The 115,343-nt window shown below is 64.2% G+C and carries 101 protein-coding genes, 7 pseudogenes and 1 riboswitch (1 of these 109 running past the window's edge); of the genes and pseudogenes, 49 read left to right on the top strand and 59 right to left on the bottom strand.

Translation table 11 applies throughout. The annotated features are described in order from the left end of the window. The 4 genes in view from BES08_RS18240 to BES08_RS18225 are tightly spaced (at most 40 nt apart) and all read left to right on the top strand, a layout consistent with a single transcriptional unit that may run on beyond the window. Positions 1 to 251, top strand: the 3' portion of a protein-coding gene (locus BES08_RS18240; RefSeq protein ID WP_036529625.1) for an FAD-dependent monooxygenase. It extends 1,555 nt beyond the left edge of the window; 251 of the gene's 1,806 nt are visible here — the last part of the coding sequence; the start codon falls outside the window, past its left edge; its stop codon occupies positions 249 to 251. Then, a complete protein-coding gene (locus tag BES08_RS18235) occupies positions 248 to 595 on the top strand; it encodes a hypothetical protein (RefSeq protein WP_036529627.1) in 348 nt (115 codons plus the stop codon). Before BES08_RS18240 ends, BES08_RS18235 begins: the two co-directional genes overlap by 4 nt. Before the next feature lie 40 nt (positions 596 to 635). Next, positions 636 to 1,898: an aromatic ring-hydroxylating oxygenase subunit alpha gene (locus BES08_RS18230; RefSeq protein ID WP_051587157.1), complete on the top strand. Its 1,263-nt coding sequence runs from the start codon at positions 636 to 638 to the stop codon at positions 1,896 to 1,898. Between the two features lie 16 nt (positions 1,899 to 1,914). After that, complete coding sequence (locus BES08_RS18225; protein WP_036529628.1) at positions 1,915 to 2,337, top strand: nuclear transport factor 2 family protein; 423 nt, start codon at positions 1,915 to 1,917, stop codon at positions 2,335 to 2,337. A gap of 166 nt (positions 2,338 to 2,503) precedes the next feature. Here the strand turns inward: BES08_RS18225 and BES08_RS18220 are convergent, their stop codons facing one another. The 3 genes from BES08_RS18220 to BES08_RS18210 form a co-directional block, all read right to left on the bottom strand. Continuing rightward, complete coding sequence (locus BES08_RS18220) at positions 2,504 to 3,451, bottom strand: DUF7064 domain-containing protein (protein ID WP_036529631.1); 948 nt, start codon at positions 3,449 to 3,451, stop codon at positions 2,504 to 2,506. Continuing rightward, positions 3,451 to 4,377, bottom strand: coding sequence for a DUF7064 domain-containing protein (locus tag BES08_RS18215; RefSeq protein WP_036529633.1), 927 nt, complete (start codon positions 4,375 to 4,377; stop codon positions 3,451 to 3,453). The genes BES08_RS18220 and BES08_RS18215 overlap by 1 nt, the downstream gene beginning before the upstream one ends. Positions 4,378 to 4,509: 132 nt before the next feature. Continuing rightward, the gene (locus tag BES08_RS18210) at positions 4,510 to 6,129 is read right to left on the bottom strand and encodes an FAD-dependent monooxygenase (RefSeq protein ID WP_197524479.1); all 1,620 of its coding nucleotides are present in this window, start codon (positions 6,127 to 6,129) and stop codon (positions 4,510 to 4,512) included. Positions 6,130 to 6,368: 239 nt separating this feature from the next. On the opposite strand from BES08_RS18210, the gene BES08_RS18205 reads away from it, so the two are divergent. The 6 genes from BES08_RS18205 to BES08_RS18180 are packed head-to-tail and all read left to right on the top strand — an operon-like array spanning position 6,369 to position 11,113. Beyond that, positions 6,369 to 7,121: an SDR family NAD(P)-dependent oxidoreductase gene (locus BES08_RS18205; RefSeq protein WP_036529691.1), complete on the top strand. Its 753-nt coding sequence runs from the start codon at positions 6,369 to 6,371 to the stop codon at positions 7,119 to 7,121. Between the two features lie 52 nt (positions 7,122 to 7,173). Beyond that, a complete protein-coding gene (locus BES08_RS18200) occupies positions 7,174 to 7,932 on the top strand; it encodes an SDR family NAD(P)-dependent oxidoreductase (RefSeq protein ID WP_036529635.1) in 759 nt (252 codons plus the stop codon). An 11-nt stretch (positions 7,933 to 7,943) separates the two neighbouring features. Beyond that, the gene (locus tag BES08_RS18195) at positions 7,944 to 8,324 is read left to right on the top strand and encodes an EthD domain-containing protein (protein ID WP_051587159.1); all 381 of its coding nucleotides are present in this window, start codon (positions 7,944 to 7,946) and stop codon (positions 8,322 to 8,324) included. A 14-nt stretch (positions 8,325 to 8,338) separates the two neighbouring features. Then, entirely contained in the window at positions 8,339 to 9,355 is a 1,017-nt protein-coding gene (locus BES08_RS18190; protein WP_081799203.1) for a zinc-dependent alcohol dehydrogenase family protein, read from the top strand. Positions 9,356 to 9,401: 46 nt separating this feature from the next. After that, complete coding sequence (locus tag BES08_RS18185) at positions 9,402 to 10,613, top strand: phosphotransferase family protein (RefSeq protein ID WP_036529637.1); 1,212 nt, start codon at positions 9,402 to 9,404, stop codon at positions 10,611 to 10,613. Then, positions 10,613 to 11,113, top strand: coding sequence for a hypothetical protein (locus BES08_RS18180; protein WP_036529639.1), 501 nt, complete (start codon positions 10,613 to 10,615; stop codon positions 11,111 to 11,113). The genes BES08_RS18185 and BES08_RS18180 overlap by 1 nt, the downstream gene beginning before the upstream one ends. A gap of 128 nt (positions 11,114 to 11,241) precedes the next feature. Here BES08_RS18180 and BES08_RS18175 read toward each other — a convergent pair whose 3' ends face one another. The 3 genes from BES08_RS18175 to BES08_RS18165 are packed head-to-tail and all read right to left on the bottom strand — an operon-like array spanning position 11,242 to position 14,109. Next, complete coding sequence (locus BES08_RS18175; RefSeq protein WP_036529699.1) at positions 11,242 to 11,997, bottom strand: SDR family NAD(P)-dependent oxidoreductase; 756 nt, start codon at positions 11,995 to 11,997, stop codon at positions 11,242 to 11,244. Continuing rightward, complete coding sequence (locus tag BES08_RS18170) at positions 11,990 to 13,705, bottom strand: FAD-dependent oxidoreductase (RefSeq protein ID WP_036529642.1); 1,716 nt, start codon at positions 13,703 to 13,705, stop codon at positions 11,990 to 11,992. The genes BES08_RS18175 and BES08_RS18170 overlap by 8 nt, the downstream gene beginning before the upstream one ends. After that, positions 13,702 to 14,109, bottom strand: a complete 408-nt coding sequence (locus BES08_RS18165; RefSeq protein ID WP_051587161.1) for a nuclear transport factor 2 family protein — start codon at positions 14,107 to 14,109, stop codon at positions 13,702 to 13,704. The genes BES08_RS18170 and BES08_RS18165 overlap by 4 nt, the downstream gene beginning before the upstream one ends. Before the next feature lie 230 nt (positions 14,110 to 14,339). On the opposite strand from BES08_RS18165, the gene BES08_RS18160 reads away from it, so the two are divergent. Continuing rightward, complete coding sequence (locus BES08_RS18160; RefSeq protein ID WP_036529644.1) at positions 14,340 to 15,206, top strand: NmrA family NAD(P)-binding protein; 867 nt, start codon at positions 14,340 to 14,342, stop codon at positions 15,204 to 15,206. Positions 15,207 to 15,242: 36 nt separating this feature from the next. Here BES08_RS18160 and BES08_RS18155 read toward each other — a convergent pair whose 3' ends face one another. The 4 genes from BES08_RS18155 to BES08_RS18140 are packed head-to-tail and all read right to left on the bottom strand — an operon-like array spanning position 15,243 to position 17,439. Further along, the gene (locus tag BES08_RS18155) at positions 15,243 to 15,935 is read right to left on the bottom strand and encodes an EthD domain-containing protein (protein WP_155986454.1); all 693 of its coding nucleotides are present in this window, start codon (positions 15,933 to 15,935) and stop codon (positions 15,243 to 15,245) included. A gap of 39 nt (positions 15,936 to 15,974) precedes the next feature. Then, a complete protein-coding gene (locus BES08_RS18150; protein ID WP_036529647.1) occupies positions 15,975 to 16,400 on the bottom strand; it encodes a nuclear transport factor 2 family protein in 426 nt (141 codons plus the stop codon). Positions 16,401 to 16,411: 11 nt separating this feature from the next. Further along, positions 16,412 to 17,005: a VOC family protein gene (locus BES08_RS18145; RefSeq protein ID WP_036529649.1), complete on the bottom strand. Its 594-nt coding sequence runs from the start codon at positions 17,003 to 17,005 to the stop codon at positions 16,412 to 16,414. A 29-nt stretch (positions 17,006 to 17,034) separates the two neighbouring features. Beyond that, entirely contained in the window at positions 17,035 to 17,439 is a 405-nt protein-coding gene (locus tag BES08_RS18140; protein ID WP_036529652.1) for a nuclear transport factor 2 family protein, read from the bottom strand. A gap of 114 nt (positions 17,440 to 17,553) precedes the next feature. Between BES08_RS18140 and BES08_RS18135 the strand changes: the two genes are divergently transcribed. Continuing rightward, the gene (locus BES08_RS18135) at positions 17,554 to 18,039 is read left to right on the top strand and encodes a VOC family protein (RefSeq protein ID WP_036529654.1); all 486 of its coding nucleotides are present in this window, start codon (positions 17,554 to 17,556) and stop codon (positions 18,037 to 18,039) included. A 143-nt stretch (positions 18,040 to 18,182) separates the two neighbouring features. Here the strand turns inward: BES08_RS18135 and BES08_RS18130 are convergent, their stop codons facing one another. The 10 genes from BES08_RS18130 to BES08_RS18085 form a co-directional block, all read right to left on the bottom strand. Then, positions 18,183 to 18,935, bottom strand: coding sequence for a TetR/AcrR family transcriptional regulator (locus BES08_RS18130; RefSeq protein WP_051587163.1), 753 nt, complete (start codon positions 18,933 to 18,935; stop codon positions 18,183 to 18,185). A gap of 149 nt (positions 18,936 to 19,084) precedes the next feature. Beyond that, on the bottom strand, positions 19,085 to 19,939 hold the full coding sequence (locus BES08_RS18125) for a fumarylacetoacetate hydrolase family protein (RefSeq protein ID WP_036529656.1): 855 nt from the start codon (positions 19,937 to 19,939) through the stop codon (positions 19,085 to 19,087). A gap of 23 nt (positions 19,940 to 19,962) precedes the next feature. Continuing rightward, a complete protein-coding gene (locus BES08_RS18120) occupies positions 19,963 to 20,778 on the bottom strand; it encodes an SDR family NAD(P)-dependent oxidoreductase (protein ID WP_036529658.1) in 816 nt (271 codons plus the stop codon). 24 nt (positions 20,779 to 20,802) lie between these two features. Further along, a complete protein-coding gene (locus BES08_RS18115) occupies positions 20,803 to 21,150 on the bottom strand; it encodes a hypothetical protein (RefSeq protein WP_036529659.1) in 348 nt (115 codons plus the stop codon). After that, positions 21,147 to 22,412 (bottom strand): aromatic ring-hydroxylating oxygenase subunit alpha, encoded by a 1,266-nt coding sequence (locus BES08_RS18110; RefSeq protein WP_051587164.1) that lies wholly within the window; start codon positions 22,410 to 22,412, stop codon positions 21,147 to 21,149. The genes BES08_RS18115 and BES08_RS18110 overlap by 4 nt, the downstream gene beginning before the upstream one ends. Before the next feature lie 239 nt (positions 22,413 to 22,651). Beyond that, positions 22,652 to 23,452, bottom strand: coding sequence for an enoyl-CoA hydratase/isomerase family protein (locus tag BES08_RS18105; RefSeq protein WP_036529661.1), 801 nt, complete (start codon positions 23,450 to 23,452; stop codon positions 22,652 to 22,654). Beyond that, positions 23,449 to 25,083 carry an AMP-binding protein gene (locus BES08_RS18100; RefSeq protein ID WP_036529664.1) on the bottom strand — a complete coding sequence of 545 codons (1,635 nt, stop codon included), beginning with the start codon at positions 25,081 to 25,083 and terminating at the stop codon, positions 23,449 to 23,451. The genes BES08_RS18105 and BES08_RS18100 overlap by 4 nt, the downstream gene beginning before the upstream one ends. A gap of 68 nt (positions 25,084 to 25,151) precedes the next feature. After that, the gene (locus BES08_RS18095; RefSeq protein ID WP_036529666.1) at positions 25,152 to 27,479 is read right to left on the bottom strand and encodes a TonB-dependent receptor; all 2,328 of its coding nucleotides are present in this window, start codon (positions 27,477 to 27,479) and stop codon (positions 25,152 to 25,154) included. Positions 27,480 to 27,505: 26 nt separating this feature from the next. Next, complete coding sequence (locus BES08_RS18090; protein ID WP_036529669.1) at positions 27,506 to 28,813, bottom strand: cytochrome P450; 1,308 nt, start codon at positions 28,811 to 28,813, stop codon at positions 27,506 to 27,508. 12 nt (positions 28,814 to 28,825) lie between these two features. Further along, positions 28,826 to 29,926, bottom strand: coding sequence for an NAD(P)-dependent alcohol dehydrogenase (locus tag BES08_RS18085; RefSeq protein ID WP_036529672.1), 1,101 nt, complete (start codon positions 29,924 to 29,926; stop codon positions 28,826 to 28,828). 339 nt (positions 29,927 to 30,265) lie between these two features. Between BES08_RS18085 and BES08_RS18080 the strand changes: the two genes are divergently transcribed. After that, positions 30,266 to 31,057, top strand: coding sequence for a MerR family transcriptional regulator (locus BES08_RS18080; protein WP_051587166.1), 792 nt, complete (start codon positions 30,266 to 30,268; stop codon positions 31,055 to 31,057). A 7-nt stretch (positions 31,058 to 31,064) separates the two neighbouring features. On the opposite strand, the gene BES08_RS18075 is transcribed toward BES08_RS18080, so the two are convergent. The 17 genes and pseudogenes from BES08_RS18075 to BES08_RS18005 form a co-directional block, all read right to left on the bottom strand. Next, positions 31,065 to 32,072, bottom strand: coding sequence for a DUF7064 domain-containing protein (locus BES08_RS18075; RefSeq protein ID WP_069709342.1), 1,008 nt, complete (start codon positions 32,070 to 32,072; stop codon positions 31,065 to 31,067). 43 nt (positions 32,073 to 32,115) lie between these two features. Then, positions 32,116 to 32,625, bottom strand: a complete 510-nt coding sequence (locus BES08_RS18070; protein WP_036529676.1) for a hypothetical protein — start codon at positions 32,623 to 32,625, stop codon at positions 32,116 to 32,118. Continuing rightward, positions 32,622 to 33,869 carry a phosphotransferase family protein gene (locus tag BES08_RS18065; RefSeq protein ID WP_051587167.1) on the bottom strand — a complete coding sequence of 416 codons (1,248 nt, stop codon included), beginning with the start codon at positions 33,867 to 33,869 and terminating at the stop codon, positions 32,622 to 32,624. The genes BES08_RS18070 and BES08_RS18065 overlap by 4 nt, the downstream gene beginning before the upstream one ends. Continuing rightward, complete coding sequence (locus BES08_RS18060; RefSeq protein ID WP_069709341.1) at positions 33,866 to 34,837, bottom strand: DUF7064 domain-containing protein; 972 nt, start codon at positions 34,835 to 34,837, stop codon at positions 33,866 to 33,868. The genes BES08_RS18065 and BES08_RS18060 overlap by 4 nt, the downstream gene beginning before the upstream one ends. Positions 34,838 to 34,857: 20 nt before the next feature. Next, positions 34,858 to 37,185, bottom strand: coding sequence for a TonB-dependent receptor (locus tag BES08_RS18055; RefSeq protein ID WP_036529681.1), 2,328 nt, complete (start codon positions 37,183 to 37,185; stop codon positions 34,858 to 34,860). 575 nt (positions 37,186 to 37,760) lie between these two features. Continuing rightward, a complete protein-coding gene (gene istB, locus BES08_RS18050; RefSeq protein WP_036531279.1) occupies positions 37,761 to 38,528 on the bottom strand; it encodes an IS21-like element ISSsp5 family helper ATPase IstB in 768 nt (255 codons plus the stop codon). Further along, the gene (istA, locus tag BES08_RS18045; RefSeq protein WP_081799279.1) at positions 38,525 to 40,018 is read right to left on the bottom strand and encodes an IS21 family transposase; all 1,494 of its coding nucleotides are present in this window, start codon (positions 40,016 to 40,018) and stop codon (positions 38,525 to 38,527) included. The genes istB and istA overlap by 4 nt, the downstream gene beginning before the upstream one ends. A 56-nt stretch (positions 40,019 to 40,074) precedes the next feature. Beyond that, on the bottom strand, positions 40,075 to 40,827 hold the full coding sequence (locus BES08_RS18040) for a hypothetical protein (RefSeq protein ID WP_197524478.1): 753 nt from the start codon (positions 40,825 to 40,827) through the stop codon (positions 40,075 to 40,077). Next, positions 40,824 to 41,246, bottom strand: coding sequence for a YbaN family protein (locus BES08_RS31930; RefSeq protein ID WP_197524503.1), 423 nt, complete (start codon positions 41,244 to 41,246; stop codon positions 40,824 to 40,826). Before BES08_RS31930 ends, BES08_RS18040 begins: the two co-directional genes overlap by 4 nt. After that, positions 41,230 to 41,835, bottom strand: coding sequence for a biliverdin-producing heme oxygenase (locus BES08_RS18035; RefSeq protein ID WP_036531030.1), 606 nt, complete (start codon positions 41,833 to 41,835; stop codon positions 41,230 to 41,232). The genes BES08_RS31930 and BES08_RS18035 overlap by 17 nt, the downstream gene beginning before the upstream one ends. Positions 41,836 to 42,018: 183 nt before the next feature. Then, positions 42,019 to 43,536, bottom strand: coding sequence for a surface lipoprotein assembly modifier (locus BES08_RS18030; RefSeq protein ID WP_069709340.1), 1,518 nt, complete (start codon positions 43,534 to 43,536; stop codon positions 42,019 to 42,021). A gap of 89 nt (positions 43,537 to 43,625) precedes the next feature. Beyond that, a complete protein-coding gene (locus BES08_RS18025) occupies positions 43,626 to 44,405 on the bottom strand; it encodes a Slam-dependent surface lipoprotein (protein ID WP_069709339.1) in 780 nt (259 codons plus the stop codon). A gap of 109 nt (positions 44,406 to 44,514) precedes the next feature. Continuing rightward, positions 44,515 to 47,520 carry a TonB-dependent receptor gene (locus BES08_RS18020; protein ID WP_036531026.1) on the bottom strand — a complete coding sequence of 1,002 codons (3,006 nt, stop codon included), beginning with the start codon at positions 47,518 to 47,520 and terminating at the stop codon, positions 44,515 to 44,517. 246 nt (positions 47,521 to 47,766) lie between these two features. After that, positions 47,767 to 48,735, bottom strand: a complete 969-nt coding sequence (locus BES08_RS18015) for a FecR family protein (protein WP_231958268.1) — start codon at positions 48,733 to 48,735, stop codon at positions 47,767 to 47,769. 102 nt (positions 48,736 to 48,837) lie between these two features. Next, a complete protein-coding gene (locus tag BES08_RS18010; RefSeq protein WP_231958267.1) occupies positions 48,838 to 49,338 on the bottom strand; it encodes a sigma-70 family RNA polymerase sigma factor in 501 nt (166 codons plus the stop codon). A 268-nt stretch (positions 49,339 to 49,606) separates the two neighbouring features. Then, a pseudogene (locus BES08_RS31925) lies at positions 49,607 to 49,922 on the bottom strand (transposase); the annotation flags it as partial. A gap of 124 nt (positions 49,923 to 50,046) precedes the next feature. Beyond that, positions 50,047 to 51,127 (bottom strand): annotated as a pseudogene (locus BES08_RS18005) (IS5 family transposase). A gap of 224 nt (positions 51,128 to 51,351) precedes the next feature. Here BES08_RS18005 and BES08_RS18000 point away from each other — a divergent pair. Further along, positions 51,352 to 52,695, top strand: coding sequence for an MFS transporter (locus BES08_RS18000; RefSeq protein WP_036531019.1), 1,344 nt, complete (start codon positions 51,352 to 51,354; stop codon positions 52,693 to 52,695). On the opposite strand, the gene BES08_RS17995 is transcribed toward BES08_RS18000, so the two are convergent. After that, positions 52,687 to 53,841, bottom strand: coding sequence for an O-antigen ligase family protein (locus BES08_RS17995; RefSeq protein WP_036531017.1), 1,155 nt, complete (start codon positions 53,839 to 53,841; stop codon positions 52,687 to 52,689). The two genes, BES08_RS18000 and BES08_RS17995, sit on opposite strands and share 9 nt — an antisense overlap. Positions 53,842 to 53,848: 7 nt before the next feature. Between BES08_RS17995 and BES08_RS17990 the strand changes: the two are divergent. From BES08_RS17990 to BES08_RS17980, 3 genes and pseudogenes are all read left to right on the top strand, one after another. Beyond that, positions 53,849 to 54,613: pseudogene (locus BES08_RS17990) on the top strand (IS256 family transposase); the annotation flags it as partial. Positions 54,614 to 54,689: 76 nt separating this feature from the next. Further along, positions 54,690 to 55,745, top strand: a complete 1,056-nt coding sequence (locus BES08_RS17985; RefSeq protein WP_051587225.1) for an IS110 family RNA-guided transposase — start codon at positions 54,690 to 54,692, stop codon at positions 55,743 to 55,745. 65 nt (positions 55,746 to 55,810) lie between these two features. Then, positions 55,811 to 57,346, top strand: a complete 1,536-nt coding sequence (locus BES08_RS17980; protein ID WP_051587224.1) for an ISNCY family transposase — start codon at positions 55,811 to 55,813, stop codon at positions 57,344 to 57,346. A 151-nt stretch (positions 57,347 to 57,497) separates the two neighbouring features. Here BES08_RS17980 and BES08_RS34085 read toward each other — a convergent pair. Then, positions 57,498 to 58,101, bottom strand: a pseudogene (locus tag BES08_RS34085) (transposase); the annotation flags it as partial. A 198-nt stretch (positions 58,102 to 58,299) separates the two neighbouring features. Between BES08_RS34085 and BES08_RS17970 the strand changes: the two are divergent. Together BES08_RS17970 and BES08_RS17965 are read left to right on the top strand one after the other, a co-directional pair. Beyond that, the gene (locus BES08_RS17970; RefSeq protein ID WP_008830665.1) at positions 58,300 to 59,130 is read left to right on the top strand and encodes a 23S rRNA (adenine(2030)-N(6))-methyltransferase RlmJ; all 831 of its coding nucleotides are present in this window, start codon (positions 58,300 to 58,302) and stop codon (positions 59,128 to 59,130) included. 69 nt (positions 59,131 to 59,199) lie between these two features. Beyond that, the gene (locus tag BES08_RS17965; protein WP_008830664.1) at positions 59,200 to 59,520 is read left to right on the top strand and encodes a hypothetical protein; all 321 of its coding nucleotides are present in this window, start codon (positions 59,200 to 59,202) and stop codon (positions 59,518 to 59,520) included. A 186-nt stretch (positions 59,521 to 59,706) separates the two neighbouring features. Here the strand turns inward: BES08_RS17965 and BES08_RS17960 are convergent, their stop codons facing one another. After that, positions 59,707 to 61,509 carry a M14 family metallopeptidase gene (locus BES08_RS17960; RefSeq protein WP_036530636.1) on the bottom strand — a complete coding sequence of 601 codons (1,803 nt, stop codon included), beginning with the start codon at positions 61,507 to 61,509 and terminating at the stop codon, positions 59,707 to 59,709. Between the two features lie 17 nt (positions 61,510 to 61,526). Beyond that, a complete protein-coding gene (locus tag BES08_RS17955; RefSeq protein WP_036530634.1) occupies positions 61,527 to 63,686 on the bottom strand; it encodes a TonB-dependent siderophore receptor in 2,160 nt (719 codons plus the stop codon). Positions 63,687 to 63,857: 171 nt separating this feature from the next. Here BES08_RS17955 and BES08_RS17950 point away from each other — a divergent pair, with 171 nt between their 5' ends. The 21 genes from BES08_RS17950 to tnpB all read left to right on the top strand — a co-directional run bounded on the left by BES08_RS17950 (position 63,858) and on the right by tnpB (position 87,303). Continuing rightward, entirely contained in the window at positions 63,858 to 64,595 is a 738-nt protein-coding gene (locus BES08_RS17950; protein ID WP_036530632.1) for an ABC transporter ATP-binding protein, read from the top strand. Beyond that, positions 64,592 to 66,031 carry an ABC transporter permease gene (locus BES08_RS17945; RefSeq protein ID WP_036530630.1) on the top strand — a complete coding sequence of 480 codons (1,440 nt, stop codon included), beginning with the start codon at positions 64,592 to 64,594 and terminating at the stop codon, positions 66,029 to 66,031. The genes BES08_RS17950 and BES08_RS17945 overlap by 4 nt, the downstream gene beginning before the upstream one ends. Next, positions 66,028 to 67,287, top strand: a complete 1,260-nt coding sequence (locus BES08_RS17940) for a DUF3526 domain-containing protein (protein WP_036530628.1) — start codon at positions 66,028 to 66,030, stop codon at positions 67,285 to 67,287. Before BES08_RS17945 ends, BES08_RS17940 begins: the two co-directional genes overlap by 4 nt. A gap of 658 nt (positions 67,288 to 67,945) precedes the next feature. Continuing rightward, positions 67,946 to 68,326 carry a hypothetical protein gene (locus tag BES08_RS33675; RefSeq protein WP_162177435.1) on the top strand — a complete coding sequence of 127 codons (381 nt, stop codon included), beginning with the start codon at positions 67,946 to 67,948 and terminating at the stop codon, positions 68,324 to 68,326. Continuing rightward, positions 68,308 to 68,703: an SDR family NAD(P)-dependent oxidoreductase gene (locus BES08_RS17935; protein WP_236727501.1), complete on the top strand. Its 396-nt coding sequence runs from the start codon at positions 68,308 to 68,310 to the stop codon at positions 68,701 to 68,703. The genes BES08_RS33675 and BES08_RS17935 overlap by 19 nt, the downstream gene beginning before the upstream one ends. A gap of 67 nt (positions 68,704 to 68,770) precedes the next feature. Then, a complete protein-coding gene (locus tag BES08_RS17930) occupies positions 68,771 to 69,922 on the top strand; it encodes a thiamine pyrophosphate-binding protein (protein ID WP_202902903.1) in 1,152 nt (383 codons plus the stop codon). Beyond that, entirely contained in the window at positions 69,892 to 70,371 is a 480-nt protein-coding gene (locus BES08_RS34635) for a thiamine pyrophosphate-dependent enzyme (RefSeq protein WP_202902902.1), read from the top strand. Before BES08_RS17930 ends, BES08_RS34635 begins: the two co-directional genes overlap by 31 nt. Positions 70,372 to 70,437: 66 nt before the next feature. Beyond that, entirely contained in the window at positions 70,438 to 71,076 is a 639-nt protein-coding gene (locus BES08_RS17925; protein ID WP_036530627.1) for a glutathione S-transferase family protein, read from the top strand. 107 nt (positions 71,077 to 71,183) lie between these two features. Further along, entirely contained in the window at positions 71,184 to 71,711 is a 528-nt protein-coding gene (locus BES08_RS17920; protein WP_051587222.1) for a 2Fe-2S iron-sulfur cluster-binding protein, read from the top strand. After that, positions 71,708 to 72,685: an FAD binding domain-containing protein gene (locus BES08_RS17915; protein ID WP_008833381.1), complete on the top strand. Its 978-nt coding sequence runs from the start codon at positions 71,708 to 71,710 to the stop codon at positions 72,683 to 72,685. The genes BES08_RS17920 and BES08_RS17915 overlap by 4 nt, the downstream gene beginning before the upstream one ends. Continuing rightward, a complete protein-coding gene (locus BES08_RS17910; protein WP_036530624.1) occupies positions 72,682 to 75,009 on the top strand; it encodes a xanthine dehydrogenase family protein molybdopterin-binding subunit in 2,328 nt (775 codons plus the stop codon). Before BES08_RS17915 ends, BES08_RS17910 begins: the two co-directional genes overlap by 4 nt. Positions 75,010 to 75,109: 100 nt before the next feature. Then, a complete protein-coding gene (gene coxB, locus BES08_RS17905; RefSeq protein ID WP_051587221.1) occupies positions 75,110 to 76,072 on the top strand; it encodes a cytochrome c oxidase subunit II in 963 nt (320 codons plus the stop codon). Further along, positions 76,069 to 78,591, top strand: a complete 2,523-nt coding sequence (gene ctaD / locus BES08_RS17900) for a cytochrome c oxidase subunit I (protein WP_036530622.1) — start codon at positions 76,069 to 76,071, stop codon at positions 78,589 to 78,591. Before coxB ends, ctaD begins: the two co-directional genes overlap by 4 nt. Then, positions 78,591 to 78,968 carry a hypothetical protein gene (locus tag BES08_RS17895; RefSeq protein ID WP_036530620.1) on the top strand — a complete coding sequence of 126 codons (378 nt, stop codon included), beginning with the start codon at positions 78,591 to 78,593 and terminating at the stop codon, positions 78,966 to 78,968. Before ctaD ends, BES08_RS17895 begins: the two co-directional genes overlap by 1 nt. Beyond that, positions 78,965 to 79,561, top strand: a complete 597-nt coding sequence (locus BES08_RS17890) for a cytochrome c oxidase assembly protein (RefSeq protein WP_036530617.1) — start codon at positions 78,965 to 78,967, stop codon at positions 79,559 to 79,561. The genes BES08_RS17895 and BES08_RS17890 overlap by 4 nt, the downstream gene beginning before the upstream one ends. Then, positions 79,558 to 80,604, top strand: coding sequence for a c-type cytochrome (locus tag BES08_RS17885; RefSeq protein ID WP_036530615.1), 1,047 nt, complete (start codon positions 79,558 to 79,560; stop codon positions 80,602 to 80,604). The genes BES08_RS17890 and BES08_RS17885 overlap by 4 nt, the downstream gene beginning before the upstream one ends. 32 nt (positions 80,605 to 80,636) lie before the next feature. Then, positions 80,637 to 81,518 (top strand): non-homologous end joining protein Ku, encoded by an 882-nt coding sequence (gene ku / locus BES08_RS17880; protein ID WP_008830544.1) that lies wholly within the window; start codon positions 80,637 to 80,639, stop codon positions 81,516 to 81,518. Beyond that, on the top strand, positions 81,490 to 84,036 hold the full coding sequence (gene ligD / locus BES08_RS17875) for a DNA ligase D (protein ID WP_069709337.1): 2,547 nt from the start codon (positions 81,490 to 81,492) through the stop codon (positions 84,034 to 84,036). The genes ku and ligD overlap by 29 nt, the downstream gene beginning before the upstream one ends. Before the next feature lie 47 nt (positions 84,037 to 84,083). Beyond that, positions 84,084 to 86,141, top strand: coding sequence for an AsmA family protein (locus BES08_RS17870; protein ID WP_036530609.1), 2,058 nt, complete (start codon positions 84,084 to 84,086; stop codon positions 86,139 to 86,141). Between the two features lie 527 nt (positions 86,142 to 86,668). After that, a complete protein-coding gene (locus BES08_RS17865; protein WP_036530607.1) occupies positions 86,669 to 87,094 on the top strand; it encodes a transposase in 426 nt (141 codons plus the stop codon). A gap of 29 nt (positions 87,095 to 87,123) precedes the next feature. Continuing rightward, a complete protein-coding gene (gene tnpB, locus BES08_RS17860; RefSeq protein WP_162177437.1) occupies positions 87,124 to 87,303 on the top strand; it encodes an IS66 family insertion sequence element accessory protein TnpB in 180 nt (59 codons plus the stop codon). Positions 87,304 to 87,314: 11 nt separating this feature from the next. On the opposite strand, the gene BES08_RS17855 is transcribed toward tnpB, so the two are convergent. The 3 genes from BES08_RS17855 to BES08_RS34725 form a co-directional block, all read right to left on the bottom strand. Continuing rightward, the gene (locus BES08_RS17855) at positions 87,315 to 89,426 is read right to left on the bottom strand and encodes a recombinase family protein (RefSeq protein WP_069709558.1); all 2,112 of its coding nucleotides are present in this window, start codon (positions 89,424 to 89,426) and stop codon (positions 87,315 to 87,317) included. 301 nt (positions 89,427 to 89,727) lie between these two features. Continuing rightward, complete coding sequence (locus BES08_RS17850) at positions 89,728 to 90,192, bottom strand: helix-turn-helix domain-containing protein (RefSeq protein ID WP_036530605.1); 465 nt, start codon at positions 90,190 to 90,192, stop codon at positions 89,728 to 89,730. A gap of 115 nt (positions 90,193 to 90,307) precedes the next feature. Then, on the bottom strand, positions 90,308 to 90,637 hold the full coding sequence (locus BES08_RS34725; RefSeq protein WP_162177436.1) for a DUF5372 family protein: 330 nt from the start codon (positions 90,635 to 90,637) through the stop codon (positions 90,308 to 90,310). Between the two features lie 101 nt (positions 90,638 to 90,738). Here BES08_RS34725 and BES08_RS34075 point away from each other — a divergent pair, with 101 nt between their 5' ends. Then, a complete protein-coding gene (locus BES08_RS34075) occupies positions 90,739 to 90,843 on the top strand; it encodes a hypothetical protein (RefSeq protein ID WP_338043861.1) in 105 nt (34 codons plus the stop codon). A 31-nt stretch (positions 90,844 to 90,874) separates the two neighbouring features. Further along, positions 90,875 to 92,244: pseudogene (gene tnpC / locus BES08_RS17845) on the top strand (IS66 family transposase). Positions 92,245 to 92,304: 60 nt separating this feature from the next. On the opposite strand, the gene BES08_RS17840 reads toward tnpC, so the two are convergent. Next, positions 92,305 to 92,916, bottom strand: a complete 612-nt coding sequence (locus BES08_RS17840) for a class GN sortase (RefSeq protein ID WP_036530602.1) — start codon at positions 92,914 to 92,916, stop codon at positions 92,305 to 92,307. After that, on the bottom strand, positions 92,913 to 95,060 hold the full coding sequence (locus BES08_RS17835) for a marine proteobacterial sortase target protein (protein WP_069709336.1): 2,148 nt from the start codon (positions 95,058 to 95,060) through the stop codon (positions 92,913 to 92,915). The genes BES08_RS17840 and BES08_RS17835 overlap by 4 nt, the downstream gene beginning before the upstream one ends. A gap of 156 nt (positions 95,061 to 95,216) precedes the next feature. On the opposite strand from BES08_RS17835, the gene BES08_RS17830 reads away from it, so the two are divergent. Continuing rightward, positions 95,217 to 95,993, top strand: coding sequence for a helix-turn-helix domain-containing protein (locus BES08_RS17830; RefSeq protein ID WP_036530598.1), 777 nt, complete (start codon positions 95,217 to 95,219; stop codon positions 95,991 to 95,993). A 654-nt stretch (positions 95,994 to 96,647) separates the two neighbouring features. Here BES08_RS17830 and BES08_RS17825 read toward each other — a convergent pair. Next, positions 96,648 to 97,091: an Lrp/AsnC family transcriptional regulator gene (locus BES08_RS17825; protein WP_036530646.1), complete on the bottom strand. Its 444-nt coding sequence runs from the start codon at positions 97,089 to 97,091 to the stop codon at positions 96,648 to 96,650. 1 nt (position 97,092) lies between these two features. Next, complete coding sequence (locus BES08_RS17820; RefSeq protein WP_081799240.1) at positions 97,093 to 99,033, bottom strand: isoaspartyl peptidase/L-asparaginase; 1,941 nt, start codon at positions 99,031 to 99,033, stop codon at positions 97,093 to 97,095. A gap of 186 nt (positions 99,034 to 99,219) precedes the next feature. Between BES08_RS17820 and BES08_RS17815 the strand changes: the two genes are divergently transcribed. From BES08_RS17815 to BES08_RS17810, 3 genes and pseudogenes are all read left to right on the top strand, one after another. Then, positions 99,220 to 102,039, top strand: a complete 2,820-nt coding sequence (locus BES08_RS17815) for a TonB-dependent receptor plug domain-containing protein (protein ID WP_051587219.1) — start codon at positions 99,220 to 99,222, stop codon at positions 102,037 to 102,039. 61 nt (positions 102,040 to 102,100) lie between these two features. Further along, positions 102,101 to 102,297 (top strand): annotated as a pseudogene (locus BES08_RS34070) (IS3 family transposase); the annotation flags it as partial. Positions 102,298 to 102,541: 244 nt separating this feature from the next. Then, the gene (locus BES08_RS17810) at positions 102,542 to 103,039 is read left to right on the top strand and encodes a fasciclin domain-containing protein (RefSeq protein WP_231958265.1); all 498 of its coding nucleotides are present in this window, start codon (positions 102,542 to 102,544) and stop codon (positions 103,037 to 103,039) included. 242 nt (positions 103,040 to 103,281) lie between these two features. Here the strand turns inward: BES08_RS17810 and BES08_RS17805 are convergent, their stop codons facing one another. Further along, on the bottom strand, positions 103,282 to 103,875 hold the full coding sequence (locus BES08_RS17805; protein WP_069709335.1) for a TetR/AcrR family transcriptional regulator: 594 nt from the start codon (positions 103,873 to 103,875) through the stop codon (positions 103,282 to 103,284). An 85-nt stretch (positions 103,876 to 103,960) separates the two neighbouring features. On the opposite strand from BES08_RS17805, the gene BES08_RS17800 reads away from it, so the two are divergent. Beyond that, the gene (locus BES08_RS17800) at positions 103,961 to 104,803 is read left to right on the top strand and encodes a TauD/TfdA dioxygenase family protein (protein ID WP_036530594.1); all 843 of its coding nucleotides are present in this window, start codon (positions 103,961 to 103,963) and stop codon (positions 104,801 to 104,803) included. Between the two features lie 210 nt (positions 104,804 to 105,013). Here the strand turns inward: BES08_RS17800 and cobF are convergent, their stop codons facing one another. The 4 genes from cobF to BES08_RS17780 are packed head-to-tail and all read right to left on the bottom strand — an operon-like array spanning position 105,014 to position 108,118. After that, entirely contained in the window at positions 105,014 to 105,766 is a 753-nt protein-coding gene (cobF, locus tag BES08_RS17795) for a precorrin-6A synthase (deacetylating) (protein ID WP_036530592.1), read from the bottom strand. Next, a complete protein-coding gene (cobM, locus tag BES08_RS17790; protein ID WP_036530590.1) occupies positions 105,763 to 106,548 on the bottom strand; it encodes a precorrin-4 C(11)-methyltransferase in 786 nt (261 codons plus the stop codon). Before cobM ends, cobF begins: the two co-directional genes overlap by 4 nt. After that, complete coding sequence (locus BES08_RS17785; RefSeq protein ID WP_036530638.1) at positions 106,545 to 106,913, bottom strand: cobalamin biosynthesis protein; 369 nt, start codon at positions 106,911 to 106,913, stop codon at positions 106,545 to 106,547. The genes cobM and BES08_RS17785 overlap by 4 nt, the downstream gene beginning before the upstream one ends. Further along, on the bottom strand, positions 106,910 to 108,118 hold the full coding sequence (locus BES08_RS17780; protein WP_069709334.1) for a bifunctional cobalt-precorrin-7 (C(5))-methyltransferase/cobalt-precorrin-6B (C(15))-methyltransferase: 1,209 nt from the start codon (positions 108,116 to 108,118) through the stop codon (positions 106,910 to 106,912). Before BES08_RS17780 ends, BES08_RS17785 begins: the two co-directional genes overlap by 4 nt. Between BES08_RS17780 and BES08_RS17775 the strand changes: the two genes are divergently transcribed. After that, positions 108,117 to 108,878: a cobalt-precorrin-6A reductase gene (locus BES08_RS17775; RefSeq protein WP_036530587.1), complete on the top strand. Its 762-nt coding sequence runs from the start codon at positions 108,117 to 108,119 to the stop codon at positions 108,876 to 108,878. The genes BES08_RS17780 and BES08_RS17775 overlap by 2 nt on opposite strands. Here the strand turns inward: BES08_RS17775 and cobJ are convergent. From cobJ to BES08_RS31905, 5 genes are all read right to left on the bottom strand, one after another. Then, the gene (cobJ, locus tag BES08_RS17770; RefSeq protein ID WP_036530586.1) at positions 108,842 to 109,618 is read right to left on the bottom strand and encodes a precorrin-3B C(17)-methyltransferase; all 777 of its coding nucleotides are present in this window, start codon (positions 109,616 to 109,618) and stop codon (positions 108,842 to 108,844) included. The two genes, BES08_RS17775 and cobJ, sit on opposite strands and share 37 nt — an antisense overlap. Next, a complete protein-coding gene (gene cobI, locus BES08_RS17765) occupies positions 109,615 to 110,352 on the bottom strand; it encodes a precorrin-2 C(20)-methyltransferase (protein WP_036530585.1) in 738 nt (245 codons plus the stop codon). The genes cobJ and cobI overlap by 4 nt, the downstream gene beginning before the upstream one ends. Next, positions 110,349 to 110,978, bottom strand: coding sequence for a precorrin-8X methylmutase (locus tag BES08_RS17760; protein WP_036530583.1), 630 nt, complete (start codon positions 110,976 to 110,978; stop codon positions 110,349 to 110,351). The genes cobI and BES08_RS17760 overlap by 4 nt, the downstream gene beginning before the upstream one ends. Further along, positions 110,978 to 112,036 (bottom strand): ferredoxin-like domain-containing protein, encoded by a 1,059-nt coding sequence (locus BES08_RS17755; protein ID WP_231958263.1) that lies wholly within the window; start codon positions 112,034 to 112,036, stop codon positions 110,978 to 110,980. The genes BES08_RS17760 and BES08_RS17755 overlap by 1 nt, the downstream gene beginning before the upstream one ends. A 266-nt stretch (positions 112,037 to 112,302) precedes the next feature. After that, positions 112,303 to 112,518, bottom strand: a riboswitch (cobalamin riboswitch). A gap of 239 nt (positions 112,519 to 112,757) precedes the next feature. Continuing rightward, the gene (locus tag BES08_RS31905) at positions 112,758 to 112,982 is read right to left on the bottom strand and encodes an FAD-binding protein (RefSeq protein WP_231958261.1); all 225 of its coding nucleotides are present in this window, start codon (positions 112,980 to 112,982) and stop codon (positions 112,758 to 112,760) included. 1,542 nt (positions 112,983 to 114,524) lie between these two features. Between BES08_RS31905 and BES08_RS31900 the strand changes: the two genes are divergently transcribed. Further along, positions 114,525 to 114,923 carry a hypothetical protein gene (locus tag BES08_RS31900; protein WP_036530571.1) on the top strand — a complete coding sequence of 133 codons (399 nt, stop codon included), beginning with the start codon at positions 114,525 to 114,527 and terminating at the stop codon, positions 114,921 to 114,923. Between the two features lie 40 nt (positions 114,924 to 114,963). Here BES08_RS31900 and BES08_RS17745 read toward each other — a convergent pair. Further along, positions 114,964 to 115,278 (bottom strand): annotated as a pseudogene (locus tag BES08_RS17745) (transposase); the annotation flags it as partial. Between the last annotated feature and the right edge of the window lie 65 nt (positions 115,279 to 115,343).

The raw sequence follows: 115,343 nt of genomic DNA, 5'->3' as shown, positions 1-115,343 counted from the left end.
TCGATGCCGCCCGCGCGGCCAGCGGGCTGACGATCGATCTCGTCGCTGTCGGCAAGGACGAAGACTTCACGCCGGTCGACGATCGCTGGGCCAATATCTCCGGCCTGCAACGCGGCGGGGCGATCATCGTGCGGCCCGACCAGCACGTCGCCTGGCGCGGGGCCGTGCCGGTTGCCGATGCCGGGGCCACGCTGCGCGAGGTGATCTCCACCGTGCTCGGCCGGCGCGTCGATCAGCCGGTGGCGGCATGACCGCAGACCGCTCGCTGCCGCCGGGGTTCGAGGCGCTCGAACCCCACGTCGGCTACTGGGCGGCGGCCAGCGCGCAGCAGCGGCGCGCCGCGCGCGAGGCCGCCTCGATGGAGGAGATCGAGGCGTTCTACACCGCCATGCTGGCGCTCGCGCCCGAGGCGATCCGCTCGCTGGAAGGGCGCGACATGCGCGATCTCGAAGGCGCGCCGCTGCGGCTGATGCAGCTTCTGCTGGCGCTGGCGCACGTGTCGATGGCGACGGAGCTGCACCGCCAGCCGCGCGCGCCCTTCACGCCCTATCCGCACGAGGTCCGTCTGGTGGAGGGGCCGCGCATTCTCGGGTGAGACAACAGGAAAAAGCCGAAAACGGCGAAGGAGAGGAACCATGAACGATCAGGTCGCCGATTTCCGCGCGGACCGCACCAACCTGACCGCGCTGGCCGGGCTGGACACCGCGCCGGTCAGCCTCGAACCCTACCGCTCGCAGGACTGGTTCGATGCCGAAGTGCGGCAGGTGTTCAAGCGCGCATGGCTGTGCCTCGGCCGCGAGGAGCGGATCGCCGCGCCCGGCGACTACTTCGTCCAGACGCTCGAATTCGCACGCGCCGAAGTGCTCGCCACCCGCACGAAGGACGGGCGCGTCCGCGCCTTCCACAATGTCTGCTCGCACCGCTCCAACAAGGTCGTGCTGGAGCGCGAGGGCAATGCCTCGCGCTTCATGTGCCGCTACCACAACTGGACCTACCGCAACGACGGCGAGCTTGTCGGCGTGCCGGACCAGAAGAACTTCTTCGATTTCGATCGCAAGTCCTGTGGCCTCACCCCCGTGGCCTGCGACATCTGGGAAGGGTGGATCTTCATCAACCTCCAGCGCGAGCCGGAAGTGCCGCTGGCCGAATTCCTCGGCGCATTCGGGGAAATCTACCGGGGCATCCCCTACCCCAATGCCGACCGCTCGATCCTGTTCGAGTCCCGGCTGAAGGCGAACTGGAAGGTCATCGCCGACGCCTTCGCCGAGACCTACCACATCCCGGCGATCCATCCCGAGACGATCGGCGCCACGTTCGCCAGTAACGAGAACCCTTTCGCCCGGCCGATCAGCGCGCAGACCTGGGGGCCGCACCGCTCGGTATCGACTTACGGCAACCCCGAATACGCGCCGCCGCCCGGATCGCAGGTGGAGCGCCTGTTCTACAGCAACATCGCTACCGGCAACGTGCTTTCGGCCGCCAGCCTCGACGATACCGAAGTGTTCCGGCGGCATCCGGCGATCAACCCGACCAAGTCGGCGAGCTGGGCGGTGGACGTGACCTGGCTGTTTCCGAATTTCCAGATCGACGTCTCCCCCGGCGGGTTCTGGACGCATCACTTCTGGCCGGTCAGCCAGGACGAGACGCGCTGGGAGGCCCGCTTCTACATCCCCGATGCGCCCGACGTGTGGAGCCGCCTGCAGCAGGAGCACTACATCGCGCGGCTGGGCGAGATCCTGCTCGAAGACGTCGGCAATACCGAGCGCACGCAGGAAGGCATCGCTTCGGGCGCGAAGGATACGATGCCGCTGCAGGACGGCGAAGTGATGATCCGCCACTCGCTGCACAACCTGCACAAATGGATCGCGGCCGGGACCGTGGCCGAAGCACTCGCCTGAACAGGAGACGATACCGATGAGCGAATTCGACAAGGCCCTGAGCGACCGCAACGTCGCCAATGCGCAGAAGCTGATGGCGCTGTTCGGGCATGACATGGATGCCTTCTGGGCGATGGTCTCGCCCAACCTGCATATGGAGCTGCCCTTCGCCGGGACGGTGCGCCTGCCCACCGAGCTGCATGGCGAGGATGCGCTGGGCATGTTCCGCACGGCGGCCGAAGTCTTCGACGTGAAGTTCAATTCGGTGGAAGTGACCCCGCTCGCCGATCCGAACCGCGTGCTGGTGGAGTATCGCGGCTACGGCGAGCCGGGCGGCACGGTCTACGACCAGCGCTATGTCGGCGTGCACGAATACCGCGACGATACGCTGGTGTTCTACCGCGAATACTTCGACACGGGCGTGGTGATGAACGCGCTGGGCGCCTACCTTCCGGCCTGATCCGACATTGTGCGCGCAGCGCTCGCCTGTCCTCAACCCCGCTCAGGCTGAGCTTGTCGAAGCCCCGGCGGCGTGGCGCGCGGGCTTCGACAAGCTCAGCCTGAGCGGGTGGGGTTAGAACCGGTCAGGCAGGACAAGGGCCAGCGCCCCCATCCCGCAAGAAAGATCAGTACACGCCCGCCGCACGCACATGTTCGAGGTAGGAGATCGGCCAGCCCATCTCCATCCAGCCGCCGCCGGGATTGCCGTCGATGGTCAGCCGCGCCGCGCCTTCGTTCAGCACGAAGTTCGGCGCGGCCGGGAGCGGGAAGACCCCGAAGACATCCCCCTCCACCCGCGTGGCGCGGCCCAGTTCGTCGACGATGTCGCACTGGAACGCGGTCTGGTCGAGGCGGCTGTCGCCCTGCCAGTCGACGTCGAGAGTGGCGATCTCCGCCATGACCGCGTCCTTGTAGACGTAGCCGCGCACCTGACGGCGACCGAGGGCGTAGAACTCCCAGAAGTGCACCGAAAAGGCGTCGCCCGACTGGCCCTGAAACCAGCGGTAATAATGCAGCGCATCCCAGTCGCGCCGCCCCCAGCTGTGGTCGCGGTGGCCACTGCCGGTAAAGTCGATGGTCCGTGTCCCGATGCGCAACGTGCCGGAGACGCGGCCGCTCTGCTCGATGCGGTCGTCGGCGGCGTAGGAGGGGCAGCCGTCCTTGTGCGTTGAGTAGGCATAAGGCGGATGGAACGCCTCGTACGTGAAGGCGATCTCCGCCTCCTCGCTGCGCCACGATATTTCCGCGCGGTTGAAGCTGAGGTCCTGGCGCATGGTGAAGTCGTCGATCCGCCAGTCGTCGAAGCCCATGGTATCGGGCACCTTGCGGTCGGGCAGGCGCACCGCGATCGGCGCACGGCCGAGGCCCCTGCCCCAGATGCCCATGGCCGCGCCCGCCATGCCGTCCTTGTCCACCCAGGTATAAGTGAACAAGGCGATCTCGTGCTCGGGCAGGACGACACAATAGGGGATGGATTCGCGCATCAACGGCAAGTCAGGCAGCGCGTGCCGACCATCATGCACGGGGTCGATGGCCATTGCCGGCCGGGCGAGTGCTGCGGGATCGAATGCCATCAGTCTTCTCCGTTACCCGCCCAGGGGAAGCGGAAACCGCATTCGCCAAGGCCATACCCCTTGGTGCCGTCGGCAAGGGTATATTCCATCATGTGCTCGGTCAGCGCGAAAGTATCGAGCGGGAAGGTCCAGCAGTAGAGCCGCCGCGCGGTGAAGGCGTGAACATCTCCGTCCGCATCGGTGACGCGCCAATCCATGCCCTTCAGCGTCATGCCGTCGGCTTCGTAGATGTTGCGATCCTCGATCGCGGTCACGCCGATCCACTTGCCGCCCTTGCCCACCATCTTGATGTAGGCGTCGTCGCCGTTGGTGGAGATGCCGTGTGTCGAGACGATCGACAGACCGTTATCGAAGATCGGCCAGGCAAGGCGGTAATGGCGCAGGAAGTCCCAGTTGCGCGGGCCCACGGCGATATCGCGGAAGCCCTTGCCGTCGATCGCGATCGTCTCGCCGTCTGCCAGCGTGATCGTGCCGGTGACGCGGCAGGTGCCCTCCATGTGGATATGGGCGATCTCCTTGGCGAAAGCGTCCTCCGCCCCGGCATCGCTGAGGTGGATCGCATCCTGCATCGGCAGGATCGCGTCCCAGGTCAGATCGACCTTGAAGTCCCGTTCATCGAAAGTGATGTGCGCCTTCGACAGCGGCTCGATCGAGCGCAGCCGCATCCCGGCGACTTCCAGCCCGTCTCCCAGCCCCAGCCGGGTGGCGGCGTAGGGCAAGTTCATGTTGGTGCGGTTGAACAGCGGCTTGCCGTCCCGGAAGAACACGAACCAGCTGTTCGTCTCGCCCAGATTCTCGAGGATGCCGACGCGGATGAAGCAGCCGATGCGCTGCGCCGGATCGTAGAAGTTGAAGTAGACGCTCTGGTTCCAGCGCGGGTGATCGTTGGCCTGCCAGTAGTCCTCGGGACTCTTCTCGACGGTCAATTGTCCTCTCCTCTTGTCGTTGTACCCGGTTTTGGGGCGGTTGATCCGGCTGCACCGGATCAACCGCCCCAAGGTTTTTGGTTTGCCGCATTTTCCGAGTCATCAGGTGATCCCACCTGATTAGAAAATGCTCTAGCGACCGCAGACGCGCCGCAGCAATCCCGCGCAGTCGTCCGGCAAGGCATCGCCGCGCCAGGCGACGTGCTGGTCGGGCCGCACCAGGATCAGGCCGCGTTCGTAGATCGCGCGCAGGTCCGGGCGATCGAGCCGCAGCACGTCGAGCGGAACACCCTGTGCCTTCGCCGCATCCTCCAGCGGCGCGGTGTCCGCATCGCCGAGCACGACGAGTGTGAAGAACAGCCCGAGCCGGTCGAACAGCGCCGTCCCGTCCTCAAGGAACACATGCGGCAGGCGTGCGCCGGGCCAGGTGCTCGGCACATAGGTCAGCGGGTCTATCGCCGGGGCCTCCCCCTCGCCCGCCACGACCGGCGACTGGTCGTAACGATAGCCGTACTCCACGCCCCAGCTCTCGTTCTCGGCATTGCCGAGCGCGGCGATCTTCGCGGCGACATCGGCGCGGCGGGCGTCGGCTTCGGGGCCTTCACCCTCGAGGTCGCCCGCCTCCATGTAGATCATCGTGATCTGCTGGCGCACGCCCATGTGCCGGCGCGAGGCTTCGAGATGCCACCACGCGGTCGGCCGCCGCTCCGCATCGTAGGCATCGAGCAGCCCGTCGCCGCCCCAGCCCTGCAGGTTCGCGGCCAGCACCCACGACAGCGCGGCGGCGTCGGCGATGCCCGAATTCATGCCGTAGCCGCCGGTCGGGATGAACTGGTGCGCGCTATCGCCCGCCAGCAGCGTGCTGGCGTCCCGGTACTTCTCGGCGACCACGAAATGCGCATGCCACGGATTGGCCTGCAGTATCTCGTAATCGAACGCCTTGCCGACCCAGGCTTCGAGCACGCCCTCGGCGGTCATCTCGTCCGGGTTCATGCCGGGCAGCAGCCATGCCTGCAGCGTGTAGATGTCGTGGTCGTTCTGGGCGATGATCGTGCCGAGCCCGGACTGCAGATGATAGATCGGCCCCCAGCGCTGCAGCAGTTCGCGGTCGTCGGTGCGGAAGTGGACCATGTAGGCCCCGGCGACGTTCTCCTCGCCCTCCAGCGCAATGCCGAGACCCCGGCGCACGCGGCTGCCCCCGCCGTCGCAGCCCGCAAGGAAGCGGCACTTCACGGTGCTAGTTTCGCCGCTCTGCGAATCGACGATCTCGGCGGTGACGCCATCGGCGCCATTCTCGACGATCCGCTCGAAGCGGGTGCCGAAGCGCACGTCGATCAGCGGATTGGCGTCGATCGCCCGTTTCAGCACCGGCTCGATCTGGATCTGGCTGACCCGCAAGGGCGCCTGCGCGCCGTGGCTGCCGTCGTTCTCCTCGCGGATGATGCGGGTCTTCTCGTCGGCGGAGGGGTAGGGAAACCGGTACAGGTCGTGTCCGACCATCGAGGTGATCCACAGGATGTCGAAGCCGTTCGCACGCGGCACGCCCGCGTCGCGCAGCGCCTCGTCCAGGCCGAGACGGTGGAACAGCTCCATGCTGCGGCCATTGGTCAGGTCCATCTTGGGATGGCGCGTGGTCGCCGGGTTCCGCTCCAGCAGCAGGGAGCGAATGCCGTAGCGGGCAAGGTTCAGGGCCAGCGTCATGCCGACCGGCCCGCCTCCGGCGATCAGCACCGGCACTTCGATCTGCGTCATTCCATCTCCCCTCTTATGCCTTGCCCAACCGCGAGTAACGAAATTGAACCATATGGTCAACTTGTGCGCAATGCGCAAATGGACGTCAAGCCGGGTCAGGCTATGATTTTAGCAATAATCGCACTGAAACCGAGCGCATGATCCCGAAGTCGCGATTGAATGCTTGACATTGGCTGACCGTCTGGTCTGTTTATGGAAAGTGCAGCGACTGACTGCACCAAGGGATGAAGGACAAGACGATGCCCACCGGCCGACTTTCCGGAAAAATCGCGCTCATAACTGGCGCAGGCAGCGGAATCGGCGCGGCGCACGCCCGCCTGTTCGCCAGCGAAGGTGCGCAAGTCGTCGCAACCGACATCCGCCTCGACGCTGCCCGCTCCGTGGTGACGCAGATCGTCGAATCCGGCGGCGCGGCCATCGCCATCGAGCATGACGTCGCCAGCGAAAGCTCCTGGCAGACTGCCATCGACGCGGCGCTGGCCGCTTATGGGGGACTGACCACGCTGGTCAACAACGCGGGCCTCAACCACATGTTCGGGGTGGAGGACGAGACGCTGGAGGGCTGGAACCGCATCGTCTCGATCGACCAGACCGGCACGTTCCTGGGCATGCGCGCGGCGATGCCGCATCTGCGGGCGAGCGGCAACGGCGCGATCGTCAACATCTCCTCGGTACTGGCGATGATGTCGACGGTGACGTGCTTCTCGTTCCACGGCGCCAAGGCGGCGATCCGGGGCATGAGCAAGGCCGCCGCGCAGGAATATGCAGGCCGCGGCGTGCGGGAGAACTCGATCTACCCCGGCATGATCGACACGCCGCAACTCGCGACGATGCTGCCCGAGGAGCGCGAGATGATCCGCACCTCGATCCCGATGAAGCGCATCGGCAACCCGGACGAGATCGCCCGTAGTTCGCTGTTCCTGTGCTCCGACGACGCATCCTACGTCACCGGCGCGGAACTGATCGTCGACGGCGGGCTGTTCCCGGGATGAGAGCGCGACCCATGACTTTGCAGAGCGGCACGGCCGCCAAGGGAGAATACGGATGCTGAACGGCAAGGCCATCCTCATCACCGGCGCGGCATCGGGCATAGGCCGCCGCTGCGCCGAAGTCTTCGCGGCGAACGGCGCGCGCGTGCTTGTCACCGACCTCAGCGCCGAAGCGGGCGCCGAGGTCGTCGAAGGCATCCGCAACGCGGGCGGCGAGGCCGCGTTCCAGCCCTGCAACGTCACCGACGAGGCCAGCGTGGCGGCCGCCGTGGACAAGGCGGTTTCGCTTTACGGCCGGCTCGACGGGGCGATGAACAACGCCGGGATCGAAATGCGCAACAAGCCGGTCCACGAACTGACCGCAGAAGATATCGCGGCGGTGCTGGGCGTCGATCTGGTCGGCGTGTTCTACTGCCTCAAGCACCAGTTCCGGGTGATGAAGGACAGCGGCGGCGGGGCGATCGTCAACACCGCATCCTCCTCGGGCATTCGCGGGCAGATCAACGCTTCCGACTATGTGGCGGCCAAGCACGGCGTCGTCGGGCTGACCAAGGCGGTCGCCTGCGACGGCGGGCCGCTCGGCATCCGGGTGAACGCGCTGTGCCCCGGCCTCATCATGACGCCGATGGCCAAGGACCGGCTGATGCAGGATCCGGTGTTCTCCGAGGCGCTCGAAGGACTGCGCCAGCGCCACGTCATCGGCCGCTTCGGCGAGATGGACGAGATCGCCAATGCAGCGATGTTCCTGCTGTCCGACATGTCCTCGTTCATGACCGGATCGCCGATGATCGTCGACGGCGGCTACGCCATCTGAGGGAGACTGACATGATTAAGATGGTCGTTGAAGTCTGGAAGAAGCCGGAAATGACAGACGAGCAGTTCGCCCGCCGCTGGCTGGTGGAACACGGCGCGCTGGTGCGTGCCAATGCGAAGGCGATGGGCTTCGTGCGCTATGTGCAGAGCCACAAGCGCGTCTCGCCCGAGATCGACGCCTTTGCGCAAGGGCGCGGCTGGAAGCGCCCGCCCGACGGCCTCACCGAAGTATGGTGGGAAAGCGAGGAAGCCATGCAGGCCGCGCTTTCCTCGCCCGAGGGCATCGAGGCCAGCGGGGTGCTGCAGGCGGACGAGGAACAGTTCATCGACGCCCCCCGCATCAGCGCTTTCCTCGCGGACGAGGAAACCATCTTCGACTACACTGTCGCATAGGGAGAGATTCGGCGATGACCGAAAACCGACGCTACGTCATCACGCCGGGACAGGGCATCGCCGGACTGCGGCAGGAGCGCGCGCCCATGCCGCGCCCCGGTCGCGGGCAGGTGCTGCTGCGCATGCGTGCCTTCTCGCTCAATTTCCGCGATCTGCTGATGATCGACGGGCATTATCCGGGCGGTGCGCCCGACGCGATCGTGCCGCTTTCCGATGGCGCGGGCGAGGTCGTCGAACTGGGTGAAGGCTGCTCGCGCTTCGCGGTGGGGGACCGGGTCTGCCCGATCTTCATGCAGAGCTGGATTGGCGGCGACATGACCGACGCGGACGGTGCGTCCGCGCTGGGCGGTGCGATCGACGGTGTGCTCGCCGAATATGTCGTGGTCGGTGAGGCCGGCCTGGTGGCGGTCCCCGGCTACATGGACTTCGCGCAGGCGGCCACGCTGCCTTGCGCCGCCGTCACCACCTGGAACGCGCTCTACGGCCGCGAGCCGATCACGCCCGGCTCTACGGTGATGGCGCTTGGCACGGGCGGTGTCGCGATCTGGACGCTGCAACTGGCCAAGGCCGCCGGGGCGCGCGTCGTCATCACCTCGTCCAGCGACGCCAAGCTGGAACGGGCCACGGCGATGGGCGCGGACCATGTCGTCAACTACGCCGCGACGCCCGAATGGGGCGCCGCCGCCCGCGCCTTCACGGGCGGACGCGGGATCGACAAGATCGTCGACAGCGCCGGGCCGGGCACGATGCCGCAATCGCTCGCGGCGCTGCGGCGCGGAGGAGAGATCGCCATGGTCGGCGTCATCGCCCCCGGTACGATCGACCCGCTGGCGATCCTCGTCGGCGGGGCGCTGGTGCGCGGCGTCATGGTCGGTTCGCGCCGCCATTTCGAAGACCTCGGCCGCGCGCTGGAAGCGCACCGGATCGAACCGCTGATCGACCGCAGCTTCACCTTCGACGAGGCGGCAGAGGCTTACGAACACCTGCGCGCGGCGCAGCACATGGGCAAAGTCGTCATCGAGATGACCTGACCCCGCCAGGATACAAGAAACGACTGGGAAGGAAGTGGCTCAACCAATGCACGGCACTCTCGACATACGTCAGCGCCCCGAGGACCATTTCCTCGACGCCATCCGGGACCGGTTTCCGGTCGAGGCCGAGATCGACCGCACGCTGTCACGCAAGATGCGCCTGCGGGCGAGCGGCGACGTCTACGCCGCCCACTCGCTGGACAGCCTGATCGAAGGCACCGCCAGCCTCATCCGCGCCAACGTGGGCGACGATTTCACGATCTCCGACGCGCGCTGGCTGACCGGCGGGGCGTCGAAGATCCAGGTCGCCTTCGAACTCGAATGGCAGGACGGATCGGCGCGTCGCAAGGCGCCGATGGTCCTGCGCATGGAACCGAACGAGTCCGTGGTCGAGACCAGCCGCAAGCGCGAGTTCGAGCTGCTCCAGGCGCTCGACGGCCTGGTGCCGGTGCCGCCCTGCTTCTGGGTCGATCCGGATGGCGAACACCTGCCGCACCCCGCGCTGATCTACGGCTTCGCGCAAGGCGTGACCAAGCCTTCCGATCTGCCCTCGCAGCAGGTGACCGGCATCGGCCTCAACTATGGCCCTAAGCTGCGTGCGCCGATCACCGCGCAGTTCATCGAGCACATGGCGCGCTTTCACCGCATGGGCGCGGAACTCGCGCCCCGCCTGCCCAGCTTCGACGGCGTGGAGGTCGGCTCCAACGCCAGCGTCATCCGCCTCGTCAACTGGTGGCGGCGGGTGTGGGAGGAAGACCGCGCGCACGACGAACCGCTGATGACGGTCGCCTACGACTGGCTCATCGCCAATGCGCCACCGATCGACCACGTCTCGCTGGTCCATGGCGACTGCCGCGCCGGCAACTTTCTGTTCACCGAGCACGACGCACGGATCACCGCCTGGCTCGACTGGGAACTGGCGCTGCTGGGCGACCGCCATCAGGACCTCGCATGGTCGATGATGGACCCGTACAGCCATTCGAACGAGGAAGGCACCGCCCAGCTCATCAACGGCATGCTGCCTTACGACGACTACATCGCCGCCTACGAGAAGGCGTCGGGCCTGACGGTCGATCCGGCGCGGCTGGCCTATTACCGGGTGCTGTGCAGCTACCTGTCGGTCTCGATCTGCCTCGGCACCGGATACCGCGTGGCGAAAGGCGCCAAGACGCACCAGGACATCGTCGTCTCGTGGCTGGCGATGATCAGCTACCCGATCATGGAACAATTGCGCGGCACGCTGAAGGAGGTGCTCTGATGGTCCCCGATTCCGATCTCCAGTTGCAGGTCGTCATCAAGGCGCTGCGCGAAGCCGTCGGCCCTGCGATCCGGGCGGACGAGAAGGTGGCGCAGGAGCAGTTGCACTTGTCGCTCGCCACGCTCGGCGTGCTACGCAGCCAGTTGCCGATGACGCGCCGTTTCATCCGCGCGCTGTCGAGCGATGCGCTGGACCTCGCCGGAAAGCTGGGCGCCCTTACGTCCAGTCAGGCCCTGTCGGCTCCCCGGCAGGCACTGGAAGCGGCGCTTGCCGATCCGTCACGGGAAAACCACGAGATCGAAGCCGCCCGCAGCGCCCTGATGGACAGCACCTGCGCGCTCATCGAAACCCTCGGCCCCGATCTCGCGGATCAGGCCCGCAGGGTGGTGATCGACGCGAGCGCCCTGCCGATCGAACGCCAGCGTGCGTGGTTCATCGGCTCGGGCTTCGAATCCGCGCCCGACAAGGTCCGCCCGATCGAGACGATGCTGGAGGCGTAGAGCACGATGACATTGGGTTAAACCACCCTTCGTCATTGCGAGCATGGCGAAGCAATCCAGGGCGGTTTCGTACTGCCCTGGATTGCTTCGCTATTCTCGCAATGACGATTCAATAAGAAGTCATGACCTCAAGCCAGTATCCGGCCGAGCGTCTGCACGGTGGTGCCGACGCTCCAGCCGCCATCGACGAACCAGTTCTGCCCGGTGACATAGCCGGCATCGTCGCTGGCGAGAAAATGCACGGCGGCGGCGATATCCTCCGGCTGCCCTTCGCGGCCCAGCGGCGCCAGCACTTCCAGCGCCCGGCTGAGTGCATCACCGTTGATGGCGATGGACAGCGGCGTGGCGACACCGCCGGGGCTGACCGCGTTGACCCGGATGCCCAGCGGCCCGAACTCCAGCGCAGCGGTCTGCGTGGCGGAGATGATCGCCGCCTTGCTCATCCCGTACTCGCCCCAACCCGGGGTTCCCCGCGCGCCGGACAGCGAGGCGACGTTGACGATCGCGCCGCCCCGCTCCATCCGCCGCGCCGCCTCGCGCATGCCGACGAGCACGCTGAGCGCATTGATCCGGTAATAGCGCGCGGCGCGCTCCGCATCGGCTTCGGCCATGTCGTGAACACCGGCCGAGGCGGCGTTGTTGACCAGCACGTCGAGCCTTCCGTGGCGCTCCATCGCCTCGTCCAGCAGAGCGGCGAACTGGTCCGCGTCCGATACGTCGGTATGGCGGAACGTGCAGCCCCACTGCGCCGCGCTTTCTGCGCAATCGGTGATATCGCCGATCAGCACTTGCGCGCCGGCCTTGCGCAGGCGCTGCGCCGTGGCGGCGCCGATGCCTGAAGCAGCGCCGGTGATGACGATCGATTTTCCGGTGAGGTCAAACATGGTCGCGTCCTTTGCCTGCGGCACGGGCGGCAATGTCGAGCGCCGCGATGTAGCCGAACGTCATCGCCGGCCCCAAGCTGGCCCCGCCGCCGGGGTACTTGCCGCGCATGATCGAGTTGTTGTCCAGACCCGCCGCATAGAGTCCCGCGATCGGCGCTCCATCGGCGCCAAGCACGCGCGCATGCTCGTCGGTATCGAGGCCCTGTATCGAACCCAGATCGCTGGGGCGCACCTCGATCGCGTAGAACGGCGCCTTGGTCAGAGGCCGCAGCGACGGGTTGGGCCCATGTCCCGCATCGCCCATGTACGTGTCATAGGCATTGGTGCCGCGTCCGAAGTCGGGATCCCGCCCGTCCGCCGCATGCCGGTTGAAGCGTTCCACGGTATCCGACAGCGCCAGCGGATCGAGCCCAAGCTCGCGCCCGAGTTCGGAAATGCTCGCCGCCTTGCGGGCATAGCCGGAGGCGACCCACTTGTCCGGGCGGAACGGCGCGGGCTTGATCGCACCCAGACCATAGCGCGCTACCGCCTCGGCATCGGCGATCTGCCAGATGCGCGTCACGCCCCTCTCCAGCGAGACTTCGCCGAAGTTCTGGTAGTGGAAACTCTCGTCGACGAAGCGCTTGCCGTCGCGCGCATCGACCATGATCTGTCCCGGGCAGTGGCGATCGAAGAACAGCGAGGGGAAAAGGCCCACACTGCCATCTTCGCGCTGATAGCGCGAAGCCGGCACCCAGATGCCGTTCGCCGCATTGTCCGGGTTCAGCCGCCCGCCCAGCTTCTCGGCCATGCGGATGCCGTCGCCCCGGCTGCCTTCGGGCTGGAGCGACCAGCCGGCCGCCGACTGGTGCAACCACTTCTGCCGCATCGCCTCGTCCTGCCCGAAGCCACCGGATGCAAGGACGACGCCTTGCCGCGTCTTGACCGTATGCCGCCCGCCGCCATGCTCGAACACCACGCCGGTCACCCGGCCGCCGTCGAACACGAGATCGCAGGCGCGGGCTTTCTCGATCAGGTGTACCCCCGCATCGCGCGCGGACTTGAACAGGCGCCCCGCCAGCGCATTGCCGTTGGCCATGTGCCTTCCGCGCCGTCCCCGCAGCCGGTCGAAAGCGTAGCCCGCCATGCGCGAGGCAGTCAGGCGAAAGGCCGAAAGCGACCGGTTCCACCCCTGCATCGCCACCGCCTGCGCGGGGCTGACCTGCATCGAGTCGAACAACCCCATCTCGCGGATCGGCGGACGCACGCGCTCGAAATCCGTGCCCAGCGCATTGCCGTCGAAATCAGCCGTGAGCAGGCAGCGCCCCTGATTCCAGCCTGCCGCAGAAGGGGCATAATCGGGAATGTCGCTGGGCGTCAGCCGTACCGTGGTCCGGCGTTCCATGAAGGCCAGCATCTCGCCCGACTTGTCGAGATAAGTGTCGATCTTGGCGGCGTTGAAGAAGTTGCCCAGCACCGCCTCGAGATACGTGCGTGCCGAGGCCCGGTCGTCCGCGATACCGAGCGCCGGCTGGTGGTGGTTCGCAGGAATCCACACGCCTCCGCCGGAAAAGGCGGTGGTCCCGCCGAAGACATCGGCCGCTTCAAGGAGCACCACGTCCAGCCCGTTCAGCGCGCCGACGGTCGCCGCCGTCATGCCCGCGGCGCCCGAGCCGATCACCACCATGTCCGCCGTTTCGGGAAGTGCAATCACGCTCGCCCCGCTCATCGCGCATCCACCAGCTTGCGACCGACGAGGGCCGTCTCCACGGCAACCGTATCGAGATACTCGACGATTTCGCTGATGCGGCCGTCGCGGGTGCGCAGGATGAAGCAGTAAGGATTCTGCCGGTATGGGCCGTAAGGTCCGACACCCTCGACGCTGGCGATCACGACGGCGCGGTCTCCCTCGGCGATGATCTCGCTCACCGCCATGCGTGCGGGTTCGCGGAAGGTGGAGAGCATAGGGATCATCTCCGTCAGCAGGCGATCCCTGGTAAAGTGCTTGGAAAGGGGTGTGTCGCCGATGATCGTCCAGGTCGCATCCTCGGCCAGCGATTCGAAACCGCCCATGAAATCACCGCTGCACAACTTGTCGAAGAAAGCGCCCGCGATCTGCCTGCTGTCGGTCATGTCCTCTCCTATCGGCGTGGTCCTCCGTCGCTGCGGGGACGCCCGGAGTGAAACTCCCACATTTGACCGTTATGTCAATTAAAACGTCCGGAAAACGAGATTTATCGCGATAAAGTGGAATTTTCTTATGAATCACCGCCTAATTATGAATTCATATGGTCAATTTAATTGCGCTCACCAAGCGCCGCCGCCATAGTCCTTCGCAAACTCAGCCAGATGGGAGAGCAGGCATGGCATCGCGTACGATAACGGTCTTCGGGGGAACCGGAACGGCAGGAGGCGGCGTGGTCCGCGCGCTGCTGCAGGACGGCTGGACGGTCCGTGCCGTCACCCGCGATGAAACGGGCGACAAGGCAAAGGCTGCGCGGGCGCTCGGCGCCGAAACCGTGACCGCCGACATGGAAGACCGCTCGGCCCTGCGCCGGGCCATCGAAGGGGCGGACGCGGTCTATCTATCCGGTGCATCCCTGCAGGACCGCTGGGACATCGGGCAGGCCGTTCAGGGGATCATGGTCGCGGAAACGGTACGCGAAGTGGGCACCGGGCACTTCATCTATCAATCCGCACAGGCGGCGGGCAGCCGGGGCGTACTGTCCGTGGGATCGAAACGAGCCGTGGAAGAACGGATCGCCGAACTCCACCTCGATGCCACGGTGCTGCGTCCGGCATGGTTCATGGACAACTTCCTGAACTACTTCCCGATCACGCAGAACGACGGCACGCTTACGATCGCAATGGCCTTGCCGACCGACGTGCAACTCGCGCTGATCTGCGCCGAAGACATCGGGCGCGCGGCGGCGGCGGTGCTTGCGTCGCCAGACAATTGGCGTGGGCGCGAGGTCGATCTCGTCGCCGACGTCGGCAGCACCGCACAGATGGCCGCGATCGTCGGTGAGTTGGCGGGAAAACCGGCGACGGCCGTCGAAGTCCCGATGGCCGCGATCGAGGAGCACTGGCCGCAGGGCGTGGACCTCTATACCTGGCTGGCCACGAAGCCCGCGGAGAACGACACTGGCGCGCTGACGGCGCTGGTCGGCTCGCCGATCGACTTTCGCGCATGGGCCGAAAAGCACCTCGCGCCGACCTTGCGCGGCTGAGCGGAGGCGGGGTCGGCACACCGACCCCGCCCTTCGTCACATGAAGCGCTCGGCGCTGGCGAGGTAGGCGATGGACTCCGCCGGACGGCGCAGCAGTGTCTCCCAGGCCTGCGGATCGCGTGCGACGCCCTCCTCCATCGCCGTCTGCGTCGGCCAGTAGAGTTCGCGGATGCCGACGCAGAACGCGCCTTCGGGATGCAGGGCAGGCGAAGGGCGGCACCGCACATGGCGCAGCGCCTCGATCCGTCGTCCGAGCGCAAGGTCTTCATCATCGTCCCAGGCAGTCGCGCCCTCGCTGATGACGTATTGCAGCAGCTTGATGCTGATCGGACGGCGATCCAGCCGGAACAGTCTGTCGCCCGTCTCGACGCCCTCCTCGTTCCAGTCCGCCCCCGACTGCAGCACTTCCTCTTCGGCGAAGACGAACCGCAGCTTGTCCATGTCGACGAACAGCGGTTCGTCGGGGATCAGCAATTCGACGTAGTTGGGCTCGCCGGGAAAATCGATGGCGTCCTGCACGCAGTCGAACCACACTTCCGCCGTCGCCTCGAAATGCGTCTGGCGCGCGTCCAGCAGGTCCGAGTGAACCTGATGGCTCTGGGTGTAGGCGCGCATGGTCGATATCGTGCGGCCCATCGTTCCGTGGGGGTGCCGGTAGTGGTCGTGAAACCACTGCGCCGTCACGCCGGGTTTGCGCGGAATCGCGCCGAACATCTTGATACGAGACAAATACCCTCTCCGCCTTGTCGTTATGGGAACGGGGGCCGGTCACCCCGGCTGGAAAACCGGGAGGATGCTGCGATCCGCGATCTTCCAGACGCCACCTTCCTGTACGCACACGTCGATCACGTCGGCCACCGAACGCACCACCGGCGAAAGGTCCGCATCAGGCGAGCGGAACAGCGTCAGCAGCGAACGCACTTCCGCCCGCCCGTCGCCCAGCGCCGAAATCAGCGTGTTGGACAGGACATGACGCGAGGTGACGTGCGCCTCGGCCTGCCGGGCGGCCATCGCCGCCGCAATCGCAGCGCCGCTGATCGTGCCGGGCCGAGGCGAGCCGGGCCCGAAGGTCAGGTTCGCATCCTCGGCGAACAGCGCCGCCGCCTCGCCCGCACGCCCCTGGTCGATGAGCCAGAAGCCGCGCAGGGCCAATTCCGCAAGGTCGAGCCGATCCTCGATGGTGAGCTTCGTCATTGCCGCCTCCGTCACCGCAGCTTCACCGCTTCGAGCCCGCGCTGGCCGATATCCGGCCGCCGCTTGAGCACGGCTTGATCCTCGCCCGCCTCGACCCGGCGCAGCAGATCTTCGGGGTCGAACTCCACGCCGATCGGGTTCTCGGCAAACGCGGGGGAATAGAAGAACGCCGTCGCGTCCTCGATATTGTCGTAGTTGTCGACTTGCAGTTCGATCTGGTTCCCATCGGGGTCCTGATAGTACATCGAAGTCGTCGGCCCGTGATTGATCGGGAAGACCGGCGTGATGCCCACATCGCGCAGTCGCTTGTACGTCGCCATGAGATCGCCCAGGCTGTCGTAGGTGAAAGCCGCATGGTGGAAGCCCGCCACGCCGTCTTTCTGCTCCTCCAGATCCGGCATGTTCAGAACGGCGACGCGGTGGTGCTCCTCGTCATAGGAGAGGAATGCGAGGATTTCGTTCTCGAACGCAGCCTCGGCGCCGAGTACGGTCTTGTACCAATCGATCACCTCGCGAAAGCGCGATGTGCGCAGCACGAAATGGGCGAGCCGGACGGGCGGAATGATCGCCGCAGTCTCCGTGGCGGCAGTGGATTGCTGTGTCATGGTTGCTATCCTTGTGTCTGGATCGGGCGTCAGTGCGCCGCTTGCTCGCCGAAGACCGCCGACTGGAGCATCATCGTATCCATGAACTCGATCACTTCGACGAGGCGTCCGCCTGCCGCGCGCATCACGAAGGCATAGTAGGGCTGATCGTAAGGCCCGGTCGGCCCCACGCCGCGTCCGCTGCCCAGCAGCACGGCGCGGTCGCCCTGCACGATCGGCTCCTCGAAGCGGACGGCCGGCGGCTCGACGAAGTCCGACAGCAGCGGCACCAGCCGCGCGATCAGGTCCTTCGGTCCGTGATAGACGCCCGATGCCGGCGTCGTACCGATCACGGTGTAGATGCCGTCGTCGGCGAGCAGTTCGAACGCCTCCGGGAACCGCAGTTGCGCCAGCAGTTCGCCGAACCGGCGGGCAAGCCCTTGTGCATCCTCCATCGAATCCTCCTCTTCCTTACCTGTCTTATATTGATCTTTTGGTCAGGAAAGCATAACCCAAGGCGGATGACAAGGAGGCGTGTCACACAGACCGCCCGATCGGGAGAGAATGGCATGAAGTTTCATCACATGGCGCTGATGGTGACCAATCTGGAAGACGCCATCCGCCTCTGGCGCGACGTCATGGGCTTCGAACTGGGCGTCGAGACCGTGATCCCCGACGGGGCCGAGCCGGGGCCGAACACCTTCATGTATCCGGCGCTGCTGGACGACATCTTCAAGATCAAGGGCGCGCGTTCGCGTATGGCCCTGCTCAGTTCGAAGGACGGCGCCTTCATCGAGCTACAGGAATGCCTGAACCCCGCGATCACCAAGACGCCCGAGGAGAACTTGCGCTATGGCCATACCGGCATTCACGAACTCGGCCTGCTGGTGACAGACATCGACGGCTGGTTCGAAAAAGTCAGGGCCGCCGGCTACCGCACGCAGACGGACTACGTGTGGCAGTGCGCGTCGATGGGCCGCTCGTTCCTGTTCTACGACCAGGACGGCAACATGATCCAGCTCTGGGAGAACCTCGGCGAGCCGGAATGGAGCTGAGGCCGAGGCGCCCCCTAAGGCGTGACGACATTACATCGTATCGTCATTGCGAGCGTAGCGAAGCAATCGAGGGCAGTTTTACGCCGCTCTGGATTGCTTCGCTATGCTCGCAATGACGAAGGTTGGTTCAATATCATCGCGCCCTACGGCGCGTCGATGAAGACGAGTTCGTAGAGGAATGCGATGTTGCGCAGGATTTCGGTCTCCGAAAACACGTCGCGGCCCGTCAGTTCACGGTACTCGGTCGAGACCGTGAACGGCGTGCCGCCGGCGCTGATGATCATGTAGTACATCCGCGCCGGATCACACTGGCGCACGATGCCCTGGTCCTGCCCGGCGCGGATGAGTTCGCGGATCGCGCCGAAGTGTTCACGCAAGTAGTTCTCGATGACCCACTGCAGGCGCGAGGTGTCCTGGTTGCTCTCCATGGTCAGGATACGGTGGATCTGCGGCTGGCGGGCGGACATACGAATGAACTGCTCGATGAACGTGCGCAGGCCCGCCGCGGCGCTGTCACCCGCCTTTTCCAGATGCGCCTTCATTTCCGCCGAATAGCGCTTGAGCGCATTGTCGATCGTCGCGATCCACAAGGCTTCCTTGGACTGGAAGTGATAGAGCACCAGCGTGTGCGTCACGTCCGCCCGGTCGGCCACGGCACGGGTGGAAGTGCCTTCGAAGCCGAACGCCCCGAAGCATTCCAGTGCGGCGGCCAGGATGCGCTCGCGCACATCGTCGCCCCGGCGGCTGGCGCGCTTGCGCTGTCGCTGCGGCGCCTTCTGGTCGATCGCGACCGGGTGCGTTTCCGCCCCGTCGAGCCGCACCGCGATGCGGCCGCTGCTCGCACGGCGGCGCTTGGCGGGCGCGGAATCTTCGGGAATATCGCTCGTTTCGGCCATTCGATCGCTCCGCCAGGCCGTTCGCCTGACCAAAGATGTGCATTTCCTGACACCCTCACATCAGGATATGCAGCAAGGTCAAGCGATTTTGCAAAAACCGCGGCGAGATTAATCCACCATTAGGTCAGTTTTTGGGCAAAAATTGACGGTCAGGCGACGATCCTGTTCTCGATGACACCGATACCGTCGATCTCGCAGCGCACCACGTCCCCCGGTGACAGGAAGCGCGGCGGCTGCTGCGCCGCGCCCACGCCTTCCGGCGTCCCGGTGGCGAGAATATCGCCCGGCTCCAGCGTGAAAGCGGCCGAAAGGTGGGCGATCTGCGCCCCGATCGAGTGGATGAACTGCTCGGTATTGCTGGACTGGCGTATCTCACCGTTGACGATGCAGCGGATGCCGAGCGCCGCCGGATCAGCGATCTCATCCGCCGTCACGATCCATGGCCCGATCGGCCCGTGCGTATCGAACGACTTGCCCATGGTGATCGTCGGGGACTGGAATTGCCAGTCCCGCGCCGACACGTCGTTCACCACAAGGTAGCCGAACACATGCGCCATCGCATCGCCCTCGGCGACGGACTTGGCCGCGTGGCCGATCACCACGCCCAGTTCAACTTCGTGATCGAGCTTGGTGGTCGGCCCCTGCACCACGTCGTCGTAGGCCCCGTTCACGCACGTCGTCTGCTTGTTGAACCACAATTGCCCGTCAGGCACCGCGATGCCCAGCGCACGCGCCTCGTCCGCATGACGGCGGTAGTTCATGCCAAGACCCAGGAACTTGCGCGGGCGCAGCGGAGCCAGCAGATGCACATCGGCCAGCGCCAGCCGCTCACCGCGCCCCGATGCCAGCGCAGCGGCGATCTCACCCAGAGCGCCCTGCCCGCCCTCGATCAACGCGATCATGTCGGGATGGTCGATGCCGATAGTATCGAGCGGGACGATTCCATCGCCGTCCACCACGCCGAGGCGCGGCACGCCTCCGTTTTCGAACCGGGCCAGCTTCATCGTTGTTCCTTCGTTTCGGGAGATCAGGCGGCTGCAAGGCCGTCGTAGAACCGCCGGGCATCGGCGTAAGTCGGCAGGTGCGCGGTCGATCCGCCGTCCACCCGGATCACCTGCCCGGTAATGTAGCGCGCCTCGTCCGACGCCAGCCAGGCGACGGCCTGCGCGACATCCTCAGGCGTGCCGAGATAGCCGGTCAAGGTGGCATCGACGTTCATTGCGACGAAGGCCGGCGGGATCGAGGCTTCGAGCAGCGGCGTCGTGATCATCGACGGCGCCACCGCGTTGCAGCGGATTCCCTCGCGGCCGAAGGCCGTGGCCACCTGTTTGGTCAACTGGATCACCGCCGCCTTGGACACGCAGTAGGCGGGCATCTTGTAGAACGCATCCACCCCGTACATCGAGGCGGTGTTGACGATCGACCCGCCGCCCTGTTTGCGCATGGCAAGGATCGCGTGACGGCACCCCTGCATCGTCCCGCGGACCGTGCCTGCGAAGATCTTGTCCCACAGCGCGTCGGGGATTTCCAAGATATCCGTGTCGCCGGAAATCGCCTCGGGCGAAGTGAATGCCGCGTTGTTGTGCATGATGTCGAGCCGACCGAAGCCATCGACCATCGCGCCCACTGCCGCGCGGAAATGGTCTTCCACGGTGATATCGAGATGCAGCGCGCGCGCCGTGCCGCCGGCGTCGGCGATCTCCTCGGCAACGGTCTTCGCTGCAGTATCGTTGATATCGGCGATGCCCACGACGGCGCCTTCCGACGCCAGCCGCAGCGCGGTCGCGCGGCCGAGGCCCGATGCTCCACCGGTGACGATGGCGACTTTGCCCTTGAAACGCATGACAGTCCTTTCCCTTGCGCCCGATCAGCCGAGAAACGGCAAGCCGCGGGCGATCCTTATCGAATTGGGCCACGGCGTCCCCGGCGCGCGAGGTTGCCCGTGGATTTCAATGGCGACGTGCGCCTGCGCCAGCCCGAGAACCAGCGCCATGAGATTGCGCGCATCGTCAGGCAGGTCGTCGAGCCCGAACCGGTCGACGTAGCCGATGGCCTCTTCCGCCCGCGCGCACATGGCCTCGTAGAACACCCTGATCTCGTCCATCGAGCGCTCGCAGCGCGCGGCCAGCCGCCCGGCGGTCGTATGGCTGCCCCAGCTGTCGACGAAAGGTTCAAGTTCCGCGAACGCCTGCGGCAAGCGCGCCGCACCGCTCACGCCAGCGCCTCGGTGACGGTTTCCGCCTCGACCCATTTGAGCAGTTGCTCGACCGAGTGGCGGATGCCGACCTCGCTGTCCTGAAGCTGCATCTCGTCCTTGCCGGAACTGTTGATGCCGCGCTGGGTGCGGGCCACGTTGGCAAGGTCTTCCAGCACGACCTCGATCACCCGCGCGACATAGAGTTCCTGCTGCAGCCGCTGGCGCGCGTTCAGCGCGTCGGGGACATAGAAGCGCACTTCGTAGCGCGAAGTGGTCGGCGTCAGCGGCCAGAACTGGTGGACCCAGAAGCCGCCGGGGCCGAAATCGATCTGGGTGTTCGGAAACAGGTTGTTCACGTCCATCGACCAGCACCCCGCCCGCGTCGGATTGACGGCGGGGTGATCGAGGAACTCAGCCATCTGCGAACTCGTGCCTGCCGCGATCAGGCTGCCGGTGTCGCCAGAGGCATAGGCCAGCATCTCCACCTTGTTGCGCTCGTCGAGCGGCATCGTCGGGTTGCCATACATCGAGACGGTGCGGTGCGGCCCGAACGTGCGCGCATCGAGCAGCCGCGCGAAGCGGTTCTCGCTCGACGAGAAGGTCTGGGCAATCGTCTTCTTGTGGATCGCGGGGATGTGGTAGCTTTCGATGAAGGCGTCCTGCACCACTTTCCAGTTGGCATCGAGGTCGGCCTTGAGCACGATCGGCTTGTCCGCCGCCACGTAAGGCACGCCGGCCAGACGGTCGGCGAAATCGCCGAGGAAGGTGCGCAGATCGACTTCGGGCTGGCGCTGGAGGTTGACGAAGATCCAGCCCTCCCAGGTTTCCGTCGCCATCGGCGTCAGCCCGCAGCGCTTCTTGTCTACCGCGAAGAAGCTGGCTTCGTCCGGGATCGAGATCAGATCGCCATCGGCCGCATACGTCCAGTTGTGGTAGGGGCAGACGATGCGCCGCGCATTGCCCGTCGGACCGTCGAGGACTTGCGATCCGCGGTGCGAACAGGTGTTGTAGAACGCGCGGATGCGTCCATCCTTGCCCCGGTTGAGGATCGCGGAAACGCCGCCCGGCAACAGTTCGGTCGCGAAATAGTCGCCGTAGGCCGGGATTTCTTCCTCGCGCCCGACCAGCAGCCAGGCCCGCTCGAAGACTTGCACGCGTTCGCGTTCGAAAAACTCGGGCGATCGGTAAGGCTCGAGCGGCACCGGGCCGGTGCCAAGGCCGCAGGCCTCGGTGAACGCCGTCTTGCCTTCGAAAGCCCGCGCGGAAGCGGTGATGTTCATGTCCCAACCCTCTCCAATCGGAACCGGCGCCGACGTCGGCATCAGATGCCGCGTCGAGTCTTTATTTGACCGTTTGGTAAACTTAAGGTTGGAGAGGGGAATGTGTCAAGCGTTAGAGGTCGATGATATCGGATTGAACGACCATCTCGTCATTGCGAGCGCAGCGAAGCAATCCAAGGCAGTGTCAAGCCGCTCTGGATTGCTTCGCCGCGCTCGCAATGACGATTCAATATAGCGCCCTAAAGATCGCGATATTCTGGCGCGGCGCGGTTCCTGAAGGCTTCCACCGCCGTTTCGTGATCGGCGGTCGCGATCAGCATGCATTGCTGGCGATCCTCCAGCGTCAGCGCGGCGTCGATACCCGGCGCATCGACGGTGAGATTGAGAGTCTCCTTCGTCATGCGCAGCCCCATCGGCGAGGCGCGCAGCATATCGCGGGCCATCGCCAGGCCCGCTTCCATGAGAGCCTCGCCAGCCACCACCGAACTGACCAGCCCGGTCGCCAGCGCGCGCGGCGCGGCGATGAAGTTACCGGTCATCAGCAATTCGGAAGCCACCGACAGCCCGACTAGGCGCGGCAGCAGATAGCCCGAACCCATGTCGCATCCGCCCAGCCCCACGCGCAGATAGGCAGCATTGAGCCGCGCATCCTCCGCAGCGATGCGCACGTCGGCCGCCAGTGCCAGCGAGAACCCCGCACCGCAGGCCGCACCGTGCAGCAGCGCGATGACGGGCTGCGGGCACGCCCGCATGGCGCGCACGATCCCCGAATAGAGCCGCTGCATCGCCAGTTGCCGCTGGTTGCGCCCCGGTCCTTCATTGGCGAAAGCGTCGGAGCCCAGTTCGGCACCCGCGCAGAACATGCGTCCGGCACCGCGCAGGATCACCACACGCGTCTCCAGCCGTGCGGGCAGGCCGCTGAAGTAGTCGAGCAGCGCCTGTGCCAGTTCGGGCGAGACGGCGTTGAGCTGGTCGGGGCGATTGAGCGTGACGATCTCGATCGCGCCTTCGCTTTCCACCGTAAGCACCGTGCCGCTCATGCGATGATGTTCTCCGACCGTTGGGCATAGAGGCGTCGCAGCGCCATCTTGTCGAGCTTGCCGGTGCTGGTCCGGGGCATCGTGTCGATAACCCGGATCGCATCGGGCAACCACCACTTCGCGACGAAGCCTTGCATATGCTCGCGCAGCGCCGCCTCGTCGAGCGCCTCGACGCCCTCGGCCAGCGTGACCAGCATCAGCGGCCGTTCCTGCCAGCGCGGATGCGGGATGCTGATGACGCCCGCCTCGGCGACGCCGGCGAAACTGGCCGCCGCCGATTCCAGTTGCAGCGTGCTGATCCACTCGCCGCCGGACTTGATGACGTCCTTGGCGCGGTCGACGATCTCCATGGAACCGTCGGGATAGATGCGCGCGATGTCGCCCGTCTCCAGCCATTCGAAGCCTTCCGCATCACTGAGGCCCACGTAGCTGCCCGAGGCGATCGGCCCCCGCACCAGCAGGTGGCCCGCGTGCTCGCCGTCGAACGGAAGCGGCTTGCCCTCGTCATCGACGATGCGCATCTCGGACAGGAAACCGACGCGCCCTTGGCGGGCGAGGTGGCGTTCGTGCTGTTCGTCGGCCGGCAGAGTGTCGGACCCTGCCGCGGGGGCGCTGCGCGAGCAGCCCGGCACTTCGGTCATGCCCCAGGACTGGCACAGGGTGATGCCGAAGCTCTCGAAGCGCTCGGCCAGCGCGCGCGACGGGCGAGTACCGGCAAGCAGGCCTGTGCGCACCGTCTCCAGCTTCGAGCCCTGACGTTCGGCGGCGTCGAACAGGTCCATCCAGATCGTCGGCACGGCGCCGGTGATCGTCACACCCTCCCCATCGATCAGTTCGATGATGCCCTCGGGCGAGAAATCGCGGCCGTTGAGCACGAGCTTGTGGCCGTTCATCGGCGCGGTAAAGGGCATCATCCAGCCATTGGCATGGAAGATCGCGGCGATCGGCAGCATGCATTCCAGCGAGCCGCGCCGGTGCGTGCCGTACATGTCGGCCATCGACATGTTCATCGACCCCAGCGTGATCGAGCGGTGCGTATAGGCGACGCCCTTGGGCCGCCCGGTCGTGCCCGAAGTGAAGCAGATCGTCGCCGCTTGGTTCTCGTCGAAAGTGGGCCATGCAAAGTCAGCCGAGGCGTCACCGATGAAATCGGTCTTGGTGACGAAGCCGGGCAGTGCGCTCGCCGGAACCGGCGCGCCGGGTTCGTCCATGAACACCCAGCGTGTGACCATCGGCGTGATAGCCGCGACCTGCTCGGCCAGCGGCAGGGTGTCGGCATCGATGAAGATCGTGATCTCGCCGACCTTCTCGATCATGTAGCGCAGATCTTCGGCCGTCAGGCGCGGATTGAGCGTGTGCAGCCCCGCCCCGATGCCGAGCGCGGCATAGAACAGCTCAATGTGGTTGGAGGTATTCCACGCCAGCGAACCGACGACGTCGTCCACCTTGAAGCCATGGCCGGTCATGGCATTGGCCAGCCGCTTTGCCCGGTCGCGCATCCGCGCCCAGTCCGAACGCTCGATCACGCCGTCGATGCGGCGCGCTACGAAGGGCGTATCCCCGTGATGCTCGGCGGCATGGTCGATCAGCCGCGACAACAGCATCGGGTTCGTCATCATCGTCCCGCGCAAGATTCAGGTCCTCTCTCTTTTTTTCCGGCTCGGGGGAAAGGGCCTGCGCCCCCTCCCCCGGCCACCCGTCAGAAGCGGGCCGCGAGCGCTACGCCGTAGCTCGCCGGCCGCCCGGTGTACCGCACCTGGGTATCGTACAGGATTGGTGCATTGGTGTAATAATACTCGTTAGTGACGTTATTCGCGAACACCGTGAGTCGATACGCATCGTCAGAAAACGACAATCCGGCACGAAGGTCAACCAGTGTATAATCTTTCAGCTTGGCGGTCGGTACGGTATCGATCACCGAGTAGGTCGAGCTGTTGTGCGTTGCCGTCCCGCCGAGGAATGCCGAGACGCCCTCGCTGAGCGCGAACTCGTAATCAGCGGAACCATTCACCGACAGCTTGGGCGCAAAGGGGATCGGGTTGCCCTCGAAATCCTGCACGCCGCCGTTGAAGCCGACGCCGGTATATTCGTCGATGCGGGTATCGACGTATGTGCCGCCCAGACGCAGGTTCAGGCCATCGACCGGCTCGGCCATGATCTCCGCCTCGACGCCCATCAGGCTCGACTTGGGCACGTTGACCAATGCGTCGAGCACGCCGAACACCGGGTCGATGCGCTTGCCGCGGATCTGCTTGTCCGTATACTTGTAGTAGAACCCGGCCAGATTGAACTGCATGCGCCGGTCTAGCATGCTGGCCTTGAAGCCGCCTTCGAAGGCCAGCACCGATTCCTGCGTGACCGGCGCGAACTGCGCGGTGCTGGATGCATTGGTGAACAGGAAGCTGCCCGCCTTGTAGCCCTTGGACACGTTGGCATAAAGCAGCAGTTCGGGAAGCGCCTGATAGTCTATGCCGCCGCGCCAAGAAACGTTGTCCTGGTCGAGCGAGCCTTCGTACAACGTCGGCAGGAAAGTCGCCTCGTCCAGCGTCACGCATCCGCCGACTGGGATCGCCGGGGTCGGGGCAGCGGTCGGATCGATCGCCTGACGCACCTGGGTCGAGACGGCGGTGAAGAACGCCGCCGCGCCGCCGTTTCCGGCATCGCGCGTGCAGGTCTGCGCGTCGCGCTGGCTCTTGGTGTAGCGCACACCGCCCTTCACCGTCAGGCCGGGCAGGATCTCGTAGTCCGCATTGGCGAAGACCGCATAGTTGTCGATCTGCGAGTTCAGGAAGAACGTGTTGGTATTGGCCGGGAAGCCGAGGTTCGCCACCACCGAGCTTTGCCCCGCATACTGGTCGGCGAATTCCTTCGATGTGGTGTGCTCGAAATTGCCGCCGACGATCCAGCTGAACGGGCCGGAGCCGTTGCTGGCGATGCGCAGTTCCTGGCTGAACGACTTGAGCGAACCATCGAACAGGAACTCCAGCGATTCCACGGCGACGCCGTCGGGATCGTTGACCTGCTTGCGGCTGAAATCGACGTAGGAGGTGATCGAGGTCAGCTTGAGGCTGTCCGAAAGCTCATAGTCGGCGCGCAGGGCCGCCTGCCACTGGCGGTCGTCGCCCTTGGGACGGCGGTTGGGGTTCCAGTCGGCAGTACGCGGCTTGGACGGCGCGAAGGGCGTGGCGGCAAGACCCGCGCCGACCGGGCCGACTTGCGGGAACAGGGCGATGTACTGGCCCGCCTGCGGGTCCGACTTGTCGATCATGCCATTGACGTTGAGCGATACCGAGAGCCGGTCGGTCGGCGTCCAGTCGAGCAGGACGCGGCCCATGTAGAGTTCCTTGTCGCCCAGCTTGTCGTCGTCGGGCCGGGTCTGGCTCTTCTGCCAGGCGCCGCCCTGCGCGGTCTTGGCCGCGACGCGGACGCGCAGCGTGTCGCTGATCGGACCACTGACGAAGCCGCTCGCATCGACTTCGCCGAAGCTGTCGATGCTGGCATTCACGCCTGCCTTGAAGTCGGCGGTCGGCTTGGCGGCGATGTAGTTGATCGCACCGCCCGTCGCGTTCTGGCCGAACAGCGTGCCCTGCGGTCCCTTGAGGACTTCGACGCGCTCGACGTCCAGCGCCGCCGTGCCGACCAGCGCCGGGAACGGCATCGGCACTTCGTCGACGTAGACGCTGACCGCCGGATAGGCCGCCAGCGAGTTCTCGTAGAAGCCGACACCGCGCAGCGTGTAGACCGGCGTGTTGTAGATGCTGTTGGCCACTGTCAGCGCCGGAATCACCTTGGCGAGATCCGACACGCTGTTGACGCCCTGCTTGACCAGATCGTCGGAGGACAGCGCCTGGATCGTCAGGCCGACCTTGTTCAGCGATTCCGAGCGCTTCTGAGCAGTGACGATGATTTCGCCGACGCCCGCCGTGGGCTGCGCCGCGCTCGCCGCTTCGTCCTGCGCCATGGCGACGCCCGGCGTGGCCACAAGGCCGATGAAGGCGACGCCTGCCAGTAACTTGCTGGATTTCATGTATCTTCTCCCGTGAACTTTGTTTTTCAGTTGGTTTCGAAAGCGATCGGCAGAGACTTCAACCCTCCCACGAAGTTGGTCTCGATGTAGCGGGGGCTGCCGTTCAGCCGGACGGCGGTGAGGTGCGGCATCAGCTCTTCGTAGAGGATGCGGATCTCGAGCTTGGCGAGGTTCTGGCCGAGGCACATGTGCGGGCCGGAACCGAACGAGAGGTGCCGGTTGCGCTTGCGGGCGAGGTCGAAAGTCCCCGCGTTCTCGAAAATGTCCTCGTCGCGGCTGGCGGAAGGGTAGGACAACATGAGGCGCTGGCCCTTGCGGATCACGGTCCCGTGCAGGTCGAAATCGTCGATCGCGGTGCGCGTGAAGTGCCGCACCGGCGCCGCCGTACGCAGGGCTTCCTCGACGAAGGACGGGATGAGGCTCGGGTCCGCCTTGAGCCGCGCGAACTGGTCGGGGTGCTCGCACAGCGCTTTCATGCCGGTGGCGGTCGTGGTCGACGTGGTATCGTGCCCGGCGGTGGCGATGGTGATGTAATAGCCGTTGGCGAAGAAATCGCTGATCGGCTCACCGTCGATCTCGGCATTGGCGATGACGCTCATAAGGTCGTCGCGCGGGTTCTCGCGGCGATCGCGGGTCATCGGCGTGAAGTAATCGTAATATTCCTGGATCACCCGGTGGAACTGGCGCGCGGCCATGTCGGGGGTGATCTCGATGTCGCTGCGCTGCTCTTCAGGGTCCTTGGAGCCGAAGAATTCCTGCGTCATCTTCAACATCTTGGGCAGGTCCGTCTCGGGGACGCCGAACATGTTCATGATGACCCTGAGCGGGTATTCGAGCGCGAAATCCTTGACGAAATCCACCTCGCGCGGACCGGCCAGCAGCCGCGCCACGGTGTCCCTGGCGATGATGCGGATATCGCTCTCGAGCCGGGTGATCCTCGCGGGCGAGAAGTACGGAACGGCGATCGAGCGCAGCGCCTTGTGATCGGGATTGTCCATGTGCGTAAGCGCCGCGACGACCTGGCAGGTGCCGTTGTTGGCCGACCGCAGGAAGGCGTCGTCGGCCTGCGGGTTGTAGATCGGATTGTCGACCATGTTCAGGAACACGTCGGCGCGGCGCTCGACAGTGACGACGTCGTTGTACTTCGTGACCATCCAGATCGGATCGTAGCCGCCGAGATGCGCCCAGCCGATCGGCCGGTTCGCCCGCATCCACGCCAGCGCCTCGTGAAACGAAGCCTCGTCGGCGCAGAGGTTCGGGTTCACCACCTTTTCGGCGATGTCATCGGGAATGCGAAGTTCGTCCGGTCCGAACGCGAGTGTGTCGGTCTGCATGATCGGTTGCCTTCAGAAGGTGAGCACGGGCTTGACCACCAGCCCGGCAAGCTGGTCTTCGATCGCCTGGTTGATCTGGTCGAACGGATAGGTGCGCACGAGCTTGTCGAGCGGCAGGCGTCCCGCCTCGTAGTGAGCCAGAAGCTCAGGAATATAGGTGTCGGGGTCGGTATCGCCCTCTATCACCGCCTTCAGCGTCGCGCCGCTGGCGAGGAAACCGAGCATCGAGGTCGAGAACACCGCATCCATCTTCTTGGGCACGCCGAGGAACGCCATCGTCCCGTGCGGGGCGAGCGAGGCCAGCGCCGCCTGCACCACCGCGTCCACCGCCGTGGTATCGACCACGTAATCGACGCCGCGCGCGGCGATGGCGCGGATAGCCTCAGTCACGTCGCCGGCGGCCGGATCGATCGCATGGGTGGCGCCAAGCTCCGCCGCAAGGGTACGCCGCGCGGCTACCGGCTCGATCACGATGATCGGATCGCAGCCCGCAAGTTTCGCCCCCATCACCGCACTCAGCCCCACCGAGCCGCCACCGAAGATCGCGATCGAACGCCCGGCCTTCGCCGCGATCGAGCGCATCACCGCGCCTGCTCCCGTCTGGATGCCGCATCCCAGCGGCGCGGCCATGGTCAGGTCCGCGTCTGCGTGGACCTTCACGGTGTTGTGCTGCGTCGCGATCGCGTAAGTCGCGAAGGATGACTGCGCGAAGAAGTATCCGCCCACGGGTTCGGAGCCGCAGCACAGCGTCGCGCTGCCGTCCGGACGGCGGCCGCTGTAGTTGAGCGTCATCCCCTTTTCGCAGTAGGCCACGTCGCCCCGGCGGCAGTTGGTGCATTCGCCGCAAGAGCCCACGGTGAGCACCACCTTGTCGCCCGGCGCGACCTTGGTGACGCCCGGGCCGACGCGCTCGACGATGCCCGCTCCCTCGTGCCCGAGCACGATGGGCATCTGCACCGGCAGCGACTGGTCGCGTGCCGCGATGTCGCTGTGGCACACGCCCACCGCCACCAGGCGCACGAGAACCTCGCCCTCGCGCGGTTCGTCGATCTCGATTGTTTCAAGCGCAAAGGGGCGCCTGGCCTCGCGCGCAATGGCGGCCGTAATCTGCATATGCCGATTTCCAGTTCAAGAGGGTTTGGCGCGGAGACGGGGAGAGAGTTCGCCCCCGCGCCGGGACCGTCAGCCGCCCGGAAGGACGACGACCGTGTTCGTCTCGGAGTGGTTCAACACGCCCGATGTGGCGCCTCGACCACACCGGCCGGGCGTGGAGCGCGAAGCACCTGCGCGCGTTTGCACTTCGGTCCTTTCAGATGGATGCTGCCTTGCATCTTCGTCTCCCAAGCCATCGCTTTGCACGATCGGCTTCAAGTGCTACGTACTTCGTATACGCAGTTTGTAATCTGATTTACTTCCCGTGACAAGCGGCAAAATCAAAACTAGGAAAATGCCATGAAGATGGGGGAACTGGAGCACCTTACGGGAGTAAACCGGGAGACGATCAGGGTGCTGATCCGCAAGGGTTTGGTACCCCCGCCCGACAAGCCGAAGGCAACCGTGGCGCATTACAGCGACGAGCATGTGCGGGCGATTCGGGCGGTGCGCAATCTGCAACGCGAACATCAGGTAACGCTGGACGAAATCGGAGCGATGCTGCGCGGCGACAAGCTCGACAAGCGGTTGGAGGCGCCCGCGTTCCACCATCTTGAGAATCTGGTGGCCGCGCGCTTCGGTGAGGACGACCGCACGATTGCATTGGAAACGCTGCAGCAGGGAAATCCGCATGCGGAACGCGACGCACGTGGCCTCGCGGCGCTTGGCGCCGTCGAACTCATCGAAACGGAGGAGGGAACGGCCGTCAGCTATACCGACGCGAACCTGATCGGCATCTGGGCACGCATGCGCGAAGCAGGCTTCGAGGAATCGGCCAACTTCTTCCCGGAAGTGCTGGACCACTATACCAAGTCGGCCGACTATCTCGCCTTCGCCGAAGCCACCCGCTTCATCGCCCGCACCGAAGGCCTGATCCGCGAAGAACGTGCAGCCGATATGCTGAGAACCGGCCTCCCCCTCATGCTCGACTTCTTCGGGGTGCTGAGGATGAAGTATTTCATGCGCTACCTGACCGCTGAAAGTGAAGGTCGGCTCCACGAGATCGTACCGCCGCGCCTGGACCGCGCAGGCGCCGCCGATGCCGCGCCCAGACAAGAAGGACGCAGCAATCGGAAGCCTCCCTCCAAGTGAGGAGCGATTACCCCGACACGGCGCGTGCATTGGCAAGACGCGACAGCTTCTTGGAAAGCGTCGTGACGCCGATGACATCGGTCACGTTGCTGAACCCCACCCTGTCGCCCATCGTCCAGCGGTAGAGGGTCTGATACGAAATGAAGGCAGCATAGGCGTTGTGCCAGGGCGCGGCGGCGACGGCGGCGCCCACCATCTCCCATTTGCGGCCCTTGGCGTCGGTGATCCGCACCACGCGGTGCATGCCGAGCAGCGACAGGCTTTCCGCATCAACCTCTGCCGCCACGATGGCGCAGCTTTCACCATCGACCAGAGCATAGCCGAAGCGAAACGTGGTGTAGACGGTCTGCCCATCGACGATGTCCAGCGTCATGATGAGGTGGAACGCCAGATCAGTCCCGAACGTCATGTGCATCCACGAGACGGGCGCAGAGTTCCACTCCGCGCGCGGCCCCCAGCTGCGATCGAGGCCGTCCACGCAATCGACCGCGAAGCGATGGCCGTGCACTTCCAGTTCGCCGGTGATGTGGCCGACGAGGTCGTAATGCCCCTTCGACCAGGAATCGCCCGCACCACTCGCGGCCTCGGTGTCGCCGCCGAAATGCTCCAGCATCGGGTTCTGGCTCGGGTCCAGCGGATCGAACGGGTCCATCAGCCCCTTGAAGCGCAAGTCGAAGCGGCACAGGCCGTCGGTGCCTTTGTACCGGTAATGATAGTCGCGGGCATTGTTGCTGCCGGTGACCGCGAGGCCCGTGGACAGGCGGAAGTCCGACAGCTTCTCCGGGCACTGGACGTGCATCTGCGCATCTGAGTAATCCGCCGCACCGGCATGGGCCACGATGCCCTGGTGGATGTAGACGGACGACAGGCACACGCCCGCGTTCGGCCGCCCAAGGAAGTAGGCATTTCCACTGATCCCGGCTTCGGGCACGGAGAAGATGAGGAACATCGTCTCCGCATAGTTATGCTCGGTCGAACCGTGATGGTGAAAGTCGAGGTCTGCGTTGGTGATCATGATCCGGCCTTGCCTGGTTGGGGGAAGTGTAAAACGGGGCGCGTTACCAGGCGGGTACCGGCAACGCCTCGGGGGTCAGCTCGAAGCCGAAAGGCAAGGCCCATAGCCGCGCCTGCGCCAGCATCGCCTCGCTGCCGTCGAGGATGGCGGCGGTCACGTCCCGTTCGCAGGGAGAGCCATGCGTGGTCGCCACCAGCGCCGCCAGCTGTTCGCGCAAGTGACGGCTGGCCGCCTCGCAATCCGCCGCGTCGCGGACGCAGAGCGCAAGCACCTCTTCGCCCACCGAGATTCCGGCGGCCAGCGCCTCGCTCTCGGCCGGCAGGCTGGGCTGCACGATCGCCCTCGCCCGCTCCGCCAGCGCAAGGCAGGACGACAGTTCGAGCCGCGCGAAGCGGGTCGCTTCGGGAATGCGGTCGGCCACGAAGCCCAGCGTGGCGATCGTCAGCTGCAGTTGCTCGACCACGTGCTTGTCCGCACCGGCGAGCGCGGGCGCTATTACATCGCTGAGCGCGCGGATCGCGATGCGGACCTGCGTTTCGAAAGACTGGTTCATCGTGTGACCTCCAGAAACCGCTCGCGCAGGTCGGCGATGGCCGTGTGCCCCATCTGCGACACGAAGTTCACGAGCACGTCCTGATGCGTCCCCGCCTGCAGCGAAGCGCGCGCCGAGGCGGCGAGCGTCAGGACGCAGACGAGATAGCGGTTGAATATCTCGAAGTAGCGAATCCGCACCGGATCGACCGGGAGTCCGGAGGCCGCCTCGTATGCTGCGTAGAAATCGTCCTTCGGCATCATCCCTGACGCCAGCACGCTCCTGCCATCCTCCGAAAGATGCTGGAAGGTGGGCAGCGTGGCGTAGGTGAGGTCCTGATGCCGATCGCCGATGACCGCGCCTTCCCAGTCGAGCCAGGCGGTGATTTCGCCGGACGCCTCGTCGAACAGGAAGTTGCCGCTGCGATAGTCGCCGTGGACGATCGACGGGCGGTCCACCGGCGGCGCGTGGGCGATGAGCCACTGGTAGACGACTTCGAGGAAAGGCTCCTCCTCGATCCGGTCCTCTTCCCAGATCCGGCGATAGGCGTTCACCTGCCGGATCACGGATGCGTTCGAGCCCTCCTGCGCCTGCATGAACGAGGCCATCGCGGTGCATTCGCCCGGATCGACGGTATGCAGGCGCGCGAGCAGGAAGACGAAATGCGGCGCGAGTTTCGCGCGCAGTTCGGGGCCGTAGTTCTGCCCAAGGCCCGACACCTTCTCCACGCCGACGCTGGGCTTTGCCGCGCCTTTTGCAAAGGCATAGACCATTCCCGGATACGGCAGATGGCGTGCCTCTGGGTCCACCCAGTAGGGGCGCGGCGCCGGGATCACGCCCTGCACCGCATTCAGCACCTCGAATTCGCGGCGCCGACTGGATTCGGTCACCGAGGCGGCGGGCTCCATGCGCAGCACGAGAGTTTCGACGCTTTCGGGAGCCTGCCCGTCCAACCCGCGCCACGCAAGGTCGAAGACCATCTGCAGCTTCGATGCTCCACCCGACAGCCAGCGGGCATTGGAGACTTGCGCCTCGTAGCCAAGCTCTTCGCCGATCATCGCCGTAACGCCCGCGACCAGCCGTTCGATCGGAACCGCCTTGTACGGATCGCCGCGACGGCGGCGCATCTTGCGGGTCAGGACCGCATCGATCTCGGGCTCGGTGGGGTAGCGATCGCGGATGCGGGCGATCATCGCCTCGTCGGGATGGCGCCGCTGCGCCTCGGTGAAGGACAGCACCGGATGGGACATCACCGCCGCCGTCATTGCGCGAACTCGTCGGCCATGCCCTCGGACAGGAAGTTCAGCCCGCTGAAGTCGGCGATGTGACTGTAGCCGACGCCATGGTCGCTCTCCCAGCGCATGAGCGTCTGGTACGCCGCGCTCGACGGGTTGAAGTTGTACCAGGGCGCGGCCGCCACGGTCGATCCGCGCGCGGTATAGACATTGCCGCGGTCGTCCTCGAACCGCACGTCGGCCCGCGTCACCAGCATGTCGGAACGCTTGGCGGTCATGCTCGCGTACACGATCGGGCGCCGTTCGCCGTCGATCGCCAAGAAGCCGTACTTGAACGGCCCGTAGCGTAGTTCCTTGTTCTCGAACCCGAGCCCGAAGACGAGGAACGCGCCCGTCTCGCCGTCGAGGTCGACATGGACCCAGCTGGCCGCCTTGTTGCCCCAGTCGCGGCGCGGGCCCCAGCTCTTGTCCATGCCGTCGACGCAGCGGATGGCATAGCGCCGGCCGCGCAGCAGCAGCGATCCTTCGATGCGCCCCCTGCTTTCCATGTGCCCGTTGTTCCAGCCGTCGTAGCCATCGACCTGCCCGCCTCCCAGCGCCGGGACTTGTGCTGGATCATGCGGATCGAACGGATCGCAGATCGCCCGGAACGACAGGTCCACCTCGCAGGCGCCGTCCAGCGACTTGTACGTGAAGCGGCTGTTCCGTTCGTTGAACGCCTTGAACGACAAGCCGTTTTCCAGCGTGAAGTCGGAAAAGTCCTCCGGGCAGGGCAAATGCATCTGGCTGTCGTTGTGATGTATCTGCCAGGGATGGAAACACATCCCCTTGTGTATCTCGATCGAGCTGTGACAGATGCCCAGGTTCGGCCGCGCCAGCACGTAGAGATTGCCGCTGACGCCTGCTTCGGGGACCGAGAAGATCACGAAGATCGTCTCGGTCCAGTGCGGGTCGGCCGGATCGCGGGGGTGGAACTTGAAATCGTCGGCAGTAATCATGGCTCTGCTTTCTACGAAATTCAGAAACGATAGCGGGCTTCGAGCATGAAGGTGCGGGGCTCACCGGGAACCACGAAGTTCAGACCGAACAGGCTCGCGAAGCCGATGCCGCCGCTGTAGTAGGTCTTCTTGAAGGCGTTCTTCACCAGTACCGACAGCGACAGCCCGTCTTCCTTCTGCTCCAGCCCGACCCGGAAGTTGGCGAGCGCGTAACCCGGAATCTGGGTGTTCGGATTGAGCGACTTGCCGGTCGAGCTGTAGTAATTGGAAGTCTGCGCGTAGACGTCGCCATGAAGGACGGCGTTGAACCGCTCGCTCACCGGGATCGTGATGTCCGAGTAGAACACGCCCGACCATTTGGGCGTATCCGGATAGGTATCGTAGACGGCGGTGCCGGTGCTGGTCCCGTCAGTGCCGATCACCGACACCACGTTATCCGTGAAACGCGCATGGGTGTAGTTGACGTTGCCGCCGATGACCAGCCAGTCTGCTGGCCGGATGTTGCCGTCGAGTTCGAAGCCCCTGATCTTGGCCTTGGGCACGTTCACGGTGATGCCGGCCAGCCCGCCATAGATCGAGGTGTAGAAGGCGCGCTGCACGTTCTTCACCCACATGTTGTAGAGCGCCAGGTTGAGATTGACCGGCATCGTTCCGGCATAGCCATGGAACTTCGCGCCCAGTTCGACATCGGTGGCGATCTCGGGGCGGTACTCGCCGCCAGATTCATCCGCGAAGCCCGGCGTCGGCGGTGCGTGGAAGTTGAACCCGCCACTGCGGAAGCTGCGCCGCGACGAGGCGTAGAGCAGCAGGTCCGGCGTCACCTGGTTCTGGATGCCGGCGGTCCAGCTCAGCTTGTTGAAGGTGTCGCGCTGCGGATCGATGAAGCGTCCGTCGGCATAGAATGGCGCGAATTCGGGATGGGTCGCGGCGGAGAACAGGTCGTCGGCGTCGCGAACGAAGCTGACCTTTTCCGATGTGTAACGGATGCCGCCCGTCACCTTGAAACCGGCAAGGCCGGTGTCGAACGTACCCTGCGCGTAGCCTGCGATGGCCTTGCTCGTGGTCGTCCCCGCATTGATCTGGGGCGGCAGGCCAAGCTCGTTCAGGATGTAGCTGGTGTTGCGCGTGTGATCGGCGATCTTGGCCGCATAGACGCCGGTGACGTATTCGAGACGCCCGTCGATCGCCTTGCCCACCAACTGCAGTTCGTCCGAGATCTGCTCGATCGTGCCCCGGCTGCCCTGAGCGCCCGTCTGCGCATTGCCGCGTCCGTCGATGCCGTAGGAAGTCCCATCGAGGTCACCCGCGTCGAGGAAGCCGACATGGACATAACCGAACACGTTCTTGAGCGTGACATTATCCGCGATCTCAAATGACGTGATGTTCGACACCACCCATTTCGAAATGCGGTGATCCCCCAGCGAGTCGACGTCGACCACGAAAGGACCGCGTTCGCGCTGCGCCTGCGCGAAATCGGCGAGACCGGGGAACAGCACATTCGTCGGGACGAAAGGATAACCCGGCGCATTGGCACTCGCCGGCACGACGTAGGACACCGAACCGGAAATGTTGGTGCCCTTGTCATGGTAGTATTCCGCGACAAGATCATTGGTAAAATCGGGCGACGGCTTGAGTGTAAGACTGAACCTGACGCCTTCCCGCTCGATCTTACCCAGCTTGCTGCCGTCGTAGAGATTGAGCTGATACCCGTCCCGCGACCGGTAGACCCCCGCCACCCGCACGAGCACCTGGTCCTCCACGATCGCGCCGCCGACCGCGCCTTCGAGCTGGAAGTCGTTGAACCGGCCGTAACGGACCGATCCGTAGCCGGACAGTTCGTCGGTAGGCTTGCGCGTGGTGAACAGCACCGCGCCGCCGGTCGCATTGCGGCCGAACAGGGTGCCCTGCGGCCCCTTGAGCACCTGCACCGACTGCAGATCGTAGAAGGCCGTCTGCCCCACGCCGCCCACCTGCACCTCGTTCACATAAGGCAGGACTGCGGGCAGCGAGCTGGTGAAGGTATCGACCGTCTGCCCGCGCAGGGAGTAGTTCAGCTGGTTATCGTTCTGCTGCGCTTTGACCGTCAGCCCCGGCGCCGCCATCTGGAGGTCGCGCTCGGACACGATCGCCTGTCTGGCAAGGGCGTCACCGGTGACGACAGATACGGCGACGGGCGTACGCTGTAAGCTCTCCGAGCGGCGCTGGGCGGTGACGATGATTTCGGCCGATGCCGCAGCCGTGGATGCGCTCTGCGGCTGTGAAACCGGTACTTCCTGGGCGGCGGCATGGCTCGATACGGCAAGCAGCGCCACGCCGGCGCTGGACGACAGAAACTTCTGCAAGGCCATTTGGTGTCCCCTCCGACATCATTCCTTTCCGGCTTTGTCGCCGGATGAAGGCTCTCCTGGTCCGCGCGATTGATTTTTTGGCCAGAAGGCAGTGCGCGAACTGCGACTCAACCTATCACAAGATAACTGGTTTACAAGTAGGCCAGTCGTTACATTTCTCAATGATTATGGCGATGGATACGGACTATGCAGCATTTTCAAATTAGATCGGCCGTTATAATGGCACCGGAATTCGACCATGCCCACAAGTTTCAGCCAGGTTGAGCTGGCATGGAAAGGGACGTGCTGCATAAGAAGGGGGGAGCCCGCATGTTGTGCACGTGCCAAACGCAGCAATCGGCAGAAATCGCCAGTTCGCATGAACGAGATACCACTGATGTCAGACGACAACGCCTCGCCCAATGAACCATCGTCGGCCGCCATCGCGGACCAGCTGGTGATGCACACGATAGTGTCAACGGCGGAGCAAAAGTCGGCCATTCGGCGGCGTAAAACCAGGCCACGGTGTTACATGCCGGGGGGAGTGGCGTGAGGGCGTAGCCCGAAGGCCACTCCCCCCGGCATTGGCTTGATTTTCAGGGTCTGGTTTTGGCCTTTCGGGCCCGGCTGTGAGCGAGGCGATAGCTTTCGCCGTTCATCTCGAGGATGCTGACGTGATGGGTCAGACGATCGAGGAGCGCGCCTGTGAGGCGCTCGGATCCGAAGGTTTCAGTCCATTCGTCGAAGGGCAGGTTGCTGGTGATCAAGGTGGAGCCGCGCTCATAGCGCTGGGAGATCAGCTCGAACAACAGTTCGGCACCGGTCTTGGAGAGCGGTACGAAGCCCAGTTCGTCAATGATGAGCAGCTTGTATCCGGCCATCTGCTTCTGGAAGCGCAGGAGACGCCGCTCGTCGCGCGCCTCCATCATCTCGCTGACCAGCGCCGCCGCAGTGGTGAAGCCCACCGACAGTCCTTTCTGGCATGCTGCCAGCCCGAGCCCCAAAGCTACGTGCGTCTTGCCGGTGCCCGATGGCCCCAGAGCGATGGCGTTCTCACGCCGCTCGATCCACTCGCAGCGCGCCATCTCGAGCACCTGCATCTTGTTGAGCCTGGGGATAGCGGCGAAGTCGAAGCTGTCGAGGCTTTTGACGGCGGGGAAGCGCGCGGCCTTGATGCGCCGCTCGACCATACGACGCTCCCTGTCGATCATCTCCATCTCGACGAGACGGGCGAGGAAGCGGATATGATCGACGCCTTCAGCGGCACATTGCCGGGCGAGCTTGTGATGCTCTCGCAGGCACGTAGGCAGCTTGAGTGCCTTGAGATGGTGAGCGAGAAGAATCTCCGGTGCCTGATCGCTCATGCGGCCTCCTGCCTGTCGGACAGCAGGCTCATATAGGCTCTGGCAAAGGTCTTCTCGACCGTCGTGCGTGGCAGGAAGGGATAGACGTCCAGGTCCAGCCTGGGCGGCACGCGTTCGACCCGGCACAGGACCAGGTGCCTGACGGCATCGAAGCCGATGGCGCCAAGGTCGATGGCCTGTTCCACCGCCGCCTGGAGATCGGCGATGGTGAACGTTTCCAGCAGGCGCAGCACCTGTACATATTCGCGCCTGCCATGTTTGTGCATGCGCCCTTCCATCAACCGCTGGAGCGTCCCGAACGCTTCGGGCAGGTCCCAGCCCTGCAAAGGGGCCGCCTGGTCGAATGCGTTGATCTTCTGCTCAATCAGCGGGAGATAATGGAGCGGGTCGAAGATAACCTCCTCGCGGGCATGGCAACGCGGGTGACGGGCGATGACCTCGCTGCGGCATCCGATCACCACCGCATCGACATAGGCCCTGATCCAGACTTCCTGATGGCCCCAGGCCACCGGAACCGAATAATCGTTGGTCCTGTAGCGCACCAGGGATTGCGAGGAGACCCGCCCCCCGGTCTGATCGCAGGCCTCGAAGGGTGTAGCGGGCAGAGGCTGCATCGCCGCCAAATCGCGCTGCAAGCGCTCACCGATCGTCTCGCTCTCCCCGCGCACCTTGTCCTGCTGGCGCCTGCGGCATTGCTCCTCCAGCCACAGGTTGAACGCCTCCCAGGTCGGGAACTTCGGGATCGGCACCATGAAATTGCGGCGGCAGTAACCAACCAGCCCTTCCACATTGCCTTTCTCGTTCCCCTTGCCCGGGCGGGCATAGCGGTCGCGGATCACGTAATGCGACAGGAAAGCGCTGAACAGCGTGGCACGCTTGCGCGTGCCGTCTGGCAGGATCTTCGCCACCAGGCAGCGATCGTTGTCATAGACGATCGAGCGCGGCACCGCGCCGAAGAACGCGAAGGCATGGACATGTCCGTCCACCCAGGCCTCCGCCACCGCCGCCGGATAGGCTCGCACATAGCAGGCATCACTGTGCGGCAGATCGAGCGCGAAGAAGTAAGCCTTTTGCTCCACCCCGCCGATCTCCACCAGCGCTTCCCCGAAATCGGCCTGCGCATCTCCCGCCGGGTGCGCCAGCGGCACGAACATCTCCCGGCTGCGTTGCTCGCGCTCCCGGATGTAATCCTTGATGATCGTATAGCCGCCGGTAAAACCATGTTCGGTGCGCAAACGGTCGAATACCCGCTTCGCCGTATGGCGCTGCTTGCGCGGGACACCGCGATCCCCCTCAAGCCATCCATCGATGATCCCCACAAACCCGTCCAGCTTCGGGCGCTGCGGTGCAGACTGACGCCGGTAACCCGGCGGCGATGAAAACGACAGCATCTTGCGCACCGTATCGCGCGACACATTGAAACGCTTCGCCGCCGCCCGTTGGCTCATGCCATCCGCGCAAGCCAAACGGACCTGAAGATAAAGTTCCACGCTGTAGATCCCCACACCTCCCTGACTTGGCAGAAAGGCTTCAAGGTGGACGACTTTTACGCCGCCCGCAGCAGGACTATCCCGCCGCTAGCGTGGCCGAATATTGCTCCGCCGTTCTCAGTCCCTTGGTGGCGAGCCGCGCGCGCGCGCGCTGGATAACGGCGGAACCGCTCCAGGTGCGCCAGTATCTGCCCCTCCCAGTTGGGCTGCGCGTTGTTGGAAACCCGGCTTGCGGGTGTGGGCGCGACGATATTCTTGGGAGCGGTGGTTTCGGGAACCGGTGGACCAGGATCAATCACCTCGACAAGCGGCTCGTGCGTTTCTGTAGCCGACAGGGGTGGCGGGACGAGCCGGATCAGGGGCGTCGGAATCACGATGTCGGGCTTTACAACGGGTCGCGCCTCTTGGCTCTCGACCTGCTGCGGACCAGGGGCGACTTCCCGGACAGGCTCTGCCGGCGCGGCCAGCGGAGCCAGTTCCATGACCGTGAGCGGTCGTGTCGTCGAGACAACCGGCGAGCGAACCGCCTTCCATGTGAACAAGGCTGCGGCTAGCATGAGCGCGAACAGAGATGCCGTGCTCCCGAAACCGGCGAGACGCGTGCGCCAGTCCATCGGTTGCTCACAATAGCGCGCGTAAGTGCACGGCACCTCTTCGAACCGAACGCCTGACGCTGCCGATCCGATCGCGTCGCTCCTTTGCCTGGGTCGATCGGGATAATAGGGCCGGAAGGCAATATGGCCTTCAGAGACAGGCGTTTCGCCATTGTTTGTTTCACGCTGGGCTCTGCGATAGCGTCCCGGCCTCATGGTCGCTCTCCTAGCTCCGGTCGCCGAACGATCCATGATGCCCAGAACAACAGGAATGCCAGGATTGCTCCAGACAAAGGCGGACCCGGCCGGACGTGGAACCAGAACAATCCGAACCCTGCCGCCATGCCCGCGCATGCCGCGATCTTGGCGCGGCGTGGTACCGCGCGCTCCTTGCGCCATGCGCGTAGCCCCGGCCCGAAACGAGGATGATTGAGCAACCAGGCTTCCAGCTGAGGGGACGAGCGTGCAAAACAGGGCAGCGCCAACAAAAGAAAATCAGTCGTGGGAAGCAGCGGCACGAAGATGCCGATGAAGCCAAGGGCAACGAGCATCAAAGCCAGGACGAGCCATCCGGCGCGGGCTGCCCGTCCGCGCCGGAGGAGTTCGTGGTGCGTTGCCTCAGCCAAGACGGGCATCGACATGCGCCTGTACCCGCGCGAAAGCCGCCAGCGCGCCTTCATTGACATCCCCTTCCTGCGCATCGGTCAGGATCACGGCATCAAGGGCGGAGGTGAACGCGCGCCAATGCGCGGCCGGGCCCTCCGTTGCGGGCGCGAGATGCCGCGCACCGTGATCGTCGGACAGCCCCAGCTTCTGCGCTTCCTTGCGGAGCAGCGCTGCCCCCATGTTCGAACCTTCGGCGACGTAAAGCCAGCCCAGCGCGGTTCCCAGGTCAAGCAGCGTGTCGACAGCAAAACTGGGCGCCCCTGATATGGGCGCTGCAACATCAAGATCCTCCATGTCCGCCACGACAAGCGGGAGACGGCAACGCTTCATGAGGTCCGGAAAGGCCACCTGAAGGTGCGGTTGCGCGTAGAGAGCCGCCACGTCCCGGTGGAACAGGTACTGGATGCCCAGAAAGCGCTTGTAACGTTCAAGGCTGGCGAAGGAGAACCCGGACATGATCGAGTGGTCCACACCCTCATGGACACCGCGGGTAAAGGCCTTGAGCCGCTTGGCGCGGCTCTGCTCATCAATGGGATGTTCGGTCGTCGCTACGGTCATGGGCAATTCCCTGCCTGGTTGATTGTCTGATGAGCAGGATACCGGGGCGGCCCTGCTTTTCGCCCCCCTTTCCGATCGTCTCCGATGAGGGTGTGAAGCTCGGATCGGGGGGAAGATGGTTCCGCGCGGGAAGGGCCCGAACATCGGCCTTCTGCCCGATTTCGGAATGGCGCATCGGGAGAGCTAGAACGCACGGCTCAGCCTCACGCTGGCGGTGGTGCGCTTGTAGGAATAGAGCCAGTCGATGTTGCTTTCGACGCGATTGTGCTGGAACACAACCTCAGGCGTCAGCCCGGCGAAAGCGAAACCGGGGAAGCGCGCGATCGCCGTGGCATTGAACTGGTCATCGCTCCGCTTGGCGGCGAAGACGGCGCTATAGGCGCGGTTATCGCGATGCCGGTAGGAACCGAGAAGAAGAAGGCTGGCGCTTTTGCCTAGCGTCCTGCCGATCCCCAAGCGCCCGCCCCATTGCCGGTAGGCGTTGGTGGCCGCCGGAGTGTCCTTCACGGCAAGATCCGGGCCGCCAAACACCGTCCATCCCGGCGCCGGCGTATACCACGCGGTCAGGCTGGTATCGATGAGCGGGCCATCCTGGGAACTGAAACCGCGCTGCCGGTAGCGATAGTCGCGATAATTGCCCTCAAGCCGGAGCAGTACTTTACGGGACAGGGTATGCTGCCACTCGGCATTTGCGCCCCAGGCATCGTAGAGGACGGATGAACCTAACGTCCCAATGTCAAAGGATGGCGACAGCGAGAACGTGTCACGCGCAGACTGATATTGGTAGCCAAGCCGCATGATGAGGCTGGCTTGCGAGTACTCATGTTCACTTGGGTACACATCGCCGAAAAGGAGCGCGCGGGCGCGCAAACCGTGATGGCCCGATATCGGAATGCTGCGGTTGAGCGAGCCTTCGAAACTGATCCCCATGGCCTTTACCGCATCGGGCAACTGCCGGTCGAACAGGCAAGTGCCGTCGCTGGTCGCCAGCAGGCAGGTGTAGCTTTCGGACGATTGATTGAGATTGGTGCTGTAGCTGGGGCCTATGGCGATATTGCCTTGCCAGCCCCGCCGCTGTCTCAACGCCAGGAGAAAGGCGTCTACGGTACGGACCACCCCCGTCGATCTGTCGCCATCGACAACCAGGCGTTCGCGCACCTGCCGGAAGGCGTCCTGCGCTTCACGGTCCTTGCGGTTTTCGAACAAGACCCGCGCCAGTTCTAGTTGGCCCGACATGAGATCGGGGTCGAGCTCCACCAGTGCACGATAATGCCGTTCGGCTTCACCCAGCTTGCGATCCTGGCGCGCAAGCGCGCCCTTGGCGAAAAGCACGAGTTTGGGATCACGATCTGTGTATCCCTCATAGGCCGTCAGAAAACGGCGAGCCTCGCTCCATATGCGGCGCCGGATCGCAATATAGAGGGCCTGTCCCATCTCATCGACATTATCGCCGACCGCGTAAGTCTTGCCGTCGATTTCCAGCGACGTCGGGGGCCCGTCCAGCGCGTCGGCATCTTCGAGAAGCCGGGACTCTGTCTTGCGCTCCTGCCCCTGCAACTCCTGATCAAGGCGCAGCCTGGTATCCTGTTCCGCTGTGCTCTGTGCCAGAACAGGGACCGAAACGCATGGAGCGGCGGCACACAGAAGCGTTGTCAGACCCGTTCGACAACGCGATGCAATGGCAAAATTCAAAATCGGCATGTTAGGCTTCGATCTCTGCGGCGATTTCGCGCAAGAGAGGCCAGAGCCGGGAAAGCCCGGCCCTGACCTCGGTGTTCACAGATGCGCGATCACTGCTTGCCGCCAAAGGCGGTATCGTACTGGCTGCTGCTGAACTCCACGATGCCAGCCAGCGCCTGGGCCGTAGACCCGAAGAACTGGCCGCTCACGATACCGCTGCTGGCGACCGGCACCGTGGCACTGGTGGAAAGGTTGAACGCTTGCGCGTCAACGCCGGTGATCGTCGAGCCCAGGATGTCGGCCGTGCCGATATCGACCTTGTAGTTGGCCGACTGAATCGAGCCGGTCAGCGTGTCGTCGACAAAGTTTGCGGTGAAAGTCCCGCTCAGCTGACCATTCCCGACATAGTTGCTCACACCGTAGACGTTATAGTTGACCGCCGTCCCGGTGAGCGCATTCACGGCTGCGTTCGTCGAGGCGCCGGTGCCGCCGAAATAGACGGTGTGGTCGCCGGCCGATGCGCTGCCGGTCTGGCTCCATTCGCCGTAGTAAACGTCATAACCATCGACCTTCGAGAAATCGAAACGACCATATTTCGAATGATCGGTGGTGGTGCCGGTCGGGTTGTCTACCGTGGTCACGATGTTGGCTGTCGGCGTAGCCGTCCCCTGCAGACCTTCGAAATCGACGAAAAAAGTGCCGGGCCCGATAGCCGGAACGGAGATTCCGACCTTCCCGATCGTATGAGGCCCAAACGGGACGTTGCTGACGCCGATCTGGACCTTTGCCGAGTCGCTCGTATCGGAAACGATCTGCGCCTGTGCGGTCCCCGCGAGAGCGAAGGAAACGGCCATGGCGCCAACAACGGCTTTGAGATGAACGAATTTCATTCTAGTTCTCCTGCGATCAAAGCACCTGACCATCAGGTGCTCTTGTCCAGGGTCGCCGCCGTCATCCCGTTTGCAGATGGCAGATGCGGTGGCGGCCCTGAATCCCGTGTCAGAACCGTCCTGTCAGGCTCAGTCGTACCGTCCGTCCCGGAGCGGGCAGCATCGAGCGCGAAAGCGGGTCCATGTAATAGCGGTCGTTGAGGTTCGTGCCGGCCAGTTCGGCGCTGAACCGATCGTTGAGGCGAAAGCGCGCATAAGCGTCGAACGTGATGATCTCGCCCCATGTGTAGGGGATGTTGAGCGCGCACCCGCTGACGCACGTCTCGCCAGTGGTCCATTCCTCCAGCGGGTCGGAATTTTTGTAGGCGCTATACCAGGTCAGGCGCCCGCCAACCTCAAGACGTCCCTCGAAGAAGCGTCCACCGACGTTCCAGTTCACGCTGGCCTCCGGCGTGGCCTGGGTCAGCAGGAAGCTGCTGACGAAACCATATTTGACGCAGTTCGGCACACGATAGCCGCGAGCAGTGTCAATTCGCACTGCCACGTCTTCATCGCAGACTTGGTTCTTGGTCATATGACCGGCACTGATATCGGTGAAGAAGCGCCCATTATCGAAGCGCGCCTGCAACTCCAAGCCGGCGATGGTCTGCCTGTCGAGATTGCTGAACAGCAGGTTGCTGGTACGTTCGATAACGTCATGTGTGGTGTTGTGATACCAAGTGAGCTTGACGTCGGCGCGCTGGCCCTCGCCGCGCAGCCCGAAAAGCGGCCGCAGGTCCTGTATGAAAGCGGCTTCCCAGGATTTCATGCGTTCAGGCTTCAAATTCTGGAAGGGATCGATCGACGCGGAAAAGCCGATCGTGCTCTCGAACATGCTGGGCCAGCGCAGCGCCTCGGCATAGCGGACATAGCCGCGGCTGCTGTCGCTGATGTAAACCGTCGCCGATACGCTTGGCACCCAGCCATGCCCGGACTTGCGCTTGGTTTCAGTGATGGAAATCAACTCGTTTACCGGGCTGACCACACATGTCCCGGCAGCATAATTGGTAATCGAGTCCAGATAGCCGTTGATGCAGATGTTGCCGGAGCGGCTATACTTACCCTCCGCATCCGGCAGCCAGTCCGATCCGGCATGAGTTACCTCGAATGCGTACGGATTGGCCGCATAAGCTGCCACCTGCCTCGCGACGGCCCTGTCGATTGCCGCCTGCGAGGCACCGGTGCTGGCCAGTTCGGCCCTGCGCCAGGCTTCGAAGGCCTCGACCCCGAATTCCGACGTCTGGTAACTCGTCGTGCTCTTGAAAGCATAGGACTGAAGGATCGAGCCGCCACTGGCTTCGATCAGTTTGGGCAGGAAATCGTCCTTCGCCCAATAGCCGGTATAGGCGAGGCCCGCATTGAGCTTCAGGAAGCTGACAGGCTTCCATTCGCCGCTCAGATTAATGCGATACTCCTCGCGGCGCCCTTCGCGCGGATAGGCGCGCGAGCCAAAATCCGTGTAGAGCAGGTAATCGTCGTTCGATCGCAGTTTCTCGTGCTGCCAGTTGGCATCCAGTACAAAACTCAGTTTCGATGAGAGGTTGAACTGGTTGCTCGCACTGAAGCCGAAGCGATCGTTACGCGAATTGGCTAGCGCCGTGTTGACGATGATGGGATTGGCCGTCGAGGCCGCATTGGGAAAGCCGCCCGCGCTATAAGTATCGCTGACGGTATCCGTCAGCCAAGCCGTTGCCTTGAAATCGATGAAACGGCTGTCGGGCTGCCATTTATACTCGGCGTTCCAGGCCTGGGCATGCACCTTGCTTTCGGGCCACTGGATATTGCCGAAGGTATAGCCATCGCCCGTCGTCATGATCCGTGAAGGCATGATCTCCCCGAACCGCGACCCAGTATCGCGAAAGCCGATTTGCAACGCCTGGTCGTCGGCGATGTTCCATTTCGCCTTGAGCATCACCGATTCCAGTTCGCTCGATGTGTTCGGCACTTCGTTGCCGGGCTCGTAATGGAGACCCAGCACGCGAACATAGGTAGTCGCGCCCAGAGCAAGGCCTTCCTGCTGGTAATAGTCGGCCTTGTTCGTGCCCGAGAAGTAGTTGCCGCGCTCTCGGAACGCATAAGCGCCGAACAGCTCAAGGTCGCCAATGCGCCCCGCCGCCGCGATCCGGATCGCCCGGTCGCCGGCCGAGAACGCTTCGTTATCGTCTTTGGTCCGCAGGTTCACGCGCAGCGAAGGATCGCCGTAGGGGAAACTGGCCGAGAAACCTGTCGGAAACCCCGGAACGTCGAGATGATTTTGCCCCGTCAGCAGTGTTGGCCAACGCGGGTTGGTCGAGTTGTTGCCGCCTTCCAGCTTCAGTTCGATACCGAAGGTTTCGCCGGACTTCAGGATATCGGCTGCGTCGAGCGTGTTGACGACCACCGCGCCGCCAGTTGATCCGTTGACCCCGCGCGTGGATACCGGCCCCTTGAGAACCTGGATGCCGGAGATCAGGCTGGGATCGATGTAGCTGCGGTTCCCCGCGCCGTTATAGCCCTTCCAGACCGTCAGCGCCTGCTCGGTGCCATCGATGATGACCGGGACCCGTCCTGGCCCCTGAATCCCGCGAATGCTGGGATCGAGCGCGCCGCCATTGCGCGCGTCGCCACTGAACACGTTGACCATGCCCTTGAGCACGTCCGCCGTGTTGGTGCCGCGATAACGCTCCACCTCTTCGCGGCTTGCGAAAGTGGAGGACACATCTCGGTCGTAAATCTCGTCCTTGCGTCGCTCGTCGCGCTGGGCGCCGGTTTCCTGTGCGGCGACGGCAACATCGCCCGTGCCTTCGACCCGTAGAGGACCCAGGACAACCGTCTCGCCCTGCCCTTGGTCGGGCTCCGACACCGCAATGCGGCGCAAGGACACGATCCTGCCGTCGATGCGCGCTGCAAAGCCCGTCGAAGCCAGGAGCCTGTTCAGCGCCTGCGAGGCGCTCATGGTGCCGCGCACCGCAGGTGCCGAGATCCCGCGCACCTGATCCGCGTCCATACTGACCTGAAGCCCGGACTGGCGACCAAAATCCGCCAGGGCATCGACCAGCGATTGCGCTGCAATGTCGAAGTTGCGAGGCGTCTGCACACGTGCTTCCTGCACTTGCGCATGCGTCGGTGTATTCAGTCCTGCGGCGGCCCCTGAAGCCAATAGCGCGCTCGTCCAGATCCGCCGATTTACAAACCCTTGGAAAATACCCCCCGAACCCACCTCGTGCATTCCTTCCGTCTAAATCGTACGCTCAACCTGAACCGCTATTGCGACGCAGTTGCACTGCTTAAACGTGCCAGCTGAAACGGATTCCGGAAAAAAATGGGAGGGGGCACAAAAAACTTAGTCGGTGACAATGCGTACCCAGGGCGAAGCATTGATGACTCGCACGTCATGCGCCCGTGTCAGGGCTTCAAGCGCCTGGTCGGGATGGCTTAGATCGTAAATGCCGCTTACGCGGCGCTCGGCGAGCGCCGCTCCCCGAACGACGATATAGCCCTTGTACCATGGACGGATGCGGTCGATCACGTCTGCGATCGACTGGTCGTCGACGATCGCAATGCCCTCGCGCCAGACGGCCACTCGGTCAGGACGGATCGCACCGCGCACGGCCCTGCCCGCCGCGTCAGTCGTTAGCGACTGTCCCGCTGTCAAAAACATCCTATCGGGGGTTATGTCTTCTGGTAGGATCACTGCGACCTTGCCGCGCGCAACACCCACATCCGCGCCACGCTGGGTCTTTCGAACGGAAAAGGCAGTACCCAGAACGGTGATAGAACTGGCACCGGCCTCGATCCTGAACGGACGCGCCGTGTCGCGCGCGACATCGAACCAGGCCTCTCCGCGCAGCAGGCTTAAGTTGCGGCCATTTGCGCCATTGACAAAGGCAATGGCCGAATCCGGCGCCAGATGGACTTTGCTTCCATCCTCCAGCGTCACGAGACGGACTTGACCAGTCCCGGTCGTCTCGTCCGCGTGAAGCTGAAGCCAGAGACCAGGCGCGATCGCCCAGCCTAAAGCGAGGGCGATCGCGGTGAATGCCAGCGTGTTCCTGCTCCGCAACGTCGCGCGCGCCAAGGATGGCGGTATCCAGGTCCGCTTTTTTCGCGATGGTCCAGCAGCGGTCATCAGGAGGGAGACCCGCGTGGTTTCTTCCCACGCGGCAAGATGGGCCGGACTCGAGTTCAGCCAGTCTATGAAAGACAGGCGCAGCCCATCATCTTCGGGATGGTCGTCAAGTTTCACCAGCCACGCGGTGGCCTGGCGGCTGAGATCGACCCGCTCTGGCTCCACCTCCTCGTTCCCGCTCATCGCCTTGTCCTGTGGTGCGCCGCCGAGCGGCACATGCTTGTCGTTGCTCTACGCATTAAACGAACGGCACTCCTGAAATTCCGGAACTTTCTGCAAACGAGGTCAGTGCCTGCGCTTCAACGCCTTTTTGCAGAACTCGACGGCATCGATCACCAGTTCGGATGCGACACTTTTGGAGATGCCTAGTTCGACGGCGATTTCGATCAACTTCATACCGTCGAAGCGGTGCATCTCGAAAGCCCGGCGCGTCCGTGCCGGCAATCTCTCCATGGCTAAGCGAAGCCGTTCCAGTTCGTCCTTTGCCTCCAAGACAGCCTGCTGCGATGGCTCATCGCTCGGTACAAAGCCTGCCAGCCCTCCCCCATCGGGTATGAAGAGCCGGTTCGCCCGTCCCTGTTGGCGCTGCCTGTCGAGAGCGAGGTTCCCCACGATCCGAACGAGATAACCATGAGGTTCCTCAAGCTGGCGCGCGCCTGCAACTGCGCGGAAGCGCAACCAGGCCTCCTGCATCACATCCGCTGCTTCGCTAGAATCCCCGGTTATCCTCGTGGCGTAACGAAGAAGCTCCGCCTTTGCCGCGAGAAATACCTGAAGGGTATCCACTTTAGACACCCGATGTCGCGCCCCCGCCAACTCTAATGATGAGATGCTCAGTAGCACTTAGGAATTTGCGAACCAATCGCAAAAACGTTCATGAGTACGAAGATTCTTTCCTAGCGATCCATACGAAATTGGCGCCAAGCCCGACCGACGGCATGTGGGGCGCGTTGCTGCCATCCTGCCATCGACCCGTCCTTGCCGCTCAAAGTCTGACGTGGTCCCGCCTTCTTGGACAGTTTGACGGCTGAGTTAAGCTAATCCCATTTGTCGTTCATGCCGCCATTTTGGTTATGAGATGATGGGGGGGCATGCCCCCCATCACCTGATTGCGCGATCCGCCCATAGGCCTCTGCCGGGGTTTGTCCGGCCAGACCCGAGTGCGGCCTCAAGGTGTTGTAAAAGGTAATCCACCGGGCAAGACCAGATCCGGTTTCGAAGGCATGGAGATAGGCACACTCGTACTTCAGGGATCGCCAGAGGCGCTCGATGAAGACGTTGTCCATCCAACGCCCCCGACCATCCATGCTGATGCGAACCTCGGCCTCGCGCAGTACGCTGGTAAAGGCCTGCGATGTAAACTGGACGCCAAGAACCGGCTGAATTTGGCATGATTTTGACGTGACGGCGCGGGAGGGTCCGGTGGGCCTCTGTTTTATCCTCCTGATCTTCTGATTTTCGGGTGTTGGACAGCCTGAAGGCCGGTTTTCGGCGTCACGCGGGCGCAGTTCGCCCCTCAAGCCAGGCGAGGCGTTGGAAATTATAGACGAGGTTCGCCATTCCGATTTTGATGCGGGCGCGGGCGATGCCGATGGGGCGCACGACAAGCCCCATGCGGTGTTTCTGGCCGGCGAACACGTGCTCGACTGCTGAGCGCACGGCGGAGCGCTTCGCATTGGCCTTGGCGATGCGCTCGGGCATCGGCCGGCGTGGCGGCTTCTTCTGATGGATGTGGCTGGTGAACATGCCCTTGGCGAGGAAGGCCTCGTTCTTCTTGGACCGGTAGGCGGTGTCGGCCCACACGCCCGAGCCGGTGTTGTCCTTGCTGACCACCTCGGGCAGCCGCGCGCCGTCGTGGGCATTGGCGGCGCTCGCGCCCCAGGTGCGGATGAGGCCATGAGCTCAGTCGATGCCGATGTGATTCTTGTAACCGAACATCGGGATAGCGAGGTCGACTGGCTTCGCCGCCTTGGGATCGGCGCCCTCCTTCACCTTTGCCTTGGTGTACTTAACGCTCCAGCGTGCATCGCGATCCTTCTGCCTGATCTGGGCCGATTTACAGCCCTCGGGCACTCGGCCCTCCTTGATCGCCGTCTTCTCGGCCTCGGTGTTCCTCTGCTTGGGTGCCGGCACGACCGTGGCATCGATGATCTGCCCACCCATGGCGAGATAGCCCCGCTCGGTGAGCGCGGCATCGAAGCGAGCGAACAGCCTGTCGATCGCCTTGGCCTTGACCAGCCTCTCGCGGAACAACCACACCGTCGTTGCGTCCGGCACCGTGCCGTCGAGCCCGAGCCCTAGGAAGCGCTCGAACGACAAGCGATCCTTAATCTGGAACTCGGTGGCCTCGTCAGACAGCGAGTAGAGCGCCTGCAGCGAGGATCTTGAACATGAGGACCGGATCAAACGGCGGCCTGCCACCCTTGCCGCGGACACTTCGCCGCAGCGCTGCTACCAACGGGCCGCGGAAAGCCTCGAAGTCGACGACAGCCGCAAGCCGTTCAAGCGGATCACCTGCCGCGCTCAACGCCTCGTATCGGTCCGAAAGATCGAAGAAACTCGGCTGTCCCGCCATCATCGCCTCCACCCTCGTGCAAAGGCAGTGAATCACCTCAAGCCGCTAGGCGCCAGCGGTTTTTCGAGGCGTCCGGCTCTCTCCCGATACGCACGTCTTCGGCTCGCCCTAGCCATTCTAACGACTTGAGTTAATTTGAATGCGCTGCAACATATCCCCGCGCGACGTGACGATCGGGCTTGACCCACGCACGGCCGCGTAACGGGAAATGGGATGTGGAAGCGATGCAGCACGAAGAGACAGCCGATCTGCCTTACCTGCGCAAGGTCGTGGGCGCCTCGATGGCGGGAACCGTGGTCGAATGGTACGAATTCTTCCTGTACGGAACCGCAGCCACGCTTATTTTCGGCAAACTGTTCTTCCCGGCCACCGGCAATGATCTGGACGGCGTAATCGCGGCCTTCGCCACTTATGCGGTCGGCTTCATCGCACGCCCCCTCGGCGGCATCGTGTTCGGTCACATCGGCGACAGGATCGGGCGCAAATCGCTGCTTCAGTTCAGCCTGATGCTGATCGGCTGCTCAACATTCTTGATGGGTTGCCTCCCCACGTTCGGCGCGATCGGTTATTGGGCGCCCGTGCTGCTAGTCGTGCTGCGCTTCGTCCAAGGCTTTGCACTTGGCGGGGAGTGGGGCGGCGCGGTCCTGCTGGTGGCAGAGCACAGCCCCAATCATAGCCGCGCCTTCTGGGGCAGTTTCCCCCAGGCTGGCGTGCCCTTGGGCAACCTGCTGGCAACGATCGTTCTGCTGGTGCTGTCGGCGACATTGTCCGACGCACAGTTCCTGTCTTGGGGCTGGCGCTTCGGCTTCTGGCTCTCGGCCGTGATTGTCGGGATCGGGTATTACATTCGAACCCAAGTCTCCGATTCCCCGATCTTCGAAGCCGCCAAGGCCGAAGCCGAGGATCGGGCGCACCAGGGTTACGGGCTGGTCGAAGTGTTCCGGCGCTACCCGCGCGGCGTCTTTACCGCGATGGGCCTGCGGGTAGGCGAGAACATCCTGTACTACATGGTCGTCACGTTCTCGATCACGTATCTGGCGCATATCGGCGTCGATACGACCAAGATCCTGACACTGCTGTTCTGCGCCCATATCCTCCATGTCGTTCTGATCCCGCTGTTCGGCGCGATGGCCGACCGGATCGGGCGCAAGCCAGTGTACCTGCTGGGCGCAACGCTCACGATGGCATGGCCCTTCATCGCATTTCCGATGTTCGGCAATGCCAGTACGGCCATCGTGCTGGGAGGGATTTTCCTGGGCATGTTCGTCCATGCCCTGATGTACGCACCGCAGCCCGCGATCATGGCCGAGATGTTCCCGACCCGGATGCGGTATTCCGGAGTCTCCCTCGGATATCAGGTAACCGCGATCTTCGCCGGGTCCTGGGCTCCCTTGATCGGCACCAGCCTGCTGCGTGAATATGACGACTGGCTTCCCATCGCGTTCTATGTCGCGGGAGCCGGAGCGATCAGCCTGATCTCCGCGCTCGTCATGACCGAAAGCAAGGGCGTGTCGCTGCTGGCCATCGACCGCGAAGACGAGCGCCGTCTGGGGACGACTTCAGGCTGATTCCGGCGCCCGGACGGCAGGAAACCAGCCGAAGCCAAGCGCCGCAAAGAGCATCACCGTAGGCGCGACCAGAGCGGCCGGACGAATGGGCTCGACGGGAGATTTGCTCAGTTCCATCGTCAGATAGGCGAGCCAGAAGCACGTCGGCAGCGAACGTGTCAGCACGAACCGCCGCAACAGCGCAAGCGTCCCGGCGAGCCACGTCCCGACGAGCACCGCCAGCCCCAGATATCCTGTCTCCACGATGGTCTGTATATAACTGTTATGGAAGGAAAAGGCGGTTCCTTCCTGGCGAATGTCGAAATGTCGCCAGAGCCCGACCGCATCCGGGTTCGTCGGGGTCCAGAAACCGAAGTAGCCGGTCCCGAGCCAGGGACGTTCGGCTATGATGAACTGGGCACGATACCACAGGTAACCCCGCCCGGTGAGCCCGGCATCCTTCGACGACAACTGCTGCACTATTTCCAACAACTGCTCGAAGAAGACGGCGCCCAGGCACAAGCCTGCAACCAGCACAGCGGCAGCACGCGCCTTGAAAGCCAACGATCGCATGCGCAATGCCAGAAGCAGCACCAGTAATGCGCCGCTCAATGCCAGCGAGGCCACGGCACCGGCAGATCGCGCCTGCTCGGTCGCGAGGATGCAAACCACGGCTATGCCTGCAAGACCGGCCGCCCATCCGAATGCCCGCCTCTCCAGGCTTGCCGCGAGCATGGCCACCGCCAGAAGCGCCCCCGTGGCGGCGCTGTCGGCGAAGTAGTTCTTCGCTTCTCCGCCAAGGCCGAACAGTGCCGGAGCCCCGGTCACGCCGTCCGGCCGCGTATGTCCGACAAGAAACGAAATCACGGTATAGCCCGCAAAGGCGCAGAAAAGCCCTGCCAGCACCGCCCTCGGGCGAACAGCCTGCGACAACAGCAGGCCTGCGAACGCGGTCACCGCCATCTGCACCGCCGCTCTGCCCGTCACCAGAGGCTGAACCGCCCATGCGATCGAGACCAGCGCGACGATGGGATAGGCCAGTTGCCATCGGCATCGCAGCAGGGCTTCGCGGCATTGATCGATCCTCAGCGCGGCATACAGGCACATCAGCGCCAACCCCGCCGCCGCACCCGCCGTGCCCAGATTGGCGGGTATACGCGCCAGCACGATGAGTATGCCTCGACGCAAGGAGCCGGCGATCCCGGCTGATTTACTCGATCAACTCTTGGCCGGCAGCGATGCGGCCAGTGCGCTCCAGCAGGGCGGCCTGCTGGATTCATTGAAGAAGGCGCTGGCCGAACGGGCGCTCAACGCCGAGATGGATTACCACCTTGGCGATGCCTCGCAGGTCGGGAACAGCCGCAATGGCTATGGCCGCAAGACGGTGGTGACGGACACCGGCAAGATCGAGATCGAGGTGCCGCGCGATCGTCAGGCCAGCTTTGATCCGCAATTGATCGCCAAGTACCAGCGCCGGTTTCCGGGCTTCGACGACAAGATCGTCTCGATGTATGCGCGCGGCATGAGCACACGGGAGATCGTCGGGCACTTGCGCGATCTGTACGGTATCGACGTCTCGCCGGACCTGATCTCGACGGTGACCGACGCCGTGCTCGAAGAGGTCGCCGCCTGGCAGGCCCGACCGCTCGATCCGGCCTATCCGCTGGTTTTCTTCGACGCGATCCGGGTCAAGATCCGTGACGAAGGTCTGGTCCGCAACAAGGCTATCCACATCGCGCTAGGCGTGCGTGCCGATGGCGGCAAGGTCGTCCTGGGCCTGTGGATCGAGCAGAACGAGGGCGCCAAATTCTGGCTGCGGGTGATGAACGAGCTGAGGAACCGCGGTGTTGAGGACATCATGCTGGCCGTCGTAGACGGCCTGAAGGGCTTTCCAGAGGCCATCACCGCCGTGTTCCCAGAGACGATCGTCCAGACCTGTTGGTGTGGACGGCCTCCCAACGGCATCACGATGTGCCACGATGAGGTTGTTGAAGACCACATGAGGGAGACTGTCCGTGGAGAAGCTTATCCGTATTGGGATCGACACGTCAAAGCACGTTTTTCAACTTCACGGGGTCGACACGGCCGAGAAGCCGGTACTGCGCAAGCAGTTCCGGCGAGCGGACATGATGATGTTCTTCGAGAAATTGTCGCCGACCAGCGTCGCGCTTGAGGCCTGCGGTGCATCTCACCATCTTGCGCGGTTGCTGACCTCTTATGGGCATGAGGTAAAACTGATCGCCCCTCAACTGGTCAAACCCTACGTGAAGCGCGGGAAGAACGATGCAGCGGACGCAGAAGCCATCTGTGAAGCGATGAGCCGTCCCTCGATGAGGTTCGTGCCGATTAAGACACCAGAACAGCAGGCGGGATTGATGCTGGTCGGTGTTCGAGAGCGTCTCATCCAGATGCGGACTCAAGTGGCAAATTCCATCCGGGGTTATGCGGCCGAGTTTGGTCTTATCGCCGCCAAAGGCAAATGCAGGATCGAGCAGCTTCTTGACCGTCTTGCTACCGATCGCTCTATCCCCGCACTTGCCCGGACATTGTTTGCGACGCAGGGAAAGATCTTCCGGCAGCTTGAAGAAGAGATCACCGAAACGGAGGCGCAACTTGCACAGTGGCACCGTGCCGATGAGCGTGCGCGCCGCTTGGCTGAGATACCAGGCGTTGGCCTGATCGGCGCATCGCTTCTCACAATGAAAACGCCAGCACCCGAGCTGTTCGAATCCGGCCGACAGTTCGCGGCGTGGATGGGACTCACACCAAAGGATCATTCGACCGGCGGCAAAACCAGGACAGGCAAAATCACCCGTGCTGGGGACGAGGCCCTAAGAAGCGTGCTCGTAGCAGGCGCCACAGCATTGTTACGGCATGTTCGCGTTGGACGCGGCAAGCATGCGACCCCCTGGCTCTTGGACCTGCTGAAGCGGAAGCCGCCTAAGCTGGTCGCCGTGGCCCTCGCCAACAAGATTGCTCGCATCGCGTGGAAACTGATGGTATCGGGAGAGCGCTACAAGGCATACAGTGTTGCGCGGCGATCTGGACGAGAAACGCATTGCCTCGCCTGAAATGCTCCCGGCAAACCTGCCGTTGCCTCATCTAAACTGCTCCCGGCATTGGCCGGGAGGGAACGATGCGGAAGGTGAGCATGGCGACGCGCAGGGAATTGATTGAAGCAGTCGGCGAGCGGTATCGCTCGGCCGATCGCGCGAGCAAGGGCAAGGTTCTCGACGAATTCGTCGCGATCACAGGTTTCCACCGGAAGCATGCAATGAGACTATTGCGGGCGGAGCCGTTGATCAGGGAAACGACGCGACCCGAGCGGAGAATTTACAACGAGGCGGTGCGCGGAGCGTTGCTCGTATTGTGGGAGGCCAGCGACCGCCTGTGCGGCAAGCGACTTCGGCCGCTTATCCCGATTCTGATCGAGGCGATGGAGGGCCATGGCCATCTTGATCTCGATCCGGCGATCAAAGGAAGCTTGTTGCAGATGAGCCCGGCCACGATTGACCGTGTTTTACAGACCGCGAAAGGGAACAGCCATAAGGTCCGGCGTCGCGGCGTGGCGGGATCTGAACTTAGGCGCAGTGTTCCGATCCGAACATTCAGCGATTGGGGAGATCCGGCGCCGGGACATATGGAGGCCGACCTTGTTTCTCATAGCGGTCCGGTGGCGAAAGGGAGTTGGACTTGGACGCTGACGTTGACGGATATCGCGACAGGCTGGACCGAATGCGCACCGTTGCTGGTGCGCGAGCAAACGTTGTTGGTGGAGGTACTCAAGGAGCTGCGCAAGCTGATGCCGTTCCCGTTGCTGGGATTTGATTCCGACAATGACAGCGTGTTCATCAATGAAACCGTGCGCGATTACTGCGCGACGACGGAAATCGCGTTTACCCGCTGCCGCCCCTATCGCAAGAACGATCAGGCCTGGGTCGAGCAGAAGAACGGTTCGGTTGTACGCCGTCTGGTGGGCTATCGCCGGTTTGAGGGACTGGAAGCAGCTGGGTTGCTCGCCGAATTGTATGCGGCGGCGCGCCTGTTCGTGAACTTCTTCCAGCCCTCATTCAAGTTGGCGGAGAAGCGCCGCGACGGCGCCAAAGTCCACAAGCGCTATCACGCTCCCGCGACACCGTTCCAGCGTTTGATGGATGACCCGCGGACCAGCGAGCAGACACGCGAACGGCTACGGGACCTCGCCGCCAGACTGGATCCGGTTCGACTGCTGCGAGACATCCGCACCGCGCAGCAGAAACTGGTGGTCCTGGCCGACGCCGTCGTCTTGGCAGATCCTACCGAAACCTCCCCCCCACCGCTGGGGGCGTTCCTCTCGAGCCTGAAAGTTTTATGGCACAATGGTGAGGCGCGGCCCACGGCGGTTGATAAAGCGCCGCGCAAGCGAGAACGGCGTCGACCGGATCCACTGCTTCAGGTTACCGACCAGTTAAAGGCCTGGTTCGAAGACGAGCCTTGGCGTACCGGGCGGGAGTTACTGGAGAAATTGCAAGCCGAGCAGCCGAACATCTACCCGGACGGCCTCCTGCGGACTATCCAGCGCCGTCTGAAAGGCTGGCGCACCGAACACGCGCGAGCGCTGGTGTTCAGCCACTCTTCCGGGCTGGCCAGCGCCGCGCCAGGCGACACGGAAACCATCCTCACGGCCATGTGACGGATTACCGTTCCGCCTCGCCTACGGCTCAGCTGCACGGCAATCCGTCACATGCAATGGCATTGCTGCGCGAGGGCCTGTAAGGAACAATTACGTGAGGCAACGGTCGCGTTGCTCGGGAACATTTCTTCGTGAGGCAACACGGATATCACATGAAGCCATCCTGATCGACACCGGAGCGAGATGTTGCGAAGTTGCGATGCTGCCGCTTCAGATCCTTTTCCCCCGGGCAGACATAGACATCGCGCTTATGCTCGAAGCGGAAGGCGGATCGCTGGAAGCTGCCGGTGCGCCTGTTGCTATGATCAAAGATCGGGATATGTGGCTTTATCCCTTTCTCGTGCACCAGCCACGCTAAGTTTTCTGCAGAACCATAAGCGGTGTCCGCCGCCAGTCGCGCGGGCCAGACTTCGAACCGGTCCTGGACGCGATCGATCATCCGCCGTGCTGCAGTCAACAGCCTGCCGCACCGCCGTGCTCGCTTCCACATCCATGATGACGGCGTTCTTCAGGTCGATCAGATAATTGGTGCAGTAGGCGAAGAACGCCTGACCGCCCTTGGCGCTGGTCCAGCGCGCGGCAGGATCGGCAGGCGACAGGAACTTCGGAACGACAGGCGTCGCGGCGCCAAACGCGGCATCGTCGAGCACGGCCAGATATTCGTTCACCGCATGGTTGGTCGCCTCCGGCGGCAAGGGCTCACCGCCGCGAACCCCGCCCTGGCGATTAGCATCGGTTGCGATCAGGCTCGCATCTCCAATGGCGATCGCTGACGCAGGCTTGGAGCCTTTCGCCGAAATGCGATGTAGGACTCTATGCGGGTGCCGGATTGGTTACTTCAACCGCATAGCGCTCCGCTTCCGCGCCTGACAAAAAAGGCACGATCATAACTTCGCTTTGCAGAAGGTTCAGCAACTCGTTTAGAGGCTGATCGTCAGGATTTTTGAACCGCAATGAATTATCGCCATTCCTTCCACGCCGGCAACAGCGCCGATGTCGTAAAGCACAGCCTCCTGATCGCGCTGGTACGCGCGTTGCAGCACAAGCCGGGCGCGCTGACCCTGATCGATACCCATGCCGGCTGCGGGCTGTACGACCTTGGCGGCGACGACGCGCAGCGCACCGGCGAGGCCACGCAGGGCGTGCTGCGGGCCTTTGCCGACGCGAACCCCTTGCTGGACGACTATCGGGCCGCCGTGCATGCGGTGAATGGGGGCGACGAACCCCGCCTGTACCCCGGCTCGCCGCAGTTTCTGGCGCAGCTCCTGCGCCCGCAGGACGCCCTGATCCTCAACGAAAAGCACCCGGACGATGCCAGTACCCTGCGCGGCGCGATGCGGGGCACCGGCGCGGCCATACATGAACGCGACGCGTATGAACTCTGGCTGGCGATGGTGCCGCCCCGGACTCCTCGAGGCGTGGTGGTGGTCGACCCGCCCTATGAGCAGACGGACGAACGCGCGCGCATCACCGCCACCCTCGCCGCCGCCCACCGCAAATGGGCACATGGCGTGACGGTAATCTGGTATCCGCTGAAAGACAGCGCCACGCACCAGCGGTGGAAGGCGCAGCTGCGCAGGCTCGGCATCCCGAAATTTCTGGTGGTGGAGCATTGGCTGTACGACAGCGAGCAGCCTGGCATCTATAACGGCGCAGGCCTTTTTATCGTCAATCCGCCCTACGCTTTCATGCAGGCACTGCCACCACTGCTGGAAGCGTCGCGCGCGGCGCTGGCGCCCGAAGGGCACGAGGGCGAGATACTATGCGGTTGGCTGGACGACTAGGGTCATGCGCATAGATGCGCGGCCCGGATGCGGGGTGGAGTGCTGCCGCCGACATGCTAAAGGCGTGCCATGCTTCATAAACATGGCCGTGGTGGCACCATCGAAATCGACGGGTTCAAATATGACTGGGAGCTCGTCAGCGATCCCCAATTGTCCTCTTCCGATGGCTGGAAGGGGATGACAATTTCTCTGCGCCAGCACGGCATGGCGCGTGAAGCGGTGCTGGAATTTCCGGCTCCAAAGCGCCTGCTGAAAGGGTTGCCGAAAGGGCGTTTGCATATCAACGACACGATTGCTTCGCGCGGCGTAAGGGCAGCCCTGTCGGCCGGATGGGATCCCGCATCGCGCGGCAAGCCCGTAGTGTTCATGGTCGATGCCGACGGCAATTGAACGGGCGCAAATCTTGGACTCCCATACCGCAGATATAGCCTTAGTCAGACAACATCGTACCATTCCTACTTGGTGACCGACAAAGCAGACGGGCTGCACCTGGGGAATGGAAATCGGCGATTGTGTGACCGAAAAGGGTCGGCGATGTCGGCCGCGTAAGCCGCTCAGACGCGCCCATTGCGGTCATTACATTTTGCCGAGCCAATTTTCGACAACCACCCGTTGTATTGGATAGACGCGGCTGAACCCGTCGCGATGAGGAAGGCGATCAGACAGCCACTGTAAGCGCGCTTTGGAGCTGGCAGCAAAAGTGCTGTCCGCAGCCAGTTTGCTGACGAACTCCGCGCATAGTTCGGCATCTGATCCCAGCAACGCGTCGACGATCGGCGCCATCACGAAATCCTCTGTTCCTGCGGGAGCCGAAAGCACTTCGGGAAACAGGCCCCACGCGAGGAAGCTGTCCAGGCTTTCCGGCTCCAGCAGCGCCGCCGCGAGCAGTCCGAGCGGTTGGTCGGATGCAACCCGCACCGTGCCTGCCGGGATCGCCGCCTCGCTCTGTTCGTGCGTGAAACGCGCCGTCACCGGGATGCGTCCATCGTGGGCCGGGGCCAGCCTGACGTCATGAAGGCGCACCGTGTCCACACGAAGGACCCTGTCGGTTGCCAGCGTTTCAAAGCCGATGCCATGCAGGCGCAGCTTTTCGATCACCTCGGTCTGCGCTGCGGGGATCAGCCAGGCCTCGGGGAGTGGGACAGCCTCGGTCGGCTTCTGCCCGATGATCGGCATGCGGAACGTGATCCTTCTGCCGGTCCAGCGCTGCTCCATCCGGCCGGTGGCCGCCGAATGGTATGTCTCGAAGGCGACGCCCTTGAACTTGTCCACCCAGCCGATCGGCTGTTTGGCCGGAGCCCAGCGGGTGAGCAACTGCCTGGGGCGTTCGGCGCGGTCGATCGCCTTGGCCTCGGCGATGCGTCCCGCGTCCTGTGCGGCGAGCTTGAGTGCGGCCTCCAGCAGCACATAAGTGCCGAGCACGCGCTGGCGGTAGGGCTTGAGCATGTGGTTCTCAACCAGCACCGTGGGCACACCGATGAAGTCGCCATAGCCTGTCGAATAACGCGGACCTTCGGGGCTGTAGCGGATTCCCTTCTGCGGATCGCGAGTGTCGATCGGGCTGGGGTAAATGATCGGCTCGTGCCCGGCGCGCGTCAGCGCCGCTTTCACGGTCGGGCCGAAGCGCTGTTCCAGCCATAGCGCGGTAGCGCGGTGGCGCGCATACTTGCCCCAGCCTGCATATGTGTAGGTCACGTCATACTGCATGTCGAAGCCGCCGCTGACGTGGCAGTCGATGTAGAGCGCCGGGTCCAGCCGCCGCAGCAGCGCGACCATCGCGCGCACTTCGGGCGTGTCGAGCTTGGCGTAATCACGGTTGAGATTGATATTGCGCGCGTTCCCCTCGGTACCCTTGGCCTCGGGGCCGCGCACGTGGAGGAAGTTCCAGGGGCTCGAGCGCTCATGCCCGTCGATGTTGAGGATCGGCACGAAGACGAGATCGACCTTGTCGAGCAGGCCGCTTTTGCCGCGCACCGCGATGTCGCGCAGCAGCATGAGGCCGGCATCCTTGCCGTCGATCTCGCCTGAGTGGATACCCGCCTGCACAAGCACGACGGGCTTGCCCGGTCCGCCGGTGCTGGCGCGCACCATCAACAGGTCGCGGCCTGCGCCGGTCTTGCCGAAGCTCTCGACCCAGATAAGTGGCGAGGCCTTGGCCAGCTTGTCGAGCCAGTCGCGCACTTCGTCATAGCGCGGCGTGGCCTGGAACCCTGAGGCCTCGGCCGGGGTGATCCACGGATCGCCGGACTGGACGATCAGCTTCTCGCTCGCGCCCGACCATGCCAGCGCAGGCGGCAGCACGGCGGGCGGTGCCGATTCCGCCGCTGCAGCGGCAGTCGTGATGGCGAGAGTGGCGGCGAGGACGGCGAACTTCAGCATCGATCGATCCCCTGCCATCAGAAGCGCGCGCGCAGGCCGATGGTCCCAGTACGCGGCGCGCCGGGCTGCACCCAGAGCGGCGAGTAACTGTTGGCGTACCAGCGTTCATCGAACAGATTGGTCACCGAACCGAACAGTTCGAGATGCTCCATCACGTCGACTTTGCCGAACAGGCGGAACAGCGCGTGCGAGGGCAGCATGAAATCGGTGCCCGTTTCGCCGCAGCGCTTCCCCACGTATTGCATGCCCGCGCCGATCTGCACCTCGCGCTTGCCCAGAGTGAAGGACTTGGCGAGCTGCATATTGAGGTTGTGCTTCGGGATGTTCACCAGGGCATCGCCGACCTGCACCTGGAACGAGGTATTGGGGTCCACCATCGCCGAGCGCGCTTCGGCATCGACATAGGCGTAGCTCACTAGAACATCGACGCGGCCCGGCAGCTTCCCGGCAAGGTCGAACTCGGCGCCGCGGCTGCGCGCCTTGCCCAGCGCCAGTGAGAACCCCGGCGCGTTGGGATCGGTCGCCAGCACATTGGCCTTGGTGAGATGGAACACCGACAGCGTTCCGGTCAGCGCTCCGCCCAGCAGGCTCAGCTTGGCACCTGCCTCGAAGGATTCGCTGTTTTCGGGATCGAAGATCTGCCCGTTGACATTGGTGCCGACATTGGCCCGGAAGCCCTGCCCATAGGCGGCGTAAATCGTCACCGGATCGCTCAGTTCGTAGACCACGCCGGCTTGCGGGCTGAAGCGGCTGCGCTTGCGGCGGCTGTTCTGGCTGGTCAGGCGATTGTCGGTTTCCAGCGTCAGGTGGTCGAAGCGCCCGCCGATGCGGACCTGAAGCCGGTTAGTCACCTCGATCTGGTCCTGCACGTAAGCGCCTATCGAACGCTGGTGGTCAGTACGATCCATCATGGTCGCGCCGACAGGCAGCGCGAATCGGCCGTAGACCGGGTCGAGGATATCGATCACATTACCCTGCTGCGCCGTTGGATTGGTGCTGAGGGCAGGCGGGCGGAAGCGCAGGAACAACTGCTTGTAATCGAAATTGTCGTAGTCGGCACCGATCAGCACGCGATGCGTCAGCGCGCCGGTCTCGAATTCACCCGCCAGTTCCACGCGCAGTACATAGTGCCGTGCATCGTAACGACGCGAACGACGCTGGCGCGAGAGCGAGCGGCCGTCGGTGTAGAGCGCCTGACGCGAGGCCGCCGTCTCCGCATCGGAGGAAAATCCGGTGAGCAGCGTATCGCGAATGCTTCCGCCCACCAGCAGGCTCCAGCGGTCGCTGAACTGATGGTCGAGCCGCAACTGGTGCCCTTCGGCGCGGGCGATCGTATCGCCATCACCCGCCTCGCCAAGGAAGCGGGAGCGCGGGACGGTGTCGAAATTGCCGTCCAGCACCACGATGCCGCGATCGAACGGAACCGACACACGGGTCTTCTCCAGATCGTAGGTCAGGCGCGTATCCGGTCCGAGCGCGAGGCCGACCGAGGGCAGGAAGCCCCAGCGCGACTGATGGACGTGATCGCGGAAGGTATCGCCCTCCTCGCCATAGCCGATCAGGCGCACGGTAAGACCTCCGGTCAGGGAGATGTTGACGTCGGCCTCGCCGCGCACTCGGTCCCAGCTGCCGTACTGGATCGCGGCGGTGCCGAAGCTGCAGCCCAATTCGGCCTGCTTGGTCACGAGGTTGATCGTGCCGCCCGGCTCGCCGCGCCCGATCAGCGCTGCAGCGGGCCCTTTGAGCACTTCGACCCGCTCGATCCCCGCCGTATCACGCTGCCCGCCGAAACCGCGCCCGCCGTTGAAGCCATTGACGAGATAGCCGCTCGGCATGTTCTCGTCGCCAGCGAAGCCCCGGATCGCAAAGGCATCCCACAAGCCGCCCAGCGTGTTCTGCCGCACCACCGAGGCGTTGAGATCGAGCGCGTCGGTCAGCCGCTGGATGCCGTTCTGCTCCAGCGTCTTCGCATCGATCTCGGAAATCGACTGTGGGATTTCCGACACCGCGAAGTCGCCGCGATAGGCCTGGCGCACGCCGTTTACGGTGATCGCCTCGCTGCGCTCCTCACCTTCGGCTCCGGCCTCTTCGGCCAAGGCACCGCCAGACGGCGCCAGCGCGATGGCGAACGGCAGAGTTCCGGCAAGCAGCCGACGATTCCTGGTAAAGCGAAGCATGCGATCCCCACGGTGACTATGTCCCGAGGCAGCGCGGTGCCTCGTTCGGGCGGGCTTCTGTCAGCACAAACGGCGGCCGTCAATGATATGTTGCATCATATCAATTAATAAGGCAGGAGGCCGCAAAATCCGCAGAAATCCTGACTTCTTTAGCAATATTCGGGAAACATTATGATTGAAACGACACTGCCGATCCTGATCGAGAACCTCGCTGTCACTTACGGCGACCACCGGGTTCTGGACGGTTTTTCGCTCTCGGCGCCCGCAGGCAGCGTGACCTCTTTGCTGGGTGGTAATGGTGCGGGCAAATCGACCACGCTGTCGACCCTGCTGGGCTTCGTGAAGGCGCAGGCCGGCTCCATTTCGGTCTGCGGCATCGATCCCGGCGCCGCGCCCGACGACGCTCGCCGCCAGATCGCCTACTTGCCCGAGAACGTCGCGCTTTACGAACATCTGACCGCCGTGGAGAACGCGCAATACCTGCTGGCCCTCTCCGGCGGGAAGCAGGGCCGCGCGCCGATCGTCGAGGCCTTCGCCGCCGCCGGCCTGCAGGAGCGCGCCTGGGACCAGCGGCTTGGCGCCTTCTCCAAGGGGATGCGTCAGAAGGTGGCCATCGCGGTCGCACTGCTGCGCGAAGTGCCGGTGCTGCTGCTGGACGAGCCGACTTCCGGCCTCGATCCGCGCGCGACGGCGGACTTCAACGCTCTGGTGCTCGCGGTGCGCGCACGTGGCACCGCCGTGCTCATGGTGACGCATGACCTGCTGAGCGCCGCCGACATCGCCGATCGCATCTGCTTCCTCGAAGCCGGGCGCATCGTCGAGGACGTGACGGCGCGGGGCGAGGACCGCTTCGACGTGCGCGCGTTGCACGCCCGCTTCGCGGTCGCCGCGCAGAGGGTGGCGGCATGAACGCCGCCACCCTGATAGCGCTTGACGAACTGCGGCTGATGCGCCGCAACCGCGTCGCTGTGATCGCCTGCGTGCTGCTGGTGCTGCTTACCCTGGTGGCGGTAGCAAGCTCCTGGGCGCACCAGCGCGAGATCGAGGACTTGCGCGCCCGTCACCAGCACGAGGCCGAGCAGGCCTTCGACGCGCAGCCGGACCGGCATCCGCATCGCATGGTCCACTACGGCACATTCATCTTCCGCCCGCTGAGCGCGCTCGCCGCCTTCGATCCGGGCGTCGATGCCTTCACCGGCAATTCGATGTTCCTCGAAGGGCACCGTCAGAACACCGCCAACTTCGGCGACGTCAACCAGAGCTCGCTGCTGGTCCGCTTCGGCCAGTTGACGCCCGCCTTCGTGCTGCAGACGGTGGCGCCGCTCCTGCTAATCTTCCTCGGCTATGGCGCCGTCGCTCGCGAGACGGAGCGCGGCACCTTGCGCGTGCTAATGATGCAGGGCGCGACGCGCGGGGCGATCGTGCGCGGCAAGCTGCGCGCGCTGGGCACCGTCGCCCTGCTGGTGGTGCTGCCTGCGATCCTGGGCCTCGTCGCGCTAGCGGGGACGTCAGGCGCGGCGAGCCTGCCGATGGCCGTGATCGTGCTGGGCTATGCGGCATGGCTGCTCTTGTGGGTCACGGCCATCGTACTGGTTTCCACGCTGGTCGGCCGCAGCCGCGACGCGCTGCTCGCGCTCGTGGCGATCTGGGCGGTGAGCGTCGTCCTGCTCCCGCGCGTGGCGCCGGATATCGCCAGCGCGGCGGTGCCCCTGCAGAACCGCCTGCAGACCGAAGTGGCGATCGCGCGCGACTTGCGCCGCCTCGGCGATGCCCACAGCCCCGACGATCCGCACTTCGCCGCCTTCAAGCGATCGGTGCTCCGGCTTTACGGCGTGACGCGGGTGGAAGACCTGCCGGTCAACTACAAGGGGCTTCTCGCGGTGGAGGGAGAGAAAGTCACCTCCGCGCTGTTCGAGCGCTACAGCGGCGAAAGCTACGCGGCACAGGGCTCGCAGAACGCCATTGTCGGCATGGTCGGCGCAATCAGTCCGGCGATCGCCTTGCGCTCGCTGTCGATGGCAGCCGCGGGGACCGACTTTGCGGCCCATCGCAGCTTTCTCGAACAGGCGGAAGCCTATCGCTACGACCTCGTCCAGCGGCTGAACCGGCTGCAGGCCGATGGCGTCACCTATGCCAACGACACTGCGAGCGACGCGGACGCCGACCGCCGCAAGCGCATTGCCGCCGGTAATTGGGAAAAGATGCCCGACTTCACGTATCGCGCGCCAGACGGTGCGACACTCGCCGGCCGGGCTCTGCCGGGGCTGGTCGTGATCGCCGGATGGCTCATGCTTGCCGGAGCCTTGCTCGCCTTCGCCACCTGCCGTCTGGGAGAGCGCCGATGACCTTGTGGATGCATGAAGCCCGCCTGCTGCTGCGCCAGCGCCTCGCCATGATCGCAGTTGGCCTGCTGGCGGTGCTGACGGCGGCGGCGCTGGTCGCGGGGATGGCCGAAGTCGGTCGCCAGCGCGCCGCCATCGCCGCCATTGTTGCCGCGCAGGCCGAGGACATCGGCGCCATCGCCGCCTGGGTCGACAAGGAGAAGGATGCGGGCAGCGCCGCCTACTACAGCTTCCATCCGACCTGGAACGCGCCTTCACCGCTCGCCTTCGCGGCGCTGGGGATGCGCGACGTCTCCCCTTACATCCTGCGCGTGCGGGCGCTGGGCCTCGAAGCGCAGATCTACGATGGCGATACCTTCAACCCGGAACTGGCGCTTCCCGGCCGCTTCGACTTCGCCTTCGTGCTGGTGTTCCTCGCCCCGCTGTTCGTCATCGCCTTATGCCACGACCTGACCTCGGGCGAACGCGAGGCCGGGCGCTGGCGCACGCTTGCCGCTCTCCCGCATGGCGGCGCGGCCTTGTGGCGACGTCGCACCCTGCTGCGCCTTGCGCTGCTGTGGGCGGCGATCGGCGTGCCTTTCGCCGTAGCCGCCGGCATATCGGGCGTCGCAGCTGGCGCGATCCTGGTAATTCTGGGGTTAGTCCTTGGCTACCTGCTGTTCTGGGCAGGCCTGAGCGCGCTGATCGGCCGACTGCGCTGGAGCAGCGTCGCCAATGCGGCAAGCCTTGCGGCGCTATGGCTGGTGCTCGTGCTGGTACTGCCGACGCTCGGTCATGTCGTTATCAACCGCGCGATCCCGGTGAACCAGGGCGCCGAAATCGCTCTGGCCCAGCGCGAGGCCGTCAATCACGCATGGGACATTCCCCGTGAGGACACGATGCGGGCTTTCTATGCCAGTCACCCGCAATGGGCCGATTCCGCGCCTCTGGGCACAGCGTTCCATTACAAGTGGTATTTCGCCTTCCACCAGGTCGGCGACGAGAGCTTGGCGGGCAAGGTGCGCACTTATCGGCAGGGCCTTGAGACCCGCGATCAAACCGCGCGCAGCCTCGGCTGGGTGTTGCCCTCGGTTGGCGTGCAGGCGCTGTTGACCGGGATGGCGCGGACCGACCTTACAGCGCAACTCGCCTATCGCGACCAGATCCGCGACTACCATCGCCGCCTTCGCGAGTTCTACTATGGCTACATGTTCCGCGACCGCCCTTTCGGCAAGGCGGACTTCGACCACGCCCCGCGCTTCGACGCGGCGACCGGATAGGTAGCGCGGTGGCAGCCATGTCGCCGCGCCATCCCAAGATCGAATAATGGTTGCCCCGCGGACCATTGCCGAAACGCAAATCTCGTCATGCCATATGTCCGCTCTCCCGTAGGTCCCAGAATGGCGACTTCCCAGGATCCCCGGCTGAAAGCCACCATTCCGCTATCGCGAAGAGCTTCAGGTGCTGGTAGGCGTACGATAGTCTCCGAGGGACGAACCTGCGGGCCCCACTCACTGGTCTATGGATATTTAGCGTTTTAGGCTGCCGGGATGGCGACAGAGCAGCGCCGCGAGTGCCATTGAATGGGTGGGTCGCGGATGATTTCGCCTTTTGGTCGGCGAACGACGAAGACTGTCGAACCAACAAATCAAGCTGGCGTTGTGAATTAACACCGTATGGCGAATATAAAATATTGATATAATTAAGAAAATTAGAAATTTCTATGCCCTGTCCTGACTGATGAGGGACTTCGGGGGCATTATGAGATTTGCGATCGGTGGTTTTTCGTGTGCGTTGGCGCTGCTGTTGCCCGGGGGATGTGGAGGCGATAATTCGGGAGGCAACGGCAGTACGCCCGCTCCAACCCCTGTCCCCACACCAGTTCCAACTCCGGCGCCCGCACCTTCACCGACACCGACATCCAGCGCCGTTTATCAGGTGTCTATTGGCGGCCCAGCGATTGGCTCGCTAACTTTCGATACGAACGGATCCGGCAAATTTCACGACACGGTCAACAATGTCAGCGACTTGACCATCAGTACTAACAGAAAAAGTCAATTTGGCCCAGGCGTGGCGGATCAGCCGACCGGAGCCATGTTGCCAGAGAACCCTGGCCGGGTGCCGGTGAAAGTCGGGGCCCTGAGCTTGGATACCGGCTTTTTCTACATGGGCATTGTACCGGCCATGGACGGAGTTATTACGTCTCCGGCGAGCCAAGTCTTAGGGTGGGAGCATACCGATACGATGGCCCGCAATGCAGGTTTCACAAAAACACCGGCAGAACTGCGAAATTTCGACGCTTGGCCCTGCCGCACCTGAAGGCCACCAAGGGCTGCATCGTTCACACCGCTTCGGTATCGGGCACCGGCGGCGACTGGGACATGACTGCCTACAACGCCGCCAAGGATGCGGTGGTCAACTTCACCCGCGCGCTGGCGCTCGACCTCGGGAAATCCGGCATCTGCGTCAACGCCGTCGCCCCAGCCCTCACCGAAAGCGATCTGACCAAGGACATGCTCGACGATGAGGCGCTGATCGCGAAGTTCCATGAACGCTCGGCGCTGGGCAAGCACGCCAGGGCAGAGGACATCGCCGGCCCGGTTACCTTCCTCGCGTCCGATGACGCAGCGCTGGTGACGGGCGCGATCCTTGCCGTCGACGCAGGGATTTCCGCTTCCAACGGCCAGCCCGGCTGACCCGCGCACAGCTTTCCCGATATACGCAGGAGTACGCCCATGTCCCTTACCGTAGCCGAACTTCTCGTTGCCACTCTCGACGAGATCGGCCTTCGGCATCGTCGGCGATGCGCTCCCCCCCTTCACCGATGCGATCCGCCGTCAGAACAAGGTGCGCTGGATCGGCGTGCGCCATGAGGAAGGCGCAGCGCTCGCCGCGGCAGGGCAGACGAAAGTGACCGGAGCTTTACGAAGCCCGCAAGGACCATGGCCGGTCCTCGCGATCTCGGGCGGCGTCGCCACGGCCAAGCGCGGCAGCGACTACCTGCAGGAAGACGATCCTGTCGCGCTGTTCCGCAACGTCGGCGTCTACAGCGAGATCATCGCCTCGCCCGATCAGGCAGCAGCGGTCATTCAACAGGCGATCGCGCATGCGTATGGCGAGCGCGGCGTCGCGCACATCTCCATCCCGCCCGAGGTCTTCGCCGCGAAAGTTCCCGGCCCGGTGCCGAGCATCGCCACCCTGCGCCCCCGGCTCGAAGTCGCACCGGCAGCGGCCGACATCGCCACGCTGGCGCAGATGATCGGCGAGGCGAAGACCGTGGCCGTCCTATGCGGCTTTGGCTGTCACGCCGCTGCGGAGGAGCTGAAAGCGCTCTCGGACCGCCTGAATGCACCGCTGATGCATACCTATCGCGGCAAGGATATCCTGCCTTACGACGACCCGCGCTGGATCGGCGGCATCGGCCTGATCGGCGGGCGGCCCGGCGTCGATGCCCTGCACCAGGCGGACCTCATGCTGATGCTGGGGACCGACTACCCCTATTCCGAGTTCCTCCCCACCAAGACGCGTGTGGTGCAGATCGACGAACGCGCCTTCGCGCTGGGTCGCCGCACGCCGGTTGCTCGGCATCGTCGGATCGGTGCGCCCGGCCTTGCGCATGCTGCTCGACGCCCTGCCGCAGCGAAGCGACACCGCCTTTCTGAACGCGGTGAAGGCCAACCGCGCGAAGTGGGACGCGATGCTGGACGAAAAGGCCGCGCTCGATCGATCGCCCGACCTGCTGCACCCGCAGGCCATCGCCCGCGCGGTCAGCGATCGTGCCGCCGAGGACGCGGTGTGGGTAACGGACACCGGCGAGGTCACGCTGTGGGCGGCGAACTGGCTGCGCCAGAGCGGGCGCCAGCAGATCACCGGCTCGTTCAACAATGCCGCCGTCGGCACCGGCATGGTGCATAGCCAACGGTGTCCAGGCGCTCGATACCGCGCGGCAGGTGATCCTTCACGCGGGCGATGGCGGTTTCACGATGCTGCTGGGCGAATTCATGACCGCAGTGGAACACAAGCTGCCGGTCAAGGTGGTGGTCTATGACAACAGCACCTGGGGCCTTGTTCATCTGGAGATGGAAGGCGCCGGAGTTCCGCCGAGCGAGGGAGCCTCGTTCCCCAACCTCGACTTCGCCACATTCGCGCAGGCCTGCGGCGCGCGCGGGTTCACGGCAAGAAAGCCGCACGAACTGACCGCCGCCGTGGATGCATGGCTGGCCGAACCCGGGCCAGCGATCCTCCATGCCGTCGTCAATCCTGATGAGATTCCCGCCATGCCGCATATCGATCCCGGTCAGGCGCTTCGTTTCGGGATTTCCAAGGTGAAGCAGGCATTCGGCGCTCTGACGCGGCGGGGCTGAGGCCGTAACCTTGCCGCCCGAAGTCCGTTGGCATCGTACGCGTAATCGACGAAGAGCCATGCACCGATGATCGTCGTCCACCATCTGGAATACTCGCGTTCGCAGCGCGTCCTGTGGCTGCTGGAAGAGTTCGGCCTGCCCTATGAGGTCAAGCGCTACGAACGCGATCCCAAGACGATGCTGGCGCCGCCCGAACTGAGGCGCATTCATCCGCTCGGCAAGTCGCCGGTAATCGTCGATCGCGATCACTCCGGGTCCGAACGGATCATCGCCGAAACCGGCGCCATTATCGAATACCTCACAAGCAAGGCTGACGGACGTCTGGGTAAGCCCTATGGCGACGACGCGGCACTGCTCTACCGCCACTTCCTCCATTATGCGGAAGGCTCGCTAATGCCGCCGTTGCTGGTGAATCTGGTGCTGGGACGCATCCCGCTACTGGGCAAGACAGCACAGAAGAAGCTGCAGCCGATGATCGACGTCCACCTCGATTTCGTCGAGCATGAACTGTCTTTCCGGCCGTGGTTCGCTGGCGATACGTTCACTGCGGCCGATATCATGATGAGCTTCCCGCTCGAAGCGGCCCGGGATCGAGGAGGACTGGAAGTGGGGCGTCCTTCGACGATCGCCTGGCTCGACAATATTCACGCGCGGCCCGCGTATCGGGCCGCGCTCGAACGCGGCGGCCCCTATCGCTTTGCCTGACGACGACACCGCAATACCGCGCTGCCGGCACGCGGAGCCACCGGCTGCGTTACACACAGGCGCATTCTCCGACCATCAGCCAAATCCGGCATCAGGAGGTTTCTGCGATGAGCATTCTCGTTAATGGAGCGCCCGCCGAGCTCCCATTCGACCCCCGCGTGTCCCTGCTGGATTTTCTGCGCGATCGCCTTCACCTGCACGGGACGAAGAAGGGCTGCGATCAGGGCGCCTGCGGCGCCTGCACGGTTCTGGCGGACGGGGAGCGCATCCTGTCGTGCCTTGCGCTGGCGGTACAATACGACGGGCGCTCCATCGTGACGATCGAAGGTATCGGTTCCGCCACCGATCTGCATCCACTGCAACAGGCCTTCATCGAACACGATGGCTTCCAGTGCGGCTACTGCACCCCAGGCCAAATCTGCTCGGCGATCGGCATGGCGGACGAACTGCAGCGCGGTGTCCCCAGCCACGTTACGGATGACCTCGCCGCCCCGACAATGCCGTTCAGCGCCGAGGAAGTCCGCGAGCGAATGAGCGGCAACCTGTGCCGCTGCGGCGCGCATAACGGAATCATCGATGCCATCGCGGCAACGTTTGCGCCGTCACCAATGCCCGAAACGGAGGCAGCGCAATGACACCTCTGCGTTACGCACGCGCTGCCGATGCCAGCGACGCCGTGCTCCAGGCCGGGACCGGAGCGCGTTATCTGGGAGGCGGCACCAATCTCGTTGATCTGATGCGCGAGACGATCGAGCGTCCCGAAGCTCTGGTGGACGTATCCGGCCTTGCCGTCGGTATCGAGGAAACTGCGAACGCCGGCCTGATGATCGGAGCGGGGACACGCAACACCGCGATTGCGGCGCATCCGCTCGTCAGGCAGCGCTACCCCATTCTTTCCCGCGCCATCCTTGCCGGTGCCAGCGCCCAGATTCGCAACATGGCGACGGCGGGCGGCAATCTGCTCCAGCGCACGCGCTGCGCCTATTTCTACGACGAGAGCGGATCGCGCTGCAACAAGCGCCACGTCGGACAGGGCTGCGACGCGCTCGAGGGCTTCAATCGCAACCATGCGATCCTTGGAGCTTCAGACGCCTGTATCGCCGTACACCCTTCGGACATGGCGGTTGCGCTGGCGTCACTTGATGCCGTCGTCCACACGCGCACATCCAAAGGCGAACGGCAAATCCCGCTGGCCGACCTGCACCGACTGCCAGGCGATCGACCCGATATCGAGACCGTGCTGGATCAGGGTGAATTGATCACCGCGATCGAACTGCCACCTGCCCTCCGCCGTTCGACGTACCGCAAGGTGCGAGATCGTTCGAGCTACGCCTTCGCGCTGGTTTCGGTCGCAGGCGCGATCACCGTCGAGGACGGGCATATCCGCGATGTTCGCTTGGCCCTCGGCGGCGTTGCGCATCGCCCCTGGCGCGCACGGCGCGCCGAGGACGTCCTGCGGGGCGGGCCTGTCGGCCAGGTCGCCTTCGCAACAGCGGCCGATGCCGAATTGAGCCAGGCCCGCGCGCTGCGGCATAACGGCTTCAAGATAGAACTCGCCCGCCGCACCCTCGTCGCCGTGCTTGAGGAACTGACGGGAGACCCGGCATGAACATCGCCAAGGACGCCAAGGGCCTCGTACAGGGCATGGCGCAGGGCCTGATGGCGAAGGCCGTCGCCTTGGCGCCGGACAACTGGGTGCCGGGCGGTGTGCCCGATCCGCTGATCGGCCACCAGCATGGGCATCTGGGGCGCGCGGTATCGAGGATTGACGGCCCGCTCAAGGTCTCGGGCACGGCCCGGTTCGCGGCAGAGTTTCCGATGGAGGGCATGGTCTTTGCCGCCATTGCTTTCAGCACCATCGCCAAGGGCCGCATCGCCAGCCTCGATACCGCTCGCGCGCTGGCCGCCGACGGCGTGGTCGAGGTGATGACCTACCGCAATGCGCCCCGCCTCTCGCCGCCGCCTGCGTTCATGTCAAACCCCAAGGCGGCGGGCGGGGACAGCCTTCCAGTGATGCAGGACGATCAGGTCCACTGGAACGGTCAGCCCGTAGCCGTGGTGCTGGCGGATACGCAGGAGCAGGCCGATCACGCCGCCTCTCTGATCGAAGTGATCTATGAAGCCGTGGCTGCCGTAACAGCATTCGACGAAGCCCGCCCTGACGCCCGGCCCGCGATGTTCATGGGCCAGCCGCTGCATGACGAGAAGGGCAAGGCGAAAGCCGCGCTGGATGCAGCAGCCGTGCGCGTCGATGCGACCTATCGCACTCCGCGCCACAATCACAATGCGATCGAGCTGCACGCGGTGACGGTGGCCTGGCAGGATGATGTCCTGCGCATCCACGACGCCTCCCAGCTTGTCAGCCATACGGCTTGGTCGCTCGGACAGATGTTCGGCATTCCCGAGGACAAGATCGTTGTTACCTCGCCTTACGTCGGTGGGGGTTTTGGCGGCAAATGCATGTGGCAGCATCATGTTCTTGCCGCCGCCGCCGCGCAGCTTTGCGGACGCCCGGTACGCCTCGTCCTGTCGCGCGAAGGCGTTTACCGACTGGTCGGCGGTCGGTCGTTGACGGAACAGCAGGTCAGCCTTGGCGCGGATGCGGACGGAAAGCTGAAAGCGCTGATCCATAAGGGCCTTACCGCCAAGACGCCCTCGAACGTCATGCCGGAGCCGTTCATCCTCGCTGCCCGCAGCGCCTATGATGCCGAGACAATTGAACTCGATGTGCACACGGTCGAACTGGACCTCCTGGCCAATACTTTCATGCGAGCGCCGGGCGAATCAGTGGGAACATTTGCGCTGGAATCAACCATGGATGAACTGGCCGAGGCGCTGGGCATCGATCCTATCGAACTGCGCATCCGCAACGAACCCGAGGTCGATCCGCTAAACGGCCTGCCTTTTTCCTCGCGCCGCATCGTCGATGCCTGGCGCGCGGGCGCACAGGCGTTCGGGTGGGATAAGCGTAGTGCGGTTCCAGCCAGCCGACGCGAAGGCGAATGGCTCATCGGCATGGGCTGCGCCAAGGGCACTTATCCCTACTACCGCATGCCCGGCGGCGCTGCACGGCTGACCATGACGCCGAAAGGCGCCAGCGTGGGGATCGCCGCGCACGAAATGGGCATGGGCACCGCCACCGCGCAAGTGCAGGTCACCGCCGAACGGCTGGGGCTGCCGATCGAGGCGATGGATTTCGAGTACGGCGATTCCACGCTTCCGGGCACCGTGCTGGCAGGAGGATCGCAGCAAACCGCCGCCATCGGCGCAGCCGTTATCGCGGCGCACCGCCTGCTTATCACGGAACTGCTGGAGATTGTCGGCAATGATTCCCCCTTGGCAGGCCTCAAGCCTGACGACGTGGCATGCCGGGATGCCGGTCTTTGCAAGCGTGACGAGCCCGAGCGGCACGAGACATACGCCTCGATCCTCGCCCGTGCGGGTCAGGACAGCATAGAAGTGACGGGCGAAGGGCCACCGCCGCTCGAGCTCATGCACTGGTCGATGCACAGCCATGCGGCGATGTTCTGCGAGGTACGCGTCAATGCGATCACGGGCGAACCGCGCGTCAGCCGCTTCCTCGGTTCCTTCGACTGCGGGCGCATCCTCAATCCCAAGACCGCGACCAGCCAGTTTCGCGGCGGCATCATCATGGGCCTTGGCCTGGCGCTGATGGAAGAAACCCAGATCGACGAACGCAATGGCCGGGTCATGAACCCGAGCCTGTCCGAGTACCATATCCCTGTCCACATGGACGTGCCCGAGATTGACGTGATCTGGACCGACATTCCAGACCCGCACACGCCGATGGGCGCGCGCGGCATCGGCGAGATCGGCATCACCGGCACGGCCGCAGCGGTCGCCAACGCTATCTACAATGCGACGGGAAAGCGGGTCCGCGACCTGCCGATCACGCTCGACAAGCTGCTGTGATGGGGGCCAGCAACCCTTTGTAACGCCCGCCTCTCCGAACTCTTGCCCCGCTCGCGCGTTGTCAGGCGCACACAGGGGACAGCACGGGACAAGGGGCATCTTGCGCAAATCGATCATCGTCTGCGCGGCTTTGCTGGCCGGGTGCAACAACCACCAGTCCGCGCTCGCACCGTTCGGGCTGGAGGCACGCTCAACGCTGACGATGACCATGGTGCTGGTGATCGGCGCGGTGATCATCGCGCTGGGCGTGGTAGCCGTGTTCGTCCTCGCGGTGCGCGCGCCGGAGGGGCGACTGGACCACGCGGGCGGAATGCGCATGGTGCTCTGGCTCGGCGCGATCGTGCCGACGGTGGTGCTGACGGCACTGTTGGTCTGGGCCCTGCCCGCGATGCGTCCGCTCCCCGACGCCGCGCAGAACCTGCGCGTGCATGTCGAGGGCGAGCAGTTCTGGTGGCGGGTGCGCTACAAACATCAGGGCCAGCCGCCCCTGATCTCCGCCAACGAAGTGCGCATTCCAGTGGGCCGCACTATCGTGTTCGAACTGACCGCGACCGACGTGATCCACAGCTTCTGGATCCCCGGCCTTGCGGGGAAGATGGACATGATCCCGGGGCGCACCAACTACCTCGTCGTCAAGGCCGACAAGGCGGGCATCTATCGCGGCGTCTGCGCGGAGTTCTGCGGCCTCAGCCATGCGCTGATGGCGTTCGACGTGATCGCGATGGAGCCCGCCGCCTTCGACGCATGGCTGGCGACCAGTCGCGAGCCGCCCATTCGCACGCAGGGTCGCGGCGCGGCGCTGTTCGCGGCCAGTGGCTGCAATGCGTGCCATTCCCTGAACGGCGGCCAGAGCGGGGGATCGGGCATCGGCCCCGACCTCACCCACTTCGGGACACGCCGCACGCTGGGCGCTGGCATCCTTGCCCCCACCGTGGAGAACACCGCCGCCTTCATCCGCGATCCGCACAAGTCAAAGCCGGGAGCCCGCATGCCCTCCTACGCCGCGATGCCGGAGGCAGACGCACGCGCAATCGCCCGCTGGCTGAAGGAGGCGGGACGATGAGCCTGCACGATCAGGACGACATCGCGCTGCGCGAGGCGCAGGAAGTGCGGCTCCGCAAGGTCTGGGAACCGCCCAAGGGACTGTTCCTGCGCTGGACGGACACCAACAACAACCAAGTCGGCGTGTGGTACGTCCTGACCGCGTTCGGTTTCATGCTGTTCGCGGGCGTGCTCGCGCTCATCATACGCATGCAGCTGGCGGTGCCGGACAACGATCTGGTGGAAGCAGGGACGTTCAACCAGCTGTTCACGCTGCACGGCTCGGTGATGATGTTCCTCTTCGCCGTACCGATGTTCGAGGCGGTGTCGATCATCCTGCTGCCGCAATTGCTGGGCGCGCGCGACCTGCCCTTTCCGCGCCTGTCCGCTTTCGGATACTGGTCGTTCCTGATCGGCGGGGTGTTCGTATCGGGCTCGATCTTCTTCGATGCTGCGCCCGATGGCGGGTGGTTCATGTACCCGCCGCTGACCACGCGCACGGACCTGTCCGGCCTCGGCGCAGATATCTGGATGCTGGGGCTGTCCTTCATCGAGGTGTCCTCCGTCGCCGCCGCCGTCGAACTGATCGTCGGCGTCCTGAAATGCCGCCCGCCGGGGATGCGGCTCAACCTGATGCCGCTCTATGCCTGGTACATCCTCGTCGTCGCGGTGATGATCCTGTTCGCCTTCCCGCCGCTGATCGCAGGCGACGTGCTGTTCGAGATGGAGCGCCTGCTCGACTGGCCGTTCTTCGACGCCTCGCGCGGCGGCGATCCGCTGCTATGGCAACACCTGTTCTGGATCTTCGGCCATCCGGAGGTCTACATCGTCTTCCTACCCTCGATCGCCCTGTTCGCGATGCTGGTGCCGACATTCGCGCGTCGGCACCTACTGGGCTATCCGTGGATCGTGCTGGCGGCGGTGGGCACCGCGTTCCTTTCGTTTGGGCTCTGGGTCCATCACATGTTCGCGACCGGGCTGCCCAAGATCAGCCTCGCGTTCTTCTCCGCCGCGTCGGAGGCCGTGGCGATCCCGACGGCGGTGCAGATCTTCGTGTTCATCGTGACGCTCTGGGCGGGGCGTGTGGTCTGGTCGACGCCGCTGCTCTACGCGGCGGGGAGCTTGGCGATCTTCGTCATCGGCGGGCTGACCGGGGTAATGGTGGCCGTCGCCCCGTTCGACTGGCAGGCGCACGACACATACTTCGTCGTCGCCCACCTGCATTACGTGCTGATCGGCGGCACGCTGATGCCGCTGTTCGCAGGGCTCTACTACTATTGGCCGCTGGTGACGGGCAAGAAGCTGTCGGACCGACTGGGGCGCACCGCGTTCTGGCTCATCTTCGTGGGCGCCAACATGTGCTTCTTCCCGATGCACCTGTCGGGGCTCGAGGGAATGCCGCGCCGCGTCTTCACCTATCCGGAGGAGCTTGGCCTCGGCGGCCTCAATCTTGCCTCCACCATCGGCTCGTTCGTGATCGCGGCGGGTGTGGCGGTCATCGTGCTGGACTTGTACCGCTCGCCATGGCGGCAGAAGGCCCCGCGCAATCCATGGGCTGCGGGCACGCTGGAGTGGCTGGCCCATCCCGATGACGAGAACTGGGGCATCCGCTCGATCCCACTGATCGAGAGCCGCTATCCGATCTGGGATCAGGAGGACTTCGTGCGCAAGGTGGACGAAGGCCGCTACTTTCTGCCCGACGCCGAGGAAGGCCGGCGCGAGACGATCGTGACCTCGGTGCTCGATGCCCGCCCGGTGTCAGTGATCCGTCTCGGCGGGCCGAGCTGGCTGCCGATGCTGACGGCGGTTGCGCTGGGCGGGGTGTTCATCCTGACGACCTACCACTTCTACTGGGCCGCGCTCGCCTCGGGCATGCTGACGCTGGCGCTGGTGCTGACATGGCTGTGGACCGGCACGGCGGAGATTCCGGAGAAGCCCCGCAAGCCGATCGGCCACGGGCTGGAACTGCCGCTCTACATCTCGGGCGACGCGGCGCCGGGGTGGTGGGCGATGTTCATCACCATGATGGCCGATGCGACGGCGTTCTCCGGCCTCGTCTTCGGCTACTACTTTTTCTGGACCCGGCACGAGGACTTCCCGCCGATGGCGATGGCGGACGGACCGGGCGTCTGGTGGCCGATGGTGGCTCTGGCAGTCGGGCTCGCAAGCTGGCTGGCGACGGTGGGCGCACGCGAAGTTCACGCGTGCGGCAAGATCGCGCTCGCCCGCGTACTGGTACTGGTGGGCATCGCGGCCAGTCTTGCCGGTATCTACGCAGGTCTTGCCGGACCCTGGCTCTCAGGAATGGACCCGCAGATGCACAGCTATCCAGCCATCGTCTGGACGCTGGCGATCTGGACGACGGCGCACTGCGGCGTCGCCGCGATCATGCTGGCCTACGTCCTTGCGCGCAGCCTTGCCGGGAAGATGACGCCCGCGCACGACGCCGATATCCGCAACGTCACCGTCTACATGCACTTCCTCGCGCTGACGGTGGCGGTCACGTACCTCACTATCGGCCTGTTTCCGGAGCTCGCGTGATGAGTGAGCGGCGCAAGTGGCATGAGCGGCTCAAGGTCACGCTCTGGACTCTCATCGTGCCGCCTGCGGTATGGGCGGGCCATTTCCTCTTCGCCTACCTGTGGGCGGCGATATCCTGCGCCAAGGACGGCGCCTTCGCGAAGTTCCCGGTCCTGTTCGCCCTCGGCACCGTATTGGCGCTGGCGGTGATCGCGCTGTCTGGCTGGATCGCGTGGAAACAGCAGCGCACCGTCGGTGATCCGCCCCCGCATGACGAGGGCACCGAGGTCGACCGCCTGCGGTTCCTGGCCAAATCGACGCTGCTGCTGGCGGGCCTCAGCTTCGTGTCGGTGCTGTTCACCGCCCTGCCCGTCGTCTTTATCGGAGACTGCCGGTGAAGCGCGCCGCACTGGTTGTCGGATTGCTTCTGGTCCCGATCGGCTGGGCGCTGTCGCCGCTGCCGCTGGGCATGACTGGACACATGGCGGGACACATGATCGCCGTGGCCGTGGCCGCGCCGCTGCTGGCCTATGCCGCACGGGGCACCATTGCCGATCCGGCAAGGCGCTGGCCGCGGATCGTCACACCGATGGTCATGATGTTGCTGGAACTGCTGACCGTCTGGGGCTGGCATCTGCCCGCTTTGCGCGCCGCCGCCGATAGTCACGCCCTTATAGCCGTGATCGAGCAGGCGAGCTTTCTTGCGGCCGGTTTTTTGCTGTGGAGCGCGGCCATCCACCCCCCGGCCCGAGCAAGCGGGATCGGCGCCCTGCTGCTTACGTCCATGCACATGACCCTGCTGGGCGTCCTCATTGGCCTTGCGCCGCGTCCGCTCTATCACGGGATGCACCATGGCCACGGGCTTGATCCGCTCGGCGACCAGCAACTTGGCGGCGTGGTGATGCTGGTGATCGGCGGCGCCAGTTACCTGATCGGCGGGCTGGGCCTGCTTGCGACCCTGCTGCGAGAAGACCGGAGCACCGCGACATGATGGTGAAAATCACGACCGGGCGTGTGGTGCTTGCCCTCAGCGCAGCACTCACGCTGGGGCTGGGCGCGGCGGCGGCAGGGCTGGTGCCCGTCGCTGCCTCCACCGGGCACTGGAAGATCACCGACTGGTTCCTGCACTGGACGATGCAGAATTCCGCGCGCACCTACAGCGCCGTGCAAACGCCCAAGGTCATCCGTGACGATACGGGCCTCGTCAGCGCGGCAGGGCATTTCCGCCAGTCCTGCCAGGTATGCCACGGCGCGCCGGGGGAAGAGCCCTCCCCGGTCATGCAGGCCGCCACTCCGCCAGCGCCGAACCTTGCCAAGACGGCGGGCCACTACACCGATCGCGAACTGTTCTGGATCATCCGCCACGGCGTCAAGTTCACCGGCATGCCCGCATGGGCAGGAAAGAGCCGCGCCGACGAAATCCGCCGCATGGTCGGCTTCGTGCGCCGCCTGCCGACGATGACACCGCGGCAATACCGCGCGCTCACTCGGCCGATCGCAGGCGCTCCCTTGCCCCAGTGCGCGGGCTGCCACGGCGTCGACGGCAAAGGACGCGCCCAGCCCGACATCCCGATCATCGCCGGACAGGATGCCGCCTACATGCTGCGCGCGCTGCAGGCCTACAAATCCGGCAAGCGGGCCAGCGCGGTCATGCAGACAGCCGCGGCCGGGCTCGACGAGGCGCAAATGAAAGCTGCGGTCACCTATTACGCGCGCCTGCCCGGCCTGTCTCACGGCCCCGTTACAGACCGGCACGCCATAGTCGCGAAAGGCCTTCCCGAAGCGCAACTGCCAGCCTGCGCGCAGTGCCACGCCCCCGGCAAGGCAGCCCCTGTCATCACCGGCCAGCGAGCCGCGTACCTGGCCGAACGCCTGCGCCAGTGGCGAGGCGAAGACACGGTCATCGACGCTCACAAGCCGCAGGACCCGATGGCCGTAATCGCCCGGCGCATACCCGAGGAGGCGCTCGATGATCTGGCCGAAAGCCTCGCTGCTCCCACCGGCCAGACTGCGACGGGAACAACCATGCCCTGATCCGGCTTGTGATGCCGAGGAAGGAACCGCCCATGCCCGCACGCGCATACTGGAAAGGCCAGATCCGACTGGCGCTCGTCTCGATCCCGATCGAGGTCTACCCGGCGACGCGATCGGGCGCGGCGATTTCCTTTCATCAGATCCATGAGCCGAGCGGCAAGCGCATCCGCTACGAGAAAGTCGCGCCCGGCGTCGGCCCGGTGGACCGCGACGAGATTATCAAGGGCTTCGAGGTTTCCAAGGGCAGCTACGTCCTGCTCGACGAGGAGGAGATCGAGGCGGTCAAGATCGAGAGCCGCAAGACGCTCGAACTCGTCCAGTTCGTCGATGCCGATGAGATCGATGTGCTCTATTACGAGAAGCCCTATTTCGTCATCCCAGCCGACGATCTGGCAGAGGAAGCGTACACCGTCCTGCGCGAGGCGCTGCGCAAGACGCGCAAGGTCGGCCTTGGGCAACTGGCGGTGCGCGGGCGCGAGCAACTGGTGTCGATCAAGCCTTGCGGGCGGGGCCTGGTGATGGAAGTGCTGCGCTACGCCGACGAGGTCCACAAGGCGCAAGGCTACTTCCGCGACATCGAGGATGCGAAGCCCGACGCCGACCTGCTCGACCTCGCCACGACGCTGATCGACAAGAAGACCGCACCGTTCAAGCCCGCCGAATTCCACGACCGCTATGTCGATGCGCTCCACCGCCTGATCGACAAGAAGGCCAAGTCGAAGAGCAACAAGCGCATTCTGGAGGATGTTGAGGAACCGGCAAGCGGCAAGGGCAACGTCATCGATCTGATGGCGGCGCTCAAGAAGTCGGTCGGGGACGGCAAGGCCGGCGGCAAGTCAGCCTCGTCAACGCGCAAGCCTGCGGCGAAGAAGGCATCGCCCTCGGGTGGCAGCCGTGCCCGCAAGCGGGCGTAGCGGCAAGGCCGGCGCCCCCGGCGCCGACCTTCTCGCCGAATACAACCGCAAGCGCGACTTCGCGAAGACCGCCGAACCTGCGGGCAAGCGAAGCAAGACCGGCGGCAACGCCTTCATCGTGCAGAAGCATGCGGCGCGGCGGCTGCATTGGGATTTCCGACTCGACGTCGATGGTGTGCTCAAGTCCTGGGCGGTGACCCGGGGACCGAGCGCCGATCCCGACGACAAGCGCCTTGCCGTGCGCACCGAGGACCACCCCCTGTCCTACGGCGAATTCGAGGGCGGCATCCCCAAGGGCGAATACGGCGGCGGTACGGTGATGCTCTGGGACCGGGGCACCTGGGCGCCGATCGCGGGCAAGAGCGCGAAGGACATCGAGGACGGCCACCTCCACTTCACTCTCGATGGCGAGCGGATGAAGGGCGAATGGCTGCTCGTGCGCATGAAGCCCAGACCCGGCGAGAAGCGCGAGAACTGGTTGCTGCGCAAGGTGAAGGATGCCCATGCGCAGACGGGTGATGCACTCGTCGAACAGGGCCTCACCAGTGTGCTCACCGGCCGCACCATGGCCGAGATCGAAGCCGACAAGGGCGGCACCCACTCGCTGAAGGGCAAGAAGGGCGATGCCTTTGCGCAGGTCATGGAGAAGGCCGCCTCTCGCAATGCGCGGCACAAGAACCGCTCCCGCAAAGGCGCGGGCAAGCTGCCGAAGTTCCGTCCCGTCCAGTTCGCCACTCTGGTCGACACCGTGCCCACCGGCAACCTGTGGATGCATGAGATAAAGTTCGACGGCTACCGCGCGCTCGTCGCGGCGGCGGGGGGCAAGGTCGTGGTCCATACCCGCAGCGGCCTCGACTGGACGGATAAGTTCGGCCCGTTGGCCGCGCATATCGCCGCGCTCGACCTGCCGCCCTGCCTGATCGATGGGGAGCTCATCGCCCGGGGCACGGACGGCAATCCCGATTTCTCCAGCCTCCAGGCCGTACTCAAGCGCGGCAAGGGTAGCCAGGGCGAAGACCAGCCCTTGGAATTCCACGCCTTCGATCTCCTCGAACTTGATGGCGAGAATCTGGCGGCGATGCCCAACATCGAGCGCAAGGAACGGCTGGAGGCGCTGCTGGCTGATGCCGTGCCGCCCATCTTCGTCGCCGACCACGTGATCGGCGCTGGCGAGACGCTCTACGATGCGATGTGCGGCGCCGGGCAGGAAGGGATCATCGCCAAGCGCATCGATGCACCCTACCGGGGCCGCCGCACGAAAGACTGGGTCAAGGTCAAGTGCACCCGGCGGCAGGAGTTCGTCATCGTGGGATGGGCGAAGTCGAGCGCAAAGGGCCGGCCATTCTCCTCGCTGCTGCTGGGGCAGTACGAGGACAAGACCCTTATCTATCGCGGCAAGGTGGGCACCGGCTTCGACGCGGAGGGTCTTGCCGACATGGCGACAAGGCTTGAAAAGCTGGCGCGCAAGACCCCGCCGCTGAGCGTCGATAAGGCAGAGGCACGCGGCGCAAGCTGGGTCACCCCGAAACTGGTGGCGGAAGTGGCCTTCGCCGAACTGACCGGCGAAGGCCGCGTGCGTCATGGCAGCTTTTTGGGCCTCAGGATTGACAAGAAGGCTCGGGCTGTCACGCCGGAGAAAGCGCAGGCCCCGCCACGGGCGGAGATTGCCGTGAAGATCAGCAACCGCGAGCGCGTGATCTTCCCCGAAAGCGGCAACTCCAAGGGCGACCTTGCGGATTACTACGCCGCCGTCGCGCCGCTGATGCTGCCGTTCGTGACGAACCGGCCGATCAGTCTCGTCCGTTGCCCGCAAGGCCGGGCGAAGAAATGCTTCTTCCAGAAGCACGACAGCGGCACGTTCGGCGAACACGTCCATCACGTGCCGATCCGCGAAAAGGACGGCGGCGCGGAGGACTACCTCTATCTCAATGACGCAGAGGGCCTTCTCTCCTGCGTGCAGATGGGCACGATCGAATTCCACGGCTGGGCGGCAAGGGTCGACGACGTTGAACGTCCCGACCGCATGATCTTCGACCTCGACCCCGACGAGGGATTGGATTTCAAGGAATGCATCCGAGCCGCCGGCGACATCCGTGCCCGGCTCGCGGACCTTGGCCTGGTGACCTTCGCAATGCTGTCCGGCGGCAAGGGCGTCCATGTCGTCGTGCCGCTCAAGCGCGGGCACGACTGGGACACCCACAAGGACTTCGCCCGCCGCTTCGCCGAAGCCATGAGCCTTGCCGAGCCGGACCGCTACGTCGCGACGATGAGCAAGGCCAGGCGCAAGGGCCGCATCTTCATCGACTGGCTGCGCAACCAGCGCGGAGCGACCGCCGTGCTGCCCTACTCCGCACGATCACGCGACAGGGCTCCGGTCGCGGTGCCGGTGAGCTGGGATGAACTGGACGGGATGAAGACTGCGCATCCCTTCTCGATTGGCGATGCTGCGGAGCTGATCAGGCGGTCCGAACGACTGCATGGCTGGGGCTTTGCCGAGCAGCGGCTTCCGGAGATCTGACCAAAGTGAACCGGCAACCAAATCCCTTTCTCAGACGATGATAGGCCATGGAAACGCCAGTCGCCTCGGATTCGCCTGCGCCAACGCCATCCGTCCGGCGGCGGAGCAGCCACATCGTTCGCAACGTGCTGCTGATCGTGGTCGGCGCGATCTTCGCTGTATGGCTGGTGCTGTTCATCACCAAGGGGCGGTTCCTCAAGCATCCCTTCGAGAATATTGCCGGTACGCTGAGCGACCGCGAGGTAAAGGTCGGCGGAGACTTCCAGCTCTATTTCGCGCCGCTGCGCATCAAGTTCCTTGCCGAACGACTGGCCGTCTCAAACCCGCCATGGGCCAAGGGCCGCGCCCTGTTCGCGGTGCAGCGAATTGAAGCGCGGATCGCACCGCTATCGCTGCTGTTCGGTCGGCGGCATGTCTATTCCCTGGCACTCGACCGGGGCGTTGCCAATCTCGAATGGGACGGTGCTCACAAGCGCAACACCTGGACGTTTTCGCAAGGCGGCGAAGGCAAGCCCTTCCAGATGCCGCGCATCGACCAAGCCGACATCACCGGCACGCAGGTCCATTATGTCGATCCGCAGATGCCCCTGCTCGCGAATCTCACTATCGATCCGATCGCGGCGACCGACACCCGCATCGGCAAGGCGGTCGGGCTGAAGGGTGACGGAACGTTCCGCACCACGCCGTTCCGCCTTTCGGCGCAGTTGCTGTCCCCGGATGCCAGTGTTGCTGGCGGGGAAAACCGACTCCAAGCGCGCGCCTGGGCCGCTCACAGCGTGATCGACGTTTCGGGCACCCTGCCCGGCTTGACGGAATTCGAAGGCGTCCCGCTGAAGGTGGCGGCGCAAGGTCGTGACTTGTCGGATCTGCTGGCCGTCATTGACGTCGCGATCCCGCAGACGCGCCGCTATGCGCTCAAGGCGCAGATGGTGAAGCAGGCACAGACTTATCGCTTCACCGGAATGAACGGCACCTTCGGCCAGTCGGACTTGTCCGGCAGCTTCACCGTGACCAACGCAGCGCGGCTGCGAATGGACGCGTCGCTCGTGACCCGGCGGCTCGACATCATCGATGCGGCCCCGTTCATCGGCTACAATCCGGACGTCGTCGCTTCAAAGGGTGCGGTAGCCGCTGCCGCCGCCACAGGTGCCGGCGCGCGCCGTATCCTTCCCGATGCCGCACTGCCGGTTGCGATGATGCAGCGCTTCGACGCGGGGGTCGACTGGAAGATCGCTATCGTGCGCTCGAAGAACGTGCCCGTTTCAAACATCGCGCTCAAGTTGTCGCTCGACAAGGGGCGCCTCGCGCTATCGCCGCTCACGTTCTCGATGGCGCGCGGCGATGTGGCCTCGGACCTGATATTCGACACCCGCCAGCGGCCGTCGGCAATACGCTACGACATCCGGCTTGCAACCACGCCGATGGGACGGCTGCTCGCCGGATATGGGCTGGCGGACTCGGGCACCACCGGCACGATCCGCGGACGTATCCATTTGGAAGGCAGAGGCGATACGGTCCACGATTCCCTGGCAAGCTCGTCCGGTCGGATCGCGTTCGTAATGCCGCAAGGCACCTTGTGGACGAAAAACGCGCAACTCGCCGAACTTGATATTGGCACGTTCGTGCAGAAGATGTTCCAGGGCAAGCTCAAGAAACCGATCGAGGTGAACTGCGGCCTGCTCGCCTTCACCGTCCGCAGCGGCACGGCAGTTGCCGATCCGATCCTGATCGATACCAGCAAAAACGTCGTCACCGGGCGCGGCGGCTTCAGCTTCGGCACCGAGGCGGTAGACATGGCCTTTCGCGCCGACGGCAAGAAGATCAGCCTGTTCTCCGGCCAGTCGCCCGTTGGTCTGGGCGGGCATTTCGCCGAGCCTAAGCTGCAGGTCATCACCCCGCAACTTGTCGGCCACGCGGGTGCCGGTCTCGGCCTTGCAATCGTGGCGACTCCGGTGGCCGGGCTGCTCGCCTTCGTCGATCCAGGCGATGCCAAGTCGGCGGCCTGCGGGCCTGTTCTTGCTGGCGCCAACGCCAGCGCCCAGCGCACGTCGAAGGGCAAGCCGCGCGACGACGTCGGCAACGGCACTGCGAAGAAGAACCCTTAGCAAGGGTCGGAACCATCGCCCTCGCCGGCCTTTGCTTCTCCAAAGGAGATCATATTTGTTCGGCAGTATCCTCGGTGCGATTGCAGTTAGTCAGGTCGCCCAGCACATGCGCGACGTAGATGGAACCGGCGGCGCCATCCTGGGCGTCGCGGCGACGTCGGCATTGCGCCTCCTCGGTCCCGTCGGCCTGATCGCCGCCGGCGTGGGGGGCTGTGCACCAAGAAGCGCTTCGAGAAGCGTGACGCGGCCAAAAGGGTTTCGCAGCTCTCGGCCACGCCCTCCATGTTCATGCGCTGAGTCGCGCCCCCATCCGTACTCACGTGCTCGTCGGGATAATCGACCTTGCCGCCTACGGCGGTAGCCTCTGGCTGCGCGAACATCCCGAATATGACCCGCGCGCGCCGCTAACGATTGATCAGGCTGACACCTCGGTCACGCGCGGAAATGTCATGGGGGTGCGCGATGATCGGTAAGCGTTGTCCCGGCTCCACCTTGCCTGTCGCGAAGGCTGTGGTTGAAGTGGGAGGATGGAAGAGCCCCGCCTTACGACCGCATTGGACACCGACATTGGAGTGCCTCTGAAGCCTGTGCGGCGGATCGAGGTTCTCGCGGGGATGGCAGGCCGCCGTCGCGTCTGGACACTGGAACAGAAGCTCGCGTTGGTCTCGGAGATGGAGCGCAGCGATAATGTCGCGGCTTTTGCTCGTGAGCGGGAGGTCAGCACGGCGCTGCTTTACACATGGCGCAGGGAGCTGCGTTACGCCATGGAAGCCGCCAAGCTGGCCCCGCGCGACGAGCCCATGTTTGTGCCAGTCGTGGGCGGGTCGTCGCAGCCGCGCTCTCACGATGGCATTGAGGTTGAAGTCGGCGGAGCGGTGGTCCGGATCGGACAGGCAGCCCGGACTGACCTGGTCGTGGCCATCATTCAAGCTCTTCAAGAGACTGCCGCGTGATGCTCGGGATCGGCCCAGGCACCAGGGTGATGGTAGCAACGCGTCCGGTGGATTTCCGCAAAGGCCCGGACGCGCTGGCTGCGCTGGTCGGCGCCGAGTACGGAGGTGATCCGTATTCGGGGGTGATTTATGTGTTCCGCGCCAAGCGCAGTGACCGGATCAAGCTGGTATGGTGGGACGGCACCGGACTGTGCCAGATGGCCAACTAACTGGCTTCACATTACAGCCCTTCCATCGAGATCGTTGCATTTTGTTCGCTGAGCCGACGGACGCTGGCAGCCCGGTGCGCGAGTTGGTTCCATCGGCTACATTGTTTGGCCGGGACGTGCGGGCCCGGGGGTTCATAGAGGCTCATGTAGCCATTGTAGGAGTGACGTTTGACGATGCCGTACTTCGCCCACCTGACCAAGGTGCTTTCTGAGATTCCGAGTTTCGCGCAGGCTTCTGCTTTTGTCAGCATACCACGGTCGCGCAGCCGGTCGTAACGAGTGCGCAGACCATATTGTTTGACGAGGTAGATCACGCGCAGGTCGGTAAACTGCGCATTGGTCTGGTCACGCCGGGCAGAGCCACCAGGGCGGATCTCTTTTGCATTCAGGATGTCCTTGATTTCGGCACAGATGTGATCGTCGAGCAGTGTGTCGACCAGGCCCACCACCTCCGGTCGGGTCTTTACCTGCTGGGCTGAAGATTTGGGGTTTTGAGTGGTCAGTGTTTCGGTCCTCCCGCCTCTGAAGCGGATGTGGACGCGGGTTTCGCCCTCGCTGGGGAACTTCAGCAGGGTGACGTCCTCGACAAGGTAGGCCAGAAGCCGCTTGCGCTCACGGTTGGGCAGGGTGGGGTCGGACCAGACCGTTTTGAAGTCTGTCGTCATGGCGATTAACCGATCGTGGATCGCATCGTCCAGCTTCAGGCGGTCTTCGCGCAGAGCACGCTCTCTGTCTTCTTGTAGCTCAGTCAGCGAGCGCAGCTTGTCGTTCCATTCTCGTTCCAATGTGTCGGCAACCAGGCGGTTGTTCGGATCGACCAGCATGAAGCGGCGCTGCGCCAGATCGGCATCGATCCGGGCACGCTCGACAGCGCGGAGCCGGAGCTCGTCCGCTTCGCCATGGCGACGCTCGATCTCTTTCCTGATTTCCAGCGCCAACTCCACGGCGGCGGGCGTCATTTCCGCGGCGATCAATTCGCCAATTGCTGCGTCAATGGGCCACCCTGCGATCGACTGACAGTGAGGCTCGCCGCGGGAAGCGGAAGCACGACTGCACAGATACCAGGTGTCCACCTGGCCGCGCCGGTCGGCGTAGCGGGCTCTCATATGACTTCCGCAACGTCCGCATACAACGCGCCCTTGCAGCAGGGCCGCGCCTTCGCGGGGCGGCGAGGCGCGAACGGACTGATAGCCTCGACCATTGGATTCCAGGACCCTGAGGTTGTGCTGGAACTGATCCCAACTGATGTAGCCGGGGTGGGCATCCGGGATGCAGGCAAGCCATTCCTTGGGATCACGCTTGCGGAGCTGTTTCTTCCCATCGACGGTCCGGCGATAAAGACGCTGCCCATAGGCATAAACGCCGGCATAGCGAGGATTGTGTAGCGTTCGCATGGCGGTCGATGCGGTCAGCGGTTGGAAGATCACCTGCTTGCTATTGCGTACCCGAGACGGGAAGAGCAGGCCTTCCCTGGCGAACGCCTTGACTGTCTGGGAAGCCGATCCGACCCGCGAGAACGTTTCGAAGAAGTGAGTGATCATCTCCCGGATCTGCGCGTCAGGGTCGAGGACAACGTTGCCAGCCTCATCATAGAGGAAGCCGGTTGGAAGCGGGCAACGATATTCGCCGCGGCGTACCTTGTTGAGGATTCCGCCGCGTAAACGGGCTTTGATGACGTGCAATTCGGCTTCGCTCATGGTGCCCTTGAGGCCAAGTAGCAGGCGATCGTTGAAGTTAGCCGGATCGTACACGCCATCCTCATCGAGGATCAGCGTGTCGGCCAAGGCGCAGATTTCCAGCAATCGATGCCAGTCCGCGTTGTTTCTCGCGAGCCGCGATACCTCCAGGCCCATGACGATCCCTGCGCGTCCCATGCCAACATCGGATACAAGGTGCTGGAAGCCCTCGCGCCACGACGCTGAAGCGCCGGATTCGCCTTGGTCGCTGTCGATGACAATAATCTGGTCGTCACGCCATCCCAGTCCTGTCGCCCTCCCACGGAGGGCGTATTGCCGCTTGGTGCTTTCGACGTTCTCCATGACCTGCCGCATCGACGACTGTCGGATGTAGAGGTAGGCACCCCGTTCGAGATGATGCGATTGAACCTTGAGGTTTTCGTTCATGCCGTTCTCCTCCATTCAGGCTCCGCCATCACCATGGCGGCGAGCAGGTGGATGACTGTGCGCTTCTCGGAAGACTCATCGGCGATTGGCAGGCCAACAACTGGCATGGCAGCGCATGAGGCTTGGCAAGGCGCATGCAAGATCGCGCGAACCCAAGCCCACGTCCCGCGATGCAAAAGGATAGTAAGGCCGCTGCGCGCCTCTACGGGCAAAGCGGTCCCGAGGGCCGCCGCGCGCAAGATTTCGTATCGCTCTGTGGTCCGGCCCTCCAACCCCGGGTGCCGTTGCGCGCCGGTGCCGGCTACGCAGTTTTTTTTACACCGAGCGCCCGCTCGATAGTTCTTGGGTGGACGTCGAGGCCGAACTTCGTCCGGATACGGTCCGTCAGCTCGCGCGCCCGGATCGGTTCGCCTGGGACGACTTGTTCCTTGAGGAACGCCAGCACATCGCCTTGGAGCTTGTGTGGTCCGCGTGGCCCGCGTTTTCTCGGCACCAGGCCGCTCAGACCCGCTTCGTCGAAGTCTGCCCTGGCCTGATAGAAGGTCGGGCGGGAGACACCATATTCGTCGGACGCCTCCGTCACCGACATCTTGTCGGCGGACACGCGCCGCAGCATCTCGTATTTCACTTGCACGATGTCGCGCGGATCGAAGAAGCCGCCCTCCTGGAATTTTGGATCGCTCACCTTTTCCGGCGCCGGATTGAGGGTGCCTTCCTCGGCCAGGACATTCGCTTTTGATCGCTTGTGCTCGATCCTGTCCGGCACCTGCAGCCTCCAACCTTAGCTTAATCGTTGTAATATACAATATGCCGCATATGAATAAATCGTCAAGCCGGCGAACGCATATGATTCGGCCAAAAATGGCAAATAAATCAGCCACTCAGCGCAGTCTCCATGGCATCTGCGGCGTCTTTTCCTTTACATTTGCGGCATAATTACCCTTACGCCTTTTCGCTCTCGTCTCTGTTCGTTGAGACATGAGTTGGGCCACCAGCTCGCTGAGCGCTAACAGATCGGTAAGGCCGCACAGGGCGCGCCCGCCTCCCGCGACAACCTCCAAATCAAGAGTTGCCGCATCGGTCCATTGCGGCGGAACGGAGCAGATCTGGGCGTCATCAAATCGCAGCAGCCACCGCTTGCCCGCCCGGTTGCCGCGCTTCGCAATGCATACGCCGCACTGTCCGGAATATGGATGAAAGGGATGGGTCACCGTTACAAGGTGCGGCGAGGCCGGGGATATCCCTGCATTTCTGACTGAGGTACAAGAGGCTGGAGTCCGGCGGGTTCAAGTGGCCAGCGATCCAGGATGGCGTGATGCGCCTGACAGCAGCCCAACTGGGTGCCTTGCTCGAGGGTCTGGACTGGCGCCGGGTGCATGGTGGACGCCGCCCGATTGCACCGCAGATTGCCGGTTGACGCGGGGTTCTGCTCCTGATTCACTGCCTGCATGCTCATGGAAGCGGACCTTCCCAGCGACGTCGAAGCGCTCCGCGCGCTCGTACTCAAACAAGCCCGCGAGCTTGATGCGCTCAAACTTTTCCAGGCCGAGGTCGAGCGCCTGAAGGCGATCATCGAAGCCCTGCAACGGCACCGGTTCGGCCGCCGTTCCGAGCGGCTCGACCCCGATCAGTTCGAGCTTGCCCTTGAGGAGGTCGAGACCGCTCTCGCCGAGGCCCAGCACGCCCTGGACAAGGCAAACAGGGCACCTGCGGATCGCCCGCGCAAGGCCAACCGGGGCTCGCTGCCTGCTCATCTGGAGCGGATCGAACAGGTCGTCGACATCGAAGATAAGGCATGCCCGTGCTGTCGCGGCGCGCTCCACCAGATCGGTGAGGACGTAGCCGAGCGTCTCGACGTCGTGCCGATCACCTTCCGCTTTACCGTCAGGCGCAAATCTACGCCCGTCAGGGCATCCAGCTGGATCGCTCGACCCTGGCGGACTGGGTGGGCCGGGCGGCCTGGTATTTGCGCCCCTTGCGCGATCATATCCTGGAGCGATTGCGACGATCCGAGCGGCTGTTTGCTGACGAGACGACCGCACCGGTGCTCGATCCAGGTCGGGGCCGGACCAAGACCGGCCAGCTCTGGGCCTATGCCCGCGACGATCGACCGTGGGGTGGTGATGGTCCGCCCATGGTGGCCTATGTTTATGCACCCGACCGCAAGGGCGAGCGGGCGGAAACACATCTGGGCGACTTCGCCGGCATCCTGCAGGTCGATGGCTTTGGCGGCTATGCCGCCCTGGCCAAGCGCCGACAGCAGGTGAGCCTGGCTTTCTGCTGGGCACATGTGAGGCGTAAATTCTACGAGTTGGCCGATAGCTCACCGGTCGCGACCGAGGTACTGCGCCGGGTCGCCATGCTCTACGCAATCGAGGACGAGGTTCGCAGCACCTCGGCAGAGCACCGCCGCGCCGTGCGCGCCGAACAGGCACGCGTCATCGTGGATGATCTGCACATCTACCTCGAGGCACGACTTCGTCAGGTCAGCGCCAAAAGCAAGCTCGCCGATGCCATCCGCTACGCGCTCACCCGCTGGCCCGGCCTGTCACTGTTCCTCGATGACGGCCGCGTCGAGATGGATTCCCACACCGTCGAGCGGTCGATCCGTCCGCTGGCTCTCAATCGCAAGAACGCGCTCTTCGCAGGCTCTGGCGAGGGCGGCGACAACTGGGCGGTCATCGCCACGCTGGTCGAAAACTGCAAGATCGCCGGCATCAACCCGCATACCTGGCTGACCGAGGCGCTCACCAAGCTCGCTAAGGGTCATCCAACAAACGCCGTTAGCGATCTCATGCCCTGGACCGCCGTGGGTTGAGAACATCGCTTACGATCAAATCTGGGGCGCTAGGTGTAAACGGTACGGGAAGGAAGGCATTTACAGCGACTCGGTATGGACAACATAGCGCCAAGGACCGCTGCGGATCGCGTCGAAAGGATAGCAGGTCGCAAGGTCAAGCCGTTCGCCCATTGAATCATCCGGCGGAGCATAGCGGTCCCACCGCACGATGCTCGTACCGGTCACTCGGTAGCGCAGCAGCGCCCCCTCGCGCGTCTGAAGGGTGACAAAATCACCTGTGCGCATGTCATGCAGAAATCTGAAATGTGTGTCGCGGTGAGCGGCTATAACGGCGGTGCCGGCGTGCCCTGGCATTGCCCCGGCCGGGAGCAGCGTCGGGCCGAAAGCGAGGGCTTGGCCCGATCCTCCGCCGAGAACGATGCGCGTCACGCCCAGCCTTGCAACAGATAGACGCGCGACCGGCGCGGTATCGGCCCAGGGCCAGGGCCTGCGGGGCCGGTGGTCGACAAGACTCGCCTCGAAGGCATGGTCCAGCAGTTCTTGTGCGACCGCTGCCTTGGTGGGTATGTACAGCCCCCTGCCGATTTCGACCATTCCGCCCAGGCATAACGCCAGCAACAGGGTCGCCGCGACGCCGTGCCCGCAAAGGGCCTCTTTCGAACGGCGCGCAAGCTTGCCGGCGCGGCTCACGCCGCCCTCTGGCGCAGCAGGCAGGCGAAACCGGCAAGGCTCGCGAGCAAGAGGGCTAGGCCCCGGCCGAGCAGACCGAGAAAACCGGTGCCTGTCTGGGGCAGTTCCAGCGCCGCAGCCTGCATCGCGGCGCTATCGCCCGAACCTTGTGGATCAGCGACGTCCGAAGCAGCACCCTGGCCGAAGAGAGTGTCGAAGTCCCAGCCCGCCGGAAGGTTGATCGGCAGTTCCTCACGCGTCAGACGGGCGCCGGCGGGCCGAGACGGTGTTTCGTCGACCGCGACGAGGCTGGTGCGACTGGTGACGATGGTGCTTTCCATGCCGATCCGTTCGACTTCGGCATCGGCCTGTTCGTCTTCCAGTTTGCCGAGCGCGCGGTCTGCCTCGATGTCGCTGATGCGGCTGCGGGCCCAGACTTTTTCTATGGCCGGGCTAGGCAGAGCGCTCGCCAGATCGACACGTCGCTCCCACGCCTTGCCGCCGATCGTGCCGCTCACGGTCAGGGTGCCCGAAAGGTGGTCGGTACGCCCCACCAGCACCAGCGGCCTGCCGGCATAGACGTCCGGAAGGCGCGAGGGGGTGAGCTCGAGCGAACCGCCTTCAACCCGCACGGAGAGGTCGCGCACTGCGGGATGGCTGAGCACGTCGAGCAGCGGCATCATCTTGGCGGTGACTTCCCCCGAGGCGCCGATATGCGTGTAGAGCCCCCCGCCGATCGTCGACATGCGCTCCATCAGGTAGTCGTTTGGCGCCGAGCCTATACCGACCATGAAGACATGGCTGCGGCCCCCATCGGCGCCGATCGCGGCTACCATCTCGCGCTCGTTGGAGATTTCCCCGTCGGTCAGGAACACGATCTGGCGCAGGATGGATGGATCGCTCCCGCCACCGGTCGCGGCATCCGCCAGCGCCGCCTTGAGCGCGGGCAGCATCTCCGTTCCGCCCTGCGCCTCCAGCGATCCGGCGAAGCGCCGGGCGAGATCGACCTGGTCAGGCGTGGCGGCGACGCTGTGGTCGAACAGCCGAGTCATAGTATCGTCGAAGCGGATCACGTTGAAGTGGTCCTGCGGTCGCAGCGTACCCAGCGCATGGAGCAGGCTGGCCTTGGCCTCTTCCATCGAATCGCCGCCCATCGAGCCGCTGTTGTCGATCACGAACACCATCTCGCGCGGAGGTGTCGGCAGCGAGGAGGTGTCGGCGGGCGGGGTCACCGAGGCCATCACGTAATCGCCCTTGGCGGTATGCTGCGCAAACAGGCCAAGTGTCGGATCGGCGGAGGCGGAGCGCCATTCCAGAACGAAGTCCCGGTCCGCCGGGACTCTGCCGTCCAGCTTGATCGTGCGATCGCCGAGTGGACCGGTGATATTGACGCGGTGGTAGCGGCTGATGAGGTTGGCGACCTCGAAACCGGGGGCGAGACGGATCGCAATCGACGTCGGGTTGACCGTTTCTCCAAGTCCCGGAGTGAGCACCGGGGCGGCGGTGACGGCATTAGCATCGGCCACGGCATCCACCGTTCCCAGCGTGTGCGGCGGTGTATAACGCGGGCCGGCGATCAGCGGCAGTCGGAGCGAGAAGGTGCCGTTGGCCTGGCCTACCGGGGCCTGGTACTCGATAGCGATCAGCACCGTCTCGCCCGGGCCGACGTTGGCGACCATGGTGGTGAACATGTTGGGTCGCTGCTGCTCGACGAGGCCCGCCTTGCGCCCGCTCGCTTTCGCCGCCTCGTAAGTGGCGCGGGCCTTTTCGCGGGGCTCTATGTGGCCGACGATCACGCGCTGGCCTACCACCATCCTGAGCGAATCCACCGCACCGTCCTGCGGCAGTGGATAAAGGTAGCTGGCCTCCATCCACTTGCCCGAGGTGTTGCGGAACGCCTGGACCACGCGCACGCGGGCCGTCTGACCGGTCACGGTCACGTCGATGTCGGTGCCGAGGCGCACGGCGGGCATGCTCCGGACGATGCCTTGGCCACGCAGCATCAGGGTGCCGGTGGCGGGCCCCTCATCGCCCGAAGCGTCGTCGGAGGCGCTCTCGTCGGCAGCGGCCACGGTGGTTGCGTCAACGGCAAGCGCAATGGGAGCCCCGAAGGCCAGCACGGCGGCGGGGATCAGGGCGCGACGGAGAGAGAGTGAATGCGGCATCGGATGGCTCCTGCGACTGGGGAGCCCACCCTCTATGCGCAGGGCGGTGCACACAGCCACGAGCAGTTTCAGCCGGTTCCTGCCGAGCCTTGCGCACGGCGACGCAAACTAGCGGAAGGATTGACGCAATGTGCGGATATGTGCGCATATGTACGCATGGACACGACCCTAGGAGATGACCGGCCAGACGCCGAGGGCCTCTCAGTAGAAAGCGCCGAGACCGCGCGGCGCGTACGCGAGGAAATCGCCCGGCGCCGTTTGTCGCGCCAGGCGCTGGCGGACATGGCGCGCATCAGCCTATCGACGCTGGAAAAAGCTCTGGCGGGCAAACGGGCCTTCACGCTCGCCACACTCCTGCGGATCGAGGAAGCGCTGGGCGTCAGCCTTCGTCCCGGCTCTGCGCCAGTGGCGCCGACCGGCGGTGACGTCGCGCCCGAGGCGATGGGGGCTTACGCCCGCTCGGCCGTGACCTGGCTGGAGGGATGCTATCTCACCGTCCGGCCCAGCTTCGGCACCGCAGGCGGCCTGTTCGCATACCTGACGACGATCCGCTGGGTTGCGGAGAGAGCCTGCCTCGGCTTTGCTGAATCGGGCCGTTCGGATTCCCGGTTCGAGCAGGCCGGTCAGATTTCCATGCCCAACCTCTCGGGCCACATCTATCTCGTCACCAACGAGCAGGGGCAGTACCGCCTCGCCATCCTGTCGCGCCCGACGATCGATGGCGGACTGTTCGGCATCCTGACGACCCTCGAAGTGGGCCATGGCTCGCAGCTGGTGCCGGCCGCTGCGCCCATCGCCTTGCGCAAACTGCGCGATGGGGAGGACGCACCGCTTGGCCTGATCACGCCCGACATGCTCTATTTTGCAGAATATCGGGAGATGCTGGACCGCTCGATCGAAGGCGACTTCGCCCGCCTGCACGTTCCCGGATGAGCCGGGCCATGCCGATGGGCCGCTTTCAGAAATGGATGTCGATGTAGTTTGTCAGGCCGCCGCACCATTCCAACTCGCGCAGGCGATAGTATGGCCGCCTTCGGGTGACCGCGGTGATCAAGGTCTTCGTGTTCGATGGCTCGGGCTTGCCAGCCTACTACGGATCGCTTCCGTCTTGGCACTAGGCTCAGACTGATCAGGATCGGCTAGTTTTACAGCCGCAGTTTGTAGAGCGGCAGGTAGGACCGGTGAGATTATACCGGTTCGCGCCATTCAGCAGTATCGTGAGTGCCAGCTTGGTCCCACGAACCGGTTCAACCGCACTGAAACCCACCCTTTCGGCCACAATGTAGCAAAGCCTCTACAGCCGTAAGAAAGGCGAGTTTTTTTTAAGTCCGACCCTTCCCGGTCGTTCAGCAGCGAATTTTGCGCTACCAGGTGAGGACCGGCAGCTTTCCCGTTCATGATGCCTTGGCCTGACCGATTCCAGAATGACAGGTTCCGGCGATATAACTAGTAATTGCCGCCCTTCCCGATCTGAATGACTGACCGGCTGACGCCGGTAGGATCACGAGGCGGGGCTCAAGCCAGTATCTGATTGAAGTCGGAGGGGTTCCTCCTCGAAAGAGGATTTTAAACACCTAGGCAATGCTCCTACCGCTCCAGCTTGGTCGCCAGGATCACGCTGGTGCTGGTCCGCTCGATCCCTTCCAGCATGCCGATATCGTCGATCAGGTCGTTCAGATGGCGGCTGTCTTCTGCCTCCAGCATGGCGATGATATCATATTCGCCGCTGATCGCGTGGACGGCCTGCACCCGCGCAATATGTTCCAGCGCGCTTTCCACCTCGCGATGCCAGCGCGGGGCGGTCTTGATCATCATGTGGGCGCGGATGCGGCCTGCGGCATAAGCCTCGCCCAGCCGCACGGTATAGCCCGCGACGATGCCCGCCTCTTCCAGCCGGGCAAGGCGCGAGTAGAGCTGGCCGCGCGGGATCGTCAGTTCCTTGGCTAGTTGCGCGATCGGCAGGCGGGCGTCCCGCCGGAGCAGGGCCAGCAGGCTTTCGTCGGTTTCGTCAAGCCGGACGCCGGATTGCAAGTCAATCTCCCGGTCGTTCATCCGCGTAGATCGCCGTTGCGGCCGTACCGCCTGCGGCAATGCGCCCACGATACATGCCAAGGTCGTTGATGGCAAACGCAGGGGCGCCATCCGACCCCATGGCGATCAGCCCGCCGTCGCCGCCGATCGCGCCCACCGCCATGATCGTCGCCTGCGCGGCCTCGGCCAGCGGCTGCTTCAGATAGCCGACCCGGTCGCAGACTTGCCGCGCAGCGCTTTCGCGGATGAAGTATTCGCCCGAGCCGGTGGCGGAAACCGCGCACTGGCCGTTCTTTGCATACGTACCCGCGCCGATGATCGGCGAATCGCCCACGCGGCCCCAGCGCTTGCCGTTCATGCCGCCAGTGGAGGTGGCGGCGGCAAGGTTGCCGTCCGCGTCCAGCGCCACCGCGCCTACGGTGCCGAACAGGTGAGTACGGTCAAGCGCGGCCTGATGCGTCTTTTTCCACGTCAGGAACTGCTGCCAGCGCGCCTCGGTGCGGAACCATGAGGGATCGACCTGCTCCAGCCCCTGATCTTTCGAAAAGGCATCGGCGCCCGCGCCCATCAGCATTACGTGCGGGCTATGGTCCATCACTGCGCGCGCCGCGTCTACCGGGTGGCGGGTGCGGGTGATCCCCGCCACGGCACCGGCTTTCAGCGTGGCGCCGTCCATGATCGCGGAATCGAGTTCGTTGCGGCCCTCGGCAGTGAACACTGCGCCGCGCCCGGCGTTGAACATAGGGTCGTCCTCCAGCACCCGCACCGCAGCTTCGACGGCGTCGAGTGAGGCGCCGCCCTTGTCGAGCACTGCCGCGCCCGCGCGCAGGGCGGCATCCAGACCGGCGCGATAGGCCTTTTCCTTGTCAGGCGTCAGGTCGCCGCGCTCGATCACCCCGGCGCCGCCGTGGATGGCGAGCGACCAGAGCGGCACCTGCACCAGCGAGCCGCCCGTCACCGCATAGTTGCGCACGAACGTCGGCGCATCGACCTTGCCCGAGGGCAGGTGCACGACAGAGCCTGCACCGATTCCGGTCACGCGCACGCGATGGGCCTGCAGTGGCCCGCTGGTCGCTGTGCCGCGCAGGCCGTCCCCGTTGACCAGCCATGCGCCGCCATCGGGCGCGGTGGCGTAGATGCGCCCGCTGCCGTCCGCCTCCACCGCGATCGCTGCGCTTTCATCGACGCCGAGGCCGAGCAGCGCCGGATCGTCCGGCGCCCGCCCGACCTGCGCCTTGGCGAGGAAGGCAAACAGGCGCCCCAGCCGGTCGCGCTCCTTGAAATGGGTGTCGGTGATCACGCCCTTGAGCGCGGCGAGGTGGAGGAAATCGCTCTCGATCGTGTTGGCTGACCCGTGCGGGTCGGGCAGGGCCTCGGCGCTGGTGATGCTGCCGCCGTCCATCGCGCCGTAGAGCTTCTCGCCCAGCATCGCGAGGCCCGCGCTGGTGCCGCCCAGCGGCTTGCCCGACGCGACATGGGCGTCCAGCGCCTCTGCCACGGGGGTGCCGCGCCAGTACCGGACATAGCGTGACTGGTCGCCGCCCGCGATGAAGATGCCGTCGGCGCGGCGCAGCGCGGCGATAATCTTCGGATCGTAGGCGGCCTTGCGGTCGGTAAATACGAAGGTCTCGGCAGAGCGGATGCCGCCGATCTGCTTGTAGAATTCCTCGCCGATCTGGCCGCCCAGCGAGGCGCGCAGGATGACGATATGGCCGCCGCCCGCATGGCCGAAGAACCACTTCATGGCATCGTTGTTGCGATCGCCGCCGCCCATCAGCAGCAGCCCGCCTTCGTGCGTCGTGGCGGCGGACGCATCGACATCGCCCAACACGTAACGCTTATATCCAGGCGCGGCGAGCGCAGGCGCGGCGGCGAACAGGGCACCGGCTCCGGCACCGAGGAAGAGAGCACTGGCGAGCTTGCAGGGCGAGGAGAACTTCATCCGTAAGGCCTTTCGGGACAATCGGCGTCCCGAAGGACCTGCGACATTTTGCGCACAGCAGACTGCAATATGTGGCAACAAAATGTCAAACTGATTGAGAATTTCCGCAAAATGTGGTTTCTCAAGCGAAAGGCCGGGTAATGGGGCGCGCAGGGGGCGGGTCCGCCACCGGCTCATGGGGGCTCAATGAATTCTGGTTCGCGCCGTCGCCGTCATGTTCTGACGCTGGGTTGCAGCATCGCCGCGATGTGCTCGCCCGCACTTGCCATGGCGCAGGAACTCGGCACCGCGCCCGAGCCTGCCGCGGAAGAAAGCGGCTCGATCATCGTTACCGGATCGCGCATCCCGCGCGTCTCCAGCGAAGGGCCCGCGCCCGTCACGGTGATCAATTCGCAGACGATCCTGCAGAACGGCTACGCCAGCGTTCCCGACATCCTGCGCGCCGTCACTCAGAACGGCGGCGAGACGCAGAGCCAGCAGTCGTTCAGCGGCGCCAGCTTCACCCCCGGCGCGCAGCAGGTGGACCTTCGCGGCCTTGGCCCCAACCACACGCTGGTGCTGGTCAACGGTCGCCGCATCGCCGACTTCCCGCTGCCGTTCCAGGGCCGCAGCAACTTCACCGACATCTCGAACATCCCGGTCAGCCTGATCGAGCAGGTCGAAGTGCTGAGCGGCAGCGCGTCCGCCATCTACGGCTCGGACGCGATCGCGGGCGTCATCAACTTCAAGCTCAAGGACAAGGTGGACGGCACCACCATCGACTATCGCCACGGCCGCACCGAGCACGGCGGCGGCATGTCGCACCGCCTTTCGGTGACGAGCGGCTGGTCGACTGACCGCTTCCACATCGTGGGCGGCGTTGAATACATGCTCCAGCGTCCGCTGTGGGCCTACCAGCGCAAGATCCAGGACAGCACGGCGGACAACCCGACCACTTCGAGCACGCTCGCCCGCCGTACTTTCCTGCGCTACGATCCCGATGCGGACGAATACGTCGATCCGGGCGCCTCGACCTGCGCGGGCCTGTCCTATCTCAACGGTGGCTCCACCTATTACGCCTCGCGTCCGCGCTACGGAGCCTACGATGACGATCTTGAGGATTACGGTCCGGGCTACTTCTGCGGCAGCAACACCTCGATCGGCTATGGCACCGTGCTGTCGCGGCGCGAGGGCTTCAACAGCTATGCCTCGGCCGGATATGAACTGTCCGACAAGGCAGAGCTGTTCATCGACGCGCAGTTCGGCATCAGCAAGGTGGCGCTGATGTCCGACGTGCTGGACTGGGGTTTCCAGAACAGCTCGGGCAGCAGCGACACCACGTTCTACAACGCCTACGACAATCGCCTCGATGACTGGTATCGCCAGTTCACGCCCGAGGAGTCGGGCGGTTTTGCTAACACCATGACCCGCAACCGCCAGACCACGTTCAGCGTGACGCCGGGCATCAAGGGCAAGCTGTCGGACAAGTGGTCCTACGAGGTCTCGTTCAACCACAGCGAATACCGCGCCAAGGTGGAATTCCCGCAGGTCATCGCGTCGAAGGCGAACGCGCTGTTCTTGGGCGAGCAGATTGGCACCGACGAGGACAGCGGCTATCCGATCTTCGACGCCGATCCCTCGCGTCTCTACAACCCGCTGACCCGCTCGGAATACGACAGCATCACCGCTTACTCGGTCTATCGGCCCAAGAGCTGGACCGACAACCTGCAGGCCACGCTGACGAGCACCAGTCTGTTCGATCTGCCCGCGGGGCCGGTGGGTTTCGCGGTGGTCGCCGAAGGCGGCAAGCAGGGCTACGATCTCAACCCCGATCCGCTGGCGCTGACCGACTATTATTATGGCCTCAAGGACAGCGACGGCCACGGTTCGCGCAGCCACTGGGCGCTGGGCGGCGAAGTCCGCGTGCCGGTGACGACCTTCCTGCAGCTGTCGGGTGCGGCGCGCTATGACGGTTTCCGCTTTGCGGGCAACACCATCGGCAAGCTGACCTACAACGGCGGCGTCGAGATCCGCCCGATGTCCACGCTGCTGCTTCGCGCCGCCTATGGCACCGGCTTCCGCGCGCCCGACCTGCATTACGTCTTCACTGGTCCGGGCAATACCCACCCCTCGGGCACCGATTACTACCTGTGCCGCACCGAGGAGCCCGACGAGGATATCGGCGACTGCTCCTATTCGGACGAGGGCATCGTCGCCCAGCGCAACGGCAACCGGAATCTCAAGCCCGAGACCAGCAAGTCGATCAATGCCGGCATAGTCTGGCAGCCGCATCGCATGTTTGACGTTTCGGTCGATTACTTCCGCGTCTCGCTGTCGAACCAGGTGCAGGACCTTTCGATCGACCAGTTGCTGCGCGACGAGGCCGACTGCCGCATCGGCGAGACCAATTCTGGCAGCGCGGTCGATATCAATTCGCCCACCTGTCAGGATGCGCTTGCCCGTGTGCACCGTTTCACCAGCGGGGTGAGCGAAGGTGAACTGGACTCCGTCTCGGTCAACCCGATCAACATCGCGCACGAGAAGACCAGCGGCATTGACGTGGCGATCCACGCCAACCTGCCGACTGCTGACTTCGGCACGTTCTCGCTTTCGGCCTCGCACACGCATGTGTTCAAGCACAGCTTCCGCCAGTATCCGGGTGACGCTTCGATCAACAAGTTGGCCTACGACAGCGGCTATTACCTGCCGCGTGACAAATCGACCGCAAGCGTGACCTGGAACCTCGAACAGCTGACCTGGACGGTGTCGGGAACGCGGCTGGGCAAGCTGCCCAACTATGACGAGGACGCCTATATCAAGGCGAGCTACCTGTTCAACACCAGCGTCCAGTACGACTTCACCGACCACTTGCGCGGCTCGCTGACAGTGAACAACGTGCTCGATACCAATCCGGTGAAGGACAATACCTACGCCAGCTATCCCTATTATGACATCAGCTGGTTCGACAGCGTCGGCCGCTCGATCTATCTGCAGATGACGTGGAAGCTGGGCGGGAAGGGCTTCTAACCCTCCATTCTGTCCGAATAAGAACTAGTCATCCCCGCGCAGGCGGGAATCATTGGTCAGCAGGGGGGTGATCAGGGGCAAGCCGGTGCTCACGACGTTTGCCGACACGGCGGAACCGTGCCCCGCTTGACCAAGTCAAACGCCAGTTCCATGTCCCGGCGCCGGACATGCTATGGGTCTCCGACCTAACGCTGGGCGGGGTTCGTCTACGTCGCCTTCGTGATCGATATCTATGCCCGTTACATCGTGGGTTTTCGAACGCGGTTGCATCTCCTGAGCCATGTGCGGGTTCCGGATGCTCGCTTGCGCGGCATACTGGGCACCGGTGCCCCAACTTGCAAGCGCTGCACGAGAACGCTTGCCTGCGCTGAAATAGGCACGCCTTTGCGCGTCTCAGCCGCTGTCACCGCCTCGTCATGGTGGGCCTACGCATCGAGCGCGGTTGCTGCAGCCTTTTCGCGGGCACTCTGCGCCAGTTCAACCTCTTGCGTGGCATTTGCAAATGCGCGCCCCGTCGGACTCGCCCTTGCCTGAGCCTGGCCGAAGATCGCTTGCGAATGCGCCTGCCTCGCGCGTTCGAAAACCAGAAGGGCAGCTTTGTGGTCGGCTTGACGTTCGCCAGCATCGAACAAAACCTGCTTGTGGCGGCTCTGGTCCGTTCACCGTCTTCGCGCCCACCAACGCTGCGTTCGCCAAGCTGCCCAAGGGCACCGTGGATTCGCTGCTGAAGCCTGAAAACAAGGCGATGCTCATGAAAGTTCTGACCTATCACGTCGTCGCGGGACGCATGACCGTCGCCGGCATCGCTGCCAACGCCAAGGCCCACGGCGGGAAAGCCATGCTGAAGACGGTCGAAGGCGAGAATCTGACCGCCTGGAAGGACAAGGCTGGAGCTTGGTGGCTCACCGACGCGAAGGGCGGCAAGGCGAAGATCACCATCGCCAACGTTATGCAGTCGAACGGTGTAATCCACGTGGTCGACACCGTGCTGATACCCTAACCAAGATATGAACGAGGCATGGGGATTGTGAAACGTTGGCCCGCATCCCCATGCATCGCCTGCATACTTCCAAGCGACAGGATTTTCGAAGCCATGACTTCGAGCGCCTTTCCCCTGGACCGCCGCGCCTTTACGTCAGTAGGTGCGCTTGCCCTGCTCAGTGAAACGATGCCACCTAGCATGGCGAAGGCAGGCTAATTTTTGATAAGGTATGCTGCACATCCGCCCCATCTGCCGCCGCCTCAGGTGAGCGAGTTCCCATCCCGCAACCACGCCAGCAGCCAGTCCACGAAGCCTCGCACCTCGGCGTGGCCTCGGGTGATGCCGACACGCTCCTCATTCGCCAATGTGCGCGCGATACCGACCAGCATCATCGCCAGCGCCTCTGGCGGCAGCACAGCGCTGTCCACGCCCGCGCGCTCCAGCGCACCCGCCAACGCCGCCGCCTGCACGTCGCGCGCTTCCTCGGTGCGAACTGCGATCAGCGGCTTGATCGTCTTGCGGTGATTGGCAAGCGCGATGAACTCCACGCCCAGCGCGGACTGTGCCCAACCCGCCTGATATTCCCACAATGCCGTCACCGGATCGCCGCAGCCCAGTATCTGGCCCAGCTCCGCCACCTGCCGTTCCGTCATGCGGCGGTGCAGGTCCACGAACAGATTATCCGTTTCCGGATAATAATAATGGACGAGCGATGCTGTTAGCCCCGCCTCTTTTGCAACGCGCCGCGTACTGACGGCGGCGTAACCCTCTGTCCGCATCAACGCCTCAGTGGCGTCAAGGATCAGCGTCCTCGTCTCGGCGGGCTCGCGCCTTATGCGTTTCTTCTCGCTCACTCTACCCCGTTGACAGATCGTTGATCACTACTAAACACGTGTTCAATAGCAGATCAAAGCTTGGTTATAAAGGTAAGCGAAAAACATGTCTTTCGCCATCGAACCAATCACCTCCGGCCTTGGCGCCTTCGTCCACGTCCGCGCTGAAGATGTGCTGGCGCCCGGCGTGTCCGAGAAAGTGCTGGAGGCGCTCAACCGCTATAATGTGCTGGTCTTCCCGCAGATTCATATGAGCGACGAGACCTTTGCCGCTTTTACTGCCGCGATGGGCGACCAGCATGACCTGTCCGTCACTGCGGACAGTTCCGCCGCCAGCGACAAGGGCATATATCGCATCGCCCTCGATAAGGACGACACGACGCAGCTCGATTATGTGAAAGGCAATGATTATTGGCACATGGACGGCACAGTGTACGACACGCCGGGCAAGGCCACGCTGCTGAAATGTGAAAGCCCGCCAGCCGCGGGCGGTGACACCGAATTCGCCAATCTCTTCGCCGCATGGGATGCCATGCCGCAGGAGCGCAGGCGCGAGTTGGAAGGCAAGCGCGTCGTCCATTGCCTCGCGGCCGTCGGCCGCCTCATGTACGCGCAGCCCAGCGATGCGGATTATGCCCGTTGGGACAGCATCTTCCCGCCAACCGAACATCCGCTTGTCTGGCACCAGAAGGACGGTCGCACTTCACTCCTGATCGGCTCCACTGCCGACACCATGGTGGGGATGGATCGGGATGCAGGTCGGGCGTTCCTCGACGACCTGCTCGACTGGGCCACCTCCGCCCCGTTCACCTATCGCCACCGCTGGCAAAAGGGCGACCTCGTGATCTTCAACAACCCAGGCCTTCTCCACCGATCCCATCCCTACACGGAGGCGGCAGGCCGCGTCATGCATCGCACTACGCTCAAAGGGCGTGAGATCATCGCATAGTGCGGACCCCGCCCTTTCTCTAGCGACCCATTGTTGCCGTACAACAGCCAGTTTCCCCCACCCAGATACAGTCGGTCCGCTTACCCTCTCTGGATACCCAGGTTGGCGAGATGGCGACCGACCGGTGTTGAGCGACGGGCAAGAATTGCTGGATTTGATACGGCTACTCTTGCGTTGCGTGAACGGTTGAAACCGACGCCAATGCAGGCCTCAGGCAATTTTGCGCAGAAGATAGATGTCCATGATCCAGCCATGTTCCTGGCGTAGTGCGGATCGCCGCTGCATGATGTCATCACCGATCTGCGCCAGCCGCCCCGATATTAACGCCTCATGCTCCATCCCGAGACAAGCACCCCACCATATCTCGAACTCCGAGCCATCCAGCGTCTGGAACGCCCCGCCTTCGTCCAGCATGACGACGATGGACGTGGCATCGCCCGGCCATCCGTGCGCGCGTAGCAGCCGGCCAGTCGTTATCGTTACAGCTTCGGCCAGCTGGTTCAGCGGAATGGCGTGCGCCGCCGTCAGCGCATGAAGGCTGGAGATGCCCGGCACCACGCGAATGTCAATCGCCATGCCGCCACCGATAAGCCGCCCCGCGATGCGCAGGGTGCTGTCGTAAAGCGAGGGATCCCCCCAGACCAGCAAGGCCAACCTGCCGCCTTCAGGCAGATGCAGCGCCATCTGCTTTGCCCAGGCTGCGGCGATGGCGTTATGCCACGACTGCACGGCATTGATGTATTCACCCCCGGCATCGCGGGTCGGGAGGTCGAATTCCACCACGCGCACCGGTTGGGTCAGTACGGCATCGCAAATGGTGCGCCGCACATCGAGCAGGCCGGATTTCTCGCTACCCTTGCGTGGCAGCAGGATCAGGTCCGCCCCGTTCATGGTGCGGATCGCCTGAACGGTCAGGTGCTCGGGATTGCCGGTGCCGATGCCGATGAGATCAAGCCGGATCACTCGACGGAACCGGCATAGCGCGACCCGGCATGCTGCGGCCGAAAGCGGCGGTCGTAATCCTTGGCGTAGAGGCTGCTTTCGCCGAAGTCCTCCGCCGCCAGTACGCGCCCGACGAGGATCAGCGCGGTCCGCTCCATGCTTCCGGCGACGGCGGCCTCGATCGTTTTCAGCGTTGCGCGCACGATCCGCTGGTCTGGCCAGCTTGCCCGCCACACGACCGCGACAGGGCAATCGGCGCCATAGACCGGCGCAAGATCGGCCACGACCCGCTCAAGATTGTGGACCGACAGATGGATCGCCAGCGTGGCACCTGTCGCAGCGAAGTTGGTAAGGTTTTCGGTGGGCGGCATCGTGCTCGCACGGCCAGGGGTCCGGGTCAGGACGAGCGATTGCGCCAGTGCAGGAAGCGTAAGCTCCGCTTCGAGTGCGGCGGCCGCAGCGGCGAAGGCCGGTACTCCCGGTGTGACGGTAAAGGGAATGTCCAGCGCGCGCAGGCGGCGCAGTTGCTCCCCCATCGCCGACCACACGGACAAGTCCCCCGAATGCAGCCGCGCAACATCGTGTCCCGCCGCATGAGCCTCGGCGATCTCGGCGATGATGGCATCGAGGTCCATTGGCGCGGTGTTGACGATGCGCGCGCCCGGCGGGCAATGCTCCAGCACTTGCGCAGGCACCAGCGACCCCGCGTAGAGGCAGATTGGGCTGGCCGCGATCAGGTCCCTGCCGCGCAGTGTCAGAAGGTCAGGCGCGCCGGGACCGGCGCCGATGAAATGAACGGTCATTCGGAAACTCCCATAGCTATGGCGCATGTCGCCATGCGGTCGCGTGAGATGTGGCGGGGGCCTGCCAAAGCCGCGGCGGCGCCTTCGAAAGCGGCAAGCGCGCTGGCTTCGGCGACGCTTCCCACGCCCCTTGCGGCCTGTGCGGCAGTGGAAACGGTCAGGGTGTGGACTTGGGCCAGTCGTTCAGGCGGTACGGCGATTACCGGCAAGTCCAGCAGGTTGGCCAATTCGGCAAGAGCCTGCGCCTTGTCGGCCACGGTAGCGATATGCGTGACCGGCGGAACGCCTTCGCGCGCCTGCTGATAGGCCGATATCAGCGAGAAGACATCGGCCTCTAAACGAAAGCCGAACCCTGCGACGATCACAGCGCCACGCTCCACTGAACAACCGGATAGCGGGACCGCCAGCCTCGGCGGGAACCCAGCGGCGCGGCATCTGCCAGTTCTATGCGCAGAAGACTGCCGCCTCGCTCTCCATGCCAGTGGGCGAGCAAGGCTTCGGACTCCAGCGTGACAGCATTGGCAACCAGCCTTGTGCCAGTAGGAAGGCGTTGCCATAAGATTTCGAGCAACGTATCCGACAAGCCCCCGCCAACGAAAACTGCGTCCGGCGAAGGTCCTTGCGGCAATACTTGCGGCGCACGGCCAATGACGAGTTCCAGACGATCCACGCCCAAAGCCAGAGCATTCGCCTTCGCACGCTCGGCCCGCATGCTGTCTGCCTCGACGGCGCAGGCCGTGTTGGCCGGGTGCGCCAGAAGCCATTCAATGGAAACAGAACCGGACCCTGCCCCGATGTCCCACAAGTGCTCGCCGGGGCGAGGTGCCAATGCACTCAACGTCAGCGCCCGTAACGGACTCTTGGTGATCTGGCCGTCATGATCGAAGAGATCATCGGGCAACCCACTGCTCACCGGTAAGGCGCATCCTGCTCCGGCGACGGCGATGCCTACCGCCACCGGATGCTGGATGTCATCGAAATGCTGCGCCTGCGCGACGACACTGCGCACACGCTCGCGCGGACCACCCAGCGCTTCCAGCACATGAAGCGTGGAGGCACCAAAACCACGTTCGACCAGATAGCCGGCCAGCTTTGCCACTGCGCCACCATCGCGCACCAGCACCAAGAGGCGACGCCCCGTCGCAAGGTGAGGACGCAGCCGCTGCACCGGCGCGGCATGGAGGCCAAGGCAGGCGCAGTCCTGCAACGCCCAGCCCAACCGCGCCGCCGCCAGTCCGAAAGTCGAGGGAGCCGGATGCGCGATCCATTCGCCCGGATCGAGATCGCGCGTCAGGCTGCTCCCTGCGCCGAACCAGAACGGATCGCCGGAAACAAGCGCCACCACCTTGCGCCCGCGCTCTGCCATCAGAAGCGGCAAGCCATCGCTGAAGGGCACTGGCCATTGTCGGCTTGGCGCACTAAGCCCCGACAGCAGGGCAAGGTGGCGGGCCGCGCCCATAACCAGTTCCGCCTGCTCCAACGCCTTGCGGCTTGCCGCGCTCAGTCCGTCCACCGCATCCTCGCCGATGCCCACGATGGTCAACCAGGGGGAAGCGCTTGTGTCAGCCATGCCGAATATCCTGCTGCTGGGCGGCACCACCGAAGCAAGCGCCCTCGCCCGCCTGCTGGCCGAGCATGGCATTACTGCCATGCTGAGCTATGCCGGACGCACGGAGAACCCGCGCGCCCAGCCCGTACCAACGCGCATCGGGGGCTTTGGGGGCGTGGCCGGGCTGGCCGCATACTTGCGCGATCATCGCGTGACACATCTGGTGGACGCCACTCACCCTTTCGCCGCGACAATGAGCGTGCATGCTCTGAAGGCGGCGCGTCTTGCGGGAGTTCCTCATGCCGCGCTCACCCGTCCGGTTTGGCAGCCGGCACCGGGGGACAAGTGGAGCAGCACGCCTGATATTGCCAGCGCCGTCGAAGCCCTTTCCGGACCGCCGCGTCGGATTATGCTCGCCCTTGGCCGGATGCATGTGGAGGCTTTCGGCGCCCGGCCAGAGCACCACTATCTGCTGCGTTTCGTCGATACGCCAAGCCAGCCCCCTGCCCTGCCCCATCATACCCTCGTCGTCGATTGCGGGCCGTTTACCGTCGATAATGACACCCGCCTTCTGCGCGACCATGCGATCGACCTTGTGGTCTGCAAGAACGCGGGTGGCAGCGGCGCTGAGGCCAAGCTGGTTGCCGCACGCAATCTCGGCTTGTCGGTGCTGATGATCGAGCGGCCGAAGCTGCCCGCCCGCACCGAGTTCCTCCGCCCAGGAGAGGTGCTCGACTGGATCGGTCATACGCCATCGTCCGGAACCGATCGCGGCGTGTAGAGAATCGGCGGCCCCGGTCGTTCAATCAATCGCGTGCGGCTCGACCCGACGATCACCACGGTGCGCATGTCGGCCATATCCGCGCTGGCTTGCCCCAGTGGGACGATCCGCAGCGTTTCCTCCGGCGTAGACACTGCGTGGGCGAACAGGATGAGGCGTTCGTGGCCGCAGGCGTCGCGCAGCACTTCCAGAACTCTTGCGAAGCCCTCCGGCCTTGCCCGCGATCGCGGATTGTAGAACGCCATGGCAAAGTCCGCTTCCGCCGCTAATCTCAGGCGTCGCTCGATCACGCTCCACGGCTTGAGGTTGTCGGAGAGGTTGATCGCGCAGAAATCATGCCCCAGCGGCGCACCGGCCCGCGCGGCAGCGGCGAGCATGGCGGTAATCCCCGGCAGCACGCGGATGTCGAGGTCAAGCCACAATTGCGGCCCCGCTTCCAGTGCCTCGAACAGCGCAGAGGCCATGGCGAAAACCCCCGGATCGCCGGAGGACACAACGACAACCCTGCGCCCCCGCGCTGCAAGATCGAGCGCAAACGCTGCCCGGTCCAGTTCCACGCGGTTGTCGGAAGGATGCAGCGTCAACCCCGGACGCGGGGCCACTCGCGCAACATAGGGAATGTAGCCGACCACGTCAGTCGCATCGGCCAGAACTGCGGTCACTTCGGGCGTCACCAAAGCCTCGTTGCCCGGCCCTAACCCGACGACCACAACCCATCCTCGCTCGACAGCCCTTGTCATGGACGCCGCCCCTGTCCGTGGATCAGCAGGATCGAGAAATAAGGCGCGACCTCTTGCGCATCGACCAGTCGCGTTACGCTCTGCCCCGGCATTGCGGCGTGTTCGACGAGCCATGCGGCCTGCTCGCGCCCGGCTGCGGCTACTGCACGGCGCAGCTTGGGCAAATTGCGGCCGATCTTCATGACGACAAGGGCATCGGTATCACGGATGCGCCGCACCAGTTCCTCTTCGGGCAGCGTCGCCATCGCCACCGTCAGCACATCATCGCCCCAGGTGATCGGCACGCCCGTGGCGTTCCATGCGCCCGCCATGCCGGTGATTCCGGGAACTACCTCCACCGGAATCTGGCCCGACAGGCGGCTGTGAAGGTGCATGAACGATCCGTAGAAGAACGGATCGCCTTCGCACAGCACCACTACGTCTTCTCCGCTGCGGGTCGCCGCCAGCAGCCGGTCGGTGCATTCGGCATAGAAGTCCGAAAGGCAGGCGTTGTAGCGCGGATCGGCCAGTGGGATCTCGGTGGTGACCGGGTATTCCATGGCGATCTCGACCGCGTCGGCGCGCAGCAGACCCTGCGCAATGCGGCGAGCGTGGCCGGAGCGGCCCTTCTTGCGGAAATAGGCGATCTGCCGGGTGCCGCGCACCAATCGATCCGCGCGCACGCTCATGAGGTCTTCCGCGCCGGGACCAAGGCCGACGCCGTGAACCGTCCCGTACTTCTCTGACCCGCTCATTCGGCGCGGCTCGCAAGGGCGTTGACTGCGGCGACGGTGATAGCGCTGCCACCAAGGCGACCTGCGACGATGCAGCAGGGAACAGGTGCCTCCGCCCACAAGGCGTCCTTGGATTCGGCAGCCCCCACAAAGCCCACCGGACAGCCGATGATCGCCGCCGGGCGTGGGCAAGCTGGGTCCTGCAGCATGTTGAGCAAGTGAAACAATGCCGTAGGCGCATTGCCGATGGCCACCACTGCGCCTGCCAGATGCGGCCGCCACAATTCCAGCGCGGCGGCAGAGCGCGTATTGCCCATGACGCGCGCCATTTCCGGCACTTCGGGGTTCGCCAGTGTGCAGATCACCCGGTTGTCGGCAGGCAGACGCGCTCTGGTCACGCCTTCGGACACCATGCGCGCATCGCACAAGATCGGCGCGCCTGCGACCAGCGCCTTGCGCGCAGCCAAGGCGAAACCGTCCGAAAAACGGATATACGCCTCGAGCCCCACCATGCCTGCCGCATGAATCATCCGTACCGCGACAGGCTCTTCCTCGGCATCGAAGCGCGCGAGATCGGCCTCGGCACGGATGATGGCGAAGGACTGGCGATAGATCGCGGCGCCGTCCTTCTCGTAGACATGCGGCATCAGGAAGCTCCAAGGCGGGCGAGAATTTCGGCGCTGTCCAGCCCTCGGTACAGCGGTTCGGCATCGGCACGGGCACCGAAAGCAAGATCGTAGCGCCCGCTGCGGCCCGTCACCGTCACATCGGCAGGCAGCGGACTGGCGCAGCCCTTCGCGCAGCCGGAGACATGCAGACGCCCCCGCACGACCGGCGCGAGCTGGCGCGCCAGATCGCGCGTCTCCACGCTGGCTTGTGGGCATGTGGGCGCTCCGGGGCAGGCATCGACGCGCAGCAACGGGTCGGCAGGGTCAGTCAAAAGGCCGGGAACGTCGAGCAAGGATGCACCTTCGACAAGGAGCACTCGCCAAGGCGTCAGGCGCAGCCCGGTAACGCCTAAGCGCTGCATCAGGGCCAGCAAAGTCCGGGCTTCAATGCGACCGAATGGCAGGCCATAAGCAACGTGTCCGCGGCCCTCACCCGGTGCAAGCGACGCGGGAGAAGAGGCTGGCCGCGTATCGCCCATGGCCCAAACAGGCAAAGGAGCGCCGTGCCGGACCATCCGCTTGGCCTGAACGCCTCCGCTGTCGACGAACCATCGGGCGAGCGCCAGCAGGGCATCGACCTCTCTCCCAATAGTGAGGCGCACACCTTCGGCACGTCCATCAGCACGCAGTACCAAGGTGCCATCGCAGCCGCGCTCTACACGAAAATCGCCCGCTTCGCAGGCCACCGCCGAAACTTCTCCGGCGTCGATGACGAAACCGACTTTGCCGGGCAACTGTGGGAACTCCGTCAGCCGGTCACGCAGTTCATTCGCAATTCGCACGGTGTCGTCGCCCGCCTGCCATTCCGGAGCGACGAGGATGTTCCGGCGGCCCTCCCGCTCACCATCGCGATCGACAAGGCTCAATGTACACAGGCACTCCAGCAGAGCGGGCCACTGCGCCTCGCTCACACCGCGGATCTGCAGGTTGGCGCGTCGTGTCAGGTCTATCAGGCCGCTGCCATGCGTCAGCGCCGCCTCGCACAAGGCCACCGCTTGCGTAGCGCTCATCCGGCCAAGGTGCGGCTTGACCCGCATCAGCAGCCCATCGCCCGCCGCCATCGGATGCCAGGCATCGGGGCACCAACCCCTTATCACTCCCTCTCCCTGCGCCCTCACAGCCATCCCACCCCGTGCACCGGACCGAAACGAGGATAGGGCTTGCCGACGACAGCCGACCGACGCGGGCCGACGGGCGGGCGCAACAGGCACCCGGCGACACGCGCACGTGCAGCCCCAGCCGCACAGCTTCGTCGCCCAGACGGAAGAACAACCGTGCCGTGACCATCCCCTGGACCAAGGCAAGAGCGACCAGTGCGCCGGCAGGTCTCCTGGCTCGCGGGTCACGGCTTGATGCACGCCTTCCCGGACTTTGCAGCCCAGTGGCTGCCCTTTCGAAAGGGCCAGTGCATCGCGCTACCCGCTTACAGTTGCAGGGACAGCCGCGGATTTGGGGGCAAGCCCCCGCACCGCATTCCCGATTGAGCCCCGTCAGGGGCACCGGCGCGATCATGTTTTACAGTTGGAAACCAATTGCAAAGCCGCCCTTACAGTGATCCAGCGCATGCACAAGGTGCAATAGCTTTTCATCGCTACGTATGAACCGACCCATTCCGGCCGCTCAGCGGCCAATTTTTCGCTACTAGGTTCGGAAAGTCCGGTTTCTTATCATGGTGCCCATGGCTCGCCGTAGATGGGGCCAAGTCGCGGGCAGCAAAGTGCATCAGCAATCTGCTTCCCCTTATCGGCGCTGGATATCTCAGTGATTGGAAATATGCTCTCCCAAATGACGTCCAGCGATGTAACCGAAGGTCATGCTTGACCCTAATGTGCCGCCCGCTCCGCCGTAGACGTCGCCCAGCACCGCCGCCATCGCGTTGCCCGTAGCGTAAAGACCGGGGATCGGGTTGCCGCTCCAGCCGATAACCTGAGCTTCGGCGTTGGTCTTGCGACCGCCTGCAGTGCCCAGCCCGCCAGCTTCCATCTTGACCGCGAAGTACGGCCCCTGATCGATCTTGCCCAAAGTGCGGAACGGCGCTTCGAATGCGGTATCGCCCCACATATAAAAGTTACTTCAGCTTGAACTCGAGTTTGCGAAGCGTCCCCGAGAACCGGCTGCTCGCGATCGTGTAGTCGCAGTTTACCGGGGTGATGGTGTCCATGCCGACGTCGAACCCCTCGGTATGAGACATCCAGCCCCCGGATCGTACGCCCGATCCGCCCGCTGCCGACCGGCTTACCATCGATGCTGATCGTCAGCGTGCCGCCCGAGCCCAGCTCCTGCTTGTCCGCTTGGAAAGCCGCAGTCAGGCTATGGTGACCTGCCGCAACCGGCTGCGCCGCGCGGATGGTGAACTGGTCCGTCCCCACCGCATTGTAGTGGAACACCGGCACCCCGTCCTTCAGGTAGAAGGCATAGCCGCCGAAGCGCCCGCCCTGCGTCACCAGCACGCCTTGCGCTCCTGCGGGCAGATCCACGTCGGCGTCGATCGTGAAGGATTTGCCGATGGTGTGCGGCGCGGCGTCCTCGTTCAGATGGCTGAGCGGGGCGAGATAGGTGAACTCGGTGCGGTTGCCGCCAAGCGTCGGACGGCCCTCTGCACCCTGGCTGTAGTCGTGGATCGGCAGGATGTTGTTCGCCGCCGCCTCCTTCCAGAACAGATCCTGCAGTTCCTTGAGCTTCGCCGGGTTCTTCGCTGCAAGGTCGTTGGCGGTGGTGAAGTCCTTGTCGAGATTGAACAGGGTCCACTTGCGGTTCTCCGGGCCGACGCCAAGCTTGCGGTCCTCGCCCACGCCCACTTCCCACGCCATGCGCTTGGGCAAGGTGCCCGCCATCCAGCCATCGTGGTAGATGCCGAAGTTCTCCATCATCTCGTAGACTTGCGTGCGCCGCGCGGAAGGGGCCTTGGGCGCCGCGAAGCTGTAGGCAAGGCTGATGCCGTCGATCGGCTGCTGCTTCACGCCCTGCACGGTTTCGGGCGCCTTGACGCCTGCCGCCTCAAGGATCGTCGGCGCGACGTCGCTGACATGGGCGTACTGGCTGCGGAAGGTGCCGCCGTCGCGGATGCGTGCGGGCCATGACACGACCATGCCGTTGCGCGTGCCGCCCGCCTGCGAAGCGATCTGCTTCCACCACGGATAGGGGCTGTTCATCGCCCAGGCCCATGCAGCGTTGAAGTGGTTGTAGACGTAAGGCCTGACCGCGCCGCCAGCCGCGCCGCCGCTCTCGAACACATTCGCCGCCTACGCCGCACCTGGCCTCCGGGGTGGACCTTCGATCGGGAGGACGCCAACGAGCGCGACTGCTGAGACGTAAGATGGCTCCAGGCATTATCGGGGTCATACAACCGTGCCATTACAGCCAAGGCCAGCGATGAGATTCGAACTCGCACCTCACATTGTGGGGACCGCCTCTAAGTAACAGTATTCGCCATTCTCCTACTCTGAGCGGCGATCTTTGATATGGATTTCGGTCAGGCCGCCCGCGCCGCTTTGCAGACACTGGCCCATTGTGACAGAGTTCAGAATGCGCTTGTTCGTTGCATCGATCGTCATCTTATTCGTCGTTGCTTGCGGCAAAGCCGATCGTCCTGAAATTGAGAAAATCGAGATCAGGCAATCAGGCTGGCAATCTGAGGATGTGACCATAGCCTCCACGGGCCTCGGCAATTATCATATCAGCGAGCCTTACCCCGAAGGGCAAAGTGGCACCTTCAAAATGACGCACGAGCAGTTCGTGAGCTTGTTATCCAGTCTTGAGCCGTACCGGGCCGAAGCAGAAGCTTATACCGACGAGAGCGCTTTGCGCTTTATCAAGAACCCGTGCCCACCCAAAGTGACGTGGTCCCGCCTTCTTGGACAGTTTGGCGGCGGAGTTAAGCTAATCCCATTTGTCGTTCATGCCGCCATTTTGGTTATGAGATGATGGGGGCATGCCCCCCATCATCTGATTGCGCGATCCGCCCATAGGCCTCTGCCGGGGTTTGTCCGGCCAGACCCGAGTGCGGCCTCAAGGTGTTGTAAAAGGTAATCCACCGGGCAAGACCAGATCCGGTTTCGAAGGCATGGAGATAGGCACACTCGTACTTCAGGGATCGCCAGAGGCGCTCGATGAAGACGTTGTCCATCCACCGTCCCCGACCGTCCATGCTGATGCGGACTTCGGCCTCGCGTAGCACGCTGGTGAAGGCGAAGCTGGTGAACTGGCTACCTTGATCGGTGTTGAAGATTTCCGGCTTGCCGAACAGGGCCAGCGCCTCTTCCAGTGCCGCGACGCAGAAGCCGGGACTGTCAGGAATTCCGTGTGTGAGCGGGCATAATGGGTAAGAAGGAGACCCTGTATGCC

Source organism: Novosphingobium resinovorum (genome assembly GCF_001742225.1).
Classification (GTDB): domain Bacteria; phylum Pseudomonadota; class Alphaproteobacteria; order Sphingomonadales; family Sphingomonadaceae; genus Novosphingobium; species Novosphingobium resinovorum_A.
Note: the sequence above shows the minus strand (reverse complement) of the source record. Positions and strands in the feature narration are given on the sequence as shown.

Coding starts and splice junctions, on each gene's coding strand:
- BES08_RS17830 (WP_036530598.1), top strand. CDS start 95,217: ATGGACACGACCCTAGGAGATGACCGGCCAGACGCCGAGGGCCTCTCA.
- BES08_RS18025 (WP_069709339.1), bottom strand. CDS start 44,405: ATGAAATTCGTTCATCTCAAAGCCGTTGTTGGCGCCATGGCCGTTTCC.
- BES08_RS18130 (WP_051587163.1), bottom strand. CDS start 18,935: ATGGCCGAAACGAGCGATATTCCCGAAGATTCCGCGCCCGCCAAGCGC.
- BES08_RS17865 (WP_036530607.1), top strand. CDS start 86,669: ATGGAAGAGCCCCGCCTTACGACCGCATTGGACACCGACATTGGAGTG.
- BES08_RS17885 (WP_036530615.1), top strand. CDS start 79,558: ATGATGGTGAAAATCACGACCGGGCGTGTGGTGCTTGCCCTCAGCGCA.
- BES08_RS17760 (WP_036530583.1), bottom strand. CDS start 110,978: ATGCCGCATGTCTACGAGAAGGACGGCGCCGCGATCTATCGCCAGTCC.
- ctaD (WP_036530622.1), top strand. CDS start 76,069: ATGAGCCTGCACGATCAGGACGACATCGCGCTGCGCGAGGCGCAGGAA.
- BES08_RS17915 (WP_008833381.1), top strand. CDS start 71,708: ATGACACCTCTGCGTTACGCACGCGCTGCCGATGCCAGCGACGCCGTG.
- BES08_RS31905 (WP_231958261.1), bottom strand. CDS start 112,982: ATGGAAGCTGGCGGGCTGGGCACTGCAGGCGGTCGCAAGACCAACGCC.
- BES08_RS18225 (WP_036529628.1), top strand. CDS start 1,915: ATGAGCGAATTCGACAAGGCCCTGAGCGACCGCAACGTCGCCAATGCG.
- BES08_RS18085 (WP_036529672.1), bottom strand. CDS start 29,926: ATGCAGATTACGGCCGCCATTGCGCGCGAGGCCAGGCGCCCCTTTGCG.
- BES08_RS18000 (WP_036531019.1), top strand. CDS start 51,352: ATGCAGCACGAAGAGACAGCCGATCTGCCTTACCTGCGCAAGGTCGTG.
- BES08_RS31930 (WP_197524503.1), bottom strand. CDS start 41,246: ATGCCCGTCTTGGCTGAGGCAACGCACCACGAACTCCTCCGGCGCGGA.
- BES08_RS18220 (WP_036529631.1), bottom strand. CDS start 3,451: ATGGCATTCGATCCCGCAGCACTCGCCCGGCCGGCAATGGCCATCGAC.
- BES08_RS17895 (WP_036530620.1), top strand. CDS start 78,591: ATGAGTGAGCGGCGCAAGTGGCATGAGCGGCTCAAGGTCACGCTCTGG.
- tnpB (WP_162177437.1), top strand. CDS start 87,124: ATGGTAGCAACGCGTCCGGTGGATTTCCGCAAAGGCCCGGACGCGCTG.
- BES08_RS18205 (WP_036529691.1), top strand. CDS start 6,369: ATGCCCACCGGCCGACTTTCCGGAAAAATCGCGCTCATAACTGGCGCA.
- BES08_RS17755 (WP_231958263.1), bottom strand. CDS start 112,036: ATGCGGGTCAAGCCGCACCTTGGCCGGATGAGCGCTACGCAAGCGGTG.
- ku (WP_008830544.1), top strand. CDS start 80,637: ATGCCCGCACGCGCATACTGGAAAGGCCAGATCCGACTGGCGCTCGTC.
- BES08_RS18185 (WP_036529637.1), top strand. CDS start 9,402: ATGCACGGCACTCTCGACATACGTCAGCGCCCCGAGGACCATTTCCTC.
- BES08_RS18070 (WP_036529676.1), bottom strand. CDS start 32,625: ATGAACCAGTCTTTCGAAACGCAGGTCCGCATCGCGATCCGCGCGCTC.
- BES08_RS17940 (WP_036530628.1), top strand. CDS start 66,028: ATGACCTTGTGGATGCATGAAGCCCGCCTGCTGCTGCGCCAGCGCCTC.
- BES08_RS18030 (WP_069709340.1), bottom strand. CDS start 43,536: ATGCCGATTTTGAATTTTGCCATTGCATCGCGTTGTCGAACGGGTCTG.
- BES08_RS18165 (WP_051587161.1), bottom strand. CDS start 14,109: ATGACCGACAGCAGGCAGATCGCGGGCGCTTTCTTCGACAAGTTGTGC.
- BES08_RS18040 (WP_197524478.1), bottom strand. CDS start 40,827: ATGAGGCCGGGACGCTATCGCAGAGCCCAGCGTGAAACAAACAATGGC.
- BES08_RS18015 (WP_231958268.1), bottom strand. CDS start 48,735: ATGAGCGGGAACGAGGAGGTGGAGCCAGAGCGGGTCGATCTCAGCCGC.
- BES08_RS18235 (WP_036529627.1), top strand. CDS start 248: ATGACCGCAGACCGCTCGCTGCCGCCGGGGTTCGAGGCGCTCGAACCC.
- BES08_RS18110 (WP_051587164.1), bottom strand. CDS start 22,412: ATGAACATCACCGCTTCCGCGCGGGCTTTCGAAGGCAAGACGGCGTTC.
- BES08_RS18175 (WP_036529699.1), bottom strand. CDS start 11,997: ATGTTTGACCTCACCGGAAAATCGATCGTCATCACCGGCGCTGCTTCA.
- istB (WP_036531279.1), bottom strand. CDS start 38,528: ATGAGCGATCAGGCACCGGAGATTCTTCTCGCTCACCATCTCAAGGCA.
- BES08_RS17775 (WP_036530587.1), top strand. CDS start 108,117: ATGCCGAATATCCTGCTGCTGGGCGGCACCACCGAAGCAAGCGCCCTC.
- BES08_RS17955 (WP_036530634.1), bottom strand. CDS start 63,686: ATGCTTCGCTTTACCAGGAATCGTCGGCTGCTTGCCGGAACTCTGCCG.
- BES08_RS18095 (WP_036529666.1), bottom strand. CDS start 27,479: ATGAAATCCAGCAAGTTACTGGCAGGCGTCGCCTTCATCGGCCTTGTG.
- BES08_RS18075 (WP_069709342.1), bottom strand. CDS start 32,072: ATGATCACCAACGCAGACCTCGACTTTCACCATCACGGTTCGACCGAG.
- BES08_RS18145 (WP_036529649.1), bottom strand. CDS start 17,005: ATGACACAGCAATCCACTGCCGCCACGGAGACTGCGGCGATCATTCCG.
- BES08_RS18105 (WP_036529661.1), bottom strand. CDS start 23,452: ATGAGCGGCACGGTGCTTACGGTGGAAAGCGAAGGCGCGATCGAGATC.
- cobJ (WP_036530586.1), bottom strand. CDS start 109,618: ATGACAAGGGCTGTCGAGCGAGGATGGGTTGTGGTCGTCGGGTTAGGG.
- BES08_RS18170 (WP_036529642.1), bottom strand. CDS start 13,705: ATGAGCGGGGCGAGCGTGATTGCACTTCCCGAAACGGCGGACATGGTG.
- BES08_RS18195 (WP_051587159.1), top strand. CDS start 7,944: ATGATTAAGATGGTCGTTGAAGTCTGGAAGAAGCCGGAAATGACAGAC.
- BES08_RS17820 (WP_081799240.1), bottom strand. CDS start 99,033: ATGAAGTTCTCCTCGCCCTGCAAGCTCGCCAGTGCTCTCTTCCTCGGT.
- BES08_RS17855 (WP_069709558.1), bottom strand. CDS start 89,426: ATGAACGAAAACCTCAAGGTTCAATCGCATCATCTCGAACGGGGTGCC.
- BES08_RS18180 (WP_036529639.1), top strand. CDS start 10,613: ATGGTCCCCGATTCCGATCTCCAGTTGCAGGTCGTCATCAAGGCGCTG.
- BES08_RS17780 (WP_069709334.1), bottom strand. CDS start 108,118: ATGGCTGACACAAGCGCTTCCCCCTGGTTGACCATCGTGGGCATCGGC.
- BES08_RS17965 (WP_008830664.1), top strand. CDS start 59,200: ATGCTTCATAAACATGGCCGTGGTGGCACCATCGAAATCGACGGGTTC.
- BES08_RS18090 (WP_036529669.1), bottom strand. CDS start 28,813: ATGCAGACCGACACACTCGCGTTCGGACCGGACGAACTTCGCATTCCC.
- BES08_RS17810 (WP_231958265.1), top strand. CDS start 102,542: ATGCGCGCCCCGTCGGACTCGCCCTTGCCTGAGCCTGGCCGAAGATCG.
- BES08_RS17800 (WP_036530594.1), top strand. CDS start 103,961: ATGTCTTTCGCCATCGAACCAATCACCTCCGGCCTTGGCGCCTTCGTC.
- BES08_RS17920 (WP_051587222.1), top strand. CDS start 71,184: ATGAGCATTCTCGTTAATGGAGCGCCCGCCGAGCTCCCATTCGACCCC.
- BES08_RS34635 (WP_202902902.1), top strand. CDS start 69,892: ATGCCGCCGTCGGCACCGGCATGGTGCATAGCCAACGGTGTCCAGGCG.
- BES08_RS18150 (WP_036529647.1), bottom strand. CDS start 16,400: ATGACGAAGCTCACCATCGAGGATCGGCTCGACCTTGCGGAATTGGCC.
- BES08_RS18055 (WP_036529681.1), bottom strand. CDS start 37,185: ATGGCCTTGCAGAAGTTTCTGTCGTCCAGCGCCGGCGTGGCGCTGCTT.
- BES08_RS18035 (WP_036531030.1), bottom strand. CDS start 41,835: ATGACCGTAGCGACGACCGAACATCCCATTGATGAGCAGAGCCGCGCC.
- BES08_RS18080 (WP_051587166.1), top strand. CDS start 30,266: ATGAAGATGGGGGAACTGGAGCACCTTACGGGAGTAAACCGGGAGACG.
- BES08_RS18210 (WP_197524479.1), bottom strand. CDS start 6,129: ATGACGCAGATCGAAGTGCCGGTGCTGATCGCCGGAGGCGGGCCGGTC.
- BES08_RS18065 (WP_051587167.1), bottom strand. CDS start 33,869: ATGACGGCGGCGGTGATGTCCCATCCGGTGCTGTCCTTCACCGAGGCG.
- cobI (WP_036530585.1), bottom strand. CDS start 110,352: ATGAGCGGGTCAGAGAAGTACGGGACGGTTCACGGCGTCGGCCTTGGT.
- cobM (WP_036530590.1), bottom strand. CDS start 106,548: ATGACCGTTCATTTCATCGGCGCCGGTCCCGGCGCGCCTGACCTTCTG.
- BES08_RS17950 (WP_036530632.1), top strand. CDS start 63,858: ATGATTGAAACGACACTGCCGATCCTGATCGAGAACCTCGCTGTCACT.
- BES08_RS18125 (WP_036529656.1), bottom strand. CDS start 19,939: ATGAAGCTGGCCCGGTTCGAAAACGGAGGCGTGCCGCGCCTCGGCGTG.
- BES08_RS17970 (WP_008830665.1), top strand. CDS start 58,300: ATGAATTATCGCCATTCCTTCCACGCCGGCAACAGCGCCGATGTCGTA.
- BES08_RS18060 (WP_069709341.1), bottom strand. CDS start 34,837: ATGATTACTGCCGACGATTTCAAGTTCCACCCCCGCGATCCGGCCGAC.
- BES08_RS18135 (WP_036529654.1), top strand. CDS start 17,554: ATGAAGTTTCATCACATGGCGCTGATGGTGACCAATCTGGAAGACGCC.
- BES08_RS17870 (WP_036530609.1), top strand. CDS start 84,084: ATGGAAACGCCAGTCGCCTCGGATTCGCCTGCGCCAACGCCATCCGTC.
- BES08_RS17960 (WP_036530636.1), bottom strand. CDS start 61,509: ATGCTGAAGTTCGCCGTCCTCGCCGCCACTCTCGCCATCACGACTGCC.
- BES08_RS17910 (WP_036530624.1), top strand. CDS start 72,682: ATGAACATCGCCAAGGACGCCAAGGGCCTCGTACAGGGCATGGCGCAG.
- BES08_RS31900 (WP_036530571.1), top strand. CDS start 114,525: ATGCGCTTGTTCGTTGCATCGATCGTCATCTTATTCGTCGTTGCTTGC.
- BES08_RS18140 (WP_036529652.1), bottom strand. CDS start 17,439: ATGGAGGATGCACAAGGGCTTGCCCGCCGGTTCGGCGAACTGCTGGCG.
- BES08_RS17815 (WP_051587219.1), top strand. CDS start 99,220: ATGAATTCTGGTTCGCGCCGTCGCCGTCATGTTCTGACGCTGGGTTGC.
- BES08_RS18190 (WP_081799203.1), top strand. CDS start 8,339: ATGACCGAAAACCGACGCTACGTCATCACGCCGGGACAGGGCATCGCC.
- BES08_RS17925 (WP_036530627.1), top strand. CDS start 70,438: ATGATCGTCGTCCACCATCTGGAATACTCGCGTTCGCAGCGCGTCCTG.
- BES08_RS18120 (WP_036529658.1), bottom strand. CDS start 20,778: ATGCGTTTCAAGGGCAAAGTCGCCATCGTCACCGGTGGAGCATCGGGC.
- BES08_RS18200 (WP_036529635.1), top strand. CDS start 7,174: ATGCTGAACGGCAAGGCCATCCTCATCACCGGCGCGGCATCGGGCATA.
- BES08_RS17980 (WP_051587224.1), top strand. CDS start 55,811: ATGCGGAAGGTGAGCATGGCGACGCGCAGGGAATTGATTGAAGCAGTC.
- BES08_RS18160 (WP_036529644.1), top strand. CDS start 14,340: ATGGCATCGCGTACGATAACGGTCTTCGGGGGAACCGGAACGGCAGGA.
- BES08_RS17835 (WP_069709336.1), bottom strand. CDS start 95,060: ATGCCGCATTCACTCTCTCTCCGTCGCGCCCTGATCCCCGCCGCCGTG.
- BES08_RS18230 (WP_051587157.1), top strand. CDS start 636: ATGAACGATCAGGTCGCCGATTTCCGCGCGGACCGCACCAACCTGACC.
- BES08_RS17945 (WP_036530630.1), top strand. CDS start 64,592: ATGAACGCCGCCACCCTGATAGCGCTTGACGAACTGCGGCTGATGCGC.